Consider the following 111,890-nt stretch of genomic DNA (forward strand, 5'->3'; position numbering starts at 1 on the left):
TGGCCCATTGCCTCGGCAGTTGCACAGATGGCCACGGCCAGTTCGGCTTGTTGGTCAGAGGAAAGCATTGCGCTTACCCCCCTGGCGGTTCCGGATTGCGTCCGCCGCTTCCTGCGCCGCGTTTATGTTCGCCTGAGTCTGCTCTTGCTGCCGGGCAGTCGTGGCGTTCATCTGGCGGTTGGTCACCCACTGGGTGTGGTATGCCTCGGCCTTGGCCAGCAGGTCGCCCAGGTTATGGCAGCCGTTGATCAAGCGAGCGTCGTTGATCGTCAGGAAGTACGCGGCCACATGGTGGGCGACATCGATGCCGAGACGGCTGATCAGCTGGCCAACCTGGCCGCCGGCCTTGGCGTTCCATACCGGCCACGCGTGGTAGCGCTTGCGGTAGGCCATGGCGTAGTTCGCCCAGGCCTTGAAGGTTTTGCAGGACTGGTTCTTCGGCCCTGGCATATCTGCCGGGATCTCGCAGCGCGGCTGCTGAGCCGTAAACGGAACCACGATACCCTCCGCGACCACGGCTTCAGCCTGGGTCGCAACTGGTTCAATGACTGGTTCCGTTACTGATTCAAAAGAGTGACTGGTTCTGGGTGCAGCTCCTGCACTACCCCCTAGTGAATCTGCTGCACTAGGGGGTGAACCTGCTGCACTACCCTGGTGAATCTGCTGCACTACCCCTAGTGAATCTGCTGCACCACTCAAGGTGAGGTAGTAGACGTTCGAAGAGTTACCCTTTGGGCCGCCCTTACGGATCTCTTTGCGCAGAAGGCCGGCACCGCACAGGGTGTTGATGTGGTTCATCACAGAGCGCTTGCTGATCTCGCACTGGTCGGCAACGTGCTGATACGACGGCCAGCACTCGCCCATGTCGTTGGCGTTGTCGGCCAGCTTGATGAGCACGAGCTTGCGCAGCGGGTTGCCGACCTTGGTTTTCATGGCCTTGACCATCAGCTCCATGCTCATTGGTCATGCTCCCTGGCCATGCATGCAAGAAGCTCGGCGTCATCAGCCATCGCCTTATCAATTGCTTGGTCGGCAGCAGCGTACTGAAGCCAGAAATGTCGGCCGTCAGTGATCCCCACCGCCCGGGCTAAGTTGTTGTATGGAAAGTCGCGCATGTACCGATAGCGCCTGGCGTCAGCGCGCAGGGCTTCGTGCTCCGAATGGACGCCATCCCCAGCATCGTCCAGCCTGGTGATGATCTCGCGGGCGGTGCGCGCGGCAGCGTCCAAAGAGTCGTGCCCCGGTGGGATTCCTCCCTCAAGCAGCAAAACTAGCTCCTTGGCGGCTTCCATAAGGTCGCAATACAGGGAATAGTCACCGGTGCCAGCCGCAGTAACGCGGCCTCCAGCCAGCGCCATGCCCAGGTGGATCGGCTCGGCAGCGTCTTCTACAACAAGGGTCACGTACTTCATGGCCGCCCCTTCCCGACCATCTCGGCCAGCTCAGGGAAGCGATCCACATACCAGTGAGGCTGCGTTTCGCGAGGACATTGTGGGCTGGTCAGGTTCTTGCCGTAGCGCAAACCCTTCTCGGTGATCGCCCAGAAGGTGACCACCTCCTGCTTCGAGTTCTTGCGCTGCATGACCTTGAGCACCCCGGCTTGCTGCAGCGCCTTGTTGAACGACGCGGGCGACATGCGGATACCGTTGTCCTTGAGCAGGGCGGTCAGCGCTTTGGTTGGCAAAGAGCTTCCGCCAGCCGCGTCAGCAGGCGCATCCACTGCATAGCTGGGCAGGAACTTCGGGTCGAGGCCGTTGCTCTCGGCGATCTTGGCGAGCATCTGCACCTGGCAGGATGCGGCTGGCTTCAGCAGGCGCGTGAAGCACTCCATGATGGCGATCTCGCCTATCACCTTGGTGCCATTGGCCATCACGGCCTGGCGCGCCTCGGACTGGCCTTCCAGCTCACGCCAGCGGCGAATTACCTTCATGCGCAGGACGGCGCTGTAGCCGGTCAGGAGACAGTCGGTGTGCTCCCGATCAAGCAAATACTCGACCTGCTCGCGGTTCTGCCCGTCCAAGTAGATGTGCTCAAAACTGAGTACATCTGCTTTCAGTTCGGCCAGCATGGCCGCAATGTCGCGCTTCACGTTGGCGTGACGCTTGCCAGTCAAGCTGGCTATCTCACGCGACGACATCGTGCGCGCCACGAAATCGTGGTTCGCATTTTGTGGCGCGAGGGCTGCGGTATTGCTTTGGATGGTCTGATGCATATATGATGACCTCACACAAGCGTTACGAATGCAGTACAAGAAGCCGGTCTAGCCACCGGCTTTTTTGCGTCCGCGGTTTGGGTTTTGGTGTTTTCAACGGCAGTTCCTCATGAGTCCCTCAGGGGCTTATTAGCCCTTGCGAAACGACCGAACATTGCTTCGGCCAGGCTCTGTTCTCGTCATCCGGTTGAGAGCCTCGTTGATGATTTGTGCCGCCAGTTGCTCAGGGGTTAAGCCCTTCTGCCTGGCGAGATACGCCAGATCCGAATTGCCCTTCCCGTCGAGCTGGATCTCCAGCTCTTTGCTTTCTGGCACAGGGCCTCCTCGGCCACTTCAGGCCACGTCAGTCTTCGCGTTAAGCTCTTGCATCATCTGGTCGAGACCGCGCTCCAGAATTTCCCTGGCGAGCACTGCCTTCTGCGTGCGCTTGAAGCGAGCCATCGCCGACAGCAGATCGTCGGCAGCCTCATCCAAGCGAACCTTGGTGGGCTTGTTGTGCAGGTGGTCGGGGTCGAAGTACGACACGGTGGGTTCCTTTGTGGTTGAAAGTGGTTAAGCGGCGGAAAGCGCGTGGGTCGGGTTGCTGTCGATCTGGCTCCATGGGAACGAAGGACACAGATCGGCACGATTCACAGCACCATTCGTAAGCGCCTCAATCTGTAGTGCGCGCTTGGCTGGGACCATGCGCTCTCCTGAACACCATTGGTTGACGGTGGGTGCCGCCACATTCAGCCGGCGCGCCAATTCCGCCTGGCTGCCCAGCACGCGGGATGCTTCTTTGGCTGCTTCTGCTGATTTCATGAGTTCTCTCCTGGAGATTTACCGATGAATATAAGGCATTACCTTATTTCGTACAAGCCATTGCCTAATCGCGCTGGCGATAGGCCTAATTAGGCAATGCTTACCGGACCAGAATTAGGTGCAGCCATTGATGCTGCGCGGATCGCCAAGGGCGTATCTAAGAAACAGCTTGCAGACGACTTCCAGGTGAAGCCTCCGTCGGTACAGGGCTGGGTGAAAAACGGCCGGATCGACAAGTCCAAGCTGATGGACGTGATCGCTTACTTTTCTGATGTGGTGGGCCCTGAGCACTGGGGGCTTCGCCCAGGTTTCTCCTACGAGAGCATCCAGGATGTCACTTCGGAACCTGTCGCAGAGCCGGCGCCAACCTCAGCTGCCGACATGGTTCGCGCCATGCTCGCGAAGCAAGGCAAGAACTTGTCGGATTCGGCGCGCGCGCAGTTGATTGCAGCCGCCGAAGCGACCGATGAGGGAAATGTAATTACCGTAGATTTCACCCGGCCTGGCCTGGTCGGGGACGAAGTCCGGATCGCTCACTACGATATCCGCGCTGCAATGGGTGGCGGCCAACTCCCCCACGACTACCCGGAAATGCTCAAGGACATTCGCGTCAGCCCCAGTCACCTGCGGGAAATCGGCGTCGAGTTTGAGGAGCACTACCACCTGAAAGTGGTCACCGGCTGGGGTCAGTCGATGGAGCCCACCATCAAGCATCGGGACCCGCTGATCGTGAACATCAACGTCCGCGACTTCGTGGGCGATGGGGTGTACCTCTTCGTCTGGGATGACCTGCTCTACATCAAGCGCCTGCAGGTGGCTGATGAGGAGCACTTCGAGATGATTTCGGACAACCCGCGGCACAAGGATCGGCTGATCCGCCGGGACATGACCTACATCCAGGCTCGAGTGCTACTGGTGTGGAATGCGCATTTGGTCTGAGCAGTTAATAAAACAGAATTCAGCTTAATAAGAGATATTTTACTCAAGGGAAGGGAAGCGTGATGACCAAAGAAAAAGACCCAGCAAAAGTGATAAATCCTTCACCCGCTAGGCATGTTGGGGGTTATCAAAAGCGTCTTTTCCCTGTGGATATCCTAACGGAATACCCTAATAATCAAGGTTCTGCGGACCTTCAGCTGATCGTTAATGCGCGTGACGGGAAGGACTATGCGGTTAAAAAGCCCACCGATGGTAAAGGGAAGGTCCCCGCAAGCGAGCTTGTATGCTACGAGTTGGCTTACCGGGTGACAATCCCCACCCCAAATTACGCTTTCATCAGATTATCTGACGGAACGCTTGGGTTCGGATCACTCTGGGAAGGCGGCGTAAAAAAACTATCTGACATGCATGATGTTATGCAGATTCTTAAGGCCAAAATCAAGGTTAATAACCTCAAGACCTTCCTTAGCCGGCTATATGCTTTTGATATTTTTGTAAACAATGAAGACCGCCACTGGGGTAACTACCTGTGGAGGCAGAGCTTTGACAACAACTTTATCGCCCTGGCATTTGATTTCAGCAGGGCCTGCTTTGAAACCGGCCATGACTGTTATGATGCGCTTCACCCAGACTGCAACACTCAAGACTCGTTCATGCTTATTAACTTAACCATGAATTATGACCGCACCGAAGCGATTGCTTGCTTGGATCAACTTGCCGCAATATCTGTTGAGGATGTGGAAGAGATCCTAGAAAACATGCCGGCTGGATGGCTGACAAAGGCTGAGAAAAAAAGCTATACTGACTGGTGGAAGTCACAAGCCAGGATCGATAGGATCAATACTATCAAAAGGAGGATCTGATGAAACACTTTAAGTACTCAATAATAAAGTACATGCCAGATCCTAAGCGCGGCGAGGTCATCAATATTGGCTTAGTAGTGTTTTTACCAGATAAACTCGACGTCCGCGTAATAAATGCTTCCGCCAAGCTTCGGATGCTCGACGGTAGCTCTAGCATGGATGATATTGAGAATCTGAAACACTCAATAGAAGAAGTTTCCGAGCTTGCCGGCTCGGTAGAGCGATCGCTTTCTATATTGAGAGCTTTCCGTTCGCCTAGCTACTTATCTGATCCTGGCGAGTTCGTAATTGACGACGACAATCAATACGAACAGCGGGTTAGAAACCTGTTCAATCTTCTTATTAAGCCACACTCTACCAAAGAGAAAACGGTTCGCACCCCGCGCATCTTGAGCCACTTGAAAGACAAGTTTGAATCGATGGATCTGCTTGCAAAAAACACCGATGACCTTAGCAGACACAAAGTAGTATACAATTACCCTCTTAATGAAAAAAGTGGATTTCACGCAGACTTCATTTTAAAGAATGGGAAGTTTCATATAACTGAAGCTATAGATTTCAACGTGAACGATCTTAACTCCAAACTAAAAGAGACCTCTATGAAAGTTATGACCTTCATGGAAGGCCGAAAGGCTCTCGGAGAAAACACTGGGAGCTACTTTGTTTACACCGCGACCAGTACTATCGAAAAAGAAATCACTTCACACCTTAACATGGCGAGCGACTATAGCGATGAACTCTTCAATCTAGCTAATGCCAAAGACTCAGCTCGTTATTTTGATATGATTTCTTCGCTAGCAGGCCATAATAGACTTTTACACTAATAAGTTAAGGAGCCCGCTTCGGCGGGCTTTTCTTTGGGTATCAGAAAGGCGCCTCCTCCTCAATCCTCTCCTCCTCCCAATCCTTTTCAACGACTAGGTCGTCGCGATCCTCGGCGCTCTGCGGCTCCCAGCGAACCGTCACGCTCTCGTCGTCGTTGAACGTCAGGTCCAGCTCCGGCGTCTCGGCCAGCAGTCCCATCACCTCCTCCCACTCCATGTCTCCATCCGTGTCCAGGCGATGGATTGTCACCCAGCGCTGCGACTGCGCGATCCGGTGATTGATCATCGACGACACCCGCAGGCCCAGCCGCTCAAGGGCTGTCATCTCTTGGCGCGCTTGTGGGGTCGACTTCTTCTGCTTGCCCATACCTTCCTCCGTTAACTGTACATACATCCAGTATTAGGCAGAGCTTACCCGAGCCATCGAACGATGCAAGCCCGGAGAGCGGATTAGGCACTCATGAAAAAAGTTAGGCATTACCTATTTACAAGAATTAGGCATTGGCTTATCTTTCATTCCATCGAGGCGCTACACAGCCCCTCGGGAGGCCCTCAAGCCTCACCGCTCTTTCACATTGATGGGAACCTCGCGGATCGATCCCGGCAACGGCACAGCGCGAGCAATAAATTCGATCCCCATGCCAGCTCTGGAACTGGCCAGCTCGAAGCCATGCGGCGCGCTCCCTCACTGAAAGCGTCAAGCGGGCCAAGGGTTGCGCTGCAACCGCTCCCTGCCGGGATGCCCTCAGAACGGGCGTCGGTGCCTGGCACAGTGCGAGCAGCGAGGAAACACAGATTTCACTGGCTGGCCTTGGCGACAGGGCCAGACGGGAAATCGATTGCTCACGCGGCGTCGCGAAGGCAAGTGAGTCAAAAATATTGAATCCGACAGTTGCCTACTGGGTCAGGATTTATGAACGCAGTAAATCTGACGAGGTAACAGCAATGACTATCGAAGCAGAGACACTCGCTCAACTTACCGAAGCGCTCCAGAAGCGCGGTATGTTCCTAGTTTCAGACGTCGCATTTACCAGAGCGCCGTACCGACATAACCACCGCTGGACCTGCATCGTAGAGTGAAAATTCTTATTGCCGGCGGCTCAGAGTAGGCCTCTACCGCCGGCTCCTCTTCTGATTCATCCCACATTCGGCAAGACCGGGTTTCTTTCCTATCCCCTCCCCAACATTCGACCGCATTGGCAGGCACCAGGCCACCCTTCATGGTGGGTTTGGTCACCCGCGCCTGACGCCTGGCCAATGCGGTTGGCTACCGAGGTTCACAAGATGAGCAAATACACGGAGGAAATTGTTCAGGCCGCGCAGGGGCTCGAAAAAGCAGAAGCCGCTCACAAGGTCGCAGCAGAGCGACTTGCCGCTGTCCGCAATCACTGCGGCCAGCGTGGCTACTCGGTCACAGTAAACGGCGTGACTGTAGCGGTTTCTGAGTGCGACAGCCGCACCTACCAAGGGACGCTAATCCGAGGCCGAGAAATGATTCACCTAGGCGCGCTCAAGGCCCTTGGCGCAGAGCTTGATGCGGCAGAAAAGCGCGTTCAGGAATGGCGCGCCTACCTGGCATCAATCGTTATCAAGTAACCCACCACCTGGAGGCGACCATGGGCGCACTTCGAGCAGCACAGTTTGAGTACGACAACCGGATGCCGCCGGCGGTGAGTGAGAGCTCGCCGGAGGAGCGCTGGATCGACGACGGCATCGCTGAGCTGATGGCGCGCCGCGACGTAGTGTTTCAGCGCCGGATGCGCCCGAAGCAGGGTGTCACCTATGAGCGCTTCGCCCAGGCGGTGGATGAGTTCGTTATGGGTCAGCTTGGCCAGCCGGATATCAGCAACACGGTGCTGGGCCGCCTGGTTCTGGCTGCGCGGTGCAAGGTAACCAGCGATGCAGCAGCGGCAGCCGACGAGATCCTGAGCGTGGCCAACCCTGAGTCGGCGCTGGAAGAGATCGCCCGCCAGCTGCTCACCCCCTTCGCCAAAGAAGGAGTGCTGGCCCAGGCCGAGGGGGCGGAATGAGCCCTCACACCATCGCCGTCAGCGCGATCAACGCGGCTATCGAAACGATGCTTCTGCCGGGCTCTGGCCTGGTGGAGGACGCCAAGGCCGAGACCCTGGTGGTCGCCTACTTCTCCCTCCTCGCCATCGACGCTGAGGAGTTCAAACACTACTGCGAGCGCATCCGGCGTATTGCCGAGCGGCGCAAGGAGGCTGCATGACTACGCCGATCTTCCCGTCGATCATCGACGACCAGGTGGCCGAGGTCGCTCAGGCCGTGCCAGACGATCGAATCTTGCTGGTGTTCAAGGGCCTGACCATGGAAGACGCCATGAACCAGGCGCGCCTGGCCCACATCGAGAACCCGGCAGCCTGGTCGGGCCGGGCCTACCTATGCGGCATGTGCACCCTGGCCTACGAGGTGCGGACATGAAGCTGGAGCGCTCGATACTCATCACCTTGGCTGCCCACGAATCAACCTTGCAGCAGATCAAGTCGTTGACGGCTGAGATCGGGCTTCACCTTGGCCGATGCGAGAGCCGATACGAGTTGATTGGTCCGAAGCCTGTCAATGAATCCCCCGAGCTTGGCGATCTGCCTTGGCCGAACGGCAGCGAAGAGCACTGGAACATCCTGTACGACGAGAAAAATCGCCGAAAGACGCATATGTGGGATGCATTCCGAGAGTGGTCTCAAGATGAAGATCGAGGTCTAAATGACGAAGAAGTGATGGATTATCTGCTCAAGCAAGGATGCGTCCACTGCACCAGAGCATTTTACTTCGTCAGGGAGCGCAAGAAAGCGCGCCGCGACCTCGGCAACTTCCGCCGCTCGCTGAGAGCGCTCGGCAAGTCGGCGATCGCGGCCCTGGATCCTAAGCCATGACCATCTACCAGCGTGCACGCCGTATCGCCACCTGGCGCGGCAGCTTCATCGCCCTCACCTTCTGCACCGGCTGGCTGCTCCTGAGCGCTCTGGCCGGCAACATCACTTCCTGATTCAACGCACCCGAGCCCGGCGGGCCCTTAGGGGATAACCGGACCTACCCGGAGCGTAAGCGGCGAGAGCGCGCAACCATCCACCGCAGCCAGGGCCTGGAGCGTACCTCCGTGCCTGGGTGACCTGGCATTTCCCCTTTCAACTGACGGCGCCGGCCTGGCGCGAGGTTTTCTAATGTCCGCAGAACAGAAACTGATCGCGATCGAAGAGATCAGCGAGGAGAACGCCCCGGCCATCTACGTGGCCGGCGGCCTGAAGCAATTTATCGACCTGGTGAAGGCCGAGGTTGAAGGTGAGGTACCCGATCTGACCACCCGCAAGGGCCGTGAGCGCATCGCCAGCCTTGCCGCGAAGGTCAGCAAGTCGAAGACGGCCGTCGAGAAGCCCGGCCGCGACTACCTGCGCCGGCTCAAGGAAATGCCGAAGGTGGTCGAAGCTGAACTGCGCGAGTTCGTGACCAAAATGGACGCGCTGCGGGACGAGACGCGCCGGCCACTCACCGAGTGGGAGCAGGCCGAGGCCGAGCGAGTTAAAGGGCATGAGATGCGGATGCTTGGCCTTCGCGCCGAAGCTTCAGATCTTGGTTCCCTAAACACCGAGGAACTGCTGAGCAGCATCGCCAGGGTCGAAAGCGTGGCTTTGGACGACTCCTGGGAAGAGTTCGCCGCCGAGGCTGGCCAGGTGAAAGACCAGGTGCTGGCTGCGCTGCGTGAAGCTTTGGCCGCGCGGCAGAAGTATGAAGCAGAACAGGCCGAACTAGCCCGCCTGCGCCGCGAAGCAGAAGAACGCGCCGAGCAGGACCGCATCAGGCTGGCACAAGAGGCCGCGGTCGAGGCCGAGCGGCAGCGCGTGGCCCAGCAGCAACAAGCAGAACGCGAAGCGGCAGCCCGTCGTGAACAGGAACTGCTTGACCAGGCCGCTGCGCAAGAGCGCGAAGCCGAGAATCAGCGCCTCCAGCTCAAGTTGCAGGCCGAGCAAGCCGAGCGCGCCCGAATCCAGGCTGAAGCCGACCGCGTTGCCACCGAGCAACGGATGGAGCAGGAGCGCCAAGACGCCGCACGCCGGCAAGAGGAAGCAGCCGAGCAGGCCCGCCAGGAAGAACGCCGTCGGGCCGATGCCGCTGCCGCCGAGATCCTTCGCCAGCAAGAAGCACGCGAGGCCGACAAGGCGCACCGGGCGAGCATCAACCGCGCCGCCCTGGAAGCCTTCATGGCCGAGGGCATGCCAGAAGCTTGCGCCAAGCAAGCGGTCACCCTGATCGCCCAGCGCAAGATCCCGAACATCGCCATTTCCTACTGAGGTCGCCATGAGCCAGGCAGTAGCCATCATCTCGCAGGACATTTACGCGCAGCGGAACCAGTTCGCCAATGTGCTGACTGACCGCTCGCTGAACTTCGAGCGCGAGGCCGAATTCGCCATCCAGGTGATCACCTCGAGCGAGTACGCCACCAAGGTGGCAATGCAGAACAGGCAGTCGGTGGCCAACGCGATCACCAACATCGCCGCAATCGGCATCAGCCTGAACCCGGCCAAGAAACAGGCCTACCTGGTACCTCGAGACGGCCGCATCTGCTTGGACATCAGCTACATCGGCTTGATGGACCTGGCCATGTCGACCGGCGCAATCCGCTGGGCCCAGGCTGAACTGGTCTACGCCGCAGACGCTTTCAGCCTGAACGGCTTCGACAAACCGCCGACCCATTCCTACAACCCGTTCGCCAAGGATCGCGGCGAGGTTATCGGCGTGTACGTGGTGGTCAAGACAGCCGACGGCGACTACCTGACCGAAACGATGAGCATAGAGGATGTGAACGCCATCCGGGACAGGTCCAGCGCTTGGAAGGCTTGGGTCAGCAAGAACAAATCCTGCCCATGGGTCACCGACCCGGGCGAGATGGCCAAGAAGACCGTAGTGAAGCGCGGTTACAAGTACTGGCCGAAGACTGAGCGCCTGGAGCAGGCGATTCACCATTTGAACACGGACGGTGGTGAGGGTCTGGCCAGCCTGGCTGGCTCGGCACCCACCGACCCCGAGATGGTGAACAACTGGATTGCACTGGCACAGAAGGCCGGCAGCCTAGAAGCACTGACCGATGTGTATCAGCAGGGAACCGCAGCCATGAAGCAGGCAAAGGATGCAACCGGACACGCTCGCTTCAAGGCCGAGGTCACCAAGCGCGCCGACGCCATCAAGGCAGAGGCGGCGCCCATCGAAGGCGAATCTGAGGAGGTGTTAGATGGAGCAGCGTAGCGCTGAATGGTTCGCGGCACGCCTTGGGTGTGTGACCGCCAGCCGGGTGAAAGACGTTATGGCAAGCGGCCGAGGTGGCGCGCCATCTGCGACCCGCAAGAACTACATGATGGAGCTGCTGTGCGAGCGCCTCACCGGCCAGCAAAGCGGACCTGACCTGTCCAACAAGCCTGCCGTGCAGCGCGGCGTCGAGCTTGAGCCGTTTGCCTGCATGGCCTACGAGGCCGACAAAGGCCTGATGGTGGTCGAAACCGGCCTGGTCATGCATCCGACAATTGCTGGCTTTGGTGCGTCACCGGATGGTTTGGTAGGCGACGATGGCGTGCTGGAGATCAAGTGCCCAAACACTGCGACCCACATCGCCACCATGCAATCTGAGCGTCACGACCCGCAGTACGAGTGGCAAATGCTGGCCCAGATGGCCTGCACCGGCAGGGCCTGGGCAGACTTCGTCAGCTACGACGACCGCTTGCCAGAACCGCTTCAGTACGTTTGCCACCGCTTTGAGCGCGACTTCAAGCGCATCCGCGAGATGGAGTCAGAGATCAAGGTGTTTCTGGAAGAGCTCAGCGACCTGGAAAAGGAGATGCGCGAGCGAATGAAGGAGGCAGCATGAACCAATCAATCGACCTGGAGGCCGCAAAAGCGGCCTTCTTCGCATCTGGCGGCCAGCTTGTGGTGCTGGAGGGCTTCACCTACCGCCCGCTACCGCAGCGCAAGCATCCTGAGCCGAAACCAAAGAGGCTTAAGCCGGCGTCTCCCGCAAAGGAACACCCTCAACAGACACGTGCCAAGGCTCGCGCTGCACAGGTATCCGAGCTTGCCAAGACCATGACCTGTGGCGAGGTGGCTGAGCTCCTCGGAGAAACCAAGACCGCTCTATGGGGTGTCGCAGCGAGGGGAGGATTCAGGTTCTTCAGTCCGCCGAAACCGACCAGACCGGAGAAGGTAAAGGCCGAGCCGAGTCAGGAAGATCGCGACCTCGCCGACAAGATCATAGCCCTGCGTGATTCCGGCATGTCCCGGTGGGGCGTGACACTGGAGCTAGGCATTGGAAACTGCAGATTCGCCCGCATCCTCGCTGCGTTCGACATCGACTTCCCGCTCCAGCGGAATCGGGGGTAGGCCATGATCGCCACCATGTCTCAGCCTGTGCCAGCCGTGAAGTACGCGGCCGCCATGGCCAGATCCACTGGTCAGCCTTGGGGCGTATACCGAGGAAACAAGCGTCTACTGGTGGTTATGCCGTCTGGCTCGACGAAGAAAACGCCCATTGAGGTGTGCCACCCATGAGACGCATCCAGAAGCTCACGCAGCAGCGTCGCCGCCAGCTGCACATACACATCCCGCCCAGCGGAATCATGGAGGCGCCGTATGGCGATGTCACCCAGGGAACGCGACGAGAAGCGCCGCGCCAAAGCCGAACGGTTACAGGAAGAAGACCTGCGCTTGAAGGTTCGACCAGGGACTAAACAGGCCCTGCTGGAGCTGATGGAGTGGGCCGGCATCGAGGAACAGGGCGAGGCGATGACGCTGATGATTCATCACATCGAAGCGCTCGGGCATCACGCATTATTCAGGATTACGCGCCACGAAATCGAAGCTCACCGATCTGTGGCGCGGTCTGAACCGCTGCGGCTGTCAGCCAGGAAACGAACCGGCCAGCACCTGCGAGCGATATGCGGCTGGGCGGACGCCACTTACAGCCAGATGATCGAGGCGCTGATCCACGGCATCCACGCTCTGGGCAGGCTGCACGCAGCGAAGTTTCTCACCCCGCCACGGCATGAAATCAGCATATCGCCCCGCATGGCCATGGCCTTCGACCGGAAGAGCATGCTGATGATTCAGCAGGATCCAGGGGATGAGGTTATCCAGCCTATGGCAATGAGGGGTCTGGCTGGTATGGCCCAAGAACTTTGTTGATGTTTGGCCAGACTAGGTAGGCCTTCCAGTTCTCATTGTCGTTTGAGCAGTAAACCAGGAATTCGCTACTGCTATCCCTGCTGACTCTGTATCTGATGATGCCGCAGCTTTTTACCTTGGCTTGAGCCAACGACGAGGAGATTGCGGTGTTGTATTCCCAGTTCCAATCGCCTGGATACTTGTCCTCTACAGATTCAGCTTGGGCTCCAAACGGAAGCAGCAGCGCTGCCAATACCAGAAACCTCTTCAATCCAGCACCTCCATGGCCCGGCCCCATGCCGGTCACCCGTAATACCCCATCCCAAACCAAATTGCCACCATGCCGCCACCAGCACGGAGGGCGGCGCATGCTCAGGAGATTCCGCATGCAGAACATCCCGCCCCGCCCGACAGCCGACAAGGCAATGATCCTGGAAGCCTGCAAGGTGGTAGCAGAGAAGCTGGACGGCGCCGACGCCGAGACGATCGCCCAGCACTACCGACGCCACATGGATGGCTTCGAACTGGCGAAGGAGCTCGACAAATACGCCTACTGGGACACCACCAGGGATGACATGGAAGCGCTGGATGAAGTCGATGCCCTGGTTGATCAGGCGGAGCGTAAGGCCGTGAAAGCATGGGCTGAAGAGCATAACCCACAACCTCCGCTGCCTATTGGAACTCGCATCACGCAGGGCGTAATCACTGGAATCTACGATTACGAGCCAGCCACCTACCGGGTCAAGGAAGATGGCTGCACCAACGACAGCCGGAGCCTTCTGATCAAGTTCGAGAACGCTGTCGCCGCCTGACCCTCCGGCGCTGCCCGCCAGCGCCTTCCCCTCTCAAACGATGAACGCCTCCCCGGAGAGGGCGGCGCCTGCCTGGAGACACCATGAAGGTTCAGATCAGGACGCTCTACAAGTGCGGCTTCTGTGGCGACATCCACGACGATGAAGATGGAGCCCGGGAGTGCTGCCAGCCAGAAGTGGAGGAGATGTTCGAATGCCCGGTATGCAAGACCATCCATGACGGCGAGGACGAAGCGCGCTTGTGCTGCGAAAGCGACTCGATCAAGTGCCCATCCTGCTACAGGGACCATTCATCCATCACGCTGTCGTTCCAGGCAATCAAGATCGCCGGCCACTGCACCACCTGCAACCCGATGTTCACCATCGACCAGCAGCAGGCCATTCAGGACCTGCATTACCACGAGACCGGGCGCCGCGAGCACCTGTTCGACTGATCCTCGACCGAGACCACTATGACCACAGCAATCGACCTGTTCGCCGGCCTCGGCGGATGGAGCACCGGCGCGCGCGCCGCAGGCGTCCAGGTTCTCTGGGCGGCAAACCACTGGCCAGATGCCGTGAAATGGCATGCAGCCAACCATCCCAACACCGAGCATGTCTGCCAGGATCTGCACCAGGCTCGCTGGGAGCAGGTACCTGCTCACGACATCCTGCTCGCTTCGCCGTGTTGCCAGGGGCACGCCAAGGCCCGCGGGAAGAAATCGGGGAACCCTGAGCATGACGCATCGCGCTCGACGGCCTGGGCGCCGGTAGCGGCCCTTGAGTTCCACCGGCCGCAGGCAGCCATCATCGAGAACGTACCGGAGTTCACCGACTGGGTGCTCTACCCGGCTTGGTTGCAAGCCATCCAGGCGCTGGGGTATCAGGCAGCGCCGCACATCGTGGACTGCGCTGACCTCGGTGTGCCGCAGCACCGGGTGCGCCTGTTCATGGTCCTGACGCGCAGCAAGGCCCCGCTGATGCTGCAGCTGCCGCAGGAACGGCATGTGTCAGCCGCCAGTTTCCTCGACTTCGACGCCGGGCGCTGGTCACAGATCGAGAAGCTAGGCCGGGCCCAGGCCACGCTCGACCGAGTGCGCAACGGGCGCCAACGCTTCGGAGATCGCTTCATCATGCCCTACTACGGCAAGGGCTCCGGCACCACCGGCCGCGACATCAACCGGCCGATCGGCACCATTACCACCCTAGACCGATGGGCTCTGGTCGACGGCGACCGCATGCGGATGCTCAGCGCCAGCGAGGCCCTGGCCGCGATGTCATTCCCAGCTGACACCCTACGGCCGGACAATCACCGGCTGACCATGCACATGGCCGGCAATGCGGTACCACCGCTGGCCGGTCAGCGAGTCATCGAGGCCTTGATGAAGGCCGCATGACCGAAAGAGCACATCTGTACTCCATCCAGCTGTAACCCCTCTCCCAATTATTTCGAGGCGGCGATTCGATCAGCGGCGGGAGGGCCATCAGAGGCAATACGGCGAGCACGACCAACCCCCCAGGCCAGAGCTCGAGTCATCGACTCCCCTGGTCGCGAATCGAAGGCCTCCTCATGGATAGCCATACCGCTAGGGGCATAAACCCCGATGAACATCTGCGTCGTACCTCCCCGCGACAGTCGCACCTGAACATCAATATGCGTTCCATCGCTGAGGGTTTCGTCGTGAGTACGGTGGTGAAGCGTTGGATCAGCCCACCCCCAAAAAACCTCACCGCGAATCCTCATGTCGACCTCCTACGAGTTTAGTTGTATGCCACAGGTGAACTCTCACCATAGCCAAAGCGAGGCGAGACGCAATCTCGGTATCGCAGCTTGAGAACTGAATCGGACCATCGGCCGATTTTCTTGTACCGAACCCAACCACTTGTACAACTCACTGCCGCGATATGGCGGCCAAGGACGAAGTCATGCCTGCAGAAAAGCAACCGGCTTGGCCGGACCATTTCCGATACGCCGACGATATCAGCCCTGACGGGGTGACGATCGTGTGTCATCGCTTCGTAGTGCTGCGCGAGTCTGAGCATTGCTACTGGATTGTCCACGAGCGAGAAGAACACTGGGCCCGGCGCTCTCTCGAAAGAGGCGAGAAGACCAGTCGAATCAAGCGCGTACTCAAGGCATCACATGGTCGGCGCTACGCATACCCCGACAAGGCGAAGGCCCTGCACTCCTACAAGATTCGCAAGCGGCGCCAGATGGGGCATGCAGAGCTTGCCATGGAACGTGCAAAGGCCGCGCTAGAGGATCTGAAAAGCGTCGAAGCCATCGAGGACAAGCACCTTTGCTCTGGTGGGGACTTCATCAAAGAGCTCAACTGGGAGGACTATTGATGACCCGCCTCGCCCTCTGCCTCCTGCTGCTGGCCACCGGTGCCAGCGCAACCGAGAACGTCATCGACGTGCAGCACGACAGCAAGCGCGGCGTCACCTGTTACCTGCTCAATGGGGTCGGCATCAGCTGCATCCCCGACAGCCAGCTGCAGGCCGGCAACCAGCGCCAGCTCTCCCCGCACGAAACCCAACCCGAACCTACACCCGCTCTGGCGCCTGGGCGCTGGATTGATGAGAGGTATCAGCTGTGAGCAAGTACCGTAAAGGTCAGCTTTACACCCGTCGCATGCGCCCGTCCGACGACAGCGACAGTTGGCGCCTGGCAATGCGGCTGGCGTTTTACACAACGATGCTGCGCAGTGGCGATTACAAGAGTGCATACGTGCTCTGTCGCCACGGTGTGAAAGGGATAATGGAGGTTGGTCGGAGCCGTAAAGACCTGACCTCAACCCTGTTCATGTCAGGTTGCCGCACCTTCAAGGATATCCAGCGCAAGAGCAAGTTCGGCAACATCGAGCGCGCCAAAGCGGCCAAGGCCAAGCAGGTGGCGCCATGCCCGACCTGATCGAAGTGAGCGCGTCGAACCTCTCCGGGGAGGCACTGGGCTGGGCAGTTGGCACGGCCGAAGGGCTGGATGTGTACTTGGAGCCGCCCGGGTACAACGGCGTGCCTTGGAGGGTATTCGCCCGATATCAGTGCCAGGCCATCGAGCACGCCAAGCGTTTCAACCCCTGGGAAGACTGGGCGCTGGCAGGTGCTCTGGTCGACAAGTATCGCGTATGCCTGGATTTCAAATGCGGCCTGTGGAGTGCGCTTGGAGAAGAATGGGTCGCGGGCTGCCACACACCACCGGTTGCGATTTGCCGCGCCGTCGTCACCGCCACGCTCGGCGATACCGTCCAGGTGCCCAAGGAACTGATGTCATGACCGAAGTTCATCGCTACAAAGTCGTCCAGATGGTTTCTGAGGCGGGAGGATGGATTGGCTACGACCCGCACGGGCCGGAAGTCGTGATGGCCTCGGCGTACGACCAGCTCAAGGCCGAGAACGAGGCGCTGCGCAAAGATGCCGAACGCAGCAAGAGCATGCTGTTGGACGCCTGTGTGCAGATCGGCTCTATCGGCGAGGCCATGGGCCTGGATATGGACGCCGACGCCGACATGATGATCGGCACAGCCCGAGATCTGATCAATGGAATGAACCGCATCATCCAGGAATGCCCACTTGGTAGCCCTGGCTTTGCCATCGCCACCGAGGTGATGGGTGAGCTTGGCGTGCAGCAGGAGGACGAATCATGATCCTGCCCATGATGTACGTAGCCTTCCACCTTTACAGGTGGCCGCGATGACCTGCATCCGTGTGGAGTACGGCTATGTGTGCATGTCGCCGTTCTTCAGGTTGCCGCTAGCAGACGGCACGCGGGTGTTCATGTCCTGGCACAACTACCTCGGCCCGACCTTCTTCCGCGACCGAAATGAGCAGCGCGAGATCGAGGACTGGTACGAAAACCTGCTGATCTGTGACGCCCTCGACTGGTTCTGCAAGCGCGGCCACCGCGCCTAACCCCTTCCCCTACTACTCAAGCCCGCCGACATGCGCGGGCGAGGATCCTGCATGCTCGAAAACATCGAGGTGGTGCGCATCAAGCGCTTCGCCACAAACACGGCTGGCCGCGATTTCGCGGTCGGCGACATCCATGGGCACTTCACCCGGCTGCAGTCTGCCCTGGACGCGGCCGGATTCGATCCGGCGGTTGACAGGCTGTTCAGCGTCGGCGATCTGGTCGACCGCGGGCCAGAGTGCTGCGACGTGCTCGAATGGCTGGCCAAGCCCTGGTTCCACCCGGTGCGCGGCAACCACGACGACTACGTCTGCCGATTCGACACCTGCGACGTAGACAACTGGGTCTACAACGGCGGCGCCTGGTTCGCCGGCCTAGCCTGGGACGAACAGCGCGAGTTCGCCGCCCAGTTCCGCGAGCTGCCGATCGCAATTGAGGTAGAGACCGCCGAGGGCCTGGTCGGCATCGTGCATGCCGACTGCCCTTTCCCGTCCTGGGACGAGTTGCGCGCCAGGCTTGAGGCGCCCGAGAGCGCAAAACAGCTCAAGCTGACCCAGAACACCTGCATGTGGTCGCGCAGCCGAGTTCAGGATGGCGACAAAGAGGGTGTCGACGGCCTTCGCGCACTGGTGTGTGGTCATACCCCACTACGCCAGCCGGCCGTCCTCGGCAATGTCTACCACATCGATACCGCCGGCTGGATGGATGGTCACTTCACCCTGCTGGAGCTTGGCTCTCTCCAGTGCACACCACCAATCAAGCCAGGCGTCAGCCACGACTGGGACTGACCAAGGAGGCATCCATGAACCTGATCGACTGCTACGTCACGAAGATCCTCGGAGAGCCGTACCGCAAGTTCGGCGCCTGGTGGGTCGATGCCGAATACAACAGCTGGGGCAGCGTCAGCACCACCCGGCTCATGTTCCGCACCGAGGAAGCCGCCAGGGCGGCGAAGGTCGGGCACCACTTTCTCGCCTGACCCTCTATATAAAGGAGACACCTATGCGACACGCAGAAAACATTGACCGCTTCCTGCGCCTCGACGAGGTGCTGCACGTGACCGGGATCGGGCGGAATACCGTCTATCGCAGAATCCGTGAGGGCACATTCCCAAAACAGGTTAAGATAGGCCCCAATTCGGTTGCCTGGCGCCAGTCGGACATCACTCAGTGGATGACCTCTTTCGAGCCCAGCGACGACCAATCAGTACATTGAGCAGTACACTGAAACACCAGATTCCGCTCAAGCCCATACCCCATCAGCTTTACAGGTCCACCAGTGGAAATCTTCAAGGAATTTACATTCGAATCGGCCCACCGGCTGCCCCACGTGCCTGCCGGGCACAAATGCGGCCGCCTGCACGGCCACTCGTTCAAGGTCGGCCTGCACCTGACCGGCCCGCTGGACCCGCACACCGGCTGGATCCGTGACTTCGCCGAGGTGAAGGCCATTTTCAAGCCGATCTACGAGCAGCTCGACCACAATTACCTGAACGACATTCCCGGCCTGGAAAACCCCACCAGCGAGGTAATCGCCAAGTGGATCTGGGATCAGGTCAAGCCGCTGCTGCCGGAGCTGTCCAAAGTCCGCATCCACGAGACCTGCACCAGCGGGTGCGAATACTACGGCGACTGAAACACCGCCAAGGTCAGGCGGCCCCTATGCTCAGCACCTGCAGGTGCAGGTAGCCTGCTTCACCTTGCACCTCGCTGAGGTAGGGAAAGCCATCCTCGACCAGCCGCCTGACCGTCTTGCCATGCAGGCTGACCAGGCTCACGTCGCTGACCGCATCGCCTTCGGCAAGCTGCGCTGGCGCCAGGCCATCGAGGCGCCAGAGCATGGTACCGGCGGCCAGGGCGTCATGGCCAACGGCCTGCGCGGCCGAGTACAGGGCCAGATAGCCGTTGCGGCTGACATCCAGGCGGTGACCGCGCCGCCGCCAGTGCGGATGGCTGTCTTCGTCCCCCACGCCGCGGATCTCGAAGTCGTACTCACCATCGGTCTCGTAGCAGCCGAACCAGAACAGCGTGCGAAATTTGCGCCGTGAGATCACATACGCCGGTGCCACCGTGTCGGTGTAATGGTCTTCGCCGGCGTGCAGCCAGCCACCACTGGTAAAGGGCGAATCGCCATTACCTGTGTCACCGATGGGCACGCCTTGAACCTGCCCTTGCGTACTCAGGCGTGGCTGCCAGTACAGCCTGGCAATGAAGCTTTTCTGAGGTTGGAATTGGTAGTGGGACATGCCGTCGAGCCCTCTTCACTGGCGGAAAAGGGAGACAGTAGTGAGTGCTGTTGCCCGCTTGCAGCCGGAACCCGCTCCCAGGCCATGCAAACAAGGCGTGAACGCGGCGAAGGCGCTGATGCCAGCGCTTAGCCCAGCGAGCTGTCGAGAAACGCAGGAGCGATGTAACGCTGGTAGTGCGCTTCGGACAAAAGGAAGAATTCGCGGTCGATGGCATCGCGCAACTGCGGCAGTTCCCAATCGCGGAATTCCGGCAGCAGTACCATGCCGTAGGCTTCCAGATCACGGATCATCCGCGCACCGCGGGCGATCAGCTGGTACGCCCAGCAATATTCCGACTGCTGGTCGACGAAGCGGATGGAGCGCTGCTCCAGTTGCTGGCGCAACAGGCTTTTGTCGAACACCTCGAGCTTGGCCATCATGACCTGCACCAGCAACTGCTCAAGGCGCAGCCACACGGCGCGCTTTTGCGCGTCATCGTAGCCGTTCCAGTGGATCACTTCGTGGTGGAAGCGCTTGCAGCCGCGGCAAACCGTGTCCCCATACACCGTGGAGCACAGGCCGACGCAAGGGGTCTTGATGGAGTTGTTGGACATGAAAAACAACAGCATGGCGGTGGAACACGCGCCCATGTTAGCCCTTTGTCTAACCAGGGTCACTCGTTAAAGTGATGTTCTGCGCCTTACCTTCGGGCTTTTTTTGCCGTAGAATCATCCGGCCTTTTCACAGGCAACAATGTCCGTAGGAAGCTGTTTTCAAAGCGTCACGAGCACAGTTGATCCGGTAGAACGGCGTTGGCCCGGGCCATGCATCCCTCGCATGCCCGCGCCAGCCCTCATCAGCACCCCGTTCTGCAGGCGTAAAACTTTGAAAGCAGCTTCCGTAAGGATTCTTTGCGACCCTGGCCGGGCGGCTCAAAAAGCCGTGGCGGCGCATGGGTGCATTGAATGCTGGATGAGCGTCCCGGACCCCCTTTAGGGACCACTGATGAGGGAAATAACTGTGCTTGAAGCCTACCGCAAACACATCGAAGAGCGCGCCGCCCTGGGCATCGTGCCCCAGCCGCTGAACGCCGAACAAACCGCAGGCCTGGTCGAGCTGCTGAAAAACCCGCCGGCCGGCGAAGAAGCCTTCCTCGTAGAACTGATCACCCACCGTGTACCGCCAGGGGTCGACGAAGCTGCCTATGTCAAGGCTGCTTTCCTCTCTGCCGTCGCCAAGGGCGAAACCCAATCGCCACTGATCGACCGCAAGCACGCCACCGAACTGCTGGGCACCATGCAGGGCGGCTACAACATCGAAACGCTGGTCGCGCTGCTGGACGACGCCGAACTGGGCGCCGTCGCGGCCGAACAGCTCAAGCACACCTTGCTGATGTTCGATGCCTTCCACGATGTGGCCGAAAAAGCCAAGGCTGGCAACGCCAATGCCAAGGCCGTGCTGGAATCCTGGGCTGCCGGCGAGTGGTTCACCTCGCGCCCGGCCATCGCCGACAAGTACACCCTGAGCGTGTTCAAGGTGCCTGGCGAGACCAACACCGACGACCTGTCCCCTGCACCCGATGCCTGGTCGCGCCCTGACATCCCGCTGCACGCCCTGGCCATGCTGAAAATGGCCCGTGACGGCATCGAGCCGCAGCAGCCGGGCTCGGTAGGCCCACTGGCCCAGATCGAAGCGGTCAAGGCCCAAGGCTACCCGGTTGCCTATGTCGGTGACGTGGTCGGTACCGGTTCCTCGCGTAAATCCGCCACCAACTCGGTGCTGTGGTTCTTCGGCGACGACATCCCGTACGTGCCGAACAAGCGCGCCGGTGGTTTCTGCTTCGGCACCAAGATCGCCCCGATCTTCTACAACACCATGGAAGACGCCGGCGCCCTGCCGATCGAGTTCGACTGCACCAACCTGGCCATGGGCGACGTCATCGACGTCTACCCGTTCAAAGGTGAAGTGCGCCGCCATGGCAGCGACGAGCTGGTCACCACCTTCGCCCTGAAAACCGAAGTGCTGCTGGATGAAGTGCGCGCTGGCGGCCGTATCCCGCTGATCGTCGGCCGTGGCCTAACCGAAAAAGCCCGTGCCGAACTGGGCCAAGGCCCATCCGGGCTGTTCAAGAAGCCGGAGCAGCCAGCCGACAGCGGCAAGGGCTTCACCCTGGCGCAGAAAATGGTCGGCCGTGCGTGTGGCCTGCCTGAAGGCCAGGGCGTGCGCCCAGGTGCCTACTGCGAACCGAAGATGACCACCGTCGGCTCCCAGGACACCACCGGCCCGATGACCCGTGACGAGCTGAAAGACCTGGCTTGCCTGGGCTTCTCCGCTGACCTGGTGATGCAGTCGTTCTGCCACACCGCGGCTTATCCGAAGCCGATCGACGTCACCACCCACCACACCCTGCCAGACTTCATCCGCACCCGTGGCGGCGTGTCGCTGCGCCCAGGCGACGGCATCATCCACAGCTGGCTGAACCGCATGCTGATGCCCGACACCGTGGGTACTGGCGGCGACTCGCACACCCGCTTCCCGATCGGCATCTCGTTCCCGGCCGGTTCCGGCCTGGTTGCGTTCGCTGCGGCCACCGGCGTCATGCCGCTGGACATGCCAGAGTCGATCCTGGTGCGCTTCAAGGGCAAGCTGCAGCCTGGCATCACCCTGCGTGACCTGGTCCATGCCATCCCTTACTACGCCATCAAGCAAGGCCTGCTGACCGTCGAGAAAAAAGGCAAGAAAAACGCCTTCTCCGGCCGCATCCTGGAAATCGAAGGCCTGGACGAACTGACTGTCGAACAAGCCTTCGAGCTGTCCGACGCTTCGGCCGAGCGCTCTGCTGCCGGCTGCACCATCAAGCTGCCAGAAAAGGCCATCGCCGAGTACCTGAAGTCCAACATCACCCTGCTGCGCTGGATGATCGGCGAAGGTTACGGCGACGCCCGTACCCTCGAGCGCCGCGCCCAGGCCATGGAAGCCTGGCTGGCCAAGCCTGAGCTGCTGTCGGCCGACGCCGATGCCGAGTACGCCGAAATCATCGAGATCGACCTGGCCGACGTCAAAGAGCCTGTGCTCTGCGCGCCGAACGACCCAGACGACGCGCGCCTGCTGTCCTCGGTTCAGGGCGAGAAAATCGACGAAGTGTTCATCGGTTCGTGCATGACCAACATCGGCCACTTCCGCGCTGCCGGCAAGCTGCTGGAGAAGGTCAAGGGCGGTATTCCGACCCGTCTGTGGCTGGCCCCGCCAACCAAGATGGACGCACACCAGCTGACCGAAGAAGGCTACTACGGCATCTACGGCAAGGCCGGTGCACGCATGGAAATGCCAGGCTGCTCGCTGTGCATGGGTAACCAGGCACGTGTGCAGACCGGTTCGACCGTGGTCTCCACCTCGACCCGTAACTTCCCGAACCGCCTGGGCGACGCCACCAACGTGTACCTGGCGTCGGCCGAGCTGGCTGCCGTGGCTTCGATCATCGGCAAGCTGCCGACCGTCGAAGAGTACATGCAGTACGCCAAAGACATCGACAGCATGGCTGCCGACGTCTACCGCTACCTGAGCTTCGACCAGATCGCCGAGTTCCGCGAAGCGGCTGCCAACGCCAAGATCCCGGTGGTACAGGCGTAAGCTGAGCGGCAAGTTGTAAGCTGCAAGCCACAAGAAGAAGCCCTGGCAGAAATGCCGGGGCTTTTTTGTTCCTCGCCGGCCCTATCGCTGGCAAGCCAGCTCCCACAGGGAGCGCACCAGGGTTGTCAGGTGCTCGCCACTGCATCTTCAGCGCGTGTGACATCTTGTGGCAAACACCTGTCAGCCCTGGTGCGCTCCCTGTGGGAGCTGGCTTGCCAGCGATAGGGCCGCGCAGCGGCCCCGCTTGAGGCCGAGCGAAAGGGGTGGGTTAGAAGCTGTCGCCAGGCACGCGAACCCAGCCCTCCATCAGCACGCGAGCACTGCGGCTCATGATTGCCTTGGTCACTGTCCACTCGCCGTTTACCTGGCGGGCTTCGGCGCCGACCCGCAGCGTGCCCGAGGGATGGCCGAAACGCACGGCGCTGCGCTCGCCCCCGCCCGCCGCCAGGTTGACCAGCGTACCGGGAATGGCCGCCGCCGTACCGATCGCCACCGCCGCGGTGCCCATCATGGCATGGTGCAGTTTGCCCATCGACAAGGCCCGTACCAACAGGTCGATCTCGCTTGCCATTACCGCCTTGCCACTGGACGCCGTGTACGTGCTGGGTGGTGCGACGAAGGCCACTTTCGGTGTGTGCTGACGCCCGGCAGCCTGGTCGACATGGTCGATCAGGCCCATACGCACGGCGCCATGGGCACGGATGGCCTCGAAGCGCAGCAGCGCTTGCGGGTCACCGTTGATGGCGTCCTGCAGCTCCGTGCCGGTGTAGCCGATATCGGCAGCATTGATGAAAATGGTCGGGATGCCGGCATTGATCAAGGTGGCCTTGAAGGTGCCGACACCCGGCACCTCAAGGTCGTCGACCAGGTTGCCGGTCGGGAACATGGCACCGCCGGCGCCGTCCTCGTCCGCAGCCGGGTCAAGGAACTCCAACTGCACTTCCGCTGCCGGGAACGTTACACCATCCAGCTCGAAGTCACCGGTTTCCTGCACCTCGCCTTCAGTGACCGGCACGTGGGCAATGATGGTCTTGCCGATGTTCGCCTGCCAGATACGCACGGTGGCCACGCCGTTGGGTGGAATGCGCGCGCTGTCGACCAGGCCGCTACTGATGGCGAACGACCCGACCGCGGCAGAGAGGTTGCCGCAGTTGCCGCTCCAGTCGACAAAGGCCTTGTCGATGCTGACCTGGCCGAACAGGTAATCGACATCATGGCCCGGCTTGATGCTGGGCGACAGGATGACGGTCTTGCTGGTGCTGGAGGTCGCGCCGCCCATGCCGTCGATCTGCTTGCCGTAAGGGTCGGGGCTGCCGATGACCCGCAGCAATAGCGCGTCGCGGGCAGGGCCTGGGACCTGCGCCGGCTCGGGCAGGTCTTGCAGGCGGAAGAACACGCCTTTGCTGGTGCCACCACGGATGTAGGTGGCGGGTATTCTTGTTTGCGGTACGTGAGCCATTGCTTTGCTGTCCTGTCTGATGGGCATGAGACCCTCGGGATTGCTTTGCAGCCCATCGCCGGCAAGCCAGCTCCCACAGGGACCGTGCTGCCATCGAGATTGCGCGACTCCTGTGGGAGCTGGCTCGCCGGCGATGGGCCGCAACGCGGCCCCTGCTCTTAGGGTTAGGCGGTAGCTTCGAGGAAGTCCTGGGCGAAGCGTTGCAGCACCCCGCCCGCTTCGTAGATCGACACTTCCTCGGCCGTGTCCAGGCGGCAGGTCACCGGCACATCGATGCGCTCGCCGCTGGCCCGGGTAATCACCAGGGTCAGCGTAGCGCGCGGCGTACGCGCACCCAGCACGTCATAGGTTTCGCTACCGTCCAGCCCCAAGGTCTTGCGGTCGGTGCCGGGTTTGAACTCCAGCGGCAGCACGCCCATGCCTACCAGGTTGGTGCGGTGAATGCGCTCGAAACCTTCTGCGACAATGGCCTCGACACCGGCCAGGCGCACGCCCTTGGCCGCCCAGTCACGCGATGAGCCCTGGCCATAGTCGGCACCGGCCACGATAATCAGCGGCTGCTTGCGCTGCATGTAGGTCTCGATCGCCTCCCACATGCGGGTCACCCTGCCTTCCGGTTCGATTCGCGCCAGCGAGCCTTGCTTCACGCTGCCGTCTGCGTTGCGCACCATCTCGTTGAACAGCTTGGGGTTGGCAAAGGTCGCGCGCTGGGCGGTCAGGTGGTCACCGCGGTGGGTGGCGTAAGAGTTGAAGTCTTCTTCTGGCAGGCCCATTTTCGCCAGGTACTCGCCCGCAGCACTGTCGAGCATGATCGCGTTGGATGGCGACAGGTGGTCGGTGGTGATGTTGTCCGGCAGCACCGCCAGCGGCCGCATGCCACGCAGGGTCCGCTCACCGGCCAAGGCGCCTTCCCAGTACGGCGGCCGGCGAATATAGGTGCTCATTGGCCGCCATTCATACAACGGTGCCACTTTCGGCCCGCGGTCTTCCTCGATGGCGAACATCGGGATGTACACCTTGCGGAATTGCTCCGGCTTGACCGCCGCACGCACCACGGCGTCGATCTCTTCGTCACTGGGCCAGATGTCCTTGAGGCGGATTTCCTGGCCATCGACCACGCCCAACACGTCCTTCTCGATGTCGAAGCGAATGGTGCCCGCAATCGCATAGGCGACCACCAAGGGTGGCGAGGCCAGGAAGGCTTGCTTGGCATACGGGTGGATACGCCCGTCGAAGTTGCGGTTGCCCGACAGCACGGCGGTGGCGTACAGGTCACGGTCGATGATTTCCTGCTGGATCACCGGGTCGAGGGCGCCAGACATGCCGTTGCAGGTCGTACAGGCGAAGGCGACGATGCCAAAGCCCAGTTGCTCAAGTTCTTTCTCCAGGCCAGCCTCTTCCAGGTACAGCTGCACCGCCTTGGAGCCCGGGGCCAGCGATGACTTGACCCACGGCTTGCGGGTGAGGCCCAGCCTGTTGGCGTTGCGTGCAATCAGGCCTGCGGCGATCACGTTGCGCGGGTTGCTGGTGTTGGTACAGCTGGTGATGGCGGCAATGATCACCGCACCATCAGGCATCTGCCCTGGCACTTGCTGCCAGCTACCGGCAATGCCTTTGGCCGCCAGCTCGCTGGTGGCCACGCGGGCATGCGGGTTGGACGGGCCGGCCATGTTGCGTACCACGCTCGACAAGTCGAAGCTCAGGGTACGCTCGTATACCGCGCCGGCCAGGCTGTCGGCCCAGAGGCCGGCGACCTTGGCATAGGTTTCCACCCGTTTGACCTGCTGTTCTTCACGGCCGGTCAGGCGCAGGTAATCGATGGTCTGCTGGTCGATGGCGAACATGGCCGCCGTGGCGCCGTACTCCGGGGCCATGTTGGAGATGGTCGCGCGGTCCCCCAGGGTCAGGGCGCGCGCACCTTCACCGTGGAACTCCAGGTAGGCGCCGACCACTTTCTGCTTGCGCAGGAACTCGGTCAGGGCCAGCACCAGGTCGGTGGCGGTGAGGTTCGGCGCCAGCTTGCCGGTCAACTCGACGCCGACGATTTCCGGCAGGCGCATCCACGATGCTCGGCCAAGCATCACGTTTTCCGCTTCCAGGCCACCCACGCCAATGGCGATCACGCCCAGGGCATCGACGTGCGGGGTGTGGCTGTCAGTGCCCACACAGGTATCCGGGTAGGCGATGCCATGTTCGCAGTGCACCACCGGCGACATCTTCTCCAGGTTGATCTGGTGCATGATGCCGTTACCCGGCTGGATCACGTCGACATTCTTGAACGCTTTCTTGGTCCAGTTGATGAAGTGGAAGCGGTCTTCGTTACGTCGGTCTTCGATGGCGCGGTTCTTGTCGAACGCTTGCGGGTCATAACCGCCGCACTCGACAGCCAGCGAGTGGTCGACGATCAGTTGTACCGGCACCACCGGGTTGACCTGGGCCGGGTCGCCGCCCTTGTCGGCGATGGCGTCACGCAGGCCGGCGAGGTCGACCAGCGCGGTCTGGCCGAGGATGTCATGGCACACCACGCGCGCCGGGAACCACGGGAAATCGAGGTCGCGCTTGCGCTCGATCAGTTGGCTCAGCGAGGCGTCGAGGGTGGCCGGGTCGCAGCGACGCACCAGGTTTTCGGCGAGAACGCGCGAGGTGTACGGCAGGCCGTCGTAGGCGCCGGGCTTGATCGCCTCGACGGCCGCGCGCGCATCGAAGTAGTCCAGGTCGGTGCCTGGCAGGGGCTTGCGGTATGCAGTGTTCATATCGTTATCAGGCTCGGTCACGGTACTCGGTATACAGATCTCGCCAATGGGGGCGCTGCGCAGTCCCTGTGGGAGCGGCCTTGTGCCGCGATTGGGCTGCGCAGCAGCCCTGGCGATCCATGCCTCAGCGCTGCTCGATCGGCACGAACTGGCGCTGCTCGACGCCGACATACTCGGCGCTCGGGCGGATGATGCGGTTGTTGGCGCGCTGCTCGAACACGTGCGCCGCCCAGCCAGTCAGGCGCGAACAGACGAAGATCGGGGTGAACAGCTTGGTCGGAATACCCATGAAGTGGTAAGCCGAGGCATGGTAGAAGTCGGCATTGGGGAACAGGCGTTTCTGTTCCCACATGGTCTTGTCGATGGCTTCGGAAACCGGGTACAGCACCTTGTCGCCCACCTCATCGGCCAATTGCTTCGCCCAGCCCTTGATCACCTCGTTGCGCGGGTCGGACTCTTTGTAGATGGCATGCCCGAAGCCCATGATCTTGTCTTTGCGCTCGAGCATGCGCAGCAGCTCGGCAGTGGCTTCCTGCGGGCTCTGGAAGCGCTCTATCAGCTCCATGGCCGCCTCGTTGGCACCCCCGTGCAGCGGGCCGCGCAACGTGCCGATGGCTGCGGTAACGCAGGAATACAGGTCGGACAGGGTCGAAGCGCACACCCGGGCCGTGAAGGTCGAGGCGTTGAACTCGTGCTCGGCGTAGAGGATCAGCGACACGTTCATGACCTTGACGTGCAGCTCGCTGGGCTTCTTGCCGTGCAGCAGGTGGAGGAAGTGGCCGCCCAGGGTGTCTTCGTGGCTGCTGCAGTCGATGCGCACGCCATGGTGGGTGAAGCGGTACCAGTAGCACATCACCGCCGGGAACAGGGCCAACAGCCGGTCGGTCTTGTCGCGCTGGGCTTCAAAGGTGAGCTCGGGCTCGAGGGTACCGAGCACCGAACAACCGGTGCGCATCACGTCCATGGGGTGGGCGTCGCGGGGAATGCGCTCGAGCACTTCCTTGAGTGCGGGTGGCAGGTCACGCATGCCCTTGAGCTTGTGTTTGTAGTCGGCCAATTCAGCCTGGGAGGGCAGCTCGCCGTACAGCAGCAGGTAGGCGACCTCTTCGAATTCGGCACCAGCGGCCAGGTCACGCACATCGTAACCGCGATAGGTCAGACCGGCACCGGCCTGGCCCACGGTGGACAGTGCAGTCTGGCCGGCGACCTGGCCACGCAGGCCCGCGCCACTGAGTACTTTTGCTTCGGCCATGGTGTTTCTCCTTTCTTGAACTTGTTATGGAAATCTGGCTGGCTAATCGGGCTTGCCTGTACCCGCCCTTTCGCGGGCAACCCCGCTGCCATGCGGGGCTGGTGTTGTCACTGGCTCAGCCCTTCTTCTGGGCAAACAACGCGTCGAGGCTCTGCTCGAAGGCGTGGTAGCCAATGGCATCGTAAAGCTCCATGCGCGTCTGCATGGTGTCGATCACGTTCTTCTGCGTGCCGTCGCGGCGCAGCGCGGTGTACACATTCTCGGCTGCCTTGTTCATGGCGCGGAACGCCGACAGCGGGTACAGCACCAGCGAAACATCGACCGCAGCCAGCTCTTCGGTGGTGTACAGCGGAGTGGCGCCAAACTCGGTGATGTTGGCCAGGATGGGTGCCTTCACCCGGTCAGCGAAGGTCTTGTACATCTGCAGCTCGGTGATCGCTTCCGGGAAGATCATGTCGGCACCCGCCTCGATGCACGCTGCGGCACGGTCCAGGGCAGCGTTCAAGCCTTCGACGGCCAAGGCGTCGGTACGCGCCATGATCACGAAGCTGTCGTCGCTGCGGGCATCGACGGCTGCCTTGATGCGGTCGACCATTTCCTGCTGGCTGACGATTTCCTTGTTCGGCCGGTGGCCGCAACGCTTGGCGCCGACCTGATCCTCGATATGGATCGCCGCCGCCCCGAACTTGCTCATCGAGCGCACGGTGCGCGCCACGTTGAAAGCCGAGGCACCGAAGCCTGTATCGACATCCACCAACAGCGGCAGGTCGCACACATCGGTAATACGGCGCACGTCGGTGAGCACATCGTCCAGGCCAGTGATACCCAGGTCCGGCAGGCCCAGGGAGCCTGCTGCCACGCCGCCACCGGACAGGTAGATGGCCTTGAAACCGGCGCGCTTGGCCAGCAAGGCATGGTTGGCATTGATGGCGCCAACCACCTGCAGGGGGTGTTCAGCGGCGACGGCATCGCGAAAACGCTGACCGGGTGTGCTGTTCACAGTCATTTCTCACCTCGTGGGTTATTGTTGTGGGCGTCCAGATAGTGACGCTCGATATTGCGCTTGGACGCACCGATGTGACGGCGCATCAGAAGTTCGGCCAGTTCGCCGTCACGTTCGGCGATGGCATCGAGAATGCGGTGGTGTTCGGCAAAGGCCTGGCGTGGCCGGTTGGGCGTGGCCGAGAACTGGATACGGTACATGCGCACCAGCTGGTACAGCTCGCCACACAGCATCTTGACCAACGTCTGGTTACCGCTGCCCTGGATGATGCGGTAATGGAAGTCGTAGTCGCCCTCCTGCTGGTAGTAACCCAGGCCAGCCTGGAACGCGGCATCCCGCTCATGGGTATCGAGCACCCGGCGCAGCTCGTCGATATCGGCCTGGCTCATGCGTTCAGCGGCCAGGCGGCAGGCCATGCCTTCCAGGGACTCACGAATCTCGTACAGCTCGATCAGTTCGGCATGGTTGAGCGATACCACCCGTGCGCCTACATGGGGCACCCGCACCAGCAGGCGCTGGCCTTCCAGGCGGTGGATGGCCTCGCGCAGCGGCCCGCGGCTGATGCCATAGGTGCGTGCCAGCTCTGGCTCGGAGATCTTGCTGCCAGGGGCAATTTCCCCTTTGACGATGGCCGCCTGAATACGCCGGAAGACGTTTTCCGACAAGGTTTCCGATTCGTCTGCCAGCATCGGGCCAGGGGTGGAAAGGTCTTGCATATTGTCGACACCTTGGGAAATCTCTTCGCCAGAAGTTAACCAGCGAAGCCACTCAAGTCAAAGACAAATTCAATATTGTCGACAATCGTCTAAGAACGAACTTAGGCAAGCCAAGCGCTGTCAGATCGCGCACCGCTGGCGTCAATACGTCGTCGTGATAGAATGCCGCGCCTCCGATGGGGTATGGATAGCCTGTCTGTCATGCAGTCATGCTTGTTGACAGATGAACGAGGAAGCTTGCGCAGTAGTTGCCAGTCACCTTGACCTGAACCTTGCCTAGAACCTTGCACTGCATCGCGCCAGGATTATGAGACTCACACCCGTTTTATTGCTGCTTTGCCTCACCCTGCTGCCGGCCATTGGCCAGGCGGCCGGCAAGACCGTGTACGGTCTCAATGAATACGCACGCCTGGGCGACCTGGACCTGGAAGTGGCGGCCAAACTCGACACCGGCGCCAAAACTGCCTCGCTCAGCGCCCGCGACATCAAGCGCTTCAAGCGCAACGGCGAAAGCTGGGTGCGCTTCTACCTGGCCATCGATGCCGCCCACTCGCACCCGATCGAACGGCCCCTGGCCCGCGTCAGCAAAATCAAGCGCCGAGCGGGCGACTATGATGCTGAATCGGGCAAGGCCTACACCGCCCGCCCGGTCATCGAACTCGAAATCTGCATGGGCCAGGCCCTGCGCACCATCGAAGTCAACCTCACCGACCGCAGCGCCTTCCAGTTCCCGCTGCTGATCGGCTCCGAGGCGCTCAAGCACTTCGACGCGCTGGTCGACCCAAGCCTTAAATACGCGGCCGGCAAACCTGCCTGTGCCACCGACGCTCCCAAAGCAGAGTAATCCCGATGCGCTCTCTTACCCTCCATCTGAAAGTCCTGATCACCGTACTGGTGTTGTTGGGCGTGGCAGTCACGGCTTATCAGATCTTCTTCCTCGGCATACCGGTGACCGAGGATGAAACCGACGACCTGTGGAACATCGACGCCAAGGTCGAGTTCGTGGCCAGCACCAAGGACCCGGTCAAGGTGCAGATGTTCGTGCCGCCACTGAACCGCGACTACGTCAGCCTCAACGAGAGCTTCATCTCCAACAACTACGGGGTCAGCGTCAACCGTGCCGATGGCAACCGCAAGGTCACCTGGTCGGCCCGTCGCGCCAGCGGCAACCAGACGCTGTACTACCGCCTGGTGCTGACCAAGCGCTACAGCAACGAAAAAACCGCGGTAAAAGGCCCGACCTTCCGTGACAGCCTGGCCATCGACGGCCCCGAAAAAATCGCCGCCGAGGCGCTGATGGCGCCTATCCGCCAGCATTCGGCCGACGTCGAGACGTTCGTCAGCGAAACCATCAAGCGGGTCAACAACCTCAACGATGACAACGTCAAACTGCTGCTGGCCGGCGATACTTCACCGATGAAAAAGGCCCAGGTGATCGACCTGCTGCTGTCGATTGCCCACGTACCGATGGAAAAGGTGCACACCATCCGCCTGGTGGCCGACACCCCGCAAACCCCCGAGCTGTGGCTGCGCAGCTACAACGGCAACGACTGGCTGTACTTCAACCCGGACACAGGCGAACAAGGCCTGCCCAGCGACCGCCTGCTGTGGTGGACCGGTGACGACAACCTGATTACCGTCGATGGCGGCAAGAAGGCCAACGTCACGTTCAGCATGAACAACAGTGAAATGAACGCCATTCGCCTGGCCAAGCTGACTGACGAGAACACCGACGCCGACTTCCTCGAATATTCGCTGTACGGCCTGCCCCTGCAAACCCAGCAGACCTTCATGATCATGGTCATGATCCCGATTGGTGTGCTGGTGATCCTGGTGCTGCGCAACCTGATCGGTATCCAGACCCTGGGTACCTTCACCCCGGTGCTGATCGCCCTGGCCTTCCGCGAAACCCAGCTGGGCTTCGGTATCGTGTTGTTCACGGTCATCACGGCATTGGGCCTGTCACTGCGTTCGTACCTGGAGCACCTGAAACTGCAGATGCTGCCGCGCCTGTCCGTGGTGCTGACCTTCGTCGTGGTGCTGATTGCGGCGATCAGCCTGTTCAGCCACAAGCTGGGCCTTGAGCGCGGGCTGTCGGTAGCCCTGTTCCCGATGGTGATCCTGACCATGACCATCGAACGCCTGTCGATCACCTGGGAAGAGCGTGGCGGCGGCCATGCCATGAAAGTGGCCATCGGCACCCTGTTTGCCGCATCACTGGCCCACCTGCTGATGATGGTGCCAGAGCTGGTGTACTTCGTGTTCACCTTCCCGGCCGTGCTGCTGATCCTGGTCGGCTTCATGCTGGCGATGGGCCGTTATCGCGGCTACCGTCTGACCGAGCTGATGCGCTTCAAGGCATTCGTGAAAAAGGCAGACGTGTGATGTTTGGCCTGATCAAGACGTGGAAAGCCCTGGAGGCCCGGGGCATCATGGGCATCAACCGGCGTAACGCAGACTATGTGCTGAAGTACAACAAGCGCAGCCTGTACCCGATTGTCGACGACAAGATCATCACCAAGGAACGCGCCCTCGCGGCAGGTATCCACGTACCGGAAATGTACGGTGTCATCGAGACCGAGAAGCAGATCGACAAGCTTCACGAGATCATCGGCGGCCGCAACGACTTCGTCATCAAGCCGGCCCAAGGTGCCGGCGGTGACGGCATCCTGGTGATCGCCGACCGCTTCGAGGACCGCTACCGCACCGTTTCCGGCAAGATCATGAGCCACGAGGAAATCGAGCACCAGGTCTCGAGCATCCTCACCGGCCTGTACTCGCTGGGCGGGCACCGTGACCGGGCGCTGATCGAATACCGGGTCACACCTGACCAGATCTTCAAGAGCATCAGCTATGAAGGCGTGCCCGACATCCGCATCATCGTGCTGATGGGCTACCCGGTCATGGCCATGCTGCGCCTGCCCACCCGGCAGTCCGGCGGCAAGGCCAACCTGCACCAGGGCGCCATCGGCGTAGGGGTCGACCTGGCTACCGGCGTGACCCTGCGCGGCACCTGGCTGAACAACATCATCAGCAAGCACCCAGACACCACCAACGCGGTGGACGGCGTGCAACTGCCGAACTGGGACGGCTTCATGAAGCTGGCCGCCGGGTGCTACGAGCTTTGCGGGCTGGGCTATATCGGCGTGGACATGGTCCTGGACCAGGACAAAGGCCCGCTGATTCTGGAGCTCAACGCCCGCCCAGGGCTGAACATCCAGATCGCCAACGACTGCGGGTTGACCCAGCGCACCCATGCTATCGAAGCGCACATCGAAGCGCTGGCCAAGGACGGCCTGACGGAGGACGTCGAGCAGCGGGTGAAGGTGTCGCAGGGCTTGTTCGGGCACGTACACCCAGGCTGACATCGCCGGGGCGGCTGCCACATCTCCTGGGGCAGCCGCCTTGCGTCGCGACCAGCCCCAGGCGCCAAACACAGGGTTGAATGTCGCGCCCAGTGCTAGGCGCTGCTCCCGCACAGGTCTACAATCGCCCTCCTCGCTTTTACATCGCCGTCCATACTGATGCCGACCTGTACGCTCCACCCCCTGCCCTACCAACCCGACCCAGCCGCCTATTTCGCCCGCCTGCGCCAGGCGCCCGGTGCCATCCTGCTCGACAGCGCCCGCCCTGGTGCCGAGCGCGGGCGTTTCGATCTGCTCAGTGCCTGGCCGCTGCAACAACTGCAAGCCGAACCCGCAGAGGATGGCCGCGCCTTTCTCGCCCGCCTGCGCGAGGGCCTGGCGCGCCTGGGCAGCGCCGATTTGCCCAGCGGCGTAGAACTGCCTTTCGCCGGCGGCCTGATCGGCTACCTGAGCTATGACTTCGGCCGCCGCCTTGAACACCTGCCAAGCAACGCCGTGGATGACCTCGGGCTGCCCGACGCGCAACTGGGCCTGTATGCCTGGGCGCTGGTCAGCGACCACCAGTGCGGCACCAGCCAGCTGGTGTTTCACCCAAGCCTGCCGCAACACGAGCGCGAACGCCTGATCAGCTTCTTCGCCGGCAGCGAGCACACGCCCGATGGCGACTTTCAGCTGCTCGCACCCATGGCCGGCGACTTGCAGCCTGCGCAGTACCAGGCCGCCTTCGACCAGGTGCAGCGCTATATCCAGGCCGGTGACTGCTACCAGATCAACCTCACCCAGCGCTTTCGCGCGCCGTGCAAGGGCGACCCGTGGCAGGCCTACAAGGCACTGCGCCAGGCCTGCCCGACGCCCTTTTCGGGCTATCAGCAGTTGGCCGACGGCAGCGCCCTGCTCAGCTTTTCACCCGAGCGCTTCATTCGCGTCAGCCAACGCCAGGTCGAGACCCGTCCGATCAAGGGCACGCGCCCACGCGCCATCGACCCGGGCGAAGACCGGCGCAATGCCGAGGCGCTGTTGCACAGCCCCAAGGACCGCTCGGAAAACCTGATGATCGTCGACCTGCTGCGCAATGACCTGGGACGTACCTGCGAGGTGGGCTCGGTAAAGGTACCGGAGCTGTTCAGCCTGGAGAGCTACCCCAACGTGCACCACCTGGTCAGTAGCATTACCGGCCGTTTGGCCAGCGGCAAGGACGCCCTGGACCTGATCGCCGACAGCTTCCCTGGCGGCTCGATTACCGGCGCGCCGAAGATCCGCGCCATGCAGATCATCGACGAGCTGGAGCCCACGCGGCGGGCACTGTACTGCGGTTCCCTGCTGTATGTGGACGTGCGTGGCGAAATGGACAGCTCGATCGCCATTCGCAGCCTGCTGGTCAAGGATGGCCAGGTCAGCTGCTGGGGTGGCGGCGCAGTGGTGGCCGACTCCGAATGGCAGGCCGAGTACGAAGAGTCGATTGCCAAGGTGCGGGTATTGCTGCAGACACTGCAAGGCCTGTGAGCGCCAGCCCGTCCAGACCCTGTTTTTTTGTTACCATCACCCCCACTACGAGCGCACAGCGCCACAGCCAAGATGGAAACCGCCTGATGAGCCAACCCTTCGACGTCGCCGCCCTGGCCGCGACCTATGCCAACAAATCCCCGCAAGACATCCTCAAGCTTGCCTTCGAGCACTTCGGCGACGACCTGTGGGTTTCCTTCAGCGGCGCCGAGGACGTGGTGCTGGTCGACATGGCCTGGAAGCTTAACAAGCAGGTCAAGGTATTCAGCCTCGACACAGGCCGCCTGCACCCGGAAACGTACCGGTTCATCGACCAGGTGCGCGAGCAGTATGGCCTGCCGATCGAAATCCTCAGCCCGGACCGCGCCCAGCTTGACCCATTCGTCAAGGAAAAGGGCCTGTTCAGTTTCTACAAGGACGGCCATGGCGAGTGCTGCGGCATCCGCAAGATCGAGCCATTGCGGCGCAAGCTGGCAACCGTCAGCGCCTGGGCCACTGGCCAGCGCCGTGACCAGAGCCCTGGCACTCGCAGCCAGGTGGCAGCGCTGGAAATCGACAGCGCCTTCTCCACGCCCGAGCGCACGCTGTACAAGTTCAACCCGCTGGCGCAGATGAGCAGCGCAGAAGTGTGGGGTTATATCCGCATGCTGGAGCTGCCGTACAACAGCCTGCATGAACGTGGCTTCATCAGCATCGGCTGCGAGCCCTGCACGCGCCCGGTGCTGCCGAACCAGCATGAACGTGAAGGGCGTTGGTGGTGGGAAGAGTCCACCCAGAAGGAGTGCGGGTTGCACGCTGGCAACCTGATCAGCAAGGCTTGAACCCGTAACGCCGCTGTAGAAGCGGGGGCGCAAAGCCCCCGGTGTTCGTGTTTCAGTGCACGGGCAGCTCGACCCCTTCGAACAGCGCTTCGAGCTCCTGCTTGTTGTGGCACTGGATGGCCTTGGCCATCACTTCGCGGGTCAGGTGCGGCGCGAATTTCTCGATGAAGTCACACATGAAGCCGCGCAGGAAGGTGCCACGGCGGAAACCGATCTTGGTGATGCTGGCCTCGAACAGCTCGCTGGCATCGAGTGCCACCAGGTCGCTGTCGAGCTTGGCGTCCACTGCCATGCCGGCAACGATGCCCACGCCCAGCCCCAGGCGCACATAGGTCTTGATCACGTCGGCGTCGGCGGCAGTGAACACTACCTTCGGCGTAAGGCCGCGGTGGTTGAAGGCCTCATCCAGCTTGGAGCGCCCGGTGAAACCGAACACATAGGTCACGATCGGGTATTCGGCTACGGCCTCCAACGTCAGCTTGGGCAGCTTGGCCAGTGGGTGACCTTGCGGCACGACCACGCAACGGTTCCACTTGTAGCAAGGCATCATGACCAGGTCGCCGAAAAGCTCCAGTGCCTCGGTGGCAATGGCAAAGTCGACCGTGCCGTCTGCGGCCATTTCGGCAATCTGCATCGGCGAGCCCTGGTGCATGTGCAGGGACACTTCCGGGTATTGCTTGATGAAGCTGCTGATCACCGGCGGCAACGCGTAGCGCGCCTGGGTATGGGTGGTGGCGATGGACAGCGTGCCCTTTTTCTCGTTGGAGAACTCCTGGGCGATCTGCTTGATGCTCTCGACCTTGCGCAGGATTTCGCCCGCGGTATTGATGATGCGCTCACCGGCCGGGGTAACGCGGGTCAGGTGTTTGCCACTGCGCGCGAATACTTCAACACCCAACTCGTCTTCCAGCAGGCGGATCTGCTTGCTGATACCCGGCTGGGAGGTATACAGGCTCTGCGCCGTCGCGGAGACATTGAGGTCATGATGCGCCACTTCCCAGATGTAGCGCAGTTGTTGAAGCTTCATAGATTTCCCTCGGTTCAGCGATGAGTCAGCGGCGGCAAGCAGCGACGATATATAACTATATTAGTGGTTCCGGAAATAAATCTAGAACAATTTTGTTACATGCTGAGGATATGCCCTACAGCCGCGCTCACGTTTTCCTACGCCCCAAATGCTGCGCCAACGGCACCATGTAGACCGGGACCGGCGACAGTTGCAGCAGCCGCACCGCCGTACGGCCGATTGGCACATCCACCCCGGCACCGGCACTGTGGCTACCAAAAATCAGCAGGTCGACACTGAGCCGTTGCGCCTGATCCAGAATGACCTGCGCCGGGTCGCCCTGGCGAACCCGTACGGCCTTGATGACAGCTAGGTCGGCCTCCTCGCCCAGCTCATCGCGAAAGTTCTCCAGCACGCGCTGCTCTATATTGGCCATTACCGTATTCACCCCCTGGCTGTGCAACTGGTCGAGCGTTTGCTCGTCGAGGTAGCTTTGCAGGAGAGATTCAGCGAACTGGCCCATGGGCTCGACCGCATGGATCACGTACAACTCAGCCCCGAATGTCCGCGCCAGCGCCAGCGCATGTTGCATGACAAACGGGGCATAGACACCGAGGTCGGTGGCGTACAGCATGGAGCGGATCATTCGACCTCCTGGACTGCCGCTGCGGCAGATCAAGCTTCAGCTTAGCAGCGCGGCAGAGGCACGCTTCGCCGTCCGGCGCGCTGCACGGGTGAGCTGTATCGGGCTGGGAATCCCCCCTCGAACGCTTAGACCCGGCCTTGGTGCTGGTCGATGAACAACAGCGCCTGGTAGAGCATTTCCATGCGCGGCAAGCGGCAGCCAGCCGCCCGCGCCTGCGCCAGTGGCTCGGCATAAATGGCCTGCAACTCCAATGGGCGCTTGTGTGCATGGTCGTGGTACATGCTGGGCCAGTAATCAGGCATGCGCTCGGTGACCTGGAACAGGTGTTGGGCGTAGCCTTCCGGCAGCAAATGGCCGCATGCTGCGGCACCCTGCACAACTTCTGCCATCAGCGCCAGGACCAGTTCACGGCTGGCGGTGTTGCCCATCAATGCAGTGGTGCTGGCACCCAGCAATACCGAGAGGCCGTTGTAAGGCACGTTCCACACCAGTTTCTGCCAGCGCGCCAGCGCCAGGTTCGGCATGGCGTGCGAGTCGATGCCCGCCGCCTGGAACAAGCCTGTGCCCTCACTGACCAGCGCCGTACCACCATCGCTGGCAGGCCCGCTGTGGTACCCCAGGTTCACGGTACCCAAGGCCTGATGCCGGATCACGCCTGGCCCCTGCCGGTTGACACAGATGAAGCACAGCCCGCCCAGCAGGTGCATGTCGCTGCGCAGTGCCGGGCGCAGCTGCTCCTCGACCCCCAGGCCGTTCTGCAACAGCACCACCTTGGCACCCGGTGCGGCAGCCTGCACGATCAACGGGGCCAGGTGGCCGTTGCTGGTCGCCTTGGCCCCGATCAACAACCAGTCACAGGGCGGCATATCGGCGGCCCTGGTATAGGCTTGCACCTTCATGTGCAGCGTGCCGTGCTCGGCACTGTCCAGGCTCAGGCCATGCTCACATACCGCCGGGTACTCGCTACGCAGCAGAAAATGCACATCGAAACCGGCCTTGGCCAGCATCAACCCATAGAAGCCGCCAATGGCGCCACTGCCAATGATGCCAATACGTAGTGCGCGCGAATGCATGCCAATCTCCAGCTAACAGGTAGGCGTTCTTTTTACACCGGTTGGGCAACGCTGGGCAGGCCATTCGCGCTTCAACCCTTGGTACAGGTAAAAACCCCACAATGACTGGGCTCAGCCCATTGTCCCGCCCCTTGTAACGCGCTAAGGTTCGGCTCCCCGTTGCGATTATTCTTGCTGCTGGGCCGCACGGGGATTGTTGGCGGCCGGCACCCGTGACCTGACGAGTAACACGATGGCTGATTTACCGATCGATGACTTGAACGTTGCCTCCAACGAGACCCTGATCACCCCTGATCAGCTCAAGAAGGAAATCCCCCTCAGCGCCAAGGCCCTGCAGACCGTGACTGCCGGCCGTGAAGTGGTGCGCAATATTCTCGACGGCAAGGACCATCGCCTGTTCGTCGTGGTCGGCCCTTGCTCCATCCACGATATCAAGGCCGCTCACGAATATGCCGAGCGCCTGAAAGTACTGGCCGCAGAGGTGTCCGACACCCTGTACCTGGTCATGCGCGTGTACTTTGAAAAGCCGCGCACCACGGTCGGTTGGAAAGGCCTGATCAACGACCCGTACCTGGATGACTCGTTCAAGATCCAGGACGGCCTGCACATCGGCCGCAAGCTGCTGCTGGATTTGGCGGAAATGGGCCTGCCGACCGCGACCGAAGCGCTGGACCCTATCTCCCCGCAATACCTGCAGGACCTGATCAGTTGGTCGGCTATCGGCGCCCGTACCACCGAATCGCAAACCCACCGCGAGATGGCCTCGGGGCTGTCATCGGCGGTAGGTTTCAAGAACGGCACCGATGGCGGCCTGACCGTCGCCATCAACGCCTTGCAGTCGGTGTCCAAGCCACATCGCTTCCTGGGTATCAACCAGGAAGGCGGCGTGTCGATCGTCACCACCAAGGGCAACCCATACGGCCACGTGGTACTGCGCGGCGGTAATGGCAAACCCAACTACGATTCGGTCAGCGTTGCGCTGTGCGAGCAAGACCTTGCCAAGGCCAAGATCAAGGCAAACATCATGGTCGACTGCAGCCACGCCAACTCCAACAAGGACCCGGCCCTGCAACCACTGGTGATGGAGAACGTCGCCAACCAGATTCTCGAAGGCAACCAGTCGATCATCGGCCTGATGGTCGAAAGCCACCTGAACTGGGGCTGCCAGTCGATTCCGAAGAACCTGGAAGACCTGCAATACGGCGTGTCGGTTACCGATGCCTGCATCGACTGGTCGGCAACCGAAAAAACGCTGCGCAGCATGCGTGCCAAGCTCAAAGATGTATTGCCGCAGCGCAAGCGTGGCTGATTGACGCCCTACTGAGCGGGCTCACCATGGCCCGCTCTCATGGCCTGGCTCAGGCCTTGGTGGAGTGCCGCTGCTGGCGCTCCATGTAGCGCTCCACGTATGAGCACGACGGTATCACCGTGTAGCCCATCTGCTCGGCATAAGCCAGGGCCTGCTCGGTCAGCGCGGCGGCGATGCCACGGCCGCGCAGGGCGTTAGGCACGAAGGTGCGATAGATATCCAGCGTTTGCTTGCCCAGGTCCATGTACGTCAGGTAGGCACGATGACCGTCCACGGTGGTCTCGAACTGATGACCGGCCTGGTCATGGTGGATGGTCAACGATTCGCTCATCACTACTCCTCGCAGGTCTTTCAGGTAGACCCTTCCCTTAACCGATGGTGGTTTAATCCGGCACAGAATGCTCTACGCCACCTGTTGCCCATACGACCGCTGGACGATTGCAATCGTTCGAGTCTTCTGGCGCTCACAAGATAGTAGGCGCGGCATGCGGATTTACTCAAGGTTTCGACAGTTAAAAAGGGCTTGGCGCTACCCTCTTCACTTAATGCCGTAGCCCCTGCAGCCGCCGGATGCTTTAGGCTTTAAGACGCCGAAAGACCGTGCAAGTCACCCTTAGTTCAACAAAAAAGTTCCTGTACTACACTTGCTTGCGGGCACGACAGGTTGTTGATCACGCCCAGCTCGCACAGCGTGCCGGGGCCACGTCAAGCAACATTTTTTTTGCAGTTCTTGCGCTCAGTCAGTTTACTTACTACAAGTAATGAGTACTATGTACGCCGGCCAGTTTCTCTTTTCCGAGAGATGGCTATTTAATAGAAAGTCCTTGAAGGGGAACACGATGAACAACGTTCTGAAATTCTCTGCTCTGGCTCTGGCCGCAGTTCTGGCTACCGGTTGCAGCAGCGTCTCCAAAGAAACTGAAGCTCGTCTGACTGCTACTGAAGACGCAGCAGCTCGCGCTCAAGCCCGTGCCGATGAAGCCTACCGTAAGGCTGACGACGCACTGGCAGCCGCTCAGAAGGCTCAGCAGACCGCTGACGAAGCCAACGAGCGCGCTCTGCGTATGCTGGACAAAGCCAGCCGCAAGTAATAATCCTTACGGATTGTTAAGAAGCCGACCCACTTGTGGGTCGGCTTTTTTTTGCCTGCTCGTTGCCGCGCCTTCCAACTGTTACGAAAAGGCCCGCACAAAGGCGGGCCTCCCTGTATCGCCACTACCTTACTGCAGTTCTGGGGGAATGCTGGAAACCACCGGTGCGCCTGCCTGGTTTTCGACCGGTACGGCAATTTCTACCGGCATGCCATCTTCTGCAGCCACCACATCACGCACCATGTCCCAGTTCATGCGCAGGTTGTTGGCCAGGTCTTCGCGCTTGAGCAAGGCATTGATGACAGCGGTATGCTTGTCGACTACCGACGGATTGCCCTGGTCATCCAGCGGGGTGTGTGCCTCGAGGTACACCTTGCCGCCACTGATACCAAACTTGTAAGGCTCGTTGATGATGCGCACCGGCGTACCCACCGGCACCAGCTTGGACAGTTCCAACACGTTGTTGTTGAGCATGCGGAAGCAACCGTGGCTGGTGCGCATGCCGATACCGAACTTCTTGTTCGAACCGTGGATCAGGTAGCCCGGCACGCCCAAGGTGAACTTGAATGGCCCCAGTGGGTTGTCCGGGCCTGCCGGCACCACCGCAGGCAGGATATCGCCGTCTGCCGCGTGCTCTTTGCGGATGGATGCGGGCGGGGTCCAGGTCGGGTTCGGCGTCTTGGCGATGATCTTGGTGTTGGCGATCGGCGAACCCCAGCCTTCACGACCGATACCGAGCGGGAAGGTGTACACCACGTTTTGACCTTTCGGATAGTAGTACAACCGGTACTCGGCCAGGTTGATGACCACGCCTTCGCGCGGGCCCGGTGGCAGGATGTAGCGGGTGGGCAGGATGATCTCGGTGCCGGCGCCCGGCAACCACGGGTCCACACCCGGGTTGGCAGCGATCATTTCCAGGTAGCCGAGGTCGTTGGCGGTGCCGATATCGGCGAAGGTGTCCTCGTACTTGGCCTTGATCACATGCACCTGGCCGACGATGTCTTCACCAGGAGGTGGCAGTGGCAGCTCCAGCGCAGCAGCGGGGCCTGCTACCAGCAGGGCGGCCAGGGACAGGCTACGGGTGACGGCAGGAAAGCGCGGCAACATCCGGTAAATCCTTCGAAAGGTGGGTCAAGAGGATCGATTGTACACCTGCACTGGTGCCAGCGGGAGGCATTGCTGAGCGGCAAGCGTTTCAGATGATGAAAGGTGCGAGTCGTTCAGCTGCCGTGCAGCTCAGGCCACACCGGGCGCATGCCCCGCCGCTGGGCATCGAGGATGGCCCGGCACAGCTCGCACAGGCGGCCATCGCGATAGATCGAGCGCGGCACCCCCGACCAGCGCGGTTGCGCGGGCAGCAGCCCACCGCACAAGGTACGGTCTACCGGCACACCCAACTCGAGCTGCCGGGCCACCAGGTGCACGCGGACCTCCTGGCAGGCAAACAGGTCAAGCTGCTCATCGGGCTCGATCAATTGGTAGGCGTACAGGGACCAGGCGGGGCGCGGCATCGGTGGCACTCGAAACGGGGGGCGCAACATTAGCCGAAAGCTGCCCCCGTTTAAAGCATCACAGCAAGGGTTTTATCGCCGGCCAGGCATTTTCCAGCAAGCGCTGCTGGGCACCCTGGGCCGGATGAATGCCATCAGCCTGCATCAAATCTGGCACACCCCCTACCCCTTCAAGGAAAAACGGCACCAGCGGGACCTTTTTGTCCGCCGCCAACTGCTCATACACGTTGGCAAACGCACGGGTGTAGCGCACACCGTAATTGGGCGGCAGGCGCATGCCCAGCAGCACCACTTTGGCGCCAGCCTGCCGCGAGCGCTCGATCATCGAAGCAAGATTTTGTTGCAATTGCGCAGGCGGCTGCCCGCGCAGGCCATCGTTGCCGCCCAGCTCCAGTACCACCAGGCTGGGCTTATGCGCTGCAAGCAGCGCGGGCAAGCGCGCCTGGCCACCCGCACTGGTGTCGCCACTGATCGACGCGTTGACCACCTTGGCGTCGAAACCTTCCTTCTCCAGCCGGGTCTGCAACAGAGAGACCCACCCCTGGCGGCTATCCAGGCCAAAACCGGCGCTGATACTATCGCCAACCACCAGCAACGTTCCCGCCGCCGCGCTCTGGGCCAGGCAATACAGGGCCAGACCGGCACTCAGCCACCTTATTCGCATCGGATTCTCCATGGGCCCCAGCATTCTCGTTGCGCAGAACCTTAGCAAAGTGGTCCCCAGTGCGGAAGGTGACCTCGCCATCCTGCACGCCCTGTCCCTCGACCTGGCCCGGGGTGACAGCCTGGCCATCGTCGGCGCTTCGGGCTCGGGCAAGTCGACGCTGCTTGGCCTGCTCGCCGGCCTGGACCAACCCAGCGCTGGCAAGGTGATACTTGCCGGGCACGACCTCGGGCCGCTGGATGAAGACCAGCGCGCCCGGGTGCGCGCCGAACACGTCGGCTTCGTGTTCCAGTCGTTCCAACTGCTGGACAGCCTCAACGCCCTGGAGAATGTCATGCTGCCGCTGGAGCTTGACGGGCGCAGCGATGCCCGCGAACAAGCACGCACCTTGCTTGAACGGGTCGGCCTTGGCGCGCGCCTCAGCCACACGCCACGCCAGCTGTCCGGGGGCGAGCAACAACGGGTGGCCATCGCCCGCGCCTTCGCCGCGCACCCTGCCGTGTTGTTCGCCGATGAACCCACCGGCAACCTGGACAGCCACACCGGCGAGCGTATCAGCGACCTGCTGTTCGAGCTGAACCAGGAGCGTGGCACCACGCTGGTGCTGGTTACCCATGACGAACGCCTGGCCCGCCGCTGCCGCCGCCAGATCCGGCTGGACGCAGGCCGCCTGGTGGCAGCGGTGGAGGCCTGATGAAACACATGCCGCTGTCCCGCCTGTGCGGCCTGGCCCTACGCCAGTTGCTCCGCGACCTTCGTGCCAGCGAAGTGCGGGTGTTGTTCTTCGCCCTGCTGGTAGCGGTGGCAGCCAGCACCGCCATCGGCTATTTCGGTGCCCGCCTGAACGGCGCCATGCAACTGCGCGCCAGCGAATTCCTTGGCGCCGACCTGGTGTTGCAAGGCAGCGCCCCGGCCCGAGAACAACAACTCGCGGCCGGCCAGGCACTGGGCTTGCGCCACGCTCAGGTGGTCGAGTTCACCAGTGTGGTCGGCGGCGATAGCGGTATCCAGCTGTCCAGCGTGAAAGCGGCCGACAGCGCCTACCCCCTGCGTGGGCAGCTGCGCAGCGCCGCGGCCCCATATGGTGCTGAACGCCCGGGTGGCGGGCCGGCGCCCGGTGAAGCATGGGTGGAACCGCGCCTGTTGGCGGCCTTGGGGCTGTCGATAGGCGACAGCATCGACGTCGGCATGAAAACCCTGCGCATGAGCCGGGTACTGACCTATGAGCCGGACCGCGCCAACAACTTCTACAGCCTCACGCCGCGGGTGATGATCAACCTGGCCGACCTGCAGGCGACCGGGGTGATCCAGCCCGGCAGCCGGGTTACCTACCGCGACCTGTGGCGTGGCGATAGCGAAGCACTGGCGCAGTACCGCCAGGCAATTGAGAAAAGCCTGGCCGCCAACCAGCGCCTGCGCGATACCCGCGATGGCAACCAGCAGATCGGCGGCGCCCTGGGCAAGGCAGAACGCTACCTGAACATGGCCAGCCTGGTGGCAGTGTTGCTGGCCGGCGTGGCCGTAGCCTTGTCGGCCAGCCGCTACGCTGCACGGCGCCTGGACGCCAGTGCCCTGCTGCGTTGCCTGGGCCTGTCGCGCCGGCAGGCCCTTGGCCTGTACTGCCTGCAACTGGCCATGCTCGGCGTAGTAGCGGCGCTGGCCGGCGCGCTGCTGGGCTGGCTTGCCCAGCTGGGCCTGTTCCGCGTACTGCACGGCCTGCTTCCCAGCGTGGTCCCAGCCGGGGGCGTACTACCGGCCCTGGCCGGCATCGCCACAGGGCTGGTAGCACTGGCCGGCTTTGCCCTGCCACCGATCGCGGCGCTGGGCCAGGTGCCGCCATTGCGCGTACTGCGCCGCGACCTGTTGCCGATACCGCCCAGCAGTTGGCTGGTTTACGGTGCAGCCCTGTTCGCGCTAGGCCTGATCATGTGGCGGCTAAGCCTGGACCTGCTGCTGACCTTCGCCCTGCTGGCTGGCGGCCTGGTTGCTGCGCTGTTGCTCGGTGGCCTGCTGCTGCTCGGCTTGCGCAGCCTGCGCCGCTTGCTGGCCGGCGCCCCGCTGACCTGGCGCCTGGGGTTGGGCCAGTTGCTGCGCCACCCCATGGCCGCCGCTGGCCAGGCGTTGGCGTTCGGCCTGATCCTGCTGGCCATGGCCCTGGTCGCCCTGCTGCGGGCGGAATTGCTCGACACCTGGCAGGCCCAGCTACCCAAGGATGCGCCCAACTATTTCGCCCTGAATATCCTGCCAGACGACCGCGAGCCGTTCGCTCAGCACCTGCAGCAGGTCAACGCCGTCGCGGCCCCACTATACCCGGTGACACCGGGGCGGCTGGTGCAGATCAACCAACAACCGGTGCAGCAGATCGTCAGCAAGGATTCGGCAGGCGAGCGCGCCGTGCAGCGCGACCTCAGCCTGACCTGGGCCGCCGAACTGCCCGAAGGCAATGCGTTGACAGCCGGGAGCTGGTGGCAAGCATTGCCCGGCGAACACGAAATCCCCGGGGTATCGGTGGAGGCAGAGCTGGCCAAGAGCCTGAAGCTTCAGACTGGCGACCTGCTGACGTTCGATATCGGCGGCCAACAGCGCCAAGCCAGGGTCAGCAGCTTGCGCAGTGTGCATTGGGACAGCTTCCAGCCCAACTTCTACATGATCTTCCAACCCGGCACCCTGCAAGGCCTGCCGACCACCTACCTGACCAGCTTCTACCTGGCGCCGGGGCACGACCTGGACGTGGTGACCCTGTCACGTGCGTTCCCGGCAGTGACCATCCTGCAGGTCGATGCCCTGCTCGACCAACTGCGCAGCATCCTCGCCCAGGTGACCCTGGCCGTGGAATATGTGCTGCTGTTCGTGCTGGCGGCAGGGCTGGCGGTGCTGTTCGCCGGTTTGCAGGCAACGTTGGATGAGCGCATTCGCCAAGGCGCCCTGCTGCGTGCACTGGGCGCGCCCAGGCCGCTGCTGGTCAGGGCACGGCGGATCGAGTTCGGCCTGCTCGGGGCAGCCAGCGGGTTGTTGGCGGCCGTGGGTTGCGAACTGATCACCCTGGTGCTTTACCGCTATGCCTTCAGTCTGCAGTGGGGGCCGCACCCCTGGTTGCTGTTGCTGCCATTGACAGGGGCTTTGCTGGTAGGCGGCGCGGGGGTTATAGGCACGCGGCGGGCGCTCAATGCCAGCCCTTTGGCGGTACTGCGGGACACTTGAGGCTGCACGTGCCGGCCCGGCATGCGGGCCGGCACATGCAGCCGCAATTCACTGGCCGTAGCTGATGCTGTTCACATACCACGTGGCTTCACCGGTAGGTGTGTGTACCAGCACCTCGTCACCCTCCTGCTTCTTCAGCAAGGCGCGGGCCATGGGTGAGTCGATCGAGATGTAGTCATTGCGGCCGTAGATTTCGTCATAACCCACGATGCGAAACTTCATGGTCTCGCCGTCGTCGTTCTCGATCTCGACCCAGGCGCCGAAAAACACCTTGCCTTCCTGCTCGGGCGAGTAGGCCACCACCTTCACGTCCTCAAGACGCTTGCGCAAATACCGCACCCGGCGGTCGATCTCGCGCAGCAGCTTCTTGTTGTACTGGTAGTCGGCATTCTCGCTACGGTCCCCCAGCGACGCCGCCCAGGCGACCTTCTGGGTGATCTCGGGGCGATAGACCCGCCACAGGTGGTCCAGCTCTTTCTTCAGCGCCGCGTGGCCTTCGCTGGTGATGATGTTGGTGCTCAACAGGCGCTCCTCAGCGGCGGGTGATCAGGCCCTGGCGCGCGATACGGGTGAGGTGGCCGATGACCTCGGCAGCGTCCTGCGGGCCGGGCGACTGAATGACCGCAAGGTCGAAACGGTCCTGCCCATACTGCGCAAGATTGCAGGCGTCATCGGCGAACTGGATCAGGAATGCGCGTGCCTGGCCCTTGCGCCGGGACAGGCCTTCGAGGTGACGCAAAAGAGTGGGCTGATGCTGGCCGCCGAGCAGGATGCGCGGCGTGCGGGATGCCTGGTGTGCAGGCAAAGGGCTCAAACAGACACTGGTACGTGGGCAACTCATGGTGCTTCTCTCCGCCTCGCGAATCCCGCTGGGCAGCGGTGGGAGGCGTCACCGAACCAGCGCTTTAGCGGTATTTCGGACGAGCCGCACAAGGGGCTTTCCTGCGCCCCGCAAGTAGCTGTTTAAATCGGCGCAGGCGGTATGCTAGAGCGATGAGCTTCAAGTTGCAAGCGACAAGCCGCAAGCAGAAGCAGGCCGAGGAAAGGCCCGCCCTTGCTTGCGGCTTGTCGCTCACAGCTTGCAAAGGGTCAGCGGGCGATCAGGCGGTCCAGCGAGAAGCGCCCGGCACCTTCGATCATCACGGCAACGGTACCGGCGAGCAGCGCCAGGGCAAACTCGTAGCCGTTGTTGGACATGAACAAGCCATTGCCAATGTGCACCGAGAAAATCGCCACGATCAGGGTCACGCTCAGTGCCAGCGCCGCCGGGCGCGCCAGCAGCCCCAGCACCAGGGCCAACCCGCCGAAGAACTCGGCACTACCGGACAACAGGGCCATCAGATAACCCGGCGCCAGGCCGATGCTTTCCATCCACTGGCCGGTGCCTTCCAGGCCATAGCCGCCAAACATGCCGAACAGCTTTTGCGCACCATGCGCCATGAAGATGATGCCGACCAGTATGCGGATAATGCTCAGGCCAGCGCCGGCACGGGTGGAAAACAGGGCATTGAGCGTGTTGTTGTTCATGGCGAAGCGTCCTTGAGGCGATGCAGTTATGTTGAGATGGACGCCATCTTAATCAGTTTCTAAGATATTAAAATCGCAAAAAACCCAGCATTGTTATCTAATAAATCGATACTTCATCGCTTGGCTACACGTTCAAGCGCTGCACGTTCGCGGTTGAATGCCAGGTAGTACTTGTTGACACTGTTGACGAAGTTCACCGGCCCCATGCCCACCTGCTCCATGGCAATACGCTCGGTCTGGAAGAACCATTGGTTGCCATTGAGCCCGCGTCGGCGAGCTTCGGCGCGCATGGCTTGAACGCGTTCGGGGCCAAGGTTGTAGGCAGCAAGCACGAACGCCATGCGCTCGCGCTCGTTGATTTTGGGGCTGGCGAAAAACGTGCGGCGGATCAGCGCCAGGTAGCGCGCGCTGGCCAGCACGTTGCCGTCTACCGTGGCCGTGTTGCTCACCCCCACACGCTGGGCTGCTGCCGGGGTGATCTGCATCAGCCCATGGGCGCCACCGCTGCCGCGTGCGGCCGGGTTCAGTGTCGACTCCTTGAACGCCAGCGCCGCCAGGTTCAGCCAGTCGATCTGTTGCGCCTGCCCATGCTTCTGCAACACGGCCCGCAGCGCTGCCAGACGCCGGCGGTCCTTGCTGGCCAACGGGTTGTGCACCCGATACTGGCGGCGGTAAATCCGCTCGAACGCGGCATCCTGGTTGTCTGGCGCCCGGTAACCCTTGAGGAAGCGATCGACTGCAGCGAGCAGCTGCGGCGCATCACGCCCGACATACCAGCGCATGGCCTGCGGCGGCCCCAGACGCACACCGCTGTGCAGGCGCAGGCGCGGCATCACCCGCGCCCAACGCCGGGCAATAGGCTGCTCCACCACGGTCAGGTGGTAGATGCCGGCCTGGACCATCTCCAGCACATCTTCCACGGCCAATGTCGAGTCGACCCACTCCACCTTGATCGGCGGCCGCTTGCGCAGGGCCAATTGCTGGTTGGCCTGCTGGATGAATGGGCCCGCCGCGCTGGCACTGGTCAATGCCACGGTTCGCCCTGACAGCTGCTCGAGCTTGCTGAAGCTGCGCTCGCCTTTGCGCCCGACCAGTGTCAGCGGCACCTGATCGAGTAGCGGTGCGCTGCTGCTGACACCGCGCACAGTGCCTGGGTCCAGCAGCTCGCCCGGTGCAGCAAGGTCGCCCTCGCCACGCGCCAGGGCGCCGAGCAATTGCTCCTTGGCCCGCGGTATGAGCCGCAGCTCGATCTGTTGATCATCGTCGCTGCGCGCGTTGAGGAAGTGTTCCAGGGCCCGCAGGCGGTAATACTCGATGCCGACCGGTTCGCCCTTGACCTCGCCCGAGCTATTGCGGCTTTGGTTGACCAGCACCCGCAGCACCTTGCTGCTGCGGATCTGCTGCAAGTCGCGAACCTTGGCAGGCGCAGGGTTATGTTGCGGCCCTTGGGTTTGCGCAAGGGCCGTCCCGGACAAGACCAGCCCGAGCGCCAACAGGAAAGTGAGCCAGAATCGCATGCGCAAAAAGATCCATTCGGGGGCGGCATCCAGGGTCGCACGCCAAGTGACAAATGACGGCAAAAGACCCCGGCCACAGCATGAAGTTCTTGGTTTTGTTCAGAAAAACCCGGTTTTTGCTATGCTGGCCGCTCCGCGGCACGAGAGACCACCATGCAACTGATCGATATCGGCGTCAACCTGACCAACAGCAGCTTCCACGACCAGCAGGCGGCCGTCGTCGAGCGCGCCATCGAAGCCGGGGTGACCCAGATGGTGCTGACGGGCACCAGCCTGGCAGTCAGCGAACAGGCACTGGAGCTGTGCCAGCAACTGGACGCCAGTGGCGCGCATCTGTTTGCCACTGCCGGCGTGCACCCCCACGATGCCAAGGCATGGGAGGCCGGTAGCGAAGGCCGGCTGCGCCAACTGCTAAGCGAGGCACGGGTACGTGCTGTGGGCGAATGCGGCCTGGACTTCAACCGTGATTTCTCCCCTCGCCCCCTGCAAGAAAAAGCTCTGGAAGCCCAGTTGGCGCTGGCCGTTGAGCTACGCCTGCCGGTGTTCCTGCATGAGCGCGATGCCAGCGAGCGCTTGCTGGCCATTCTCAAGGATTACCGCGACCACCTGAGCGCGGCGGTCGTGCATTGTTTCACTGGGGAGCGTGAGGCGCTGTTCGCCTACCTCGACATGGACCTGCACATCGGTATCACCGGCTGGATCTGCGACGAGCGCCGGGGGACGCACCTGCACGCGCTGGTGGGCAACATTGCCGAAGGCCGGCTGATGCTGGAAAGCGATGCCCCCTATCTGCTGCCCCGCACCCTGCGCCCCAAACCCAAGAACGGCCGCAATGAGCCGGCCTTCTTGCCGCAAGTACTGCATGAAGTGGCCTTGCACCGGGGTGAAACGGTCGAACATACGGCAGCGCACACCACGGCCACGGCAGGGGCGTTCTTCCAGATCTGAGCTGACGGGGCCGGTTGAGGCAGGAGAACAACACCGTTGTTTTTTCTTGATACACATCAACAACGGCCCTGGCACGAGCTGGCACAATGATGGCACCTTGCCAATATTGTTTCCGCTCAACTCAGAGAAGACCTGCCCATGGGTGCCTGGCTTAGCAATGTTTCCTTGAAGTACAAATTCTGGGCCGTCAACGCGGTGGCCTTTGTCACGACCTTGCTGCTGGTGGTGTATGCCGTGCACCTGGAGCAACGCGCCCGCGCCGAGGTGGCCCAGGTACAGGCGGTGCAGCAAGCCGAGCTGCTGGCTGTCTGGCCAAGCCAGCAGCCAATACCGCGCCAGGCCAATGTGATCAGCTGGTCAGCCGGGCAAACGCCCACCTTTGCCGGTGAACCGCTCGAGCGCCTGCGCGACGGCCAGGGCTGGGTGGACCTGCCAGGTGCCTGGGTGCTGGGCGACAACCCGCTGCGCGGCGCACAGGTCGTGCGCAGCGGCAATCAGTACATGGCGGTAGTGGCCCCGTCGCCCAGTCTGCGCCAGGTGTTCTTCGAACGCTTCAGCAATTACGCGGTGTGTGTCCTGATTCTGATGCTGGCCATGCTCGCTGCCTCGCAACTGCTCATCCGTTTTCTGCTCAGCCAGCTCAATACCCTCAAGGATGTGATACTGCACGTGGAAAAAACCGGCGACCTGGCAGCCCGTGTGCCACTGGCCTGTGGTGATGAGGTCGGCCAGATGGCCGGTGCCTTCAATGCCATGCAGGCCACCTACCACCGCGTCGTCAGCACCGTCGCCCACACTGCCGCGCAGCTGGACTCGGGCGCTGCGCGCCTGGCCGCCAGCATGAACGATGTGCGCCACGGCATGCTTGGCCAGCAAAGCGAGACCGACCAGGCGGCCACCGCCATCAACCAAATGTCGGCAACCGTGCACCACATCGCCCAGCATGCCGGCGCTACCCGTGACCTGTCCCAAACCGCCGACACCCTGGCCGGCAGCGGCAAAGAGGTGGTAAGCCGGGTCCAGGATTCGATTTCCGGGCTGTCCAGCGGTGTTCAGCAAACCGCCGAGATGATTCGCCAGTTGGCCGATGACAGCCAGAAAATCAACGGGGTCGTCAATGTGATTCACAGCATCGCCGAACAAACCAACCTGCTTGCGCTCAACGCCGCCATCGAAGCCGCACGCGCCGGCGACCTGGGCCGCGGGTTCGCCGTGGTCGCCGATGAGGTGCGCAACCTGGCCAAGCGCGTGCAAACCTCCACTGACGAAATCACCACAATGGTCTCGGCACTGCAGTCGGGTACCCGCGATGCAGTGGAGTTCATGCAGGAAAGCTCGTACAAGGCCGATGATTGCGTGCGCCAGGCTCAGGAAGCCGGTGAAGCCCTGGCCGAGATCACCGGTGCCGTGGCGCAGATGCGCGAGAGCAACACGCAGATTGCCGTGGCAGCCGAGCAACAAAGCCAGGTGGCCGAGGAAATGAACCGCGCGGTGGTGAGCATTCGTGATGTCACCGAGCAGACCGTGCAACAGACGGTGGGCTCGGCCACCACCAGTAGCGAGCTGGCGACCTTGGCTGGGGCGCTCAACAAGGCCATCGGCCAGCTCAAGCTATAGCCACCATAGCCAGCCTCGATTGGCCCCCCTGCGCGGGCAGCACTAAGCTTTGGGCATTGGATGAGGAGATGCCCATGAGTAAACGTCTGCCCAACTTGCCCGCCTGGCAATGGCGCGGCTACCACCATAACCACCGTCACCCGACAAACCTGGTGCTGCACCTGATTGCCGTCCCGTTGTTCATCCTGGGCGCGCTGCTGGTACTGTCGGGCCTATTCGGGCTCGACCTGAGCCAGATCGCGGTGGGTATCATAGCCTTGATTGCCGGCTTGGGCCTGCAGCGCCAGGGGCACCGCCTGGAAGCCCAGCAACCTGAGCCGTTCGCTAACCGCCAGGATGCCGTGCAGCGCCTGTTGACGGAGCAGTTCATCACCTTCCCGCGTTTTGTTTTCAGTGGCGCCTGGCTGAAGGCATGGCGGGAGCGCCACAAGCACCGACGCTGAGCCGATGGTCCGGTGCCGGCTTGTCAGGCGAACACGGTGACAGTCTGCCGGCTCAGCGCCAGCAATTCACCTTGGGCGGTCCACAGTGCTGCTGCCGCATGGCCGTAGCCATCCCGGGCATATTCGGTTTCAACGCAATAGCGGCACCAGTCCTGGGTAGACACCGTGACCACAGGCTGAATGAACTCGATCGTCCAGGTCAGCGTGCTGCCAGCTGCGGGTTGCTTCAGGAACGGCATCAGGCTCGGCGGCCACGCATCGACCAAGGCAAGCAGGTGCGCCTCGTTGGCGCGTTCGTCGGCGACATCGCGCAAGCGCACCCAACCGCCCATCTTCCTCGACTGATTACCACTGAATGGCAGCCCGCCCACGGCCCAGCGCAAGGCCACATGGCGCATGAATTCCGGCGTGACCCCCTTGATATAGGGCAGCTCCGGAGCCGCCTCTTCGAGCGCCTTCATTTCCGTAGCCGGTAACGCCGGTACCTGCACGACCGAAGGCCGCCCTGCCCCGAAGCTGCCTTGCACCAGCGTCACCACCTGGCCTGCCTGTACCGCGCGGCCAAGCAAGGTGCTGACCGCCTTGCCCTCGCGCAGCACCTCCACCTCGAAGCGGATAGGTACGTCTGCCGCTGCAGGGGCCACGAAGGTGATGGCCAGGGAGCGCGCTGGGCGGTTGTCACACAGCTTGAGGCGCATCGCCTCGTACACAAGGGCCGCCATGAGGCCGCCAAATGCCGCTCGGCCTTGCGCCCAGGTCGGCGGAATGCTGACTGCGTGGGGGTTGGCCCGCACGGCGTCGAGCAGTTGATTGAAATTCATGGACCGGCTCCTGCCTGCGGCGAAAAGGGTGTGCCCATCCTAGCCAGCTAACGCGGGACGAACAGCCCCTATTTCGGTCATTTCCCGGGCTGGCGCCGTGCAATGGCCTTGGCCAGCGCGGCCAAGGTCACATCGGCTCGTTGCTCGGCCTCCTGCAACTGCTGCTGCCAAACGGCTTGGCAAGGTGCCAGGTCGGCGTGGTCGCGCGCCTGTAGCAGCCACTGCAAGCGATCGTGCCAGTCGCCCAGGTCGGCCTGGGCTTTTTTCAGCAGACGCTGCAGTTTCTGGCTGGCATGCTGGAATTGCGGGTAGGCCTCGTCGCCATAGCGCGCACGCTTGATCAACAAACGTAGCCGGTGACGGTCGTGGTTGGGGTCCTGCAAGGCGTGCTGCAGTTTGTGCCACTGCTTGACCAAGCGCTTGTCGACGCGTTTGCCCAATGCCTTGGCCAAGCCTTCGCGGCCCGCTGCGCGCAGGAACAGTGGAAAGGCATCTGCAATCGCCAGCACCCGGGCCAACTGCTGGCTGCGGGCAACGCTGGCGTATGCACTACCGCGGCCTTGCATGCGGCGTTGCCCAGCTTCGGTGTAACCGCTAGCGATCAGTTGCGCAGCCAATACTTCCTGGTCACGCAAGGGCGTGGTCAGGGCCCCCAGCGCGGTTGCAGCGGCCTCCAGCTGCTCCACCCCTGGCAGCCCCCTCAGTGGCCGCAGCAGGCTGCGTAGCCGCCGTACGGCAATACGCAGGTCATGCAGGGCCTCGCTGTCGGTATCGGCAGCCAGGCGTTCGCGACACGCCAGCAGGCGCACCTGCAAGGCCAGTATCTGGGCAACGACGGAGTCAAGCATGGCAGACATGGAACGCTCCTCGATCAACGCCCGGCGCGGGACTCACGAATGTAGAAGCGCGCCTTCTCGGCTTTGCGCGTGCAGCTTTCATAACCTTCGAACTGCTGCTGGGTTTTAGCACCAGTGAGTAACGACAAAGCCTTGGAATAACTCACGGCGCCGGCAAAGCCTTCGGCCTTGGCCAGGTCAAGCTCCTTCCAGGCGGCATCCAGCTGGGTCGCACAACTTTCTCGGTAGGCCGTCTTGCCTGCGCAGCCGGCAAGGGCCAGAGCAATCAGGGGAAGGCAGATCCAGGCTTTCATCGGTGATACCTCAAGGAAAAAAACGGTGGCATTTCGACGCCCCGGCAGTTCAAAAGTGCCCTGCCCGGCCGGCTTTGCCAAAGCGGTTTTACTACAGTAGCTGCACACAATCTACATTGAAGCAGAGGCAACGATGGGTGCATTGTAGGGGCATGATGGCACTGGCCGGGGAAAGTTGATGAGTAAACGCGTGGCACTGGTACTGGGTTCGGGCGGGGCTCGAGGGTATGCGCACATAGGCGTGATCGAGGAAATCGAGCGCCGGGGTTACGATATCGCCTGCATCGCTGGCTGCTCCATGGGTGCAGTCATCGGTGGCATCTATGCCGCCGGCAAGCTGGACGAGTACCGCAACTGGATCGAGAGCCTCGATTATCTGGATGTGCTGCGCCTGGTGGATGTCAGCTTTCGCCTAGGCGCCATTCGCGGTGACAAGGTATTCGGGCAGATCCGCAAGATCGTCGGCGAGATCAATATCGAGCAACTGCGCATCCCCTACACGGCGGTTGCCGCCGACCTGACCAACCAGCAGGAGATATGGTTTCAGGAGGGCTGCCTGCACCAGGCCATGCGCGCCTCGGCGGCCATCCCCAGCCTGTTTACGCCGGTAATGCAGGGCAACCGCATGCTGGTTGATGGCGGTATCCTGAACCCACTGCCGATCGTGCCGGTGGTGTCCAGCCATTGCGACCTGATCATCGCGGTCAACCTCAACGCCACCAACCAGAAGCAGTACCAGCTGCCCGTGATCGAACGCCCGGCAGCGTTCAAGACGCGCTTCGATGCCTTGCTCAGTTCATTGGGCGCACACTTGCCCTTCCGGCGCAAACCGGCCGAAGAATTGATCCGCATCGAACAGGAAATCGTCGCTGAAGGGCTCGCACAGCCCAACCCATGGCAAAGCGAAGCCGCCAGCCCGGGCACACAGCAGCCGGCGGCTGCGCCAGAGCGCGAAGGCGCGCCGAAGTCGGCTACCGGTTCGTTCATCATCGACAACGTGGGCCCAGCCTCGCTGCTGGACTTGATCAACCAGAGTTTCGAGGTCATGCAGACCTCATTGGCGCAGTACAAGATCGCCGGCTATCCGCCGGATGTGCTGATCAACGTGCCGAAACGGGTATGCCGGTTCTTCGAATTCTACAAGGCGCCCGAGCTGATTGCCCTGGGGCGCGAGATCGCGCGGGACACGCTGGATAATCATGAAGGGGTGAAGCGCTAGGCCGGAGCAGGCAGCAGAAACAGAACGGGCCGCACTAGGCGGCCCGTTCGTCATGCAGCGATCACGTCAGTAACGGGTGATGTCGGCATTGGCTTCCAGCTGCTTGCGGTAGGCCGCGAAGTCTTGCTGGCCGGCACGCGAGGCGAGGTAGCGGCGAATCTGCTGCTTCTCTTCGTCGGTGGCGGTAGTGCCTTCGTTGACGCCCTTGAGCTGCAGCACCACCAGGCTACCGTCACGCAGCACGACGCTGCCATACACCGGCTTGTCCTTGGCTTGCGGTTTCGCCAGGCGGAACAGCGCCTGCAGCTCCTCAGGATCGATGCCTTCCTCACCGCGGGTCACGGCTTCGTGGGTTTTCCAGCCCTGGCCCTCATGCACACTGCCAGCAGCAATGGAACCGTCGCGCAGGCCGGCGATCAGCTTGTCCGCCTTGGCCTTGAGTTCGGCCGTGGCCTTCTCCTTGGCCAGGTGCTGGCGGATATTCTGGGCCACTGCCTCCAGCGGCAGTTGCTCAGGCTTGCGGTGCTCCTTGACGCGCAGTACCACGGTGGTTTCCGGGTCGAGCTCGATGGCGGTACTGTTGGCCCCCTCGTCGAGTACTTCTTCGGAAAACGCAGCCTGCACCACCGAACGGTTGGCAGTAATGCCTTCGCCGCCTTCGCGACCGAATGGTGCAGAGGTGTGGACCTTGAGGTTCAGGTCCTGGGCCGGCTGGGCCAGGTCGGAAGCCTCATAGGCAGCATCCTGCAGCTGCTTGCTGGCATCCACGTAACGCTGCTCGACCAGCGGGGTCTTCAGGTCACGGGTAAGCTTGTCCTTCAGGCTGGCGAAGCTCGGCACCTCTGGCGCCTGTACGCCCAACAGCTTGATCAGGTGGTAACCGAACTGGGTACGCACCGGCGCCGATACCTGGCCATCCTGCAGCTTGTACAGCGCCTCTTCGAAGGCCGGGTCATACACACCCGGGCCGGCGAAACCAAGGTCACCACCGTTGCCGGCCGAACCCGGGTCCTGGGAGAACTCCTTGGCCAGGGTGGCAAAGTTCTCACCCTTGGCCAGGCGCTGCTCGATCTCTTCAGCACGGGCCTTGGCCTGTGCGTCGCTGACCTTGTCGTTCACTTCGATCAGGATGTGCGCCGCGTGGCGTTGCTCGGCGAGGTTGGCGATTTCTTTCTCGTACTGGGCCTTGAGCTCTTCGTCGGTCACCTTGACCTGGTCGAAGTAGGCAGACTTTTTCAGCTCGATGTAGTCGATCACCACCTGGTCAGGCGACATGAACTCCTTGGCGTGCTGGTCGTAGTGCGCCTTGACCTCGGCGTCGCTGACCTTGACCGCGGCCGGGTCGGCCTTGAAGGTCAGGGAGGCGAAGTCGCGGGTCTGCTTCTCGAGGCGGGCGAAGGCATCGACTTGCTGGTCGGTGACGAAGCTGCTGCCGGCCAGGCCGGTGCGCAACTGGCCGATGAGCATTTCCTCGGCCAGCATGTCGCGGAACTGCATGCGGCCATAACCCATCTGGCGAATGACCTGGTCGAAGCGGTCGGCGCTGAATTTACCGTCTACCTGGAACTCCGGCGTTTGCAGGATCACCTGATCCAGCGCGGCATCGGAGAAGGCGAACTTGGCGTCCTCAGCCCCCTGCAGCAAGAGCTTGCGGCTGATCAGGCCCTTGAGGGCCTCTTCACGCAGCAGTTTTTCATCCAGCAGCGCTGGGTCGAAGTCCTTGCCCAACTGTTGCATCAGCTGGCGGCGCTGCATGTCGGCCGCCTGGCTCAGCTCGTTCTGGCTGATGGTCTGGCCGTTTACCTTGGCGGCGTCCTGGCTATGTGTGGCGGCCTGAAAAATGGCTTCGAAACCGGTCAACGCCATCAATACGACGATTAGGCCGATGATGGACTTGGCAATCCAACCTTGTGAATTGTCCCTGATATTTTGCAGCATGCGTCCCCCAGAAACGGCTGTACCACTGCGTCGACAACCGCGGAGCGTGGGTAGAATCCTGATAAAAGAAAGGCGCATCCGAGGATGCGCCTTTGCTTAGCAAACGTGTCAGGCGGGAACGTTTGCGCCCCGCCATCAGCGTGCTCGGACCAGGCCTGGCCGGGTCCGGCTGAAGACGACTTAGTTGACGGCGTCTTTCAGGCCTTTGCCTGCCTTGAAACCTGGAACCTTGGCGGCTGCAATCTTGATCGCCTTGCCGGTTTGTGGGTTACGGCCAGTGCGCTCGGCGCGCTCTTTGACCGTGAAGGTTCCGAAGCCAACCAGAACGACGTCGTCGCCTGCTTTCAGGGCACCGGTTACGGAGTCGATCACAGCGTCCAGAGCCTTACCTGCAGCAGCTTTGGAAATGTCAGCCGATACGGCGATAGCGTCAATCAGTTCCGACTTGTTCACTCTAAGTCCCCTTATTTCTCTATTGAGTTTGTTTCTAAGTATGTAATGGAAAGCTTACGAAACGTACGTTGGGAGGCTTGTTGACAATAACGAGCCGCTTTATAGCAAGGCCTCGAAAAAACTGTCAAGGAAAGCCTCCCAGCCAAAAACCACTAATGCGTGCTGATTCTTTCCTTGGCATCGCTGTCGCGCTTCTCTTCTTTCGCGACGATCTCGGGAGCCACATCTGGCAAGGGCTCCGGGGCGTATTGCAGCGCAATTTGCAGGACTTCGTCAATCCATTTGACGGGTTTGATCTGCAGATCCTGTTTGATATTTTCCGGAATTTCCTTCAGATCGCGAACGTTCTCCTCCGGAATGATGACCGTCTTGATACCGCCCCGGTGTGCTGCCAGCAGTTTTTCCTTCAACCCGCCAATTGCCAGCACCTGGCCACGCAAGGTGATTTCACCCGTCATGGCGACATCAGCGCGCACCGGGATCTGCGTAAGGGCCGAGACCAACGCCGTGCACATGCCGATACCGGCACTCGGGCCGTCTTTCGGTGTGGCCCCTTCGGGCATGTGGATGTGCACGTCGTGCTTCTCGTGGAAGCCGGCGGCTATACCCAGGCTGTGGGCGCGGCTGCGCACCACGGTTTGCGCGGCAGTGATCGATTCGACCATGACATCGCCCAGCGAGCCCGTCTTGATCAGTTGGCCCTTGCCCGGGATAACCACGGCTTCGATGGTCAGCAACTCGCCGCCCACCTGGGTCCAGGCCAGGCCGGTAACCTGGCCGATCTGGTCTTGCTGCTCGGCCAGGCCGTAGCGGAACTTGCGCACGCCCAGCAGGTGCTCCAGCTGCTCGCTGGCCACCTTGACCTTGACCTGCTTCTGCCCGGTATGTTCCTTGACCACTTTACGGCAAACCTTGGCGATCTGCCGCTCCAGGCCACGCACACCGGCCTCACGGGTGTAGAAGCGGATGATGTCGCGAATCGCCGAGACATCGACCTCCAACTCGTCTTTCTTCAAGCCGTTGGCCTTGACCTGCTTGGGCACCAGGTACTTGATGGCGATGTTGATCTTCTCGTCCTCGGTGTACCCCGGCAGGCGGATGATTTCCATGCGGTCCAGCAGCGCCGGTGGAATGTTCATCGAGTTCGAGGTGCACAGGAACATGACGTCCGAGAGGTCGTAGTCAACCTCCAGGTAGTGGTCATTGAAGTTGTGGTTCTGCTCCGGGTCGAGCACTTCGAGCAACGCCGAGGCAGGGTCGCCACGCATGTCGCTGCCCATCTTGTCGATTTCATCGAGCAGGAACAGCGGGTTGCGTACACCCACCTTGGTCATCTTCTGGATCAGGCGGCCCGGCATCGAACCAATGTAGGTACGACGGTGACCACGGATCTCGGCTTCGTCACGCACCCCGCCCAGTGCCATGCGCACGAACTTGCGGTTGGTGGCGGTGGCGATCGATTCGGCGAGCGAGGTCTTGCCGACGCCGGGTGGGCCTACCAGGCACAGCACAGGACCGCGGATTTTCTTCACCCGCTTCTGTACGGCGAGGTACTCGAGGATGCGCTCCTTGACCTCTTCCAGGCCATAATGGTCGGCATCAAGGATTTCCTCGGCCTTGGCCAGGTCCAGGCGGACTTTGCTCTGGGCCTTCCACGGCACCTGCACCAGCCAGTCGAGGTACGAGCGCACCACGGTGGCTTCGGCCGACATGGGCGACATCTGCTTGAGCTTGTTGAGCTCAGCCTGGGCCTTGGTCAAGGCATCCTTGGGCAGGCCGGCAGCTTCGATGCGCTTTTTCAGCTCTTCGACTTCGTTGTGGCCTTCGTCACCATCGCCGAGCTCTTTCTGAATGGCCTTCATCTGCTCATTCAGGTAGTACTCGCGCTGGCTGCGCTCCATCTGCTTCTTGACCCGACCGCGAATGCGCTTTTCCACCTGCAACAGGTCGATTTCGGCATCCAGCAGTGCCAGCACGTGCTCCACGCGGGCGGTGAGGTCGACAATTTCGAGGATTTCCTGCTTCTGCTCGATCTTCAGGGCCATGTGCGCAGCCATGGTATCGACCAGCCGCCCTGGCTCTTCGATGCTGTTGAGCGACGACAGCACTTCGGCAGGGACTTTTTTACCCAGCTGCACATACTGCTCGAACTGCGACAATAGCGTGCGCACGAAAACTTCCGACTCGCGCTCGGCGGAGTCGGTTTCGTCGATCAGCGAAACTTCGGCACGGATGTGCCCTTCCACTTCGGTGAAGCGCTCGACGGCGCCACGCTGTTCGCCTTCGACCAGCACCTTGACGGTGCCATCAGGAAGCTTCAACAGTTGCAGCACGGTGGCAACAGTACCGACACGGTACAAGGCGTCTTCGCCAGGATCATCATCGGCTGGGTTTTTCTGGGCCAGCAGGAGGATCTGCTTTTCGCCCGTCATCGCAGCCTCAAGGGCTTCGATGGACTTTTCACGCCCCACAAACAGCGGGATAACCATGTGCGGGTATACAACGACATCGCGCAATGGCAAAAGAGGCAAGTCGAGGGTGGTCTTCATGATTTCGCCTCTACAGCGGCCTTGTGGCCGGAAACCGGTGGAAATGATGCTTGGACCTAATGTGGGGGCAGGCTTGGGAAATTACAAGCATTAGCAAAGGAAAAGCATGAAGGGGCCCGTAGGCCCCTTCATGCTTGCAACCACAAACTGGCCTTTGCCTGTATCAGGCGTCTGGCGCAGCCTTGGCTTGCGGCTCAGTGTTCTCGTAGATCATCAGCGGCTGCGAAGTGCCGTCGATGACGCTCTCGTCGATCACCACCTTGCTGACATCCTTCTGCGAAGGAATCTCGTACATGGTGTCGAGCAGCACGCCTTCGAGAATAGAACGCAGGCCACGGGCGCCGGTTTTGCGCTCCAAAGCCCTGCGTGCCACGGCCTTGAGCGCATCGCTGCGGAACTCCAGGTCGACGCTTTCCATCTCGAACAGCTTGGCATACTGCTTGGTGAGGGCGTTCTTCGGCTCGGTGAGGATCTGCACCAATGCAGCCTCGTCCAACTCGTCCAAGGTAGCCAGAACCGGCAGGCGGCCGACGAACTCCGGAATCAGGCCAAACTTGACCAGATCGTCCGGCTCGACCTCACGCAGGGACTCGCCAACCTTCTTGCCCTCTTCCTTGCTACGCACTTCAGCGCCGAAACCAATGCCACCTTTGGTGGAACGGTTCTGGATGACCTTTTCAAGGCCCGAGAACGCGCCACCGCAGATGAACAGGATGTTGCGGGTGTCAACCTGCAGGAACTCCTGTTGCGGGTGCTTGCGCCCCCCTTGCGGCGGTACCGAGGCCACGGTGCCTTCGATCAGCTTCAACAGCGCCTGCTGCACGCCCTCGCCCGAGACGTCACGGGTGATGGACGGGTTGTCCGACTTGCGCGAGATCTTGTCGATTTCGTCGATGTAGACAATGCCCATCTGGGCCTTTTCCACGTCGTAGTCGCACTTCTGCAACAGCTTCTGAATGATGTTCTCGACGTCTTCACCCACATAACCGGCCTCGGTCAGGGTGGTGGCGTCGGCAATGGTGAACGGTACGTTCAACAGGCGTGCCAGGGTTTCGGCGAGCAGGGTCTTGCCCGAGCCAGTAGGCCCGATGAGCAGGATGTTGCTCTTGCCCAGTTCGACTTCGTCACCCTTCTTGTCACGCTGGTTAAGGCGCTTGTAGTGGTTGTACACCGCTACAGCCAGCACCTTTTTCGCGCGCTCCTGACCAATGACGTACTGGTCCAGGATGCCGCTGATTTCTTTCGGCGAAGGCAATTTGTGCGCGCTGCTCTCGGCCTGGGCTTCCTGCACCTCCTCACGGATGATGTCATTGCACAGGTCGACGCACTCGTCGCAGATAAATACCGAGGGCCCGGCAATCAATTTGCGCACTTCGTGCTGGCTTTTGCCGCAGAAGGAGCAATAGAGCAATTTGCCGCTGTCCTCGCCGTTACGGGTGTCAGTCATTCGATCGATCCAATCCGGTAGGCTTGCAACACAAGATGAAGGCAATTGCGGGCTTTTTCAAGTCCGCAGGTGGGCGCTTTGCGCACCCACCTGCTCTGACCCCCCGGTTCAGGAGGCCAGTTGCCGCTTGTCGTAGACCGAGTCGATCAGGCCATACTCGGCTGCGCGCGAGGCGCTCATGAAGTTGTCACGTTCGGTGTCACGCTTGATGGTCTCCAGATCCTGGCCGGTGTGGTAGGCCAGCAACTCGTTCAGGCGCGCCTTGATATTGAGGATTTCCTGGGCATGGATCTCGATATCGGTCGCCTGGCCCTGGAAGCCGCCCAGCGGCTGGTGAATCATCACGCGCGAGTTCGGCAGGCAGTGACGCTTGCCCTTGGCACCTGCGGCCAGCAGGAAGGCGCCCATGCTGCAGGCCTGGCCGATGCAGATGGTCGAGACGTCCGGCTTGATGAACTGCATGGTGTCGTAGATCGACATGCCCGCGGTGACGGAGCCGCCCGGGGAGTTGATGTAGAGATGGATATCCTTGTCCGGGTTTTCCGCTTCGAGGAACAGCATCTGCGCTACGACCAGGTTGGCCATGTAGTCTTCAACCGGGCCAACCAGGAAAATCACTCGCTCCTTCAACAGGCGCGAATAGATGTCGTACGCACGCTCGCCACGGGCGGACTGCTCGATAACCATCGGGACCAGGCCGCCTGCGGCCTGGATGTCAGAGCTCTGCTGAATATAAGAATTGCGGGACATGTCCTGCGCTCACTCCCAAATAGTCATGGCTTGATAACGCACAAGCCAGCTCGAAGGCTGGCTTGTGGGGTTTTCCTACGAGAGAAAACGTATTACTCAGCTTCGGCAGGTGCCTGGGCTGGTTTTACGGCATCTTCGTACGAGACCGACTTGTCGGTCACAGTAGCTTTCTGCAGAACAGTATCTACAACTTGTTCTTCCAGCACAACCGAACGCACTTCGTTCATTTGCTGGTCGTTCTTGTAGTACCAAGCGATGACCTGCTCAGGCTCCTGGTAAGCCGAAGCCATTTCTTCGATCATCTCGCGAACCTTGGCATCGTCCGGCTTGAGCTCGAACTGCTTGACCACTTCGGCGACGATCAGGCCCAGCACTACGCGGCGCTTGGCTTGTTCTTCGAACAGCTCGGCAGGCAGCTGGTCAGGCTTGATGTTGCCACCGAACTGCTGAACAGCCTGGACGCGCAGACGGTTGACTTCATTTTCCAGCAGGGCCTTCGGCGCTTCGATCGGGTTGGCGGCCAGCAGACCGTCCATGACCTGGTTCTTCACCTTGGTCTTGATTGCCTGGCGCAGCTCACGCTCCATGTTCTTGCGAACTTCGGCGCGGAAGCCTTCCAGGGTCGATTCCTTGATACCGAACTGGGCGAAGAACTCTTCGTTCAGCTCAGGCAGCACAGGGGCCGAAACGCTGTTGACGGTGATGGTGAACTCGGCGGCTTTGCCGGCCAGGTCCAGGTTCTGGTAGTCCTCTGGGAAGGTCACGTTGACAACGCGCTCTTCGCCAGCCTTGGCGCCCACCAGACCGTCTTCGAAGCCCGGGATCATGCGGCCGGAACCCAGTACCAGCTGGGTGCCTTTGGCAGAGCCACCGGCGAACGCTTCACCGTCGACCTTGCCAACGAAATCGATGTTGACCTGATCGTCGTTCTGCGCGGCGCGCTCGACAGCCTCGAAGCGAGTGTTCTGCTTGCGCAGCACTTCCAGCATGTTGTCCAGATCGGCGTCGGCCACTTCGGCGCTCAGGCGCTCGACGTTGATCGACTCCAGGCCGGAAACGGTGAACTCCGGGAACACTTCGAAGATGGCGACGAACTCCAGGTCCTTGCCTTTTTCGAACGACTTGGGTTCGACGGATGGGGCACCAGCAGGGTTCAGCTTCTGCTCAACGATGGCCTCATAGAAGGAAGCCTGGACCAGATCACCGAACGCCTCCTGGCGTGCATCGGCTTCGAAGCGCTGACGGATCACGCTCATTGGCACCTTGCCTGGGCGGAAGCCGGCAACCTTGGCGCGCTTGGCAGTCTGTTGCAGACGCTTGTTGACTTCGTTCTCGACGCGCTCGGCCGGAACGGCGATGGTCATGCGGCGCTCGAGAGCGGAAGTGTTTTCAACAGAAACTTGCATGGATATTCCTCGTTGCACAGACGTTAGCCGGCGTTAGCCCGACTCCAGAATCAAGGGCAAGCATTCTAGTGAGTCGCGCGGCAGAAGTCACCCCACACGGGACGACGGGAAACCACGCCGGTCGATTAGCTTTCAAGGCCCGCACGGCGTGCCGCCGGGCCTCCTTCATCAAGAGCGGCACCCTGCCCATGGCGCAGTGCAGCCGTAATAACTTGTCAAACAACTGCCAGTGGCGAATTCGCTGCCTTTATTCAGGGTCGATTTCGTTGAACTGACAGTATTCTTCCCACTCCAGACCCAGCGCCTCGGCGACCTCGCGGTGCGTTTCAAGGCGCATGGCCCGCAACTGTTCCGGGCTTTCGGCGATCAGTTGCAGCGCCAGCTCCCAGGACTGCAGCCCCTGCTCCTGGGCCGCATCTTCGAACGCCCACTCGATTTGCTGGGCCTGCTCGCGCGCATCCAGCTCGCGAATCTCCTCGAGCAGCTGCGGGTTGGCGTCGGCAAATCGCTGCAGCGCCAAGGCCTGACGGGCTTCTTTTGCAATCATCGGGCTGTTCCTCTGCCGGCCAACGGGGCCGGCGCTTCAACCGGCTGAAATCTAACAGCTTTTATTGGGCTGCCACCAGAGCATTGCAAGGGGGGAATCACGAAGATTTTGTGCTGAACCGTGCAGTGCCCGCATGACGGAGCAATGAAAACAAAAAAGGCGCCTGATCTCACGACCAAGGCGCCTCTTTAAAATATGGGGTGGACGATGGGAATCGAACCCACGACAACTGGAATCACAATCCAGCGCTCTACCAACTGAGCTACGCCCACCATAGTGCGGTGTTACAGTACAACCTTACAAAAACATGGTGCGGACGAAGAGACTCGAACTCTTACAGCTTGCGCCGCTGGAACCTAAATCCAGTGTGTCTACCAATTTCACCACGTCCGCGTAACGCTTAAAACAAAGGCGCCAGATGCTATCGAGGCGCCTTCGAAAATATGGGGTGGACGATGGGAATCGAACCCACGACAACTGGAATCACAATCCAGCGCTCTACCAACTGAGCTACGCCCACCATATTGCATTACAGCCAACTTGCTTGCCAAAGCTGCCTAATGGCGCACCCGGCAGGACTCGAACCTGCGACCATCCGCTTAGAAGGCGGATGCTCTATCCAGCTGAGCTACGGGCGCTTAAGCTTCAAGCCTAACCGAACAAGTATTTAACAGCTAACTGCCAAACGACCCATTCTGCCCGACTTAGCCAACCAGTGCTAGGCTGTGCCCGACAAGTGCGGCGAATCTTATAGGCGACCCCGAAAGTCGTCAACACCTTTTTCAAAAAAATTTAAATTATTTAAGGGCTTAGGGGATTTGCCCGACCACCCGCCTTTGCCCTTCGCCCATGTCGTGCGAGAATGCGCGCTCTTTATTGTTTCCTTCTCGATGGTTAATCACGCGTCTATGACTGCACACCTAATCGATGGCAAGGCAATCGCCGCCAGCCTGCGCCAGCAGATCGCTCAACGTGTCGTGGAGCGTCGCCAGCAAGGCCTGCGTACGCCGGGCCTGGCGGTGATCCTGGTCGGCACCGACCCCGCCTCCCAAGTCTATGTCTCGCACAAGCGCAAGGACTGCGAAGAGGTCGGCTTCATTTCGCAGGCTTTCGACCTGCCCGCCGAGACCACGCAAGAAGCCCTGACCGAGCTGATCGACCGTCTTAACGACGACCCGGCCGTCGACGGCATTCTGCTGCAGTTGCCGCTGCCGGCGCACCTGGAGGCGTCGCTGCTGCTTGAGCGCATTCGCCCTGACAAGGACGTGGACGGCTTCCACCCGTACAACATCGGCCGCCTGGCCCAGCGTATTCCGCTGCTGCGCCCCTGCACACCAAAAGGCATCATGACCCTGCTGGAAAGCACCGGCCAGGATCTGTACGGCATGAACGCCGTCATCGTCGGCGCTTCCAACATCGTTGGCCGCCCAATGGCCATGGAGCTGCTGCTGGCCGGCTGCACCGTGACTGTCTGCCACCGCTTTACCAAGGACTTGGCCGGCCATGTAGGCCGCGCCGATCTGGTGGTGGTGGCCGCAGGCAAGCCGGGCCTGGTCAAAGGTGAGTGGATCAAGGAAGGCGCCATCGTGATCGACGTGGGCATCAACCGCCAGGCAGATGGCAAGCTGGTCGGCGATGTGGTCTACGAGACTGCCCTGCCCCGCGCCGGCTGGATCACCCCAGTACCGGGCGGGGTTGGGCCAATGACCCGGGCGTGCCTGCTGGAGAACACGCTGTACGCGGCGCAAGAGCTGCACAAGTAAAATTCGCACCTAGCGAAAACGGCACCTCTGGCAGGTGCCGTTTTTTTTGCCCGGCTCGAGGGCCCGGGCTTGATGCAAAGAGAAGAAATGGCGACCGCAAGGCGGGATTGGCAGGTAGCTTGCATTGGCCGTAGGGGGCGGGCCCTGCTCGAATCAGGTTCAAGGGTATCACCGGCACCGGGGGCGTGTTCGCTCACGCGCCCTGCTCAATCATGAACTTCCCGCTGCGCACCGAACTAGAGCGCGGCAGGCCCACTCGCCCCATAACTGGTCAGACCGGTAAGGCCAAAAACCCTTGCAAAGAACGATTTTTCGCGCTTTTATGGCCTGGCGCTGAACAAACCGGTAAGACCACAATAATTAAGTCCTGCGCTCTTTCGCCCCGTGCGGCTACCGAAGCAAGGACACCGATCTGAGACTTCTCCCATGCTCAAATGGTGCTCGCGTTCGATATTCCTGCAAGTCGTGCTTGGCCTTGCCCTCGGCATTGCCTGCGGCCTCAGCTTCCCCGACCTTTCGCTACAACTCAAACCCCTAGGCGACGGCTTCATCAAGCTGATCAAGATGCTCATCGGCCTGATCGTGTTCTGCGTGGTGGTCAGTGGTATCTCGGGCGCCGGCGACCTGAAAAAGGTCGGGCGCATCGGCTTGAAGTCGGTAATCTACTTTGAAGTGCTGACCACCCTGGCGTTGGTGATCGGCCTGGTATTCGCCTTCAGCAGCGGCATCGGCAGCGGCGCCAATATTCACCTGGACCAACTGTCCAGTGCCGATGCCAGCAGCCTGGCCGAGCGCGGTCAACACATCCATGGCGCCGCAGCGTTCTTCATGGACCTGATCCCTACCTCGGTGATCGGCGCCTTCGCCGACAACAACATCCTTCAGGTGCTGCTGTTTTCGGTGCTGTTCGGCAGCGCATTGAACCTGGTGGGCGACTCGGCCGCCGGCATTTCGCGGCTGATCAACGAACTAAGCCATGTGATCTTCCGCATCATGGGCATGATCGTGCGCCTGGCCCCGATCGGTGTATTCGGTGCCATCGCCTTCACCACCAGCAAATACGGCCTGGAATCGCTGCAGCACCTGGGCGGCCTGGTAGCGCTGTTCTACCTGACCTGTGCAGGCTTCGTGCTGATCGTGCTGGGTACCGTGATGCGCCTGTCGGGCCTGAAACTGTTGCCACTGATCAAGTACCTGCGTGAAGAGCTGACCATCGTGCTGGGCACCGCCTCTTCCGACGCCGTTCTGCCGCAGATCATGCGCAAGCTGGAACACCTGGGCATCGGCAGTTCCACGGTGGGGCTGGTGATTCCCACCGGCTACTCGTTCAACCTGGACGGTTTCTCCATCTACCTGACGCTGGCCATCGTGTTCATCGCCAACGCCACCGGCACACCGCTGGAGATGACTGACCTGCTGACCATTCTGCTGGTGTCGCTGGTAACTTCGAAAGGCGCGCACGGCATCCCTGGCTCGGCGCTGGTGATCCTGGCGGCCACGTTGACTGCCGTACCGGCGATTCCGGTTGTCGGCCTGGTGCTGGTACTTGCGGTGGACTGGTTCATGGGCATCGGCCGGGCACTGACCAACCTGATCGGCAACTGTGTAGCCACCGTGGCGATTGCCCGCTGGGAAAAGGACATCGACCTGGAACGTGCCAACAACGTACTGGCAGGCAAACCCGGCTTTGCCCCGTTGCCACGCAAACAGCCCAATGCCCACCAGCAGGAATTCTGAGCGAACGTGGCCGGCACTGATGCCGGCCCTTCAAGGAGCGAACCGTGATCAGCTCATCGACCGTCGTCAATTCAGTGGTGGAAAAACTCCGCCAGGCCCTGGCCCGCGGCCAGTGGCGCAGCGGCGACATGCTGCCAGGCCAGCGCGAGCTGGCTGAACAACTGGGCATCAGCCGGCCCAGCCTGCGCGAGGCGGTAACCGTGCTGGAAACCCTGGGCCTGGTGCGCGCGCTGCCGGGCAAGGGTGTACTGGTGCTGGATGCCGAAGCTGCCGCCCTGGAACCGGGGCTGGATACCAGCGCCGCCGCCAGCCTGGCTGACGTACTGGAACTGCGCTACACCCTTGAACCGTTCATCGTCGGCCTGGTGGCACAATCGGCCAACAGCCAGGATGTTGGCCAGTTGCGCCTCACCCTGATGGACATGCGCGAAGCGCTGGAGGCCGATGACAGCGAAGCTGGGGTCAGGGCCTATATCGCTTTCCATGAGGCCCTCTTCGCCCTGACCACCAACCCGATCTTCCAGAGTGTCGTGCAGCAGACCGGCAACGCCCTTAAACAGAGCGCCGACATGCTGCGCAACTCACCGGAGCATCTGGCTGCAAGGCTGAAGGAGAACGAGGCCGTAGTACGCGCCATTCGCGAACGCAACAGTGCCCTGGCCAGTGCCCAGATGCGCCAGCACATCCTGGCCGAGGGCGCGCGCATGGGCATCCCGCTGAACATCCCGGATGAACACCTGCATCCATGACCTGAGGAGAGCGACCATGAACGCCGCCCCCCACTTGCCTGCCCTGCTCGCGGCCGGCGAAACCCGCCTGTCGGCCGAGCAAATCTACCCACGGCTGTTCGACGCCATTCTCGAACAGCGCCTGCCCCCCGGCAGCCTGCTGCCCGAGCAGGCGTTGGGCCAGGCGTTTGGGGTCAGCCGTACCGTGATCCGCCGCGTGCTCGGGCGCCTGTGTGACCAGCAAGTGGTGGTGCAGCGCCCGAGCCACACCGCGCACCTGGCAGCCCCCGACCCCGAGCAGGCGCGGCAGGTGCTCAGTGCCCGGCGGCTGGCGGAGACCACCCTGATCACCCTGGCCGCACAGCGCGCCCGCCCTGCGCAGATACGTCAACTGCGCCAGTTGGTTGAACGTGAGCGCCAGCACCATGAAAGTGGCGAGCGTTGCGCGGCGATCCGCCTGGGTGGCGAGTTCCACCTCAAACTGGCGCAAGTGGCGGCCAATGCACCCCTGGCACGGTTTCTCAACGGCCTGGTGCCGATGACCTCGCTGATCATTGCCCGCTACGAGTCGCCGTGCTGCGAACATTGTGCGTGGGAAGAACACGCGGCGATCATCGATGCCGTGGAGCAAGGCGATGCCGAGGCGGCATTGGGGCTGATGCACACCCACCTCGACCGGCTGGAAGACAAACTCGACCTGGCGTAGCCCGCGCGCAAGGGCCAAGCCCGCTCCTGACGGCCATGCACCGGTCCAGCAGCGGGTGTACCAGGCGGTGGCCTGTAGCGCCCGAGTCAAGCCTTGGCCATGGCCGAGGTCGGTAAGCCGAAGATCCGGTCAAACACCCAGTTGTAGGCGAAGGTGTAGCAAGGGATCAGCACAATGAACGCCATGTCCACCAGCAGTGCCTCTACCGGTGTCATGTCCAGCCACCAAGCAATCAGCGGGATCAGATACACCACCAGGGTCAGCTGAAAGCCGACCGCATGCGCCACCCGTCGCGCCACGCTGCGGCCGCGCTTGGCCTGGCGGCTTTCCCAGCGCTCGAACAACGTGTTGAAAATCAGGTTCCAGAGCATGGCAATGGTTGTGATCATCACCGCCAATGGCCCGGTATGCGACGCCTGGGTCTCTGACAGATAAGCCAGCCCGAGGGTCGACATGCTCAGCCCTATCAGCTCATAGCACGTCACGTACACCAGTTTGCGCTTCAAACCCTGCACCTGCATTTCCCTCCAATACCAATAACGAAGGGCGCGATAATGCTTCACCTCGCTTGACAGCAAAAGTCAGCAGCTGTCAGATCTGCTGACAGGAGGCTGCCATGAACTTTTCCAGCGACAACATCCAGCTGTTTCTTGCCGTGCTCGACCGCGGCTCGTTCTCCGCCGCCGCTCGCGCCCTCAAACGGGTACCGTCGGCGGTCAGCATGGCCATTGGCAATCTGGAAGCGGAGCTGGGATACAGCTTGTTCGAACGCGGGCCCCGCGAAGTTCGGCCCACCGCCCGGGCCTTGGCCCTGGAACCGCACGCCAGGCTGATTGCCGAGCAACTCGGGCTGTTGCAAGTCCATGCCTTGGAGCTCTCACAGGGGCTAGAAAGCAGCCTGACGCTGGCGGTGGTGCCGGACATCGATCACCGCCCGTTGCTGGCGGCTATCGCCGACCTCGGTGTGCGCCACCCATTGCTCGATATCGCTTTGCTCAGCGCCCCGCAGGAAGAGGCCCTGCACTTGCTGGACAGCGGCCGCGCCGATCTTTGCGTGGCCTTCGCTGGCCTGCAGGTGGATGCGCGCCGGGGCTTTCAGCACATCGGTATGGAAGCCTTGGTAGCCACCCTCGCCCCTAGCCACCCGGCGCTGCGTGAAGCACGCATCCACTACCTCGAAGACCTGACCCGGGTGCGCCAGATCCTCGTGCGCAGCCGGGACCTGCCGCTGGCCGATCCACGCCCGCTGATCGGCGCCACGCACTGGTCGACCGACAGCTTCGACCTGGCCCTGCAGATGGTCGAAGCCGGCCTGGGCTGGGGCGACCTGCCGTTGTCTCGGGTAGCCCCACTGCTGGCAACCGGGCGCTTGGTGCGCCTGGCCTTTCGTAATACGCGCAACGAGTTGCAACTGCCGGTGCATATCCTGTGGCGCAAACAACAGCCACTGCAGCAAGCGGCGAGGTTGCTGATAGAGCAACTGGCCAAGGGCTGAGTGCCGTCTGTCGAAAGGTCTGTAAGAAATTACTGTAAGTACTTCAATGTTTTACCCCCCGAGCCGATATCCCGGTCGATAGGCCCCGCAGAACGTCATAAGCGCGCTGCGTCCTCCCCACATTGGCTCAAGGTCTCGAAACATGAACCTGAAATTTCGCCACAAGATCCTGCTCAGTGCCTGCGGCGTCGTGGTCCTGGCATTCGCCCTGTTCACGCTTTATAACGACTACCTGCAACGCAACACTATCCGCCAGAACATAGAAGCCTCGGTGCAGCAGGCCGGGGCCTTGACCGCCAGCAGCGTGCAAAACTGGATGAGCGGCCGCATCCTGGTGCTGGAAAACCTGGCCCAGGATATCGGCCAGCAGGGTGCCGGCGAGACCCTGGCCGGGTTGATCGAGCAACCCTCCTACACCCGCAACTTCCTGTTCACCTACCTCGGTCAGGCCAACGGGGTGTTCACCCAGCGCCCGGACGCCCAGATGCCTGCCGGCTACGACCCACGGCAACGGCCCTGGTATGCAGCGGCGGCCAATGCCGGGCAAACGGTGCTGACGCCACCGTACCAGGGTGCGGTCGGCGGCCTGATGGTCACTATCGCCACCCCGGTGAAAAGCAAGGCCACGGGGGAAATGATCGGTGTGGTTGGCGGTGACCTGACCCTCGATACCCTGGTGGAGATCATCAACTCGGTGGATTTCGGTGGTCTCGGCCACGCCTTCCTCGCCGATGCCAATGGCCAGGTGATCGTCAGCCCGAACAAAGACCAGGTCATGAAAAACCTGAAGGACATCTACCCCGGCAGCGACCTGCGCGTTGCCGCCGGCATGCAGGATGTCACCCTGAACGGTCAGGACCGGATCATTTCGTTCGCGCCGGTCGCCGGGCTGCCTTCGGCCCAGTGGTACATCGGCTTGTCGATCGACAAGGACAAGGCCTACGCCGCACTCAGCCAGTTCCGCACATCGGCCATCATCGCCATGCTGATTGCCGTGGCGGCCATTGCCGGCCTGCTGGGCCTGCTGATTCCACTACTGATGCGCCCGCTGACCACCATGGGCCGCGCCATGCGCGATATCGCCGAGGGAGAAGGCGACCTGACCCGCCGTCTGGTGGTGCAGAACCAGGACGAATTCGGCGAACTGGCAACGTCGTTCAACCGCTTTGTCGAACGCATTCACGCCTCGATCAGCGAAGTGTCGTCGGCCACCCGCCTGGTGCATGACCTGTCGGAGAAAGTGGTCAGCGCGTCGAATGCGTCGATCAGTGGCTCCGAAGAGCAGAGCATGCGCACCAACAGCGTGGCCGCAGCCATCAACGAGCTGGGCGCCGCGACCCAGGAAATCGCGCGCAACGCCGCAGATGCCTCGCAGCATGCCAGTGGTGCCAGCGAGCAGGCCCACGGTGGCCGGGAAGTGGTGGAAGAAGCGATCAACGCCATGACTGCGCTGTCGCAGCGCATCAGCGAATCGTGCGCACAGATTGAAACGCTCAATGCCAGCACTGATGAAATCGGCAAGATTCTGGACGTGATAAAAGGCATCTCGCAGCAGACCAACTTGCTGGCACTGAACGCTGCGATCGAGGCGGCACGCGCGGGCGAAGCGGGTAGAGGCTTTGCCGTGGTGGCCGACGAGGTGCGCAACCTGGCCCACCGGACCCAGGAATCGGCAGAAGAAATCCACCGCATGATCACCAGCCTGCAAGTCGGTTCCCGCGAAGCGGTGCACACCATGAACACCAGCCAGGTGTCCAGCGAGCAAACCGTGCAAGTGGCCAACCAGGCCGGTGAGCGGCTGGCTAGCGTCACCCAGCGTATTGGCGAGATCGACGGCATGAACCAGTCGGTGGCCACCGCTACCGAAGAGCAGACCGCCGTGGTCGAAAGCCTCAATCTGGACATTACCCAAATCAATGCGCTGAACCAGCAAGGGGTAGAGAACCTTAACGAAACCCTGCGCCACTGCGATCAACTGGCGCAGCAGGCCGGCCGGTTGAAGCAATTGGTGGGGAGTTTCCGGATCTGAGAACCCGGGGGCGCCCAGCGCCCCCATCTTTACGCGGTTATAACCTAATAACGAACAAGTCTATTTGGCTATAAAAAAATCTATATGCTGGCTGCATCCGATAACGGGCAATGTTGGGCGGTCGAGTAGCGTATGGATGTAGGTTCTTTTGGTTTCACCATTGCGGGACTGGTCGTGGGTTTCATCGTCGGCATGACCGGCGTCGGTGGCGGTTCGCTGATGACCCCGATCCTGTTGTGGTTCGGTATCAACCCGGCGACGGCCGTCGGCACCGATCTGCTCTATGCCGCCATCACCAAGGCCAGTGGCGTCTGGGTGCATGCACGTAACAAGAACATCGACTGGAAGATCACCGGCCTGCTCAGCCTCGGCAGCGTGCCTGCGGCCGCATTGACCCTGTGGTTCCTGAGCACCCTGCATACCGACACATCGGCGCTCAATGCCATCATCAAGCAAGGCCTGGCGGTGGTGTTGATCCTCACCGCGCTGGCCATTCTGTTCAAATCGCGGCTGCAGGCTTTCGCCAGCCACCATGCCGGCGATCACTACCACCTCAGCGCAGGTACCCTGAATACCCTCACCGTGCTGACCGGCGTGGTGCTGGGGGTGATGGTGACCCTGACCTCCATCGGCGCCGGCGCCCTGGGTACCGTGGCGTTATTCCTGCTGTACCCGTTTCTGGTCACCCGTCGCCTGGTCGGTACGGAAATCGCCCATGCCGTGCCGCTAACGCTGGTGGCAGGCCTTGGCCATGCCGGCATGGGCAATATGGACTGGTCGTTACTGGGCTACCTGCTGCTGGGTTCTCTGCCGGGCATCTACCTGGGCAGCCACCTCACCGGGCGGATCTCCGACCGCGTGCTGCGTCCGTGCCTGGCCGCCATGCTGTTGTTGATCGGCTACAAGCTGGCGTTCTGAACCTCACCCAGGCGCAGCCGCCACTGCCCGGTATGGCTCAGTTCCAGACGTGACAGCGGCAACACATCGATACGCTGCCCGGCACTCATCGGGCAGCCCAGTACCTGCACCAGCACAGCACGTATGACCTGCGGATGGGTGACCGCCAGCCATTCACCCGGCCTGTCGAAAGCCGCCAGCCAGGCGGCCATCCGCTGGCACAGCGCAGCGAACGACTCCCCGCCATGCACGTTACTGGCTGGCTCCCGTAACCAATCGGCCAACGCTTCTGGCTGCTCGGCCTGCAACTGCTTCAGCGCCATGCCCTGCCAATGCCCGAGGTCGCAATCGGCCAAGGCGGGCTCGACATGCACCGTGCTCGACAACCACGCCGCTGTTTCGCAGGCGCGCCGCTCTGGCGCCGTCAGCAACTGCACCGCTGGCAGGAGAGGCGCCGGCGGTTGCGAAAGCGGCAGGATGCCGTCATCAGCGCAGTGCAGGCGCCCAGTCTTCTGGGCCTGAGTCAGGGCATGGCAAAAAAGGGTCAAACGGGTAGCTTTCATCAAGTGCCTCGGGTGGCGGGCTGGTGCACAGTGTTTGGCATGCTGCGAGGCAGGCATGCTGAACACTATGCCAGCGCAGGCGCCTGCGCCACCAATGACCAACCGCCACGCCCATCCACCTCCAGCCGGTGAGTATGAAAACCTGCCAGGGTGCTTCGGTGCCCGACACTGAGCAACAGTGCACCAGGCATTTCCGAGCGCAGCAGCGCATAAAGGGCATGCTCGAGCCCCTCATCCATCGCTGAGGTGGACTCATCAAGAAACACCACCTGCGGCCGGTTGAACAGAACCCGGGCAAAAGCCAGGCGCTGCTGCTCGCCCACCGACAGAATATGCGCCCAATCGCAGCTGACCTCCAGGCGCTCGGCCAGGTGCCCAAGATTGACCTGGTGCAGTACCTGCTGCATACGCGCCTGATCCTCGGGCTGCCCCACCGCCGGGTAGGCAATGACCGTGCGCAGGTCCCCCAAAGGCAAATAGGGACGCTGCGACAGGAACAGCGCCTGATGGCCCAGTGGGCGCCGCACCTCCCCTTCGGCATAGGGCCACAGGCCGGCCAGGGCGCGTAGCAGGGTAGTCTTGCCGCTGCCTGAAGGCCCCTTGATCAACAGCGCCTGGCCAGCTTGCAGGCTCAGGTTCAGATCAGTGATCAGGGCGTGTCCATCCGGGCGCAGCACTTTCAGGTCGGCAATCTGCAGCGCATGGGCCTGCTCCGCGGTGAGTACCCGCGGCAATACCCTTGCCTGCGCGTTGGCATCGAGAAAACCGGTCAGACGGTCCAGCGTAGCCCGGTACTGCGCGAATGCATCGTACGATTCACGAAAGAACGACAGTGCATCCTGCACCTGCCCAAATGCCTGAGACGTTTGCATGACGTCACCCAGCTTGATTGCCCCGCTGAAGAAGCGCGGTGCCTGCAGAATGAACGGGAACACGACTGCCACCTGGCTGACCCCCAGGTTGAAACCACTGAACTTGAGGTTTCGGAATACCAGCGCCCAGGCATTCACGATCAGTGCCGCGAAGCGCCCCAGCAAGGTGCCCCGCTCAACCTCGGCACCTTGGTAGAAAGCGACATTCTCGGCATTCTCACGCAGGCGCATCAGCGCATAGCGGAAGTTGGCGGTGAGCTTTTCGTTGAGGAAGTTCAGGCGAATCAAAGGCTGGCCCAGGCGGAAGGCGATCCAGGTGGCGACGACCACATACAGGTACACGGCAAACACCATCGCCCTGGGAATTTCAACACCGGCCACGGCCAACGGCGCTGACAACCCCCAGAGGATCCCGGTGAACGCCACCAGGGACACCAGCGCACTGACTGCCCCCAAGGCCAAGGACAGGGAGTTGCTGACGAAGGCGTTTACGTCCAGCTCGATACGCTGGTCGGGGTTGTCGATCGGTTCAGCAAGAAATTGTCCACGGTAGTAAGCATCACCGTGCATCCAGTCACGGGTCAGGCGCTCGGTCAACCATACCCGCCAGGTGATGCTGAAGGCCTGGTTCACATAGAAAGAGCACAGCGAGCGCAGCACATGGATGCTGGCCAGCACGGCGAAGACCCCGAGCAGGTACCAGAATGCCCCTTGGTCCAGCCCCTGCAAAGCGCTGTAAAACCCGTTGTACCAGAACGAGAACAGCACATTGAGGCGTACGGAAAACAACGTCAGCACCAGCAGCAACGCAAACACCAGCAGTGGCCGCCAACTGCGTTTGTAACTGAAATAAGGCCCCGCAAGTTGCCAGAACTGGCTGCCCCAGCGGGTGTAGCGTACGGCCAGAATAGCGGCGGCAGTGAAGCCGACAAAGGTGATGAACGAGGCGATTGCCAGCCAATTCAGGCTCTCTTGCAAGGCCTGGTGCCAGTTCATGTCCATGGTGAATGTCCGTGCTGAGTATTTCCGCGAGCGTAGCACTGCCCTATAACGCTTCAGGCATACATGACGTACATTTCATGAAAGCTGGCTGGCACGGGCTGCGCCCGTGTTCGCGGGCACGCCCGCTCCCACAGTGATGGTGCCGGGGATTATTTTTGGCCCATAAAGACAAAACCCCTACCTGCATGTGCAGATAGGGGTTTTGCGAAATGAATCTTGACGATGACCTACTCTCACATGGGGAAACCCCACACTACCATCGGCGATGCATCGTTTCACTACTGAGTTCGGGATGGGATCAGGTGGTTCCAATGCTCTATGGTCGTCAAGAAATTCTGTAGCCAGGATGTCCAGATGGACAGCCCAGCGAATTCGGATATGTGATGTTTGTGATGCCTTGCGAACTTTCGGTTCATGTCATCTTCACCACCGCAATCTGCGTCAGCAAATTGCTTGGGTGTTATATGGTCAAGCCTCACGGGCAATTAGTATTGGTTAGCTCAACGCCTCACAGCGCTTACACACCCAACCTATCAACGTCGTCGTCTTCAACGTTCCTTCAGGAGACTTAAAGTCTCAGGGAGAACTCATCTCGGGGCAAGTTTCGTGCTTAGATGCTTTCAGCACTTATCTCTTCCGCATTTAGCTACCGGGCAGTGCCATTGGCATGACAACCCGAACACCAGTGATGCGTCCACTCCGGTCCTCTCGTACTAGGAGCAGCCCCCCTCAATTCTCCAGCGCCCACGGCAGATAGGGACCGAACTGTCTCACGACGTTCTAAACCCAGCTCGCGTACCACTTTAAATGGCGAACAGCCATACCCTTGGGACCTACTTCAGCCCCAGGATGTGATGAGCCGACATCGAGGTGCCAAACACCGCCGTCGATATGAACTCTTGGGCGGTATCAGCCTGTTATCCCCGGAGTACCTTTTATCCGTTGAGCGATGGCCCTTCCATTCAGAACCACCGGATCACTATGACCTGCTTTCGCACCTGCTCGCGCCGTCACGCTCGCAGTCAAGCTAGCTTATGCCATTGCACTAACCTCCTGATGTCCGACCAGGATTAGCTAACCTTCGTGCTCCTCCGTTACTCTTTGGGAGGAGACCGCCCCAGTCAAACTACCCACCAGACACTGTCCGCAACCCCGATAAGGGGCCTACGTTAGAACATCAAACATTAAAGGGTGGTATTTCAAGGTTGGCTCCACGCAGACTGGCGTCCACGCTTCAAAGCCTCCCACCTATCCTACACATCAAGGCTCAATGTTCAGTGTCAAGCTATAGTAAAGGTTCACGGGGTCTTTCCGTCTTGCCGCGGGTACACTGCATCTTCACAGCGAGTTCAATTTCACTGAGTCTCGGGTGGAGACAGCCTGGCCATCATTACGCCATTCGTGCAGGTCGGAACTTACCCGACAAGGAATTTCGCTACCTTAGGACCGTTATAGTTACGGCCGCCGTTTACCGGGGCTTCGATCAAGAGCTTCTCCTTACGGATAACCCCATCAATTAACCTTCCGGCACCGGGCAGGCGTCACACCGTATACGTCCACTTTCGTGTTTGCACAGTGCTGTGTTTTTAATAAACAGTTGCAGCCAGCTGGTATCTTCGACTGGTCTCAGCTCCGTCCGCAGGGACTTCACCTACACACCAGCGTGCCTTCTCCCGAAGTTACGGCACCATTTTGCCTAGTTCCTTCACCCGAGTTCTCTCAAGCGCCTTGGTATTCTCTACCTGACCACCTGTGTCGGTTTGGGGTACGATTTAATGTTACCTGATGCTTAGAGGCTTTTCCTGGAAGCATGGTATCAACCACTTCGTCGCCTAAAGGCAACTCGTCATCAGCTCTCGGCCTTGAAATCCCGGATTTGCCTAAGATTTCAGCCTACCACCTTAAACCTGGACAACCAACGCCAGGCTGGCCTAACCTTCTCCGTCCCCCCTTCGCAGTAACACCAAGTACAGGAATATTAACCTGTTTCCCATCGACTACGCCTTTCGGCCTCGCCTTAGGGGTCGACTCACCCTGCCCCGATTAACGTTGGACAGGAACCCTTGGTCTTCCGGCGAGCGGGCTTTTCACCCGCTTTATCGTTACTTATGTCAGCATTCGCACTTCTGATACCTCCAGCAGCCCTCACAGGCCACCTTCGCAGGCTTACAGAACGCTCCCCTACCCAACAACGCATAAGCGTCGCTGCCGCAGCTTCGGTGCATGGTTTAGCCCCGTTACATCTTCCGCGCAGGCCGACTCGACCAGTGAGCTATTACGCTTTCTTTAAATGATGGCTGCTTCTAAGCCAACATCCTGGCTGTCTGTGCCTTCCCACATCGTTTCCCACTTAACCATGACTTTGGGACCTTAGCTGGCGGTCTGGGTTGTTTCCCTCTTCACGACGGACGTTAGCACCCGCCGTGTGTCTCCCGTGATAACATTCTTCGGTATTCGTAGTTTGCATCGGGTTGGTAAGTCGGGATGACCCCCTAGCCGAAACAGTGCTCTACCCCCGAAGATGAGTTCACGAGGCGCTACCTAAATAGCTTTCGGGGAGAACCAGCTATCTCCCGGTTTGATTGGCCTTTCACCCCCAGCCACAAGTCATCCGCTAATTTTTCAACATTAGTCGGTTCGGTCCTCCAGTTAGTGTTACCCAACCTTCAACCTGCCCATGGCTAGATCACCGGGTTTCGGGTCTATACCCTGCAACTTAACGCCCAGTTAAGACTCGGTTTCCCTGCGGCTCCCCTATACGGTTAACCTTGCTACAGAATATAAGTCGCTGACCCATTATACAAAAGGTACGCAGTCACACCCGAAGGTGCTCCCACTGCTTGTACGTACACGGTTTCAGGTTCTTTTTCACTCCCCTCGCCGGGGTTCTTTTCGCCTTTCCCTCACGGTACTGGTTCACTATCGGTCAGTCAGGAGTATTTAGCCTTGGAGGATGGTCCCCCCATATTCAGACAAAGTTTCTCGTGCTCCGTCCTACTCTTCATTGATAAGAGATTTTCGTGTACGGGGCTATCACCCACTATGGCCGCACTTTCCAGAGCGTTCCACTAATCTCAAATCAACTTAAGGGCTGGTCCCCGTTCGCTCGCCACTACTAAGGGAATCTCGGTTGATTTCTTTTCCTCAGGGTACTTAGATGTTTCAGTTCCCCTGGTTCGCCTCTTGCACCTATGTATTCAGTACAAGATACTCAGCTTGTGCTGAGTGGGTTCCCCCATTCAGAGATCTCTGGATCACAGTCTGTTTGCCGACTCCCCAAAGCTTATCGCAGGCTACCACGTCTTTCATCGCCTCTGACTGCCAAGGCATCCACCGTATGCGCTTCTTCACTTGACCATATAACCCCAAGCAATCTGGTTATACTGTGAAGACGACATTCGCCGAAAATTCGCATTTCGCTCAATTAAGAGCAGAACTCACAAATTTTACCTTAGCCTGATCACACACCAGTGAAAGTGCATGTCAGTCTATATCTATCACATATCCGAATTTTTAAAGAACGATCTGACAAAAGTCAGAAATCAACATTCATCGACGAATGTTCATTTCTGAGTTCTCATCAGCAAATGAATCAAGCAATTCGTGTGGGAGCTCATCAGCAGGCTGATGTCGTCGATTAAGGAGGTGATCCAACCGCAGGTTCCCCTACGGTTACCTTGTTACGACTTCACCCCAGTCATGAATCACAAAGTGGTAAGCGCCCTCCCGAAGGTTAAGCTACCTACTTCTTTTGCAACCCACTCCCATGGTGTGACGGGCGGTGTGTACAAGGCCCGGGAACGTATTCACCGTAGCATTCTGATCTACGATTACTAGCGATTCCGACTTCATGGAGTCGAGTTGCAGACTCCAATCCGGACTACGACATACTTTATGAGGTCCGCTTGCTCTCGCGAGGTCGCTTCTCTTTGTATATGCCATTGTAGCACGTGTGTAGCCCTGGTCGTAAGGGCCATGATGACTTGACGTCATCCCCACCTTCCTCCAGTTTATCACTGGCAGTCTCCTTTGAGTTCCCGGCCTAACCGCTGGCAACAAAGGATAAGGGTTGCGCTCGTTGCGGGACTTAACCCAACATTTCACAACACGAGCTGACGACAGCCATGCAGCACCTGTCTCACAGTTCCCGAAGGCACCAATCCATCTCTGGAAAGTTCTGTGGATGTCAAGACCAGGTAAGGTTCTTCGCGTTGCATCGAATTAAACCACATGCTCCACCGCTTGTGCGGGCCCCCGTCAATTCATTTGAGTTTTAACCTTGCGGCCGTACTCCCCAGGCGGTCGATTTAACGCGTTAGCTCCGGAAGCCACGCCTCAAGGGCACAACCTCCAAATCGACATCGTTTACAGCGTGGACTACCAGGGTATCTAATCCTGTTTGCTCCCCACGCTTTCGCACCTGAGCGTCAGTCTTTGTCCAGGGGGCCGCCTTCGCCACCGGTATTCCTCCAGATCTCTACGCATTTCACCGCTACACCTGGAATTCTACCCCCCTCTACAAGACTCTAGCCTGCCAGTTTCGAATGCAGTTCCCAGGTTGAGCCCGGGGATTTCACATCCGACTTGACAGACCGCCTGCGTGCGCTTTACGCCCAGTAATTCCGATTAACGCTTGCACCCTCCGTATTACCGCGGCTGCTGGCACGGAGTTAGCCGGTGCTTCTTCTGCGGGTAACGTCAATCGATCAAGGTATTAACCTCACCGCCTTCCTCCCCGCTGAAAGTGCTTTACAACCCGAAGGCCTTCTTCACACACGCGGCATGGCTGCATCAGGCTTGCGCCCATTGTGCAATATTCCCCACTGCTGCCTCCCGTAGGAGTCTGGACCGTGTCTCAGTTCCAGTGTGGCTGGTCATCCTCTCAGACCAGCTAGGGATCGTCGCCTAGGTGAGCCGTTACCCCACCTACCAGCTAATCCCATCTGGGCACATCTGATGGCATGAGGCCCGAAGGTCCCCCACTTTGGTCTTGCGACGTTATGCGGTATTAGCTACCGTTTCCAGTAGTTATCCCCCTCCATCAGGCAGTTTCCCAGACATTACTCACCCGTCCGCCGCTCGTCACCCGAGAGCAAGCTCTCTGTGCTACCGCTCGACTTGCATGTGTTAGGCCTGCCGCCAGCGTTCAATCTGAGCCATGATCAAACTCTTCAGTTCAATACTGCTTGGGTTTTTAAGAAACCCTAAACTTGGCTCAGCAATCTCAAATGACTATGTGATTTCTCGCATGGCCACTTGTGATGCTGATAATCTTTTTGACTATCAGTCCGTACTCACAAGCACCCACACGAATTGCTTGATTCGATTTGTTAAAGAGCGGTTGGTTAAGAGCGTTTCATCTCAACCGAGGCGCGCATTCTACGCTTTCCTCATTTGCTGTCAAGCGTTTATTTTGAAGTTTTTTGCGAGAAACTCGTTTAGCTTCAAACACTTGACTCAACACAGTGGCTGGCAGTGCCTGCTACCGCGTTGGAATGGTGCGCATTATAGGGCGGCGTTTTTGTAGGTCAACCTTTAATTTCAATAATTTAGGTTTTCCGCAGAATCCCTGCAGCCGAGCAACAGCGTGCTCGGCCTGCACCCTGCCCTGCACGCTCGCCAGCGCTACAAAACTCTGCAGGGCATTGCCCACTACCCTGCTAATTGCGCACTATATTGCTCACCCCACCCCCTCCAAGGAATGCCGCCCTTAAATGAACACCCAGCCCCGCAGCCTGGCCGCCACCCTCTTCCCGATAGGCTTGCTGCTGATTGCCATGGCATCGATCCAGTCAGGCGCTTCCTTGGCCAAAAGCATGTTCCCCATCGTTGGCGCACAAGGCACCACCACCCTGCGGCTAATCTTCGCCAGCATCATCATGCTGCTGATACTGCGCCCCTGGCGGGTTCGCCTGACCGCCAAAACCCTGCGCAACGTCATCATCTATGGCATGGCCCTGGGCGGCATGAATTTCCTCTTTTATATGGCACTGCAAACGGTGCCCATCGGCATTGCCGTGGCCCTTGAGTTCACCGGTCCGCTAGCCGTGGCGCTGCTGTCGTCGCGTCGACCCACCGACTTCCTTTGGATCGCATTGGCCATTGTTGGCTTGCTGCTCTTGCTGCCAGCCGGCCATGGCGGGCAAGCACTTGACCCTGTGGGCGCAGCCTATGCCCTGGGGGCGGGTGTTTGCTGGGCACTGTATATCCTGTTCGGGCAACGCGCCGGCGCCGAGCATGGCATCCAGAGTGCCGCCCTGGGCGTTGTGGTAGCCGCCCTGTTCGTCGCACCTATCGGCATCGCCCATGCCGGCAGCGCACTGCTCACCCCGGCGCTGATTCCCGTAGCGCTCGCCGTTGCAGTGCTGTCCACCGCCCTGCCCTACAGCCTGGAGATGGTTGCCCTGACGCGCATTCCGGCGCGCACTTTCGGCACCCTCATGAGCATCGAGCCTGCATTCGGGGCGCTGTCGGGCCTTTTGTTCCTTGGCGAAGTTCTGACAGTCACCCAATGGCTGGCGATCCTGGCGATCATTGCGGCCTCTGTGGGCACTACGCTGTCGATGCGAAAAGAAACCAGCCTACCGATCGCCGCCGACTGATATGAGAAATATTTTCATTTGAGACCGTATTAATGATTGTCGCGATCGGCCCCGCTGATTAAGCTGTCACAGCATCACGATCTTCACGCGTTCTACTGAAGCGAACACTGGCGCTGAGGAAACTCAGGAAGAACCGAAGCGATAACGACAGGGTCTGACATCGGATTCGCCCTGCATATAAGGACAGGAATGAAACGTATTTTTCTCATCCTGGCCATCTTGGCTATTGCTGGATGTGCCGCCACGGCCAAGACCGAGGTCAAGAAGGGCAAAAAGGGCCTGCATATCAATTGCTCCGGCCTTTCATCCTCGTGGGACAAGTGTTACAGCAAGGCTGCAAGCGCTTGCAGCACCCGCGGTTACCGGGTGGTCGCACGGTCTGGTGACAGCGACGAAGAAGACGGTGACTATTTGTTCGGCATCAACCCAGCGGGCTACACCAGCCGCAGCATGATCGTCATCTGCAAATAGCAGCAAGGGCAGCGCATCGGCTGCCCTCTTTGCCGCGCTTTACAGCGGCGCGGTGCGCGCTTCGAGCCAGCCAAGCGCCTCCCCTTTCAACAACGGGGCCAAACGCTCGCGCACGTGGGCATGATAGCCATTGAGCCACTCCAGTTCGCATTGGGTCAGTCGTTCGGGCAGGAGGCAGCGGGTGTCGATCGGGCACAGCGTCAAGGTCTCGAAGTTCAGGAAGTCACCGAAGGCGCTCGTGCCTGCTTCGCGGTTGACCACCAGATTCTCGATGCGTACCCCCCATTGACCAGGCCTGTAGGTGCCCGGCTCGATCGAGCTGATCATGCCCGCCTGCATGGCCGTATGGGGCGCCGGTGCCGCCTGGTAGGCAATCACTTGCGGCCCCTCATGCACATTGAGGAAATAGCCCACCCCGTGCCCGGTCCCATGCCCGTAGTCGACCTGGTCAGCCCAGATCGGCGCGCGCGCAATGGCATCGAGCAGGGGCGACAGGATGCCACGGGGAAACGTGGCCCGCGACAGGGCGATCATGCCTTTGAGCACGCGGGTGCAGTCTTCCTTCTGCGCCTGGGTGGGAACACCCACCGGCACCATGCGAGTGATGTCAGTAGTCCCCCCCAGGTACTGCCCACCCGAATCGATCAGCAACAGCCCGTTGCCTTCGATGCGTGCATGCGACTGCTCGGTGGCGCGGTAATGCGGCATGGCACCATTGGCATTGAAGGCTGCAATGGTCGAAAAGCTCAGCGACACGAAATTCGCCCGCCGTGCACGTGCGGCACTCAATTGCTCGTCCACGGTCAGCTCGGTGACGACCTCTCGACCAAGGTTGGCTTCCAGCCAGGCGAAGAATTCGCACAATGCCGCCCCGTCTTCCTCCATGACCTGACGGATGTAGGGGAGATCAGCGTCACCCTTGCAGGCCTTGCTCAGGGTGGTGGGGTTCAGCCCCTCGACCAGCGCCACACCCGCCGGCAAGTTGGCTAACAGGCTGCAGGTGACGCGTGCCGGGTCCACCAGCAGCCGGCTGCCTGCCGCCATGGCAGCCAGCGCCTGCCCTGCTTCGTTGTAGTCGCGCACTTCGACACCGTCGCTCGCCAGTACCTGGCGCAGGTGCGCATCCACCTTGCCTTGGCCAACGAACAGCATGGCCTGCTGCTGGCTGATCAAGGCGAAGGCCAGAAACACCGGGTTGTATGAGACATCGCTACCGCGCAGATTGAACAGCCAGGCGATGTCATCGAGGGTGGCAATGAAGTGCCAGTCGGCCCCCTTGGCCTGCATGGCCTGGCGCAACTGCGCGAGCTTTTGCGCCCGGCTCGTCGTGGCGTACGGCTGCAAATGCTGATAGACCGGATTGCCAGGCAGCGCCGGGCGCCCGTCCCACACCTCGCCCAGCAGGTCCTGGTCGGTTACCAGCCGCGCCCCGCGCGCCTTCAGGCGCTCTGCCAATTGCCGCGCCGAGGCCAATGCCATGACGGCACCGTCGACTGCCACGGTGCCGTTGGGCTCAGCGTGCTCTCCCAGCCACTCCAGCGCGCCAGGCTTGCCCGGCGACAGCTTCATCAGCTCGATGCCACTGCCGGCCAATTCATGCTCGGCCTGTTCCCAGTAGCGGCTATCAACCCATAGCCCGGCAAACGCCGAGGTCACCACCAGTGTACCCACCGAGCCATGAAACCCCGACAGCCACTGGCGCCCTTGCCAATAGCCGGGCAGGTATTCGGAGAGATGCGGGTCGGATGAAGGCACCAGCAAGGCATCGACGTGCCTTGCCGCCATGGCCTGGCGCAGACGCATCAGGCGCTGTGGCACGCTGTGTTCAAAGGGGGTCTGCACGTTCATGCGCTCTCCTGCGGCTACATCACGGTTGATCCAATAGGCGGATAATGGAGCAGGCGCCAAAGCCCTGCAATCGCCCAGGCGCGAACCGGAACCGTCCTACACAAGGACCGCCGATCAAGTAGTGCTGAACTTCCCCAAGGTCACGGCTTCACACACTGTACATTCGCCACACACAGGCAGCAGACCATGCCCAGTGCCTGCCCCGCTAAAACTGCAGTCGTGCTGCTCGACACTCGGGAACATACACCCGAGCATGAGCGGGCCGTGCACCTGAAGCTCGCCGAGGGCCTGGCACGCTTGCTGGGCTGCCCCCATGTGCAGCCCACGCGGCTGCCTGTCGCCACCGACAACTACTATTGCATCCCGACCGAAACCCTGACCGACACCGAGCAGGCTGCCAGCCTGGGCGTTGTCAGTGAGTCCGATCTATTCGGCGGCGTGGTGCCCTGCCCCTACATGGCCACCAAAGCCATTTCCCACCCGCTGCCTGCGGGAGCCTCCGGCCCTGAGGGCTGGACCGATGGCTTCGCCCGCCAAGCCGGCGACGCCTTGCTGCGCGGTCTTACGGTGTTCAGCAAACCCGATGCCCGCCATGCTGCAGCCTTGCTGTTGCGCGCTGGTCCTGTGCGGGTCAAGCCAGTACGGGCCAGCGCAGGCCGCGGGCAACAGGTGATCACAGAACTGGATCAGCTGACCCCTTTGCTGAACGGTATGGACGACCAGCAGTTGGCGGTATGGGGACTGGTGCTGGAAGAAGACCTGAGCCAAGTGCAGACCTTCAGCGTTGGTCAGGTCAGGGTGGCCGGCCTCACCTGCAGCTACCATGGCACCCAGCAACTCACCCGTGACCATCAGGGCTGCGAGGTGTACGGGGGATCTGACCTGATCGTAGTCCGTGGCGACTATCAGGCCCTGTTGCAACGCCCCCTTGAAGACCACCTGCGGCTGGCCGTGAACCAGGCCATGGTCTACGAACAGGCTGCCGAACGGCATTTTCCGGGTTTTGTGGCGTCGCGGCGCAACTACGATATCGCCCGCGGCACCACTGCCTCCGGCCAGCCATGCAGCGGGGTACTCGAACAATCCTGGCGCCTGGGCGGTGCCAGCAGCGCCGAGCTGCTGGCCCTGCAGGCATTTGCCGACGACCCGGCACTGCAGCAGGTACGTGCTTCCACCCATGAAGTGTTCGGCAGCACCGACCTGCCCGCGGATGCCACCCTTTTCTACCAAGGAAACGACAGTGAACTCGGACAACTCAGCAAATTTGCGCGGATTCGCGAGCATGGCCATTCAGAGTGAAACCGTCGAACTGCAGGTCGAGAACGACCGCATCGCCGGGACCTTGGTCAGCCCTGGCAGCAAGATGCCAGGTATTCTCTTCGTCCACGGCTGGGGTGGCAGCCAGCAACGTGACCTGGCTCGCGCCCGACACATCACCGGCCTGGGCTGCGTATGCATGACCTTCGACCTGCGCGGCCATGAAAAAACCCAAAGCCAGCGCCTGACCGTTACCCGTGAGCAGAACCTGCAAGACCTGCTGGTGGCTTACGACCGCCTGATCAGCCACCCGGCGGTCGACAGCAACGCCATCGCCATCATCGGCAGCAGCTATGGCGGCTACCTGGCCACCTTGCTGACCCGCGAACGCCCGGTGAAATGGCTGGCCCTGCGGGTGCCGGCCATGTACTGGGATGAAGAATGGGACAGCCCCAAGCAAGCCCTTGATCGTCAGCGCTTGAACGCCTACCGCCAGCGCCCCCTGGGGCCGGCCGACAACCGCGCCCTGGCCGCCTGCGCCGAGTTCGTCGGTGATGTGCTGCTGGTGGAGTCCGAACAGGACGACTATGTCCCGCACAGCACCTTGATGAGCTACCGCTCGGCATTCGTCAGCGCCCACTCACTGACCCACCGCATGGTCGACGGCGCCGACCACGCATTATCCAGTGAAGAAAGCCAGAAAGCCTACAGCTCGATTCTGGCGGCATGGGTCAGCGAAATGGTCATTGGTGCCCGCCTGGACCGCTACCCACACTACGCACCGTGGTACGCCTGACCCTCCCCTACCTGGCAATGCAGGCCGCCATCGGCGCTGCGCACCAGGCTGCGCAAGGTCTGGTAGGCCGCAAAATTGACACCCCGTGCCTGGTGCCGGCGCAACAGCTCGAGGAAGGGTTCCTCGTTGAAATGCACGGCCGCCGCCGACCACGCCTGGCGTGACTGCCATTGCAGGTACTGCAGCACCCGGCTGCCATCGTCGCTTGCCTGAATGCTGACGCCTTGCAGGCCTTCGCAGCGCGCTGCCAACACTTCGCTGCGCACCACCAGCGCTTGAGCCAACGCCTGCTGGCACGGGCTTGGCACTTCATATTCGATCATCTGGGTGAACCACAGGGCTTGAGGGTTTGCCGACATCGACAGTCTCCTGGCTACGGGCGCATGCAGCGCGATGCCGAGCAGGGTAAAACCTCAAGTTAAGTCAAGGTCAAGCGGTTTGTGCACGCGCTACGCCGTTACCGCAAAGCGTCGCCGGTACTCACTCGGCGTCAGCCCGGTGATGCGCTGAAAGACTTTGCGAAACGCCCCCGGGTCCTCATAGCCAACCCCCCAGGCGATCTGCTCGACATTGCGCCGGGTGAACTCCAGCAACCGGCACGCGCGCCCTACGCGCACCTGCTGGCAGTATTCGGTGGGGCGCAACCCGGTGGCGGCTCGAAAACGCCGCAGGAACGTGCGCGCTTCCAACCCCGCGCAGGCCGCCATCGCAGCCAGGTCTGCATGCTGCCCGTCACTGCCCTGCAGCCAATGCTGCACTTTCAGGATGGCTTCGTCGCCATGGTCCAGGCGAGGGTTGAACAACGCCCCGGGCAATGCCGCGGTGACAGGTTCAACTGCCAGATAGCGGGCAGTTTCCCGCGCTACCGTCGCCCCCAGAAAACGTTCGAGCAGCCGCAGCCCCAGGTCGGTCCAGGCCATCAACCCCGCCGAGGTAACAATGTCGCCGTCGTCCAGTAGCGGCTGCTGGGTCTGCACGCGCACGTTGGGGAACCGCTGCGCCAGCGCCTGCACGTAGTTCCAGTGGGTACAGGCCGGGCGACCATCCAGCAAGCCACTGGCGGCGATGAAAAACACGCCGATACACACCGACGCCAGCACCGCGCCACGCCCGTGCAACAGGCACAGGGACGACCGATGCTGTTCCAGCAGGTCGCCATGCGGGGCCGATTCCAGGCTTGGCGGGATGATCAGGACACGCACGCCTGCCAGGTCGACAGCCGGGCTGCCAAGCGCCAGTTGCAAGTGACCTGCGACGTCGACCTGCCAGAAGCTGATGCGCACCCGCGGCAACGCGACAGCACCCAGTTCGGCAGCGACCCGATTGGCCACGGTGAAGAGGTCGCGCAGGCCATACAGGGCAGCCTGCTGTACCCCAGGGTAAAGCAGCAAGCCGATGTCCAGCCTGGCCGTGTTGTCAGTTTTCACCCGCATAGTGTCGTTCACGCCAATCCTCAGGTCGGGCCCCACAGCCTATAACTAACACCAACCCACGACTACTGCCACAGGAGGCAGCATGAACAAGCACGCGCTGATCATCATCGACATCCAGAACGACTACTTCCCAGGCGGCAAGTGGCCCCTCGATGGGGCTGAGGCAGCGGCCGAAAACGCGGCCCGCGTGCTGGCCGCGGCCCGCACGCGCGGCGACCTGGTGGTGCATGTGCGGCATGAGTTCACCAGCGCCGATGCGCCATTCTTTGCCCCGGGTTCGCCGGGCGCCGCCTTTTACAGCAAGGTCCAGCCGGCTGCAGGCGAGCCGGTGATACTCAAGCACAAGGTCAACGCCTTTCTCGAAACTGGCCTTGAACAAACGCTCCGAACGCATGGCATCGAAGCCGTGACCATCGTTGGCAGCATGAGCCACATGTGCATTGATGCCGCTACCCGGGCAGCCGCCGACCTGGGCTTTGAAGTGACCGTGGTGCACGATGCCTGCGCGACCCTGGCACTGACGTTCGACGGCAAGCAGGTGCCAGCGGCCCAGGTACAGGATGCGACCATGGCAGCGTTGGCCTTCGCCTACGCCAAAGTCGTGAAGACGAGCGAAATGGTGGCCGAAAAGGCTTGAGGTGCTCGGGGCGCTTTGCGCCCCATCCCGCCGGCAGATCACTTGCACACCACCACGTGGCGTCGAACCTGCAGGGCCTCAGATCACCACATTACGCACAAACCGCACCGGCACAGTGCCATCGTTCCGGTAGGCGTACTGGCAATTGCTGGGGAATACCTGGAACTGCCCCACCTGCAGGCGATGTTCCATCCCCTCGATGATCAGGGTAAGTTGCCCTGCGCATACATAGATCTGCTCACTCCAACCCTCGGCATCGGCCTCGCTGGCATAACGCTCGCCTGGCGCCAGCGTCCACTCCCACAGCTCGACCTCGCGCCGCGCCGCGCTAGTGCCCAGCAAAACCGCCCGGCTCTGCGGGTGCTCGCCCGCCCAGGCCAGCTCTTCGATACGCCCTGGATCACGCAGGTCCGGCGCCTGAATCAACGTACTGAAGGCCACCCCCAACGCCTCGGCGATCAAATCCAGGGTGGTCAGGCTGACGTTCTTTTCCCCCGCCTCGATGGCCACCAGCATGCGCCGGCTGACCCCCGAGCGTTCAGCCAGCACCGCCTGGCTAATACCAGCGGCGTTGCGCAGGCTGCGAACATTGAGGCTGACGTGTTGCAGCACCGAAGCACGGTGCGCGGATTCTTTGTGCACTATATTGCTCACCGTTGTGTATTGCGCAGTATACTGCCCACTTTGCGGCGATTGTGCGCCGCCTGACGCCGAGTGTGCAAGACCATGATCCAGCCCAGCAGCAAGCCAACCCCCACCGTTACCTTTCGCCTGAGCAAGGCAGAAGTCGTGCTGGTGTTCATTACCATGTTGTGGGGCGGCACCTTTTTGCTCGTCCATAACGTGATGAGTGTCAGCGGCCCGATGTTCTTCGTCGGCCTGCGCTTTGCGGCAGCGGCGTTGTTCGTGGGCGTGGTGTCAGCGCGGGCGCTGCCTGGGCTGACCTTCACCGAACTCAAGGCCGGCATGCTGATCGGTGTCACGATCATGCTCGGCTATGGTTTGCAGACCATGGGCCTGCAAACCATCAGCAGCAGCCAGTCGGCGTTCATCACTGCGCTGTATGTGCCGTTCGTGCCCCTGTTGCAGTGGCTGGTACTCGGCCGCCGGCCAGGCCTGATGCCCAGCATCGGCATTTGCCTGGCGTTCGCCGGCCTGATGCTGCTGGCCGGCCCGGAAGGCGGCAGCCTGCATTTCAGTGAAGGCGAAATGGTGACCCTGGTCAGCGCTGTGGCGATCGCTGGCGAGATCATCCTGATCAGCCGCTACGCCGGCCAGGTCGATGTGCGTCGGGTCACCGTTGTCCAGTTGGCGACCGCGTCGGTGCTGGCGTTTTTGATGATCGTCCCGACCCAGGAGCGCATCCCCGACTTTTCCTGGCTGCTGCTGGTAAGCGCCGTAGGCCTGGGCGCGATGAGTGCGGTAATCCAGGTGGCGATGAACTGGGCGCAGAAGTCGGTCTCGCCCACCCGGGCAACGCTTATTTATGCTGGTGAGCCGGTGTGGGCTGGTATCGTCGGGCGTATCGCCGGCGAACGGCTCCCCGGCGTGGCGCTGCTAGGCGGCCTGCTGATCGTGATCGCGGTGGTAGTCAGCGAACTCAAGGTCAGGCGGCGCAGCGAATGCGCCACAGCGGACGGCGAACAGGTACCGGGTGAGCGGCAGGCAGGCCTATGAAGCAGCCAACTGCAGCTATGCTTTGTAAAAAACTGTTATAAAAAAATCACTTGTCACAGTCTATTTGTAGGATTCTGCGACAGCTTGCGTGTTGGTGATCACCCCCCCGGCACGTATGATCCTTGCAAACTTCTCCAGAATAGGCCGCTATGTCTTTGATAGTGCTATTGCTTCTGCCGTTCGTGGGCAGTTGCCTGGCAGCCGTGCTGCCGCACAACGCACGAAACGCCGAGTCCATCCTTGCCGGGCTCGTAGCCCTGGTCGGTACCGTCCAGGTAGCACTGCTTTACCCTCAGGTCGCCCACGGGGGCGTGATTCGCGAAGAGTTCCTGTGGCTGCCCAGCCTGGGCCTGAACCTGGTGCTGCGCATGGACGGCTTCGCCTGGCTGTTCTCGCTGCTGGTGCTGGGCATCGGCACGCTGGTGTCGCTATACGCGCGCTACTACATGTCACCCCAAGACCCGGTGCCGCGCTTCTTCGCCTTTTTCCTGGCGTTCATGGGCGCCATGCTGGGCCTGGTGATCTCCGGCAACCTGATCCAGCTGGTGTTCTTCTGGGAGCTCACCAGCCTGTTCTCTTTCCTGCTTATCGGCTACTGGCACCACCGTGCAGACGCCCGCCGCGGCGCCTACATGGCACTGATGGTAACGGGCGCAGGCGGCCTGTGCCTGCTGGTGGGGGCGCTGCTGCTCGGCCATGTGGTCGGCAGCTACGACCTGGACAAGGTCCTGGCTGCCGGCGACACCATCCGCCAGCACGCGCTGTACCCGGTGCTGCTGCCCCTCATCCTGATCGGCGCCCTGAGCAAGAGCGCCCAGTTCCCCTTCCAATTCTGGCTGCCCCACGCCATGGCTGCGCCAACGCCGGTATCGGCCTACCTGCACTCCGCAACCATGGTCAAGGCCGGGGTATTCCTGCTGGCCCGCCTGTGGCCAGTGCTCTCCGGCAGCGAGGAGTGGTTCTGGATCGTCGGCGGCGCCGGCGCCATCACGCTGTTGCTCGGCGCCTTCGCCGCGATGTTCCAGAATGACCTGAAGGGCCTTCTGGCCTACTCGACCATCAGCCATCTCGGCCTGATTACCCTGCTGCTCGGCCTGAACAGCCCGCTGGCCGCTGTCGCCGCGGTGTTCCACATCCTCAACCATGCCACCTTCAAAGCCTCGCTGTTCATGGCCGCCGGCATCATCGACCACGAAAGCGGCACCCGCGACATCCGCCGCCTCAGTGGCCTGATCCGCCTGGTGCCGTACACCGCCACCCTGGCCATGGTGGCCAGTGCCTCGATGGCTGGCGTGCCCTTGATGAACGGTTTCCTGTCGAAGGAAATGTTCTTCGCTGAAACGGTGTTCATCAGCTCCACCGCCTGGGTCGAAGCCGCCCTGCCGGTAGTCGCCACCCTCGCCGGCACGTTCAGCGTGGCGTATGCGCTGCGCTTTACCGTCGATGTGTTCTTCGGCCCTACGGCCCAGGACCTGCCGCACACCCCGCATGAACCGCCGCGCTGGATGCGTGCACCGGTGGAGCTGCTGGTACTCACCTGCCTGGTCGTGGGCATTTTCCCCGCGCAGTCGGTCGGGCCGCTGCTGGCTGCCGCGGCATTGCCGGTGGTCGGCGGCACCCTGCCGGAATACAGCCTGGCGATCTGGCATGGCTGGAATGCGCCGCTGATCATGAGCCTGCTCGCCATGAGCGGCGGTATCGTCTTGTACCTCATGTTGCGCAAGCAACTGCGCCGGGGGCGCTTCCCTTCCCCGCCGGTGATCGAGCGGTTCAACGGCAAGCGCCTGTTCGAATACGGCCAGGTGCAGTTGATGTTGCTTGCCCGGCGCATCGAGCGCCTGCTCACCAGCCGGCGTTTGCAGTCGCAGCTGTTCATGCTGGTGGTCGCCGCATTCCTGGCCGGCCTCACGCCCATGCTCTACAGCGGCCTGAGCTGGGGGGAGCGGCCGAAAATTCCCGGGTCCGGGGTATTCGTGGCGCTGTGGCTGATCGCAATCGCCTGCGCCATCGGCGCTGCCTACCAGGCCAAGTACCATCGCCTGGCAGCCCTGACCATGGTCAGCGTCTGCGGCCTGATGACCTGCATCACCTTCGTCTGGTTCTCCGCACCCGACCTGGCCCTGACCCAGCTGGTGGTGGAAGTGGTCACCACCGTGCTTATCCTGCTCGGCTTGCGCTGGTTGCCTCGGCGTATCGAAGGCGTCTCGCCATCGCCCGGCAGCCTGGAGCGTGCGCGCATACGCCGCTTGCGCGACCTGCTGCTGGCGGTACTGGTTGGTGGCGGCATGGCCTTGTTGTCGTATGCCATGCTGACGCGGCCGACACCCAATGACATTTCCTCGTTCTACCTCAGCCGGGCACTGCCGCAGGGCGGTGGCACCAATGTGGTCAACGTCATGCTGGTCGACTTCCGCGGTTTCGACACCCTCGGTGAAATCACCGTGCTGGTGGCCGTGGCGCTGACCGTGTTCGCCCTGCTGCGGCGCTTCCGCCCACCCAAGGAGAGCATGCAGTTGCCGGCCCAGCAGCGCCAACTGGCGCCTGACGTGGTCACCGACCTGATCAACCCGCGGCATGCCACCGATACCGCACTGGGCTTCATGATGGTGCCAGCGGTGCTGGTGCGCCTGCTGCTGCCCATTGCCCTGCTGGTCTCGATGTACCTGTTCATGCGCGGGCACAACCAGCCAGGGGGCGGTTTTGTCGCTGGCTTGGTAATGTCGGTGGCGTTCATCCTCCAGTACATGGTGGCCGGCACCCAATGGGTCGAGGCGCAGATGAGCCTGCGGCCGCTGCGCTGGATGGGCACCGGCCTGCTTTGCGCAACCCTCACCGGGGGCGGCGCCATGCTGCTCGGCTACCCGTTCCTGACCACCCATACCGCCCACCTGCACTTGCCCTTGCTGGGCGACGTGCACGTGGCCAGTGCACTGTTCTTCGATGTCGGCGTGTACACCGTGGTGGTCGGTTCGACCCTGTTGATCCTCACTGCGCTGGCGCACCAGTCGGTGCGTGCCTACCGCCCGGGTAACCCGGCGAAAACCAACCAAGCAGGAGCCGCCTGATGGAAGAAGTCATTGCAGTCGCCATCGGAGTGCTGGCCGCCTCGGGCGTATGGCTGATCCTGCGCCCGCGTACCTACCAGGTCATCATGGGCCTGTGCCTGCTGTCGTACGGCGTCAACCTGTTCATCTTCAGCATGGGCAGCCTGTTCATTGGCAAAGAGCCAATTATCAAGGACGGCGTGACCCAGGACTTGCTGCATTACACCGACCCGCTGCCGCAAGCCCTGGTGTTGACCGCCATCGTGATCAGCTTTGCCATGACCGCGCTGTTCCTGGTGGTGCTGCTGGCCTCGCGGGGCCTGACCGGGACCGACCACGTCGATGGCCGGGAGCGTGACGAATGAGCGACATGAGTCAACTGATCGTCGCGCCCATCCTGCTACCGTTGGTCACGGCGGCCATGATGCTGCTGCTGGGCGAAAAACACCGCCGCATCAAAGCCCGCCTGAACCTGCTGTCGACCTTCACCGGCCTGGCCATCGCCGTCAGCCTGCTGCTGTGGGTACGCACCCAGGGCCAGGCGGAATCGATCGGCGTGTACCTGCCGGGTAACTGGCCAGCGCCATTCGGTATCGTGCTGGTGCTCGACCACTTGTCTGCGCTGCTGCTGACCCTGACCGGGGTCATCGGCTTCAGTGCCCTGTTGTTTGCCCGCGCCCGCTGGGACAGTGCCGGGGCCAGCTTTCACGCACTGTTCCAGATCCAGCTGATGGGCCTGTACGGCGCGTTCCTCACAGCCGACCTGTTCAACCTGTTCGTGTTCTTCGAAGTGCTGCTGGCCGCTTCCTACGGCCTGCTGCTGCATGGGTCGGGGCGCGCGCGCGTGCGTGCCGGCCTGCACTACATCGCCATCAACCTGTTTGCCTCGTCGCTCTTCCTGATTGGCGCGGCGATGCTGTACGGCGTGACCGGCACCCTGAACATGGCTGACCTGGCCCTGAAGATCCCCCTGGTGCCAGAAGCTGACCGTGGCCTGCTGCACGCCGGTGCAGCCATCCTGGCCATGGCCTTCCTGGTCAAGGCCGGCATCTGGCCGCTCAACTTCTGGTTGGTACCGGCCTATGCATCGGCCAGTGCGCCGGTGGCTGCGCTGTTCGCCATCATGACCAAGGTCGGCCTGTACGCCGTGTTGCGCCTGTGGACGCTGCTGTTCTCCGGCCAGGCCGGCGCTTCGGCCCATTTCGGCGGCCAATGGCTGGTGTACGGTGGCCTGGTGACCCTGGCGGTGGCCGCAGTGTGCATTCTCGCAGCACAGCGCCTGGAACGCATGGCAGCGCTGAGCATCCTGGTTTCGGCCGGCACCCTGCTCGGCGCGGTCGGCTTTGCCCAGCCCGCGCTGACCGGTGCGGCGCTGTTCTATCTGGTCAACTCGACCCTGGCACTGTGCGCCCTGTTCCTGCTCGCCGAGCTGGTCGAACGCTCGCGCTCGGCCAACGAAGCGCCGCTGGACGAAGAAGAAGATGTGATGCCGCCCCCGCTGGAGTCGCTGCACCCCCCCAAAGGTATCAACCTCGATGACGAGCAGAAGGCGGTGATCGGCCAGATCATCCCTTGGACCATGGCTTTCCTGGGCCTGAGTTTCATCGCCTGCGCCTTGCTGATCATCGGCATGCCGCCCCTCTCGGGCTTCGTCGGCAAGCTCAACCTGATCAGCGCCTTGTTCAACCCAAACGGCCTGGGCGGCCCCGTCGAGCAGCCCCTGAGTGCCGCCGGCTGGGGGCTGGTAGCGTTGCTGATACTCTCGGGCATGGCCTCGCTGATCGCCTTCGGCCGGGTTGGCATCCAACGCTTCTGGAAGCCCGAAGAGCGCCCGTCACCGGTACTGCGCCGGTTCGAATGCCTGCCGATCGTCATTCTGCTCGGCCTGTGCATCTTCCTCAGCCTCAAGGCCGAGCCATTGCTGCGCTACACCCAGGACACGGCCGCCAGCCTGCAGGCGCCAGATGCCTATATCGATGCCGTAATGGCCGCCCGGCCGATCCCTGGCCCGACTTCGCCCAGCGCCGAGGTGCTGCCATGAGCCGCATGTTCCCCGCCCCGCTCCTCTCGGTCTCGCTGTTCGGCCTGTGGCTGCTGCTCAACCTCTCGGTCAGCCCCGGTAACCTGCTGCTGGGCGCCGCCCTTGGCGTGCTGGCGCCACTGCTGATGGCCCCCTTGCGGCCGCAGCACGCACACGTCAAGCGGCCGCTGGTCGTCGCCCGGCTTATCGGCCGGGTCGGCGTCGATGTCATCATGTCCAACCTGCTGGTTGCCCGCGGCGTGCTGCGGGCCGGCAAGCAGCCGCCACGTTCGGCGTTCGTGCATATACCGCTGGCCCTGCGCGACCCGCACGGCCTGGCGGCACTGGCGATGATTACCACGGTGGTGCCTGGCACAGTCTGGTCGGAACTGGCTCTGGACCGCAGCGTATTGCTGCTGCATGTGTTCGACCTGGACGATGAAGCGGCCTTCGTCCAGCACTTCAAGGACACGTATGAACGCCCACTGATGGAGATTTTCCAATGACAGGCCTGCTCGCCAACGCTGTCCTCGCCAGCCTGTTCATTTTCGCCCTGGCCATGGCCCTGGCGCTGTTCAGGCTGTTCCGTGGCCCGTCTGCCCAGGACCGGGTCCTGGCGCTGGACTACCTGTATATCCTGGCCATGCTGACCATGCTGGTGCTGGGTATCCGTTATGCCAGTGACACCTACTTCGAAGGTGCCCTGTTGATTGCGCTGTTCGGCTTCGTCGGCTCGTTTGCCCTGGCCAAGTTCCTGCTGCGCGGTGAGGTGATCGAATGACTGAAACCTTGGTACTGCCATTCTGGCTGGAACTGATCACGGCGGTGCTGCTGATCACCGGCAGCCTGTTCGCCCTGGTAGGTGCAGTGGGCCTGGTGCGCCTGAAAGACTACTTCCAGCGCATGCACCCACCGGCACTGGCCTCGACCATCGGCGCCTGGTGCGTGGCACTGGCCTCGATCATCTATTTTTCGTGGTTGAAGGACGCGGCGGTGCTGCACGCCTGGCTGATCCCCATTCTGCTGTCGATCACTGTGCCGGTGACCACGTTGCTGCTCGCACGGGCAGCGCTGTTCCGCAAGCGGGTGGCGAAAGAGCCAGTGCCTGAAGAGGTCAGCAGCGGCTGCGACAGTGGCAACTAAAGGTCTGCCGCCTCACACCTGGCTCAGGCGCTGCAACTCGCGGCGCACCATGGCGGCGTAAGGTGGCGGGCCGAGCCTGTACAGCTCTGCCGCCACCCAGTTCAACCAGGCTCCTTGCAATGCATCGCGCCGGGCCAGCATACGCTGCGCCTCGGCTACGGCAGCCGCATGATGCTGCCGATGAAACTCCGCCCGGCTGGCGGGCGCATCATCAGTTACAGTCATTCACTGGCCTTGAAGGTGGTCAGCTCGCCCTTGCGCCATTTGGCAACTTTGCCGGTTACCGCCTTCAGCAACTTGCCCAGGCCTTCCTGTATCTGCTGCTGCGCGGCGAATACCAACATGACCCCTTGGCCTTCGCGAAACACGATGCCCTCGCCTTCCGGCACGGAAACGAAGGCGTAATCACCCACGCCATAGACATTCAACTTGATTTCCCGAAAGCGCATTTCCAACTTGCCGCCTTCGCGGCTGGGCAATACGGCAGCGCGGAAATGGTCGCCAACTTTCAGTTCCAGGCGTTGTTTATCGTCTACCACCAACGCACTTTCTGTGTCGATTTCGGCCATGTACAGGCCTTCGGGATTCTGTTCGGTTACATAAATGAAGCGGCCCTGGAACAGTTGGGCCAATTTACCGCGCAAGTCGCCGAGGGCGAACAACGCATGGGTATCAAGTGTGCTGACTGCCAATGAAGTAATCCTCAACCGGTTACAACCCGCCCTCACCCAAGCTCGGGGAGGCACGGCCCTGTCTTATCGATAGGCGAAAAGAGTAATAAAGCGATATACGAAATGTCTGTGCCCGCCGACGATGCAGCGCGCAGGAAACTTTACTCTGGTTTGCCAGATTCGCCTTCAACCGAAGGCGTTTGGCCCATTCCCGGCACGGGAAACGTGATGCCTGAGATCACTCGCCAGAAAACACGGCCAGGGCGTGAGCCTGCAAGAAGGCAAACCCTGGTGCGCATTACTGTAGGACAAATATGCCCGAAAACACTGAAACCCGTCGAGAGGCAAACAACATTTTCAGGCGGCGAGCCCTTTCTTCAGTTGTTGCTGCCAGGCAGCCTGACACTCCAACGCTTCCTCGCGCGTGGCAAAAGCGGTACCGCGCCGCTCACCGTTGACCAGCACCACCCAGCAGACACGCCTGCCCAGTGCCTGCATTGTGGCGGGCACACTTGAACCGATCATCACGGCCACATCGACTCGGCTATGCATCATTCCCTCCGGAATTTAAGTAGCACCCTAACGATATAGCCATGATACGCCTGCCCCCAAGGATGAAACAGCGCCGCCCGGTACAGCTGTGTTACGCCTGCAGCAACAAAAACGGGGCGACAACAAACGCAAAAAGCCCCAGGGATCGCTCCGTGGGGCTCGGCACTGCGCGAGGGGTTACACCTGGCGCTGGTGGCGGTCGAGCTGCTCGTGGCGCTCTTGGGCTTCGATGCAGTATTTGGTGGTCGGGCTGATCAGCAGACGCTTCAGGCCGATGGGCTCACCGCTGTCGTCGCACCAGCCGAAGCTTTCGTCGGCAATACGGTCCAGGGCCATTTCCAGCTGAGGCAGCAGGCGCTGGTCGCGGTCGATGGCATTCACCAGCCAGCTGCGCTCTTCTTCGACCGAAGCCACGTCGGCTGGGTCCGACGGCGTGTCCAGGCCTTCGATGGTGGTGCGGCTGAGCTCGATGCGTTCATGGGTTTCGACTTTCATCGCCTGCAGCAGCTCAGTGAAGAAGGCGAGCTGGTCGGCGTTCATGTAGTCATCGGCCGACATGGCCAGCAACTGTTCCTTGGTCATCGATTTCTCTATGAAAAAATGTGCATTTGGGCGATTCAGGTGCCGCCGACGCCTCGGCATCGGCAACGGAATTCTTCAAGCGCCAATCGGCACTCTTTTACAGGGGGCGGCAGTCTAAGGCGCCACGTCGCGTGGAGCAACTGCAAAAGGCTGCGAATTTGCTTTCCGGCACCAGAATCCGCTGGTCGGTGTCGGGCTGGCAGCTGGGGCCAGCGCCCAGATGGGTTGCGCGCCGAGCGGGTCGGAGCCGCCCAGGCGCGAACAGTGGTCACCCACTTCAATCAACGGTCGTTGAACTGTGCCTCACGCTTGGCAATGAAAGCGGCCATGCCTTCTTTCTGGTCCTCGGTGGCGAAAGCCGCGTGGAATACACGGCGTTCAAACCGCACACCCTCGCTGAGGGTAACTTCAAACGCCCGGTTGACGCTTTCCTTCACCATCATGCTCACCGGAATCGACTTGCTGGCGATGGTCGCCGCAACTTTCAGTGCCTCCTCCACCAGGTCGGCCTGCGGCACGATCCGCGCCACCAGCCCGGCCCGCTCCGCCTCTTCAGCGCCCATCAGGCGACCGGTCAAGCACAGCTCCATCGCCTTGGCCTTGCCCACCGCCCGTGTCAGGCGCTGCGTGCCGCCCATGCCCGGCAGTACGCCAAGGTTGATTTCCGGTTGGCCGAATTTGGCATTGTCGGCGGCGAGGATGAAATCGCACATCATCGCCAGCTCACAGCCGCCGCCCAAGGCAAAGCCGGACACCGCAGCAATGATCGGTTTGCGGCGGTTGGCGATGCGGTCGGCATCGCTGAACAGGTCATCGACGTAGATCTGCGGGTATTGCAGCTCGGCCATTTCCTTGATGTCGGCACCCGCGGCAAACGCCTTCGCCGAGCCGGTCAGCACCACGCAGCCGATATTGGCATCGCGCTCCAGCTGATCGAGGGCCTGGTTGATTTCGCCGACGATCTGCGCGTTCAGCGCGTTCAGCGCCTGCGGCCGGTTGAGGGTGATCAGGCCGACCTTGCCGTGGATATCCAACAGGATGGTTTCGAATGCCATGCAATCTGCTCCTTCATAGGTTGCGCGCAATGACCATGCGCTGAATGTCGCTGGTGCCTTCGTAAATCTGGCAAACCCGAACGTCGCGGTAAATCCGCTCCAGGGGGAAGTCGCTCAGATAGCCATAACCGCCCAGGGTCTGCAAGGCGTGCGAACAGACCTTTTCGGCCATTTCCGAGGCAAACAGCTTGGCCATTGATGCTTCCACCAGGGCTGGGCGCCCGGCATCGCGTAGCGCAGCGGCGTGCAACACCATCTGCCGGGCCACCGCGATCTGGGTCGCCATATCAGCCAGGCGGAACGCCACCGCCTGGTGCTCGACCAACGCCTTGCCGAAGCTTTGCCGCTCGTTGGCGTACTCACGCGCCACTTCAAACGCGGCCCGGGCCATGCCCACCGCCTGGGAAGCAATACCGATACGGCCACCTTCAAGGTTGGCCAGGGCGATCTTGTAGCCCTCACCCTCGGCCCCCAGCCGGTTGGCCACCGGCACCCGCACATTGTCGAAGACGATCTGGCAGGTGTCGGAAGCATGCTGGCCGAGTTTGTCCTCTACCCGTGCCACCTGGTAGCCGGGTGAATCGGTGGGCACGATGAAGGCGCTGATGCCGCGCTTGCCGGCATCCGGGTCGGTTACGGCAAACACGATCACTACTCCGGCGTTCTGGCCGGAAGTGATGAATTGCTTACTGCCATTGAGCACGTAATGGTCGCCATCCAGACGGGCGCGGGTCTTCAGGCTGCTGGCGTCAGAACCCGCCTGGGGTTCGGTCAGGGCGAAAGCACCGAGCATCGCGCCGCTGGCCAGCGGCGCCAGGAACTGCGCTTTCTGCTGCTCGCTGCCAAAGTGCAGGATCGGCACGCAGCCCACTGAGTTGTGTACGCTCATGATGGTCGAGCATGCGCCATCACCTGCAGCAATCTCCTCCAGGGCCATGGCATAGGCCACGTAGCCGGTGTCGCTGCCACCCCAGGCTTCCGGCACCAGCATGCCGAACAGGCCCAGCTCGGCCATTTCGTCGATCGCCTCCCTGGGGAAGCGGTGCGCCTTGTCCCACTGCTCTGCGAACGGCTTGAGGCGCTCCTGGGCGAAAGCACGGACCGCGTCGCAAATCTGTTGTTGCTCGTCAGTTACCAGCATGGTTCACCTCAGTACAGGCATTCGACCGCCATGGCCGTGGCTTCGCCACCACCGATGCAGATGGCCGCTATACCCCGGCGCAGGTTGTTCTGGCGCAGGGCCGACAGCAAGGTCACCAGGATGCGTGCCCCGGATGCCCCGATCGGGTGGCCGAGGGCACAGGCGCCACCGTGGATGTTGACCTTGTCATGGGGCAGGTCGAGGTGTTTCATGGCCGCCAGGGTGACCACGGCGAAGGCTTCGTTGACCTCGAACAGGTCGACCTCGGCCAGTTTCCAGCCCGTGCGCACAAGCAGCTTGTCGATAGCACCGATGGGCGCAGTGGGGAACAAGGCCGGGGTATCGGCGAAGGCCGAATGCCCGTGAATCACCGCCAAAGGCTTGAGCCCCCGCTTGTCGGCTTGGGAGCGGCGCATCAGCACCAGCGCCGCAGCCCCATCGGAGATCGAACTGGCGTTGGCCGCGGTCACCGTACCGCCTTCACGGAAGGCCGGCTTGAGCTGCGCAATCTTGTCCAGCCGCGCCTTCGGCGGCTGTTCGTCGTCCTTGATGACGCGCGTTTGCTTACCCTCGGTGACCTCCACCGGAATGATCTCGGCGGCAAAACGGCCACGCTTGATCGCGTCCTGGGCGCGGGTCAGCGAGGCGATGGCAAACTGGTCCTGGGCCTCGCGGCTGAAGCCGTTGGCCTGGGCACAGTCTTCAGCAAAGGTGCCCATCAGGCGGCCCTTGTCGTAGGCATCTTCCAGGCCATCCATGAACATGTGGTCGATGATCTTGCCATGGCCCATGCGGTAACCACCGCGGGCCTTGTCCAGCAGGTAGGGGGCGTTGGTCATGCTTTCCATGCCACCGGCCACCACCACCTCGGCGGTGCCGGCCAGCAGCAGGTCATGGGCCATGATCGCGGCCTGCATGCCCGAACCGCACATCTTGTTCAGGGTGGTGCAGGTGGTGTGCTTGTCCAACCCGGCACCCAGCGCCGCCTGACGCGCCGGGGCCTGGCCCTGGCCGGCCGGCAGGACGCAGCCGAACAGCACCTGCTCGACACTGGCGGCATCGATGCCGGCGCGCTCGACTGCGCCACGGATGGCGGCACTGCCCAGTTGCGGCGCGGTCAGGCTCTTGAGGTCGCCTTGCAGGCCACCCATGGGCGTGCGCACGGCGCTGACGATCACAATCGGGTCATTGCTGAGGGTCATGGTCATCCTCCTTATTTAGCAGCCATGCGCAACGCACCGTCGAGGCGGATCACCTCACCGTTGAGCATGCTGTTCTCGATGATGTGCCGCGCCAGCGCGGCATATTCCTGCGGGCGGCCCAGGCGTGGCGGGAACGGCACCCCAGCGGCGAGGGAAGCGCGTACGTCTTCGCTCATGCCGGCCATCATCGGTGTTTCGAAGATGCCGGGGGCGATCGTCATCACACGGATACCGAAGCGGGCCAGTTCGCGGGCTACCGGCAAGGTCAGGCTGGCAATGGCGCCCTTGGACGCCGCATAGGCCGCCTGGCCGATCTGGCCATCATACGCCGCGATGGAGGCGGTGTTGATGATCACGCCACGCTCGCCATCCCCGCCGGCAACGCCTTCAGCCATGGCGGCGGCAGCCAGGCGCAGCAGGTTGAAGCTGCCGACCAGGTTGACGTTGATCACCTTGGCGAAGCTGGCCAGGCCATGCGGCCCCTGTTTGCCCAGCACTTTCTCGGCGCCTACGATACCGGCGCAGTTGATCAGCCCGTGGAGGCTACCGAACGCACTGACGGTTGCATCGACTGCTGCCTGGGCAGCCTGCTCGTCGCTGATGTCCGCCACCGCGAAACGGGCATGCTCGCCCAGTTCACGCGCCTTGGCCTCAACGGCCTGGGCATTGAGGTCAACCAGCATGACCTTGGCACCCGCCTCCACCAGCATCTGCGCTGTGGCAGCGCCCAGCCCGGATGCTGCGCCGCTGACGATGAAGTGTTTGTTCGCTATTTGCATGGTCGGTTTTCCTTTCAGGCGCTGGCAGGGGTGGCCTGCTGCGCTTGTTGTTTGGCGACTTCCTGATTGCGCAGGATGAAGCGTTGCAGCTTGCCGCTCGGGGTCTTGGGCAGGTCGCTGACGAATTCGATTTCGCGGGGGTAGGCGTGCGCGTACAGGCGCTGACGCACATGCTGACGCAATGCCTCTTCAAGTTCGGGGGTGCCGTGATAGCCGCTTGCCAACACCACGAACGCCTTGATCAACTCGGTGCGCTCCGGATCCGGCTTCCCGATCACTGCAGCCTCGATCACTGCCGGGTGTTCGATCAACGCGCTTTCCACGTCGAAAGGGCCAACACGGTAACCAGAGGTGGTGATCACATCGTCACTGCGCCCGACGAAGCTGATGCTGCCGTTGCGGTTCAACTCGACGGTATCGCCGCTCAGGTAGTACTTGCCGACGAAGGCCTTGGTCGGCAAACCCTGGTAGCCAGCGAACCAGCATAGCGGCGACCGCTCGCGGTCGACCGCGAGAATGCCTGGCTCGCCGGCCGGCAGCTCGCGCCCCTGCTCGTCCAGCACCACGATCCGATGGCCTGGAACGGCGAAGCCGGCCGAGCCCGGGTGCACCGGGTGCTGCAGGCCATGATGGTTGCACAGCACCATGCCCAGTTCGGTCTGCCCGTAGTGGTCGTGGATGGTCACCCCCAATTCGTCGGCAAACCAGCGAATCACTTCCGGGTTCAGCGGCTCACCGGCACTGCTGACAACGCGCAGGCGGCCTTTGATCGGTGCCGCGAAGGCATCGCCGGCCGCGATCAGCAAACGGTAAGCGGTGGGCGACCCGGCCAGGTTGGTGATGCCCAGCGTTTCGATCACCCGCACACAGCTTTCGACACTGAACGGGCCATCGTAGAAGGTGGTGGCATGCCCCAGGGACAGCGGCCCGGTGACGGCGTAGTACAAGCCATAGGCCCAACCGGGGTCGGCCAGGTTCCAGAAGTTGTCTTCGCGGCGCAGGTCGATGGCATCGCGCATGTAGCCCTGGAAGGCGACGATGGCACGCAACGGTACTTCCAGCGGCTTGGCCGGGCCGGTGGTACCGGACGTGAACATCAGCAGGAACGGGTCGTCGCCCGAGCGCATCACAGGCTCGCATTCAGGCGCGGCGCCGGCCAGGCACTGCTGGAAATCCAGTTCGCCACTGCGGGCGTTCACCGTGATGACCGTCGGGCAGGCGTGTACATCGTCCAGCTTGCCCCGGTTGACGCTGTCTGTGACAACGACACGGGCGCGGGACTGTTCAAGACGGTGCTCGATGGCCTTGGGCCCGAAGGCGGTGAACAAGGGCTGGTACACCGCCCCGATACGCCAGGTGGCCAGGATGCTGACCAGCAACTCGGGGGTGCGTGGCAACAGCCCCGCCACCCTGTCGCCCGCCTGCACGCCTTGCGCCTTGAGCACATTGGCGAACCGGGCGGCCAGCATGTGCAATTGCTCGAAGCTGTAGCGGGCAGTCTGGCCATCGCGATCGACATGCAGCAGTGCCACCTTGCCATGGCCTACGTGGCGGTCACAGCACTCGACACACGCGTTAAGGGTTTCGAGGTTGCCGTGCAGTGCCCCAGCTACGGTGTTGCCAAGCTCGAACAGGCGGACAGCCTCAGCGTAATCACGCATCGTCGGACTCCTGGTTTGTTGTTTTTGGAGTTAACCATCGGTCCGACGATGTTCGCGCCGCGCGTCACCCGCGGCAATGGCCAAAGCTGTCAATCTGGGTGACCGGTTTGGCCGTGCGCAGGCAGTGCAATGCGCTCGCGCGCTACCCTGCGGCGGGTCAAGCCCTGTTCAGGCGTTCCCGGGTCAAGCGCAGGGCCAAGGCTTCCAGCGCCTCCTGGCGGTCGCGCATCAGTGTTCGGGCCTGGGCGTCGTAGGCACCACTGCCCAACTGCTGCATACGCTCTTCCAGCGCCTCCATGGCCTGCTCGAATTGCTGCTGGATCAGGGCGAAGTCCTGTGGGTGTTCGGCGCGCAACACCTCAATCCAGAAGTCCCGCTGGCTGATGTAGCGCGTGATGTCTTCACTCGCCTCCCCTGCCAGCACTGCGTTGCAGGCACGCTCCAGGTCGGCTTCAGAGACCACGGCCAACGCACCGAACAGCATGTACCGTGGCTGGCCGATCAGGTTCAAGCGTTCAGCCAGCCCTGTGCGGTAGGCCAGGCTGACCTCGACTTCCTCTTCGGCATGATCGCCGCGCTGCCAACGGCCATCCGCGTAGCGGCTGTTGATGTCCGCCCTGGCCAGTGCCAGTACGGTGTCAAGGCGGTACAGGCGCCGCGCCAGCAACAGCCGCGCATCACGGGTAGCCACAGGCTCACCGCCCTGGGTGGCGTGCAGTACTTGGTACCGGACCTCCAGGTTGCTGAAGCAATTGGCGAGATTGTCGGCGCAGGCACGTGGTTCGTCGGCCAGCGCGAACAAGGCTTCGCGCAGGTCCCGGTCCACCGACAGCGCCTCGACCAGGGTCCACACCCTGGCGCCCAATTGTTCAGGCGCAAGGCGGAACTCGGCACTCTGGGTCATGCCCACCAGCAGTTCGAAGAATGCATCACTGCCAGGTTCACTGCGCAAGGCCTGCCACAGCTCGCGGCCTAGGGCCTGGTCAGCCTCTGCGCGCGTGCCCAGCCATGCGTGCATGGCCTGCTCTTGTGCACCTTCGCCAAGCATGAGCGGGACGGGCACGATTTCAGGTGCATACAGTTGCTCGCGCAACGCAGTGGGCAGCGCGTTGCCTTCCACGTCCACGACTTGCCTCACCGCGGCCGGGGCGTCGAGCAATGCCTGGGGCAGCTCGGCAATCTGGTTGTCGCGCAGATCGGCATACTCCAGGCGCGCGCACCATTGCAGGCCTGAAGGCATGCTGGTCAGCCCGGTACGCCGCAAGCGCAGCCGCTGCAGCCGGCGCAGCCCAGACACATCCAACTGTAGAGCGCCCAGCGGGTTGTCGTTCAGGTCCAGCCGGCGCAAATTGACGCAGCGCAACAACGCAGCCACCTGCCCGGCGCTGGGGCGGATGCGGTTGTTGCGCAGTATCAGCTGGTTCAGCTCGGGCATCCCTTCAAGGCCCTCGGGTAGCTCACGCAAGGCATTGTCGCTCAGGTCGAGCGTGCGCAGGTGCCGGAAGCAGCCCAGGAAACCAGGGGGCAGCGCAGGAACGTGCAAACCTGCCAGTGTCAGTTCTGCCACATGGCCAAAGCTGCTGCCCTGCGGCAACGTCGGCAACTCCCCTACCGCCATGTCAGCCACGTGCAGCCGCAGGCCGACCGGGTTGTTTTGCGCATCGAACACCCGCTCACCTTCCAGCCGCCAGGCGCGGAGCAATGCAGAGGCCAACCGCCGGCGCGCATGCCGGGCCGGGCCCATGACGCGGAACATCCAGCGCTGCAGCTCTTCGTTCAGGCGCCGGAATTCCTGTTCCTGCAGCAACAGGCTGTCGAAGGGCGAGCCGTCGATCTCTGCCATGATCCCCAGGTAACGCTCGACATCGTCATCACTGAACGACGGGTAAAGCCCACGCAGGCGGTTGCGCAACATCTGCTCGATCGACGATGCGGAAGGTAGCCTGCTGGCGCCGCCGCCGAGCAGGTAACCCAGGCGCCCGTCAGGCAAGCGTCGCATCGAGGCGCCCAGCGCCCGCGCTTCACGCCACCCAAGCAGCTTCAGCAGGTCCGAGGAACGCTCGGGTATCGCGCCTTGCAGGGCCAGGCGCAAGCTGTCGGCAGCAGACCCACCCGTGGTACCCAGGTGCTGGCGAGACGCGCTCGGCAGGCACGCCGCCAGGACCTCGAACAGCCCAGCGGGTTCTGCCACCTCCCGTTCGGCAGGCAGGCCCTGTTCGTCATACAGGGTAAAGGCCCCGTCGCGCCAGACCATGACCAGCGTCTGCTGGCTGCCCGCCTGGGGCAGCAACCGTTCCTGCAAAGGGCCGAACACTGAGCGGTCCCGCAACTCCAGGTTGAGCATGCTTTGCGCGAACCCCTGCCGACGCAGCAGGGCGAACGCCAGCGCGACCGCATCGGGGTGATAGCTGCAGCGCAGGTAGAACGCCTCGCGCGCCCTTGTCAGGCGGGCCAGTTGCAACGAGGCACGGGCCTGTTGCGCCAAGCCCAGGGGGAGCCGGCCGGTGCTTTCCATCTGCGCCCGCATGGCATCGCTGGCGTGGCTCAGCACGTCGAGCGTGTAGGCGTGCGGCAAGCCGGGATAGTCGCGCGTCAGCAGGCTTTGCAAAGTGTCTGCACCGAGGTGGCAACACGAGAAGTACTCGAACATCCCTTCGCGCAGGCTCTGCGCATGCAACGCGATCTGCGCGAGCTGGGCTGGCAGCGTATTCGCGTCGATATCCAGCTCATGCACGCACCACTGCAACAGCTCGGTATCGTTCACGGTGGTATCGAGCTGCTGGAAAAACGTCGCGATCCTGGCATCCACCGCAAACCGCTCGAGGGTGTCGCGCAACTGAACCGGCAGTGGCCGCTCCTCAACCAGCAAACCGCGCAGAAAAGCCTCGTCGACATCGGCCACTTTCAGTATCTGCGTCAATCGCTCTGGGGCAAGTGACTGTGCGGCCGGCCACAATCGCGCCAGCAGACGTGCAGTGCCCTGCCACTCCAATGGCCGTTCGGTCACCAGGCGCCAGGCGCGCTCGCCATTGGTTTGCAAGGCTGGCCCGTAAACATCGGGACCCTCCCGGTGCAACAACCGCCAGGTACCGTTGCGATCCTCGCGCACGCTGTACAATGCCTCATCGCAACGCCACCAATGGCCGCTGCCATCGGTCAACAGACCGTTCTCCAGCGTGGTCAATGGCGCTGCTGGCAGCGCCTGCCGGTAAGGGGCCAGGTCATCGTGCCACAAGCGTGCCTGGCCCGCCTCGTTGGTCACCGGGTGCAGTTGCCCGACAAAGGCGCTGTGCAAGGCATAGGCCCCGCCAAGCACAGCGCCGTTGACCGCCAGCGAGGTGGCCACCTGCATCATGTGCTGCAAGGCCTCGTGCTGATGGCCCTGGCTCCAGTCACTGAAACCTTCGAACACCTGCCCCAGCAGTTGCCTTGCCATGTCGGCCATCAACAGCGTGCCAACCACCGGCACGAACAACCCGGCCAGGTTGAGCAACACCTCGCCGACGCCCTCCAGGGCACGCAACCGCTCAGCCGCAGCATCGCTATCGGCCTGTTCGGTGGGCACCGCCAGGTATCGGGCATCGGCCTTGATGCGCTGAATGTGCCAGGCGGCCATCTGCTCGAAGATGGGCGTCGACGTCGAGAGCCTGCGCGGTTGCAGATCAGGCTCGTCGTCTTGCAGGCGTGTGGCGAGCAACGCCTGGTAGCCGGCACGCTCGCTGAGCGCAATCCGCCGTGCAAACGCGCTGCGGTAATGGGGAGCAGCCATTGCCGCGACCAATGCGCGGTTGGCAGTGGGCCAGTCAGGGTAGTACTGCAGTGGCCGAGCCTGATCATCTGGCAGGTACAACAGCACCCCTTTGAGCAGCAGCAACCTCCCTGTCCCACCGACGGCAATCGACCACGAGTCGAGCAATTCGATGACCAAGGCGCCGTCCACCCGGCAACCCAGCACCAGCAGCCCGCCCACCCGAACATAATGGCTGCCGGGGTTCGTCGGGGTCTCGCCACGACCCAGTTGGCGCAGCATGCGCACTTCATTGATCTTGAGCTGCCCCTTGAGGGTGGCAATTTCTGTAGCCAGCGCCAGTTCAAGGCGCTTGTCCAAGGCCAGGTCGCGTTCGAAGGCCGCGTTCATGATCGCTGCCAGATGCCCCTGGTAGGCCTTGCCGACATCGGCTTCCCGGCAGGCGGCCACGACCGCGTCGATAGTTGCAGGCAGGGCTTGTTCTTCACGCTCGGGCGCAATGGGCGGCCGTACCAGCGCGGTCTGCTCGAAGAACGACTCCCTGGGCTTGAAGTTCTGTAACAGCTTTTCCAGCGCAGGCACCCTGACGAAGTACGATTCGAACTGGCGGATGCCGCCAAGGTCCACACGCAGGCGCCGGCGCTCTTCACGCCAGGTCAGCCGATCGAGCGGTACACCAAGGCCCAGGGCGCCGTTCAGGCGCGCCTCGGCAAACGCCATCAGTGGCTGCAGGTGTTCGGTAGCACTGCTGAGTGTGCGCTGGCTGGCGAGGTGCGCATCCAGTGCAGACTGCAGCGCAGCAAGGCCGACAGGGCTGGCCTTGCTGAGCCAATCAGGCAAGCGGTTGGCAATGAAGCGCTCTACCGGGTGTTGGAGCCAGGGTTTTACAGGTTGCGAGGGCATGTCAGTGTTCCTTGACGGGGATCATGACCCCCGACTGTGCCGCCTTCGCCAGCGGCGATGGCAGCAGGAAACGATCGCCTGCCGCCAACGCCCGGCAGTCACCCCGAAGCGCGCTCAGTCCTGCTGCCCGACCCCATGGGCAGGTCCATCGCCTCGCGGGTCAAACGCAACAGCAACGCTTCGATCGCCGCCTTGCGCTCTTGCGCCAGCCTGTCGAAATCGCGCAGGTAGGCGCCTTCATTGGCCGCCTCCGCGCTCAGCCCCTCCATGCGGCCCCAGAAAGGCGCTTCCACGGCATTGAACGCTGCTGGTTCTTCGCGCCGCAGGTACTCCTGCCAGAAATCACGTTGCGCGATGAAGCGGGGCAACTGCTCGGTAGCCTCCGCTTCACGCACCGTTGCAGCCGCTGCAGCCAGTTGCTGCCGGCTGACCGCGGCGATGGTCTCGAACTGCATCGTTCTCGGCTGCCCTGGCAGGTCCAGCTCTTCAGCCAGGCCGGTGCGATACGCCAGGCTGACCTCGACTTCATCGACATGCTGCCCTTGCGCCAGGCGCGCCTTTACATCCTCTCGGGCCAGGCGCTCCACCTGTTCCAGACGAAACAGCTGCCTCGCCACACGCAAACGGGTGAGCCGTGCGGCCACGGGTTCAGCCTGTTGCAATGACTGGCGCAGATACAAGCGCACTTCCAAGGCACTGAAACAGCTCGCGACGCTGTCGGCACAGGTTCGCGGGTCGGCAGCCAGGTTGAACAGTTCTTCGCGCAACACCGTGTCGCTCTGCATCGCCTCCAGCATGCGCCACACACGCCGCCCCAGGTCATCGGGAATGACCTGATAATCGCGCGTGTCGGTCAGCTCCGTCAGCAACCGGAAGAACGCATCGCTACCTTCTTCACGCTGAACGCCATCCCACCGGGCCTCACTGAAGCCCCGCTGCGGCGCCGCGACCAATGCCAGCCAACGCTCGCGTGCGGTGTCGATGGCCAGCAAAGGCTCGTCAACGGCAGCCTCCACTGCACCTGCGGCAAGCATGCGCTGCCTGACGGCATTCGACAGCGGGTTACCCGATAATTGCACCGCCAGCCGCAACGCCTCAGGCGCTTCCAGCAGCGGCTCTGGCAGTGCACCGATATGGTTGTCGCGCAAATCCGCGAGCTCCAGCAACCGGCAGCGGTGCAACTGCGCAGGTACCGTCTGCAAGTTGGCGCCGCGCATGTGCAGCTCGCGCAGGCGCCCCAAGGTATCCAACTGCAGCGCAATGGCGCCCAGGGGGTTGTGATTCAGATCGAGGACACGCAGGCGCGTCAGGCTGCCGAGGGTTGCAACACCCGCCGCCGTCATGCGGATCTGGTTGCCAGCCAGGCTGAGGTTGGTCAGGTGCGACAGGTGCCTGAGCTCGGCAGGCACCTCGCTCAGGCGATTGCCACTCATGTTCAACCAGCGCAGTTGGGTGAAACAGCGCAGGAAGCTGGCCGGCACATGCTCCACGGCCAGGTCGCTGAGTATCAGTTCAGCAAGATGGTTGAAATCGGTGCCTACGGGCAGCTCCGGCAGGCTGCGCAAGGGTACGCCCGTCAGGCTCAGGCGCATGCCCTGAGACTCGCCGTGCTGGTCGACGATCCGCTCGCCGATCAGGCGCCAGCTGCGTCGCAGTTCGCCTGCAGCAGACAGCCGCGCCGCCTGGCTGGCACTGTTGCGAGTACCCTCCACCCACCGTGTCAACGCGTCGCTGAACCTGCGGTACTGTTGTTCCTGCAGCAACAGATTGCAGAACGCCGAACCTGGCCGCTCCAGCAGCAGCTCCAGAA

At 61.7% G+C, this 111,890-nt stretch carries 113 protein-coding genes, 4 tRNA genes, 3 rRNA genes and 2 pseudogenes (2 of these 122 running past the window's edge); 60 read left to right on the forward strand and 62 right to left on the reverse strand.

From position 1 onward, the window contains the following. The 7 genes from AACG97_RS17875 to AACG97_RS17905 form a co-directional block, all read right to left on the reverse strand. Positions 1-68, reverse strand: partial view of a hypothetical protein gene (locus AACG97_RS17875; RefSeq protein ID WP_029885822.1) — the 5' portion only. 739 nt of this gene lie to the left of the window's left edge; 68 of the gene's 807 nt are visible here — the first part of the coding sequence; its start codon is at positions 66-68; its stop codon lies beyond the left edge, outside the window. Continuing rightward, positions 55-960, reverse strand: a complete 906-nt coding sequence (locus tag AACG97_RS17880; protein WP_029885823.1) for a helix-turn-helix domain-containing protein — start codon at positions 958-960, stop codon at positions 55-57. Before AACG97_RS17880 ends, AACG97_RS17875 begins: the two co-directional genes overlap by 14 nt. Next, positions 957-1,412: a hypothetical protein gene (locus AACG97_RS17885; RefSeq protein WP_029885824.1), complete on the reverse strand. Its 456-nt coding sequence runs from the start codon at positions 1,410-1,412 to the stop codon at positions 957-959. The genes AACG97_RS17880 and AACG97_RS17885 overlap by 4 nt, the downstream gene beginning before the upstream one ends. After that, positions 1,409-2,137, reverse strand: coding sequence for a Rha family transcriptional regulator (locus AACG97_RS17890; protein ID WP_080709207.1), 729 nt, complete (start codon positions 2,135-2,137; stop codon positions 1,409-1,411). The genes AACG97_RS17885 and AACG97_RS17890 overlap by 4 nt, the downstream gene beginning before the upstream one ends. 204 nt (positions 2,138-2,341) lie before the next feature. Continuing rightward, a complete protein-coding gene (locus AACG97_RS17895) occupies positions 2,342-2,527 on the reverse strand; it encodes a hypothetical protein (protein ID WP_029885826.1) in 186 nt (61 codons plus the stop codon). Between the two features lie 18 nt (positions 2,528-2,545). Further along, entirely contained in the window at positions 2,546-2,737 is a 192-nt protein-coding gene (locus AACG97_RS17900; protein ID WP_012053015.1) for a hypothetical protein, read from the reverse strand. Between the two features lie 27 nt (positions 2,738-2,764). After that, on the reverse strand, positions 2,765-3,013 hold the full coding sequence (locus tag AACG97_RS17905; protein ID WP_029885827.1) for a transcriptional regulator: 249 nt from the start codon (positions 3,011-3,013) through the stop codon (positions 2,765-2,767). A gap of 96 nt (positions 3,014-3,109) precedes the next feature. On the opposite strand from AACG97_RS17905, the gene AACG97_RS17910 reads away from it, so the two are divergent. The 3 genes from AACG97_RS17910 (at position 3,110) to AACG97_RS17920 (ending at position 5,639) form a co-directional block, all read left to right on the forward strand. Then, positions 3,110-3,952, forward strand: a complete 843-nt coding sequence (locus tag AACG97_RS17910; protein WP_029885828.1) for a S24 family peptidase — start codon at positions 3,110-3,112, stop codon at positions 3,950-3,952. A 62-nt stretch (positions 3,953-4,014) separates the two neighbouring features. Beyond that, on the forward strand, positions 4,015-4,815 hold the full coding sequence (locus tag AACG97_RS17915; RefSeq protein ID WP_125920164.1) for a HipA family kinase: 801 nt from the start codon (positions 4,015-4,017) through the stop codon (positions 4,813-4,815). Further along, a complete protein-coding gene (locus AACG97_RS17920; protein ID WP_029885830.1) occupies positions 4,815-5,639 on the forward strand; it encodes a DUF3037 domain-containing protein in 825 nt (274 codons plus the stop codon). Before AACG97_RS17915 ends, AACG97_RS17920 begins: the two co-directional genes overlap by 1 nt. Before the next feature lie 40 nt (positions 5,640-5,679). Here the strand turns inward: AACG97_RS17920 and AACG97_RS17925 are convergent, their stop codons facing one another. Further along, positions 5,680-6,006: a DUF1654 domain-containing protein gene (locus AACG97_RS17925; protein WP_232555122.1), complete on the reverse strand. Its 327-nt coding sequence runs from the start codon at positions 6,004-6,006 to the stop codon at positions 5,680-5,682. A 917-nt stretch (positions 6,007-6,923) separates the two neighbouring features. On the opposite strand from AACG97_RS17925, the gene AACG97_RS17930 reads away from it, so the two are divergent. The 13 genes from AACG97_RS17930 (at position 6,924) to AACG97_RS17990 (ending at position 14,991) form a co-directional block, all read left to right on the forward strand. Beyond that, a complete protein-coding gene (locus AACG97_RS17930; protein WP_125920163.1) occupies positions 6,924-7,235 on the forward strand; it encodes a hypothetical protein in 312 nt (103 codons plus the stop codon). A 20-nt stretch (positions 7,236-7,255) separates the two neighbouring features. Beyond that, on the forward strand, positions 7,256-7,669 hold the full coding sequence (locus AACG97_RS17935) for a hypothetical protein (RefSeq protein ID WP_029885833.1): 414 nt from the start codon (positions 7,256-7,258) through the stop codon (positions 7,667-7,669). Then, the gene (locus AACG97_RS17940; protein WP_029885834.1) at positions 7,666-7,869 is read left to right on the forward strand and encodes a hypothetical protein; all 204 of its coding nucleotides are present in this window, start codon (positions 7,666-7,668) and stop codon (positions 7,867-7,869) included. The genes AACG97_RS17935 and AACG97_RS17940 overlap by 4 nt, the downstream gene beginning before the upstream one ends. After that, positions 7,866-8,081, forward strand: coding sequence for a hypothetical protein (locus tag AACG97_RS17945; RefSeq protein ID WP_016711314.1), 216 nt, complete (start codon positions 7,866-7,868; stop codon positions 8,079-8,081). The genes AACG97_RS17940 and AACG97_RS17945 overlap by 4 nt, the downstream gene beginning before the upstream one ends. Then, entirely contained in the window at positions 8,078-8,533 is a 456-nt protein-coding gene (locus tag AACG97_RS17950; protein ID WP_029885835.1) for a hypothetical protein, read from the forward strand. The genes AACG97_RS17945 and AACG97_RS17950 overlap by 4 nt, the downstream gene beginning before the upstream one ends. 288 nt (positions 8,534-8,821) lie before the next feature. Beyond that, positions 8,822-9,946, forward strand: a complete 1,125-nt coding sequence (locus AACG97_RS17955) for a hypothetical protein (protein WP_029885836.1) — start codon at positions 8,822-8,824, stop codon at positions 9,944-9,946. Between the two features lie 7 nt (positions 9,947-9,953). Next, positions 9,954-10,898, forward strand: coding sequence for a recombinase RecT (locus AACG97_RS17960; protein ID WP_029885837.1), 945 nt, complete (start codon positions 9,954-9,956; stop codon positions 10,896-10,898). Beyond that, on the forward strand, positions 10,885-11,514 hold the full coding sequence (locus AACG97_RS17965) for a lambda exonuclease family protein (protein ID WP_029885838.1): 630 nt from the start codon (positions 10,885-10,887) through the stop codon (positions 11,512-11,514). Before AACG97_RS17960 ends, AACG97_RS17965 begins: the two co-directional genes overlap by 14 nt. Beyond that, positions 11,511-12,023 carry a hypothetical protein gene (locus AACG97_RS17970; protein ID WP_029885839.1) on the forward strand — a complete coding sequence of 171 codons (513 nt, stop codon included), beginning with the start codon at positions 11,511-11,513 and terminating at the stop codon, positions 12,021-12,023. Before AACG97_RS17965 ends, AACG97_RS17970 begins: the two co-directional genes overlap by 4 nt. A 249-nt stretch (positions 12,024-12,272) precedes the next feature. Further along, positions 12,273-12,824, forward strand: coding sequence for a hypothetical protein (locus AACG97_RS17975; RefSeq protein ID WP_029885840.1), 552 nt, complete (start codon positions 12,273-12,275; stop codon positions 12,822-12,824). Positions 12,825-13,189: 365 nt separating this feature from the next. Beyond that, on the forward strand, positions 13,190-13,615 hold the full coding sequence (locus tag AACG97_RS17980; protein ID WP_060489023.1) for a hypothetical protein: 426 nt from the start codon (positions 13,190-13,192) through the stop codon (positions 13,613-13,615). 83 nt (positions 13,616-13,698) lie between these two features. Beyond that, positions 13,699-14,049 (forward strand): hypothetical protein, encoded by a 351-nt coding sequence (locus tag AACG97_RS17985; RefSeq protein WP_016711325.1) that lies wholly within the window; start codon positions 13,699-13,701, stop codon positions 14,047-14,049. A gap of 18 nt (positions 14,050-14,067) precedes the next feature. Beyond that, positions 14,068-14,991, forward strand: a complete 924-nt coding sequence (locus AACG97_RS17990; RefSeq protein WP_121757583.1) for a DNA cytosine methyltransferase — start codon at positions 14,068-14,070, stop codon at positions 14,989-14,991. A gap of 47 nt (positions 14,992-15,038) precedes the next feature. Here AACG97_RS17990 and AACG97_RS17995 read toward each other — a convergent pair whose 3' ends face one another. Continuing rightward, positions 15,039-15,338, reverse strand: a complete 300-nt coding sequence (locus AACG97_RS17995; protein ID WP_049274152.1) for a hypothetical protein — start codon at positions 15,336-15,338, stop codon at positions 15,039-15,041. 182 nt (positions 15,339-15,520) lie between these two features. Here AACG97_RS17995 and AACG97_RS18000 point away from each other — a divergent pair, with 182 nt between their 5' ends. From AACG97_RS18000 to queD, 10 genes are all read left to right on the forward strand, one after another. Next, the gene (locus AACG97_RS18000; RefSeq protein WP_029888042.1) at positions 15,521-15,943 is read left to right on the forward strand and encodes a hypothetical protein; all 423 of its coding nucleotides are present in this window, start codon (positions 15,521-15,523) and stop codon (positions 15,941-15,943) included. Further along, positions 15,943-16,194, forward strand: a complete 252-nt coding sequence (locus AACG97_RS18005; protein WP_029888041.1) for a hypothetical protein — start codon at positions 15,943-15,945, stop codon at positions 16,192-16,194. The genes AACG97_RS18000 and AACG97_RS18005 overlap by 1 nt, the downstream gene beginning before the upstream one ends. Beyond that, positions 16,191-16,508, forward strand: a complete 318-nt coding sequence (locus AACG97_RS18010; protein ID WP_029888040.1) for a hypothetical protein — start codon at positions 16,191-16,193, stop codon at positions 16,506-16,508. The genes AACG97_RS18005 and AACG97_RS18010 overlap by 4 nt, the downstream gene beginning before the upstream one ends. Then, positions 16,496-16,870: a phage protein NinX family protein gene (locus tag AACG97_RS18015; RefSeq protein WP_125920457.1), complete on the forward strand. Its 375-nt coding sequence runs from the start codon at positions 16,496-16,498 to the stop codon at positions 16,868-16,870. Before AACG97_RS18010 ends, AACG97_RS18015 begins: the two co-directional genes overlap by 13 nt. After that, entirely contained in the window at positions 16,867-17,241 is a 375-nt protein-coding gene (locus tag AACG97_RS18020; protein ID WP_029888011.1) for a hypothetical protein, read from the forward strand. Before AACG97_RS18015 ends, AACG97_RS18020 begins: the two co-directional genes overlap by 4 nt. Positions 17,242-17,287: 46 nt before the next feature. After that, positions 17,288-17,506: a hypothetical protein gene (locus AACG97_RS18025; RefSeq protein WP_029888010.1), complete on the forward strand. Its 219-nt coding sequence runs from the start codon at positions 17,288-17,290 to the stop codon at positions 17,504-17,506. Between the two features lie 51 nt (positions 17,507-17,557). After that, positions 17,558-18,292, forward strand: a complete 735-nt coding sequence (locus AACG97_RS18030; RefSeq protein WP_029888009.1) for a metallophosphoesterase — start codon at positions 17,558-17,560, stop codon at positions 18,290-18,292. A gap of 14 nt (positions 18,293-18,306) precedes the next feature. Next, entirely contained in the window at positions 18,307-18,483 is a 177-nt protein-coding gene (locus AACG97_RS18035) for a hypothetical protein (RefSeq protein WP_177432075.1), read from the forward strand. Between the two features lie 23 nt (positions 18,484-18,506). After that, positions 18,507-18,719 carry a helix-turn-helix transcriptional regulator gene (locus tag AACG97_RS18040; protein ID WP_029888005.1) on the forward strand — a complete coding sequence of 71 codons (213 nt, stop codon included), beginning with the start codon at positions 18,507-18,509 and terminating at the stop codon, positions 18,717-18,719. Positions 18,720-18,782: 63 nt separating this feature from the next. Next, positions 18,783-19,139 (forward strand): 6-carboxytetrahydropterin synthase QueD, encoded by a 357-nt coding sequence (gene queD, locus AACG97_RS18045; protein ID WP_009685940.1) that lies wholly within the window; start codon positions 18,783-18,785, stop codon positions 19,137-19,139. Positions 19,140-19,152: 13 nt separating this feature from the next. Here queD and AACG97_RS18050 read toward each other — a convergent pair whose 3' ends face one another. Next, on the reverse strand, positions 19,153-19,749 hold the full coding sequence (locus tag AACG97_RS18050) for a hypothetical protein (protein ID WP_144188636.1): 597 nt from the start codon (positions 19,747-19,749) through the stop codon (positions 19,153-19,155). A 128-nt stretch (positions 19,750-19,877) separates the two neighbouring features. Then, positions 19,878-20,345 (reverse strand): DUF1289 domain-containing protein, encoded by a 468-nt coding sequence (locus AACG97_RS18055; RefSeq protein ID WP_009685942.1) that lies wholly within the window; start codon positions 20,343-20,345, stop codon positions 19,878-19,880. A gap of 406 nt (positions 20,346-20,751) precedes the next feature. Between AACG97_RS18055 and acnB the strand changes: the two genes are divergently transcribed. After that, the gene (gene acnB, locus AACG97_RS18060; protein WP_047149740.1) at positions 20,752-23,361 is read left to right on the forward strand and encodes a bifunctional aconitate hydratase 2/2-methylisocitrate dehydratase; all 2,610 of its coding nucleotides are present in this window, start codon (positions 20,752-20,754) and stop codon (positions 23,359-23,361) included. A gap of 268 nt (positions 23,362-23,629) precedes the next feature. Here acnB and prpF read toward each other — a convergent pair whose 3' ends face one another. From prpF to AACG97_RS18085, 5 genes are all read right to left on the reverse strand, one after another. Continuing rightward, complete coding sequence (gene prpF, locus AACG97_RS18065) at positions 23,630-24,820, reverse strand: 2-methylaconitate cis-trans isomerase PrpF (protein ID WP_144188638.1); 1,191 nt, start codon at positions 24,818-24,820, stop codon at positions 23,630-23,632. Positions 24,821-24,984: 164 nt separating this feature from the next. After that, positions 24,985-27,573: a Fe/S-dependent 2-methylisocitrate dehydratase AcnD gene (acnD, locus tag AACG97_RS18070; RefSeq protein WP_054881603.1), complete on the reverse strand. Its 2,589-nt coding sequence runs from the start codon at positions 27,571-27,573 to the stop codon at positions 24,985-24,987. 124 nt (positions 27,574-27,697) lie between these two features. Then, positions 27,698-28,825 carry a bifunctional 2-methylcitrate synthase/citrate synthase gene (gene prpC / locus AACG97_RS18075; protein WP_197885365.1) on the reverse strand — a complete coding sequence of 376 codons (1,128 nt, stop codon included), beginning with the start codon at positions 28,823-28,825 and terminating at the stop codon, positions 27,698-27,700. A 115-nt stretch (positions 28,826-28,940) separates the two neighbouring features. Then, on the reverse strand, positions 28,941-29,831 hold the full coding sequence (gene prpB, locus AACG97_RS18080; protein ID WP_029884943.1) for a methylisocitrate lyase: 891 nt from the start codon (positions 29,829-29,831) through the stop codon (positions 28,941-28,943). Then, positions 29,828-30,544 (reverse strand): GntR family transcriptional regulator, encoded by a 717-nt coding sequence (locus AACG97_RS18085; RefSeq protein ID WP_009683857.1) that lies wholly within the window; start codon positions 30,542-30,544, stop codon positions 29,828-29,830. Before AACG97_RS18085 ends, prpB begins: the two co-directional genes overlap by 4 nt. A gap of 307 nt (positions 30,545-30,851) precedes the next feature. On the opposite strand from AACG97_RS18085, the gene rloA reads away from it, so the two are divergent. From rloA to AACG97_RS18110, 5 genes are all read left to right on the forward strand, one after another. Further along, the gene (gene rloA / locus AACG97_RS18090) at positions 30,852-31,388 is read left to right on the forward strand and encodes a retropepsin-like aspartic peptidase RloA (RefSeq protein WP_029884944.1); all 537 of its coding nucleotides are present in this window, start codon (positions 30,852-30,854) and stop codon (positions 31,386-31,388) included. A 5-nt stretch (positions 31,389-31,393) separates the two neighbouring features. After that, entirely contained in the window at positions 31,394-32,929 is a 1,536-nt protein-coding gene (gene rloB / locus AACG97_RS18095; protein WP_029884945.1) for an osmotic stress tolerance membrane protein RloB, read from the forward strand. Further along, positions 32,929-33,909, forward strand: a complete 981-nt coding sequence (locus tag AACG97_RS18100) for an alpha-L-glutamate ligase-like protein (RefSeq protein WP_009683854.1) — start codon at positions 32,929-32,931, stop codon at positions 33,907-33,909. Before rloB ends, AACG97_RS18100 begins: the two co-directional genes overlap by 1 nt. Positions 33,910-34,068: 159 nt before the next feature. After that, a complete protein-coding gene (gene pabB, locus AACG97_RS18105) occupies positions 34,069-35,412 on the forward strand; it encodes an aminodeoxychorismate synthase component I (RefSeq protein WP_009683853.1) in 1,344 nt (447 codons plus the stop codon). Between the two features lie 86 nt (positions 35,413-35,498). Then, the gene (locus tag AACG97_RS18110; protein WP_009683852.1) at positions 35,499-36,233 is read left to right on the forward strand and encodes a phosphoadenylyl-sulfate reductase; all 735 of its coding nucleotides are present in this window, start codon (positions 35,499-35,501) and stop codon (positions 36,231-36,233) included. A gap of 52 nt (positions 36,234-36,285) precedes the next feature. On the opposite strand, the gene cysB is transcribed toward AACG97_RS18110, so the two are convergent. The 3 genes from cysB to AACG97_RS18125 form a co-directional block, all read right to left on the reverse strand. Then, on the reverse strand, positions 36,286-37,260 hold the full coding sequence (gene cysB / locus AACG97_RS18115) for an HTH-type transcriptional regulator CysB (RefSeq protein WP_009683851.1): 975 nt from the start codon (positions 37,258-37,260) through the stop codon (positions 36,286-36,288). A 127-nt stretch (positions 37,261-37,387) separates the two neighbouring features. Beyond that, positions 37,388-37,885, reverse strand: a complete 498-nt coding sequence (locus tag AACG97_RS18120; RefSeq protein WP_009683850.1) for a universal stress protein — start codon at positions 37,883-37,885, stop codon at positions 37,388-37,390. Between the two features lie 125 nt (positions 37,886-38,010). Continuing rightward, positions 38,011-38,958, reverse strand: a complete 948-nt coding sequence (locus AACG97_RS18125) for a putative 2-dehydropantoate 2-reductase (RefSeq protein ID WP_197885364.1) — start codon at positions 38,956-38,958, stop codon at positions 38,011-38,013. A 232-nt stretch (positions 38,959-39,190) separates the two neighbouring features. Between AACG97_RS18125 and AACG97_RS18130 the strand changes: the two genes are divergently transcribed. Then, complete coding sequence (locus AACG97_RS18130) at positions 39,191-40,267, forward strand: 3-deoxy-7-phosphoheptulonate synthase (protein ID WP_009683848.1); 1,077 nt, start codon at positions 39,191-39,193, stop codon at positions 40,265-40,267. A gap of 49 nt (positions 40,268-40,316) precedes the next feature. Here AACG97_RS18130 and AACG97_RS18135 read toward each other — a convergent pair whose 3' ends face one another. Then, positions 40,317-40,598 carry a GNAT family N-acetyltransferase gene (locus tag AACG97_RS18135; protein ID WP_009683847.1) on the reverse strand — a complete coding sequence of 94 codons (282 nt, stop codon included), beginning with the start codon at positions 40,596-40,598 and terminating at the stop codon, positions 40,317-40,319. Positions 40,599-41,106: 508 nt separating this feature from the next. On the opposite strand from AACG97_RS18135, the gene oprI reads away from it, so the two are divergent. Continuing rightward, complete coding sequence (oprI, locus tag AACG97_RS18140) at positions 41,107-41,358, forward strand: outer membrane lipoprotei OprI (protein WP_003259780.1); 252 nt, start codon at positions 41,107-41,109, stop codon at positions 41,356-41,358. Between the two features lie 129 nt (positions 41,359-41,487). On the opposite strand, the gene AACG97_RS18145 is transcribed toward oprI, so the two are convergent. The 3 genes from AACG97_RS18145 to AACG97_RS18155 all read right to left on the reverse strand — a co-directional run bounded on the left by AACG97_RS18145 (position 41,488) and on the right by AACG97_RS18155 (position 43,533). Beyond that, the gene (locus tag AACG97_RS18145; RefSeq protein WP_009683846.1) at positions 41,488-42,465 is read right to left on the reverse strand and encodes a L,D-transpeptidase family protein; all 978 of its coding nucleotides are present in this window, start codon (positions 42,463-42,465) and stop codon (positions 41,488-41,490) included. 113 nt (positions 42,466-42,578) lie between these two features. Continuing rightward, a complete protein-coding gene (locus tag AACG97_RS18150; RefSeq protein ID WP_009683845.1) occupies positions 42,579-42,869 on the reverse strand; it encodes a hypothetical protein in 291 nt (96 codons plus the stop codon). A gap of 58 nt (positions 42,870-42,927) precedes the next feature. Continuing rightward, complete coding sequence (locus tag AACG97_RS18155) at positions 42,928-43,533, reverse strand: arylesterase (RefSeq protein ID WP_197885363.1); 606 nt, start codon at positions 43,531-43,533, stop codon at positions 42,928-42,930. A gap of 10 nt (positions 43,534-43,543) precedes the next feature. Between AACG97_RS18155 and AACG97_RS18160 the strand changes: the two genes are divergently transcribed. Both AACG97_RS18160 and AACG97_RS18165 read left to right on the forward strand, forming a co-directional pair. Next, the gene (locus AACG97_RS18160; RefSeq protein WP_009683843.1) at positions 43,544-44,227 is read left to right on the forward strand and encodes an ABC transporter ATP-binding protein; all 684 of its coding nucleotides are present in this window, start codon (positions 43,544-43,546) and stop codon (positions 44,225-44,227) included. After that, complete coding sequence (locus AACG97_RS18165; RefSeq protein WP_225786092.1) at positions 44,227-46,734, forward strand: ABC transporter permease; 2,508 nt, start codon at positions 44,227-44,229, stop codon at positions 46,732-46,734. The genes AACG97_RS18160 and AACG97_RS18165 overlap by 1 nt, the downstream gene beginning before the upstream one ends. Before the next feature lie 48 nt (positions 46,735-46,782). Here the strand turns inward: AACG97_RS18165 and greB are convergent, their stop codons facing one another. The 4 genes from greB to AACG97_RS18185 all read right to left on the reverse strand — a co-directional run bounded on the left by greB (position 46,783) and on the right by AACG97_RS18185 (position 49,778). Beyond that, complete coding sequence (gene greB, locus AACG97_RS18170; RefSeq protein WP_009683840.1) at positions 46,783-47,256, reverse strand: transcription elongation factor GreB; 474 nt, start codon at positions 47,254-47,256, stop codon at positions 46,783-46,785. A gap of 10 nt (positions 47,257-47,266) precedes the next feature. Further along, positions 47,267-47,575, reverse strand: coding sequence for a hypothetical protein (locus tag AACG97_RS18175; RefSeq protein WP_009683839.1), 309 nt, complete (start codon positions 47,573-47,575; stop codon positions 47,267-47,269). A gap of 248 nt (positions 47,576-47,823) precedes the next feature. Then, positions 47,824-48,261 (reverse strand): DoxX family protein, encoded by a 438-nt coding sequence (locus AACG97_RS18180; RefSeq protein WP_009683838.1) that lies wholly within the window; start codon positions 48,259-48,261, stop codon positions 47,824-47,826. A gap of 113 nt (positions 48,262-48,374) precedes the next feature. Then, positions 48,375-49,778 carry a transglycosylase SLT domain-containing protein gene (locus tag AACG97_RS18185; RefSeq protein WP_232555123.1) on the reverse strand — a complete coding sequence of 468 codons (1,404 nt, stop codon included), beginning with the start codon at positions 49,776-49,778 and terminating at the stop codon, positions 48,375-48,377. Positions 49,779-49,931: 153 nt separating this feature from the next. On the opposite strand from AACG97_RS18185, the gene AACG97_RS18190 reads away from it, so the two are divergent. The 3 genes from AACG97_RS18190 (at position 49,932) to AACG97_RS18200 (ending at position 52,786) form a co-directional block, all read left to right on the forward strand. Further along, complete coding sequence (locus AACG97_RS18190) at positions 49,932-50,726, forward strand: TatD family hydrolase (protein WP_009683836.1); 795 nt, start codon at positions 49,932-49,934, stop codon at positions 50,724-50,726. Between the two features lie 138 nt (positions 50,727-50,864). Beyond that, positions 50,865-52,343 carry a methyl-accepting chemotaxis protein gene (locus AACG97_RS18195; RefSeq protein WP_009683835.1) on the forward strand — a complete coding sequence of 493 codons (1,479 nt, stop codon included), beginning with the start codon at positions 50,865-50,867 and terminating at the stop codon, positions 52,341-52,343. Positions 52,344-52,417: 74 nt separating this feature from the next. Further along, the gene (locus AACG97_RS18200) at positions 52,418-52,786 is read left to right on the forward strand and encodes an Mpo1-like protein (protein ID WP_009683834.1); all 369 of its coding nucleotides are present in this window, start codon (positions 52,418-52,420) and stop codon (positions 52,784-52,786) included. 23 nt (positions 52,787-52,809) lie between these two features. On the opposite strand, the gene AACG97_RS18205 is transcribed toward AACG97_RS18200, so the two are convergent. From AACG97_RS18205 to AACG97_RS18215, 3 genes are all read right to left on the reverse strand, one after another. Then, positions 52,810-53,607 (reverse strand): acyl-CoA thioesterase, encoded by a 798-nt coding sequence (locus AACG97_RS18205; RefSeq protein ID WP_197885360.1) that lies wholly within the window; start codon positions 53,605-53,607, stop codon positions 52,810-52,812. Between the two features lie 77 nt (positions 53,608-53,684). Beyond that, positions 53,685-54,464, reverse strand: coding sequence for a CHAD domain-containing protein (locus AACG97_RS18210; RefSeq protein WP_197885359.1), 780 nt, complete (start codon positions 54,462-54,464; stop codon positions 53,685-53,687). Positions 54,465-54,478: 14 nt separating this feature from the next. After that, positions 54,479-54,757: a hypothetical protein gene (locus AACG97_RS18215; protein ID WP_003259403.1), complete on the reverse strand. Its 279-nt coding sequence runs from the start codon at positions 54,755-54,757 to the stop codon at positions 54,479-54,481. Between the two features lie 178 nt (positions 54,758-54,935). Here AACG97_RS18215 and AACG97_RS18220 point away from each other — a divergent pair, with 178 nt between their 5' ends. After that, the gene (locus AACG97_RS18220; protein ID WP_009683830.1) at positions 54,936-55,976 is read left to right on the forward strand and encodes a patatin-like phospholipase family protein; all 1,041 of its coding nucleotides are present in this window, start codon (positions 54,936-54,938) and stop codon (positions 55,974-55,976) included. Between the two features lie 66 nt (positions 55,977-56,042). On the opposite strand, the gene AACG97_RS18225 is transcribed toward AACG97_RS18220, so the two are convergent. The 11 genes from AACG97_RS18225 to AACG97_RS18275 form a co-directional block, all read right to left on the reverse strand. Further along, positions 56,043-57,914 carry a SurA N-terminal domain-containing protein gene (locus AACG97_RS18225; protein ID WP_009683829.1) on the reverse strand — a complete coding sequence of 624 codons (1,872 nt, stop codon included), beginning with the start codon at positions 57,912-57,914 and terminating at the stop codon, positions 56,043-56,045. 180 nt (positions 57,915-58,094) lie between these two features. Further along, positions 58,095-58,367, reverse strand: coding sequence for a nucleoid-associated protein HU-beta (hupB, locus tag AACG97_RS18230; RefSeq protein WP_009683828.1), 273 nt, complete (start codon positions 58,365-58,367; stop codon positions 58,095-58,097). Positions 58,368-58,519: 152 nt separating this feature from the next. Then, positions 58,520-60,916 (reverse strand): endopeptidase La, encoded by a 2,397-nt coding sequence (gene lon / locus AACG97_RS18235; RefSeq protein ID WP_009683827.1) that lies wholly within the window; start codon positions 60,914-60,916, stop codon positions 58,520-58,522. 163 nt (positions 60,917-61,079) lie between these two features. Continuing rightward, a complete protein-coding gene (gene clpX / locus AACG97_RS18240) occupies positions 61,080-62,363 on the reverse strand; it encodes an ATP-dependent Clp protease ATP-binding subunit ClpX (RefSeq protein WP_009683826.1) in 1,284 nt (427 codons plus the stop codon). Positions 62,364-62,471: 108 nt separating this feature from the next. Then, positions 62,472-63,113 (reverse strand): ATP-dependent Clp endopeptidase proteolytic subunit ClpP, encoded by a 642-nt coding sequence (gene clpP / locus AACG97_RS18245; protein ID WP_009683825.1) that lies wholly within the window; start codon positions 63,111-63,113, stop codon positions 62,472-62,474. A gap of 92 nt (positions 63,114-63,205) precedes the next feature. After that, complete coding sequence (gene tig, locus AACG97_RS18250) at positions 63,206-64,519, reverse strand: trigger factor (RefSeq protein ID WP_029884960.1); 1,314 nt, start codon at positions 64,517-64,519, stop codon at positions 63,206-63,208. Between the two features lie 247 nt (positions 64,520-64,766). Beyond that, the gene (locus tag AACG97_RS18255) at positions 64,767-65,066 is read right to left on the reverse strand and encodes a DUF6388 family protein (protein WP_232555124.1); all 300 of its coding nucleotides are present in this window, start codon (positions 65,064-65,066) and stop codon (positions 64,767-64,769) included. 196 nt (positions 65,067-65,262) lie between these two features. Next, positions 65,263-65,338, reverse strand: a tRNA-His gene (locus AACG97_RS18260). A gap of 36 nt (positions 65,339-65,374) precedes the next feature. After that, a tRNA-Leu gene (locus AACG97_RS18265) sits at positions 65,375-65,459 on the reverse strand. Positions 65,460-65,510: 51 nt separating this feature from the next. After that, positions 65,511-65,586 (reverse strand) — tRNA-His (locus tag AACG97_RS18270). 41 nt (positions 65,587-65,627) lie between these two features. Next, positions 65,628-65,704, reverse strand: a tRNA-Arg gene (locus AACG97_RS18275). Between the two features lie 270 nt (positions 65,705-65,974). Here AACG97_RS18275 and folD point away from each other — a divergent pair. From folD to AACG97_RS18295, 4 genes are all read left to right on the forward strand, one after another. Next, complete coding sequence (gene folD / locus AACG97_RS18280; protein ID WP_009682641.1) at positions 65,975-66,829, forward strand: bifunctional methylenetetrahydrofolate dehydrogenase/methenyltetrahydrofolate cyclohydrolase FolD; 855 nt, start codon at positions 65,975-65,977, stop codon at positions 66,827-66,829. 426 nt (positions 66,830-67,255) lie between these two features. After that, the gene (locus AACG97_RS18285; protein ID WP_009682642.1) at positions 67,256-68,566 is read left to right on the forward strand and encodes a C4-dicarboxylate transporter DctA; all 1,311 of its coding nucleotides are present in this window, start codon (positions 67,256-67,258) and stop codon (positions 68,564-68,566) included. Between the two features lie 44 nt (positions 68,567-68,610). Then, a complete protein-coding gene (locus tag AACG97_RS18290) occupies positions 68,611-69,315 on the forward strand; it encodes a FadR/GntR family transcriptional regulator (protein WP_009682643.1) in 705 nt (234 codons plus the stop codon). Between the two features lie 16 nt (positions 69,316-69,331). Continuing rightward, entirely contained in the window at positions 69,332-70,000 is a 669-nt protein-coding gene (locus AACG97_RS18295) for a GntR family transcriptional regulator (RefSeq protein ID WP_064314576.1), read from the forward strand. Positions 70,001-70,086: 86 nt separating this feature from the next. On the opposite strand, the gene AACG97_RS18300 is transcribed toward AACG97_RS18295, so the two are convergent. After that, positions 70,087-70,515, reverse strand: coding sequence for a PACE efflux transporter (locus tag AACG97_RS18300; RefSeq protein ID WP_197885356.1), 429 nt, complete (start codon positions 70,513-70,515; stop codon positions 70,087-70,089). A 101-nt stretch (positions 70,516-70,616) separates the two neighbouring features. Between AACG97_RS18300 and AACG97_RS18305 the strand changes: the two genes are divergently transcribed. The 4 genes and pseudogenes from AACG97_RS18305 (at position 70,617) to AACG97_RS18315 (ending at position 74,442) form a co-directional block, all read left to right on the forward strand. After that, the gene (locus tag AACG97_RS18305) at positions 70,617-71,495 is read left to right on the forward strand and encodes a LysR family transcriptional regulator (protein ID WP_009682646.1); all 879 of its coding nucleotides are present in this window, start codon (positions 70,617-70,619) and stop codon (positions 71,493-71,495) included. A 142-nt stretch (positions 71,496-71,637) separates the two neighbouring features. Then, positions 71,638-72,669, forward strand: a pseudogene (gene mcpA, locus AACG97_RS28095) (methyl-accepting chemotaxis protein McpA); the annotation flags it as partial. A gap of 258 nt (positions 72,670-72,927) precedes the next feature. After that, positions 72,928-73,524 (forward strand): annotated as a pseudogene (mcpA, locus tag AACG97_RS28100) (methyl-accepting chemotaxis protein McpA); the annotation flags it as partial. Positions 73,525-73,656: 132 nt separating this feature from the next. After that, positions 73,657-74,442 (forward strand): sulfite exporter TauE/SafE family protein, encoded by a 786-nt coding sequence (locus AACG97_RS18315; protein WP_009682648.1) that lies wholly within the window; start codon positions 73,657-73,659, stop codon positions 74,440-74,442. Here AACG97_RS18315 and AACG97_RS18320 read toward each other — a convergent pair. The 5 genes from AACG97_RS18320 to AACG97_RS18340 all read right to left on the reverse strand — a co-directional run bounded on the left by AACG97_RS18320 (position 74,424) and on the right by AACG97_RS18340 (position 82,036). After that, positions 74,424-74,984, reverse strand: a complete 561-nt coding sequence (locus tag AACG97_RS18320) for a histidine phosphatase family protein (RefSeq protein ID WP_009682649.1) — start codon at positions 74,982-74,984, stop codon at positions 74,424-74,426. The two genes, AACG97_RS18315 and AACG97_RS18320, sit on opposite strands and share 19 nt — an antisense overlap. Positions 74,985-75,049: 65 nt before the next feature. Beyond that, positions 75,050-76,858 (reverse strand): ABC transporter ATP-binding protein/permease, encoded by a 1,809-nt coding sequence (locus AACG97_RS18325; RefSeq protein WP_115294388.1) that lies wholly within the window; start codon positions 76,856-76,858, stop codon positions 75,050-75,052. Between the two features lie 214 nt (positions 76,859-77,072). Continuing rightward, positions 77,073-77,188, reverse strand: a 5S ribosomal RNA gene (gene rrf / locus AACG97_RS18330). Positions 77,189-77,322: 134 nt separating this feature from the next. After that, a 23S ribosomal RNA gene (locus tag AACG97_RS18335) occupies positions 77,323-80,215 on the reverse strand. Positions 80,216-80,496: 281 nt separating this feature from the next. Beyond that, a 16S ribosomal RNA gene (locus AACG97_RS18340) occupies positions 80,497-82,036 on the reverse strand. The 16S, 23S and 5S rRNA genes sit together here, the layout of an rRNA operon. Positions 82,037-82,572: 536 nt before the next feature. Here AACG97_RS18340 and rhtA point away from each other — a divergent pair. Further along, positions 82,573-83,460 carry a threonine/homoserine exporter RhtA gene (gene rhtA / locus AACG97_RS18345; RefSeq protein ID WP_009684157.1) on the forward strand — a complete coding sequence of 296 codons (888 nt, stop codon included), beginning with the start codon at positions 82,573-82,575 and terminating at the stop codon, positions 83,458-83,460. Between the two features lie 189 nt (positions 83,461-83,649). Next, entirely contained in the window at positions 83,650-83,931 is a 282-nt protein-coding gene (locus AACG97_RS18350) for a hypothetical protein (protein ID WP_009684158.1), read from the forward strand. Positions 83,932-83,970: 39 nt separating this feature from the next. On the opposite strand, the gene AACG97_RS18355 is transcribed toward AACG97_RS18350, so the two are convergent. Continuing rightward, positions 83,971-85,779, reverse strand: coding sequence for an aminopeptidase P family protein (locus AACG97_RS18355; RefSeq protein WP_197885177.1), 1,809 nt, complete (start codon positions 85,777-85,779; stop codon positions 83,971-83,973). Between the two features lie 186 nt (positions 85,780-85,965). Here AACG97_RS18355 and AACG97_RS18360 point away from each other — a divergent pair, with 186 nt between their 5' ends. After that, positions 85,966-87,078: a DUF3182 family protein gene (locus AACG97_RS18360; protein ID WP_197885178.1), complete on the forward strand. Its 1,113-nt coding sequence runs from the start codon at positions 85,966-85,968 to the stop codon at positions 87,076-87,078. After that, positions 87,062-87,832 carry an alpha/beta hydrolase family protein gene (locus AACG97_RS18365; protein WP_115294391.1) on the forward strand — a complete coding sequence of 257 codons (771 nt, stop codon included), beginning with the start codon at positions 87,062-87,064 and terminating at the stop codon, positions 87,830-87,832. The genes AACG97_RS18360 and AACG97_RS18365 overlap by 17 nt, the downstream gene beginning before the upstream one ends. Here AACG97_RS18365 and AACG97_RS18370 read toward each other — a convergent pair. Both AACG97_RS18370 and AACG97_RS18375 read right to left on the reverse strand, forming a co-directional pair. Continuing rightward, positions 87,811-88,191, reverse strand: a complete 381-nt coding sequence (locus tag AACG97_RS18370) for an antibiotic biosynthesis monooxygenase (RefSeq protein ID WP_115294392.1) — start codon at positions 88,189-88,191, stop codon at positions 87,811-87,813. The genes AACG97_RS18365 and AACG97_RS18370 overlap by 22 nt on opposite strands. A gap of 90 nt (positions 88,192-88,281) precedes the next feature. Then, positions 88,282-89,265, reverse strand: coding sequence for a GlxA family transcriptional regulator (locus tag AACG97_RS18375; protein ID WP_115294393.1), 984 nt, complete (start codon positions 89,263-89,265; stop codon positions 88,282-88,284). A gap of 82 nt (positions 89,266-89,347) precedes the next feature. Here AACG97_RS18375 and AACG97_RS18380 point away from each other — a divergent pair, with 82 nt between their 5' ends. Further along, positions 89,348-89,902, forward strand: a complete 555-nt coding sequence (locus AACG97_RS18380; RefSeq protein ID WP_115294394.1) for a cysteine hydrolase family protein — start codon at positions 89,348-89,350, stop codon at positions 89,900-89,902. A 78-nt stretch (positions 89,903-89,980) separates the two neighbouring features. Here the strand turns inward: AACG97_RS18380 and AACG97_RS18385 are convergent, their stop codons facing one another. Continuing rightward, complete coding sequence (locus AACG97_RS18385) at positions 89,981-90,544, reverse strand: helix-turn-helix domain-containing protein (RefSeq protein WP_029885258.1); 564 nt, start codon at positions 90,542-90,544, stop codon at positions 89,981-89,983. A gap of 84 nt (positions 90,545-90,628) precedes the next feature. Here AACG97_RS18385 and AACG97_RS18390 point away from each other — a divergent pair, with 84 nt between their 5' ends. The 7 genes from AACG97_RS18390 to AACG97_RS18420 all read left to right on the forward strand — a co-directional run bounded on the left by AACG97_RS18390 (position 90,629) and on the right by AACG97_RS18420 (position 97,786). Beyond that, positions 90,629-91,579, forward strand: a complete 951-nt coding sequence (locus AACG97_RS18390; RefSeq protein WP_054911756.1) for a DMT family transporter — start codon at positions 90,629-90,631, stop codon at positions 91,577-91,579. 149 nt (positions 91,580-91,728) lie between these two features. After that, on the forward strand, positions 91,729-94,644 hold the full coding sequence (locus AACG97_RS18395; protein WP_029885260.1) for a monovalent cation/H+ antiporter subunit A: 2,916 nt from the start codon (positions 91,729-91,731) through the stop codon (positions 94,642-94,644). Next, positions 94,644-94,988 (forward strand): Na+/H+ antiporter subunit C, encoded by a 345-nt coding sequence (locus AACG97_RS18400; RefSeq protein WP_003250128.1) that lies wholly within the window; start codon positions 94,644-94,646, stop codon positions 94,986-94,988. Before AACG97_RS18395 ends, AACG97_RS18400 begins: the two co-directional genes overlap by 1 nt. Next, entirely contained in the window at positions 94,985-96,664 is a 1,680-nt protein-coding gene (locus AACG97_RS18405; protein ID WP_115294397.1) for a monovalent cation/H+ antiporter subunit D, read from the forward strand. The genes AACG97_RS18400 and AACG97_RS18405 overlap by 4 nt, the downstream gene beginning before the upstream one ends. After that, positions 96,661-97,149 (forward strand): Na+/H+ antiporter subunit E, encoded by a 489-nt coding sequence (locus AACG97_RS18410; RefSeq protein WP_009684169.1) that lies wholly within the window; start codon positions 96,661-96,663, stop codon positions 97,147-97,149. The genes AACG97_RS18405 and AACG97_RS18410 overlap by 4 nt, the downstream gene beginning before the upstream one ends. Then, positions 97,146-97,424 (forward strand): K+/H+ antiporter subunit F, encoded by a 279-nt coding sequence (locus AACG97_RS18415; RefSeq protein WP_009684170.1) that lies wholly within the window; start codon positions 97,146-97,148, stop codon positions 97,422-97,424. The genes AACG97_RS18410 and AACG97_RS18415 overlap by 4 nt, the downstream gene beginning before the upstream one ends. Next, on the forward strand, positions 97,421-97,786 hold the full coding sequence (locus tag AACG97_RS18420; RefSeq protein ID WP_009684171.1) for a Na+/H+ antiporter subunit G: 366 nt from the start codon (positions 97,421-97,423) through the stop codon (positions 97,784-97,786). The genes AACG97_RS18415 and AACG97_RS18420 overlap by 4 nt, the downstream gene beginning before the upstream one ends. A 12-nt stretch (positions 97,787-97,798) precedes the next feature. On the opposite strand, the gene AACG97_RS18425 is transcribed toward AACG97_RS18420, so the two are convergent. From AACG97_RS18425 to AACG97_RS18475, 11 genes are all read right to left on the reverse strand, one after another. Then, complete coding sequence (locus AACG97_RS18425; protein ID WP_115294398.1) at positions 97,799-98,011, reverse strand: hypothetical protein; 213 nt, start codon at positions 98,009-98,011, stop codon at positions 97,799-97,801. Continuing rightward, positions 98,008-98,478 carry a hypothetical protein gene (locus AACG97_RS18430; protein ID WP_033744322.1) on the reverse strand — a complete coding sequence of 157 codons (471 nt, stop codon included), beginning with the start codon at positions 98,476-98,478 and terminating at the stop codon, positions 98,008-98,010. The genes AACG97_RS18425 and AACG97_RS18430 overlap by 4 nt, the downstream gene beginning before the upstream one ends. 336 nt (positions 98,479-98,814) lie before the next feature. Next, positions 98,815-99,009 carry a hypothetical protein gene (locus AACG97_RS18435; protein ID WP_054904896.1) on the reverse strand — a complete coding sequence of 65 codons (195 nt, stop codon included), beginning with the start codon at positions 99,007-99,009 and terminating at the stop codon, positions 98,815-98,817. A 177-nt stretch (positions 99,010-99,186) separates the two neighbouring features. Next, positions 99,187-99,591 (reverse strand): TraR/DksA family transcriptional regulator, encoded by a 405-nt coding sequence (locus AACG97_RS18440; protein ID WP_003250099.1) that lies wholly within the window; start codon positions 99,589-99,591, stop codon positions 99,187-99,189. A 281-nt stretch (positions 99,592-99,872) separates the two neighbouring features. Then, a complete protein-coding gene (locus tag AACG97_RS18445; protein WP_009684175.1) occupies positions 99,873-100,646 on the reverse strand; it encodes an enoyl-CoA hydratase in 774 nt (257 codons plus the stop codon). 13 nt (positions 100,647-100,659) lie between these two features. Continuing rightward, entirely contained in the window at positions 100,660-101,787 is a 1,128-nt protein-coding gene (locus tag AACG97_RS18450; RefSeq protein ID WP_115294400.1) for an acyl-CoA dehydrogenase, read from the reverse strand. A gap of 8 nt (positions 101,788-101,795) precedes the next feature. Beyond that, positions 101,796-102,989 (reverse strand): acetyl-CoA C-acyltransferase, encoded by a 1,194-nt coding sequence (locus AACG97_RS18455; RefSeq protein ID WP_009684177.1) that lies wholly within the window; start codon positions 102,987-102,989, stop codon positions 101,796-101,798. An 11-nt stretch (positions 102,990-103,000) separates the two neighbouring features. Beyond that, positions 103,001-103,768, reverse strand: a complete 768-nt coding sequence (locus AACG97_RS18460) for an SDR family NAD(P)-dependent oxidoreductase (RefSeq protein ID WP_054911762.1) — start codon at positions 103,766-103,768, stop codon at positions 103,001-103,003. A gap of 14 nt (positions 103,769-103,782) precedes the next feature. After that, positions 103,783-105,429 carry an acyl-CoA synthetase gene (locus tag AACG97_RS18465; protein ID WP_144188667.1) on the reverse strand — a complete coding sequence of 549 codons (1,647 nt, stop codon included), beginning with the start codon at positions 105,427-105,429 and terminating at the stop codon, positions 103,783-103,785. 157 nt (positions 105,430-105,586) lie between these two features. Continuing rightward, complete coding sequence (locus AACG97_RS18470) at positions 105,587-110,080, reverse strand: NEL-type E3 ubiquitin ligase domain-containing protein (protein WP_144188669.1); 4,494 nt, start codon at positions 110,078-110,080, stop codon at positions 105,587-105,589. Between the two features lie 98 nt (positions 110,081-110,178). Further along, positions 110,179-111,890, reverse strand: partial view of an NEL-type E3 ubiquitin ligase domain-containing protein gene (locus AACG97_RS18475; RefSeq protein ID WP_225786091.1) — the 3' end only. The gene runs 2,788 nt beyond the window's last position; the window shows 1,712 of its 4,500 coding nt (coding positions 2,789-4,500); its start codon lies beyond the right edge, outside the window; the stop codon is at positions 110,179-110,181.

The sequence above is a fragment of the Pseudomonas sp. Nvir genome (assembly GCF_963778085.1).
GTDB classification, from domain to species: domain Bacteria; phylum Pseudomonadota; class Gammaproteobacteria; order Pseudomonadales; family Pseudomonadaceae; genus Aquipseudomonas; species Aquipseudomonas juntendi.

Bases quoted from the DNA above. Each gene is read 5' to 3' on its own strand.
- AACG97_RS17880 (WP_029885823.1), bottom strand. From the start codon at position 960: ATGAGCATGGAGCTGATGGTCAAGGCCATGAAAACCAAGGTCGGCAAC.
- AACG97_RS17885 (WP_029885824.1), bottom strand. From the start codon at position 1,412: ATGAAGTACGTGACCCTTGTTGTAGAAGACGCTGCCGAGCCGATCCAC.
- AACG97_RS17890 (WP_080709207.1), bottom strand. From the start codon at position 2,137: ATGTCGTCGCGTGAGATAGCCAGCTTGACTGGCAAGCGTCACGCCAAC.
- AACG97_RS17905 (WP_029885827.1), bottom strand. From the start codon at position 3,013: ATGAAATCAGCAGAAGCAGCCAAAGAAGCATCCCGCGTGCTGGGCAGC.
- AACG97_RS17910 (WP_029885828.1), top strand. From the start codon at position 3,110: ATGCTTACCGGACCAGAATTAGGTGCAGCCATTGATGCTGCGCGGATC.
- AACG97_RS17915 (WP_125920164.1), top strand. From the start codon at position 4,015: ATGACCAAAGAAAAAGACCCAGCAAAAGTGATAAATCCTTCACCCGCT.
- AACG97_RS17920 (WP_029885830.1), top strand. From the start codon at position 4,815: ATGAAACACTTTAAGTACTCAATAATAAAGTACATGCCAGATCCTAAG.
- AACG97_RS17925 (WP_232555122.1), bottom strand. From the start codon at position 6,006: ATGGGCAAGCAGAAGAAGTCGACCCCACAAGCGCGCCAAGAGATGACA.
- AACG97_RS17930 (WP_125920163.1), top strand. From the start codon at position 6,924: ATGAGCAAATACACGGAGGAAATTGTTCAGGCCGCGCAGGGGCTCGAA.
- AACG97_RS17935 (WP_029885833.1), top strand. From the start codon at position 7,256: ATGGGCGCACTTCGAGCAGCACAGTTTGAGTACGACAACCGGATGCCG.
- AACG97_RS17940 (WP_029885834.1), top strand. From the start codon at position 7,666: ATGAGCCCTCACACCATCGCCGTCAGCGCGATCAACGCGGCTATCGAA.
- AACG97_RS17945 (WP_016711314.1), top strand. From the start codon at position 7,866: ATGACTACGCCGATCTTCCCGTCGATCATCGACGACCAGGTGGCCGAG.
- AACG97_RS17950 (WP_029885835.1), top strand. From the start codon at position 8,078: ATGAAGCTGGAGCGCTCGATACTCATCACCTTGGCTGCCCACGAATCA.
- AACG97_RS17955 (WP_029885836.1), top strand. From the start codon at position 8,822: ATGTCCGCAGAACAGAAACTGATCGCGATCGAAGAGATCAGCGAGGAG.
- AACG97_RS17960 (WP_029885837.1), top strand. From the start codon at position 9,954: ATGAGCCAGGCAGTAGCCATCATCTCGCAGGACATTTACGCGCAGCGG.
- AACG97_RS17965 (WP_029885838.1), top strand. From the start codon at position 10,885: ATGGAGCAGCGTAGCGCTGAATGGTTCGCGGCACGCCTTGGGTGTGTG.
- AACG97_RS17970 (WP_029885839.1), top strand. From the start codon at position 11,511: ATGAACCAATCAATCGACCTGGAGGCCGCAAAAGCGGCCTTCTTCGCA.
- AACG97_RS17975 (WP_029885840.1), top strand. From the start codon at position 12,273: ATGGCGATGTCACCCAGGGAACGCGACGAGAAGCGCCGCGCCAAAGCC.
- AACG97_RS17980 (WP_060489023.1), top strand. From the start codon at position 13,190: ATGCAGAACATCCCGCCCCGCCCGACAGCCGACAAGGCAATGATCCTG.
- AACG97_RS17985 (WP_016711325.1), top strand. From the start codon at position 13,699: ATGAAGGTTCAGATCAGGACGCTCTACAAGTGCGGCTTCTGTGGCGAC.
- AACG97_RS17990 (WP_121757583.1), top strand. From the start codon at position 14,068: ATGACCACAGCAATCGACCTGTTCGCCGGCCTCGGCGGATGGAGCACC.
- AACG97_RS17995 (WP_049274152.1), bottom strand. From the start codon at position 15,338: ATGAGGATTCGCGGTGAGGTTTTTTGGGGGTGGGCTGATCCAACGCTT.
- AACG97_RS18000 (WP_029888042.1), top strand. From the start codon at position 15,521: ATGCCTGCAGAAAAGCAACCGGCTTGGCCGGACCATTTCCGATACGCC.
- AACG97_RS18005 (WP_029888041.1), top strand. From the start codon at position 15,943: ATGACCCGCCTCGCCCTCTGCCTCCTGCTGCTGGCCACCGGTGCCAGC.
- AACG97_RS18015 (WP_125920457.1), top strand. From the start codon at position 16,496: ATGCCCGACCTGATCGAAGTGAGCGCGTCGAACCTCTCCGGGGAGGCA.
- AACG97_RS18020 (WP_029888011.1), top strand. From the start codon at position 16,867: ATGACCGAAGTTCATCGCTACAAAGTCGTCCAGATGGTTTCTGAGGCG.
- AACG97_RS18025 (WP_029888010.1), top strand. From the start codon at position 17,288: ATGACCTGCATCCGTGTGGAGTACGGCTATGTGTGCATGTCGCCGTTC.
- AACG97_RS18030 (WP_029888009.1), top strand. From the start codon at position 17,558: ATGCTCGAAAACATCGAGGTGGTGCGCATCAAGCGCTTCGCCACAAAC.
- AACG97_RS18035 (WP_177432075.1), top strand. From the start codon at position 18,307: ATGAACCTGATCGACTGCTACGTCACGAAGATCCTCGGAGAGCCGTAC.
- AACG97_RS18040 (WP_029888005.1), top strand. From the start codon at position 18,507: ATGCGACACGCAGAAAACATTGACCGCTTCCTGCGCCTCGACGAGGTG.
- AACG97_RS18050 (WP_144188636.1), bottom strand. From the start codon at position 19,749: ATGTCCCACTACCAATTCCAACCTCAGAAAAGCTTCATTGCCAGGCTG.
- AACG97_RS18055 (WP_009685942.1), bottom strand. From the start codon at position 20,345: ATGTCCAACAACTCCATCAAGACCCCTTGCGTCGGCCTGTGCTCCACG.
- prpF (WP_144188638.1), bottom strand. From the start codon at position 24,820: ATGGCTCACGTACCGCAAACAAGAATACCCGCCACCTACATCCGTGGT.
- acnD (WP_054881603.1), bottom strand. From the start codon at position 27,573: ATGAACACTGCATACCGCAAGCCCCTGCCAGGCACCGACCTGGACTAC.
- prpC (WP_197885365.1), bottom strand. From the start codon at position 28,825: ATGGCCGAAGCAAAAGTACTCAGTGGCGCGGGCCTGCGTGGCCAGGTC.
- prpB (WP_029884943.1), bottom strand. From the start codon at position 29,831: ATGACTGTGAACAGCACACCCGGTCAGCGTTTTCGCGATGCCGTCGCC.
- AACG97_RS18085 (WP_009683857.1), bottom strand. From the start codon at position 30,544: ATGCAAGACCTTTCCACCCCTGGCCCGATGCTGGCAGACGAATCGGAA.
- rloA (WP_029884944.1), top strand. From the start codon at position 30,852: ATGAGACTCACACCCGTTTTATTGCTGCTTTGCCTCACCCTGCTGCCG.
- rloB (WP_029884945.1), top strand. From the start codon at position 31,394: ATGCGCTCTCTTACCCTCCATCTGAAAGTCCTGATCACCGTACTGGTG.
- AACG97_RS18100 (WP_009683854.1), top strand. From the start codon at position 32,929: ATGTTTGGCCTGATCAAGACGTGGAAAGCCCTGGAGGCCCGGGGCATC.
- pabB (WP_009683853.1), top strand. From the start codon at position 34,069: ATGCCGACCTGTACGCTCCACCCCCTGCCCTACCAACCCGACCCAGCC.
- AACG97_RS18110 (WP_009683852.1), top strand. From the start codon at position 35,499: ATGAGCCAACCCTTCGACGTCGCCGCCCTGGCCGCGACCTATGCCAAC.
- cysB (WP_009683851.1), bottom strand. From the start codon at position 37,260: ATGAAGCTTCAACAACTGCGCTACATCTGGGAAGTGGCGCATCATGAC.
- AACG97_RS18120 (WP_009683850.1), bottom strand. From the start codon at position 37,885: ATGATCCGCTCCATGCTGTACGCCACCGACCTCGGTGTCTATGCCCCG.
- AACG97_RS18125 (WP_197885364.1), bottom strand. From the start codon at position 38,958: ATGCATTCGCGCGCACTACGTATTGGCATCATTGGCAGTGGCGCCATT.
- AACG97_RS18130 (WP_009683848.1), top strand. From the start codon at position 39,191: ATGGCTGATTTACCGATCGATGACTTGAACGTTGCCTCCAACGAGACC.
- AACG97_RS18135 (WP_009683847.1), bottom strand. From the start codon at position 40,598: ATGAGCGAATCGTTGACCATCCACCATGACCAGGCCGGTCATCAGTTC.
- oprI (WP_003259780.1), top strand. From the start codon at position 41,107: ATGAACAACGTTCTGAAATTCTCTGCTCTGGCTCTGGCCGCAGTTCTG.
- AACG97_RS18145 (WP_009683846.1), bottom strand. From the start codon at position 42,465: ATGTTGCCGCGCTTTCCTGCCGTCACCCGTAGCCTGTCCCTGGCCGCC.
- AACG97_RS18150 (WP_009683845.1), bottom strand. From the start codon at position 42,869: ATGCCGCGCCCCGCCTGGTCCCTGTACGCCTACCAATTGATCGAGCCC.
- AACG97_RS18155 (WP_197885363.1), bottom strand. From the start codon at position 43,533: ATGCGAATAAGGTGGCTGAGTGCCGGTCTGGCCCTGTATTGCCTGGCC.
- AACG97_RS18160 (WP_009683843.1), top strand. From the start codon at position 43,544: ATGGGCCCCAGCATTCTCGTTGCGCAGAACCTTAGCAAAGTGGTCCCC.
- AACG97_RS18165 (WP_225786092.1), top strand. From the start codon at position 44,227: ATGAAACACATGCCGCTGTCCCGCCTGTGCGGCCTGGCCCTACGCCAG.
- AACG97_RS18175 (WP_009683839.1), bottom strand. From the start codon at position 47,575: ATGAGTTGCCCACGTACCAGTGTCTGTTTGAGCCCTTTGCCTGCACAC.
- AACG97_RS18180 (WP_009683838.1), bottom strand. From the start codon at position 48,261: ATGAACAACAACACGCTCAATGCCCTGTTTTCCACCCGTGCCGGCGCT.
- AACG97_RS18185 (WP_232555123.1), bottom strand. From the start codon at position 49,778: ATGCGATTCTGGCTCACTTTCCTGTTGGCGCTCGGGCTGGTCTTGTCC.
- AACG97_RS18190 (WP_009683836.1), top strand. From the start codon at position 49,932: ATGCAACTGATCGATATCGGCGTCAACCTGACCAACAGCAGCTTCCAC.
- AACG97_RS18195 (WP_009683835.1), top strand. From the start codon at position 50,865: ATGGGTGCCTGGCTTAGCAATGTTTCCTTGAAGTACAAATTCTGGGCC.
- AACG97_RS18200 (WP_009683834.1), top strand. From the start codon at position 52,418: ATGAGTAAACGTCTGCCCAACTTGCCCGCCTGGCAATGGCGCGGCTAC.
- AACG97_RS18205 (WP_197885360.1), bottom strand. From the start codon at position 53,607: ATGAATTTCAATCAACTGCTCGACGCCGTGCGGGCCAACCCCCACGCA.
- AACG97_RS18210 (WP_197885359.1), bottom strand. From the start codon at position 54,464: ATGTCTGCCATGCTTGACTCCGTCGTTGCCCAGATACTGGCCTTGCAG.
- AACG97_RS18215 (WP_003259403.1), bottom strand. From the start codon at position 54,757: ATGAAAGCCTGGATCTGCCTTCCCCTGATTGCTCTGGCCCTTGCCGGC.
- AACG97_RS18220 (WP_009683830.1), top strand. From the start codon at position 54,936: ATGAGTAAACGCGTGGCACTGGTACTGGGTTCGGGCGGGGCTCGAGGG.
- AACG97_RS18225 (WP_009683829.1), bottom strand. From the start codon at position 57,914: ATGCTGCAAAATATCAGGGACAATTCACAAGGTTGGATTGCCAAGTCC.
- lon (WP_009683827.1), bottom strand. From the start codon at position 60,916: ATGAAGACCACCCTCGACTTGCCTCTTTTGCCATTGCGCGATGTCGTT.
- clpX (WP_009683826.1), bottom strand. From the start codon at position 62,363: ATGACTGACACCCGTAACGGCGAGGACAGCGGCAAATTGCTCTATTGC.
- clpP (WP_009683825.1), bottom strand. From the start codon at position 63,113: ATGTCCCGCAATTCTTATATTCAGCAGAGCTCTGACATCCAGGCCGCA.
- tig (WP_029884960.1), bottom strand. From the start codon at position 64,519: ATGCAAGTTTCTGTTGAAAACACTTCCGCTCTCGAGCGCCGCATGACC.
- AACG97_RS18255 (WP_232555124.1), bottom strand. From the start codon at position 65,066: ATGATTGCAAAAGAAGCCCGTCAGGCCTTGGCGCTGCAGCGATTTGCC.
- folD (WP_009682641.1), top strand. From the start codon at position 65,975: ATGACTGCACACCTAATCGATGGCAAGGCAATCGCCGCCAGCCTGCGC.
- AACG97_RS18285 (WP_009682642.1), top strand. From the start codon at position 67,256: ATGCTCAAATGGTGCTCGCGTTCGATATTCCTGCAAGTCGTGCTTGGC.
- AACG97_RS18295 (WP_064314576.1), top strand. From the start codon at position 69,332: ATGAACGCCGCCCCCCACTTGCCTGCCCTGCTCGCGGCCGGCGAAACC.
- AACG97_RS18305 (WP_009682646.1), top strand. From the start codon at position 70,617: ATGAACTTTTCCAGCGACAACATCCAGCTGTTTCTTGCCGTGCTCGAC.
- AACG97_RS18315 (WP_009682648.1), top strand. From the start codon at position 73,657: ATGGATGTAGGTTCTTTTGGTTTCACCATTGCGGGACTGGTCGTGGGT.
- AACG97_RS18320 (WP_009682649.1), bottom strand. From the start codon at position 74,984: ATGAAAGCTACCCGTTTGACCCTTTTTTGCCATGCCCTGACTCAGGCC.
- AACG97_RS18325 (WP_115294388.1), bottom strand. From the start codon at position 76,858: ATGGACATGAACTGGCACCAGGCCTTGCAAGAGAGCCTGAATTGGCTG.
- rhtA (WP_009684157.1), top strand. From the start codon at position 82,573: ATGAACACCCAGCCCCGCAGCCTGGCCGCCACCCTCTTCCCGATAGGC.
- AACG97_RS18350 (WP_009684158.1), top strand. From the start codon at position 83,650: ATGAAACGTATTTTTCTCATCCTGGCCATCTTGGCTATTGCTGGATGT.
- AACG97_RS18355 (WP_197885177.1), bottom strand. From the start codon at position 85,779: ATGAACGTGCAGACCCCCTTTGAACACAGCGTGCCACAGCGCCTGATG.
- AACG97_RS18360 (WP_197885178.1), top strand. From the start codon at position 85,966: ATGCCCAGTGCCTGCCCCGCTAAAACTGCAGTCGTGCTGCTCGACACT.
- AACG97_RS18365 (WP_115294391.1), top strand. From the start codon at position 87,062: ATGGCCATTCAGAGTGAAACCGTCGAACTGCAGGTCGAGAACGACCGC.
- AACG97_RS18370 (WP_115294392.1), bottom strand. From the start codon at position 88,191: ATGTCGGCAAACCCTCAAGCCCTGTGGTTCACCCAGATGATCGAATAT.
- AACG97_RS18375 (WP_115294393.1), bottom strand. From the start codon at position 89,265: ATGCGGGTGAAAACTGACAACACGGCCAGGCTGGACATCGGCTTGCTG.
- AACG97_RS18380 (WP_115294394.1), top strand. From the start codon at position 89,348: ATGAACAAGCACGCGCTGATCATCATCGACATCCAGAACGACTACTTC.
- AACG97_RS18390 (WP_054911756.1), top strand. From the start codon at position 90,629: ATGATCCAGCCCAGCAGCAAGCCAACCCCCACCGTTACCTTTCGCCTG.
- AACG97_RS18395 (WP_029885260.1), top strand. From the start codon at position 91,729: ATGTCTTTGATAGTGCTATTGCTTCTGCCGTTCGTGGGCAGTTGCCTG.
- AACG97_RS18400 (WP_003250128.1), top strand. From the start codon at position 94,644: ATGGAAGAAGTCATTGCAGTCGCCATCGGAGTGCTGGCCGCCTCGGGC.
- AACG97_RS18405 (WP_115294397.1), top strand. From the start codon at position 94,985: ATGAGCGACATGAGTCAACTGATCGTCGCGCCCATCCTGCTACCGTTG.
- AACG97_RS18410 (WP_009684169.1), top strand. From the start codon at position 96,661: ATGAGCCGCATGTTCCCCGCCCCGCTCCTCTCGGTCTCGCTGTTCGGC.
- AACG97_RS18415 (WP_009684170.1), top strand. From the start codon at position 97,146: ATGACAGGCCTGCTCGCCAACGCTGTCCTCGCCAGCCTGTTCATTTTC.
- AACG97_RS18420 (WP_009684171.1), top strand. From the start codon at position 97,421: ATGACTGAAACCTTGGTACTGCCATTCTGGCTGGAACTGATCACGGCG.
- AACG97_RS18425 (WP_115294398.1), bottom strand. From the start codon at position 98,011: ATGACTGTAACTGATGATGCGCCCGCCAGCCGGGCGGAGTTTCATCGG.
- AACG97_RS18435 (WP_054904896.1), bottom strand. From the start codon at position 99,009: ATGCATAGCCGAGTCGATGTGGCCGTGATGATCGGTTCAAGTGTGCCC.
- AACG97_RS18440 (WP_003250099.1), bottom strand. From the start codon at position 99,591: ATGACCAAGGAACAGTTGCTGGCCATGTCGGCCGATGACTACATGAAC.
- AACG97_RS18445 (WP_009684175.1), bottom strand. From the start codon at position 100,646: ATGGCATTCGAAACCATCCTGTTGGATATCCACGGCAAGGTCGGCCTG.
- AACG97_RS18450 (WP_115294400.1), bottom strand. From the start codon at position 101,787: ATGCTGGTAACTGACGAGCAACAACAGATTTGCGACGCGGTCCGTGCT.
- AACG97_RS18455 (WP_009684177.1), bottom strand. From the start codon at position 102,989: ATGACCCTCAGCAATGACCCGATTGTGATCGTCAGCGCCGTGCGCACG.
- AACG97_RS18460 (WP_054911762.1), bottom strand. From the start codon at position 103,768: ATGCAAATAGCGAACAAACACTTCATCGTCAGCGGCGCAGCATCCGGG.
- AACG97_RS18465 (WP_144188667.1), bottom strand. From the start codon at position 105,429: ATGCGTGATTACGCTGAGGCTGTCCGCCTGTTCGAGCTTGGCAACACC.
- AACG97_RS18470 (WP_144188669.1), bottom strand. From the start codon at position 110,080: ATGCCCTCGCAACCTGTAAAACCCTGGCTCCAACACCCGGTAGAGCGC.